The 115,343-nt window shown below is 32.1% G+C and carries 109 protein-coding genes and 2 pseudogenes (2 of these 111 cut by a window edge); 37 read left to right on the forward strand and 74 right to left on the reverse strand.

The features are described 5' to 3' along the window. Positions 1–1,635, reverse strand: the 5' portion of a protein-coding gene (locus tag UMM65_RS02285) for a hypothetical protein (RefSeq protein WP_321974848.1). 66 nt of this gene lie to the left of the window's left edge; only the first 1,635 of its 1,701 coding nucleotides appear in the window; its start codon is at positions 1,633–1,635; its stop codon lies beyond the left edge, outside the window. A gap of 38 nt (positions 1,636–1,673) precedes the next feature. Next, positions 1,674–2,750, reverse strand: coding sequence for a dsDNA nuclease domain-containing protein (locus UMM65_RS02290; RefSeq protein WP_321974849.1), 1,077 nt, complete (start codon positions 2,748–2,750; stop codon positions 1,674–1,676). A gap of 400 nt (positions 2,751–3,150) precedes the next feature. On the opposite strand from UMM65_RS02290, the gene UMM65_RS02295 reads away from it, so the two are divergent. From UMM65_RS02295 to UMM65_RS02305, 3 genes are read left to right on the forward strand one after another with little or no spacing between them, the layout of a single operon-like run. Then, complete coding sequence (locus UMM65_RS02295; protein WP_321974850.1) at positions 3,151–4,509, forward strand: hypothetical protein; 1,359 nt, start codon at positions 3,151–3,153, stop codon at positions 4,507–4,509. Next, positions 4,506–4,784, forward strand: coding sequence for a hypothetical protein (locus tag UMM65_RS02300; RefSeq protein WP_321974851.1), 279 nt, complete (start codon positions 4,506–4,508; stop codon positions 4,782–4,784). The genes UMM65_RS02295 and UMM65_RS02300 overlap by 4 nt, the downstream gene beginning before the upstream one ends. A gap of 6 nt (positions 4,785–4,790) precedes the next feature. Continuing rightward, positions 4,791–5,765 carry a M12 family metallopeptidase gene (locus UMM65_RS02305; protein WP_321974852.1) on the forward strand — a complete coding sequence of 325 codons (975 nt, stop codon included), beginning with the start codon at positions 4,791–4,793 and terminating at the stop codon, positions 5,763–5,765. Between the two features lie 30 nt (positions 5,766–5,795). Here UMM65_RS02305 and UMM65_RS02310 read toward each other — a convergent pair whose 3' ends face one another. From UMM65_RS02310 to UMM65_RS02340, 7 genes are all read right to left on the reverse strand, one after another. Beyond that, positions 5,796–6,488 carry a protein-L-isoaspartate(D-aspartate) O-methyltransferase gene (locus UMM65_RS02310; protein ID WP_321974853.1) on the reverse strand — a complete coding sequence of 231 codons (693 nt, stop codon included), beginning with the start codon at positions 6,486–6,488 and terminating at the stop codon, positions 5,796–5,798. A gap of 184 nt (positions 6,489–6,672) precedes the next feature. After that, positions 6,673–7,245: a DUF2911 domain-containing protein gene (locus UMM65_RS02315; protein ID WP_321974854.1), complete on the reverse strand. Its 573-nt coding sequence runs from the start codon at positions 7,243–7,245 to the stop codon at positions 6,673–6,675. A gap of 175 nt (positions 7,246–7,420) precedes the next feature. Then, complete coding sequence (locus UMM65_RS02320) at positions 7,421–8,476, reverse strand: NAD(P)-dependent alcohol dehydrogenase (RefSeq protein ID WP_321974855.1); 1,056 nt, start codon at positions 8,474–8,476, stop codon at positions 7,421–7,423. Positions 8,477–8,647: 171 nt separating this feature from the next. After that, positions 8,648–8,839, reverse strand: coding sequence for a cold-shock protein (locus UMM65_RS02325; RefSeq protein ID WP_321974856.1), 192 nt, complete (start codon positions 8,837–8,839; stop codon positions 8,648–8,650). A 134-nt stretch (positions 8,840–8,973) separates the two neighbouring features. Continuing rightward, positions 8,974–9,336 (reverse strand): hypothetical protein, encoded by a 363-nt coding sequence (locus UMM65_RS02330; RefSeq protein ID WP_321974857.1) that lies wholly within the window; start codon positions 9,334–9,336, stop codon positions 8,974–8,976. Between the two features lie 94 nt (positions 9,337–9,430). Next, a complete protein-coding gene (locus UMM65_RS02335; protein ID WP_321975133.1) occupies positions 9,431–11,926 on the reverse strand; it encodes an ABC transporter permease in 2,496 nt (831 codons plus the stop codon). Positions 11,927–11,971: 45 nt separating this feature from the next. Next, positions 11,972–12,661, reverse strand: coding sequence for an ABC transporter ATP-binding protein (locus UMM65_RS02340; RefSeq protein ID WP_321974858.1), 690 nt, complete (start codon positions 12,659–12,661; stop codon positions 11,972–11,974). 23 nt (positions 12,662–12,684) lie between these two features. On the opposite strand from UMM65_RS02340, the gene UMM65_RS02345 reads away from it, so the two are divergent. Beyond that, positions 12,685–13,428 (forward strand): arylesterase, encoded by a 744-nt coding sequence (locus tag UMM65_RS02345; protein WP_321974859.1) that lies wholly within the window; start codon positions 12,685–12,687, stop codon positions 13,426–13,428. A 65-nt stretch (positions 13,429–13,493) separates the two neighbouring features. Here the strand turns inward: UMM65_RS02345 and UMM65_RS02350 are convergent, their stop codons facing one another. The 4 genes from UMM65_RS02350 to UMM65_RS02365 are packed head-to-tail and all read right to left on the reverse strand — an operon-like array spanning position 13,494 to position 16,820. Further along, positions 13,494–15,488 carry an alpha/beta hydrolase family protein gene (locus tag UMM65_RS02350; RefSeq protein WP_321974860.1) on the reverse strand — a complete coding sequence of 665 codons (1,995 nt, stop codon included), beginning with the start codon at positions 15,486–15,488 and terminating at the stop codon, positions 13,494–13,496. Between the two features lie 44 nt (positions 15,489–15,532). Beyond that, the gene (locus tag UMM65_RS02355) at positions 15,533–16,222 is read right to left on the reverse strand and encodes a TlpA family protein disulfide reductase (RefSeq protein WP_321974861.1); all 690 of its coding nucleotides are present in this window, start codon (positions 16,220–16,222) and stop codon (positions 15,533–15,535) included. A 40-nt stretch (positions 16,223–16,262) separates the two neighbouring features. Further along, positions 16,263–16,625 (reverse strand): hypothetical protein, encoded by a 363-nt coding sequence (locus tag UMM65_RS02360; RefSeq protein WP_321974862.1) that lies wholly within the window; start codon positions 16,623–16,625, stop codon positions 16,263–16,265. Positions 16,626–16,637: 12 nt separating this feature from the next. Beyond that, positions 16,638–16,820: a hypothetical protein gene (locus UMM65_RS02365; protein ID WP_321974863.1), complete on the reverse strand. Its 183-nt coding sequence runs from the start codon at positions 16,818–16,820 to the stop codon at positions 16,638–16,640. Positions 16,821–17,043: 223 nt separating this feature from the next. Here UMM65_RS02365 and UMM65_RS02370 point away from each other — a divergent pair, with 223 nt between their 5' ends. Both UMM65_RS02370 and UMM65_RS02375 read left to right on the forward strand, forming a co-directional pair. After that, the gene (locus UMM65_RS02370; RefSeq protein WP_321974865.1) at positions 17,044–18,486 is read left to right on the forward strand and encodes a sensor histidine kinase; all 1,443 of its coding nucleotides are present in this window, start codon (positions 17,044–17,046) and stop codon (positions 18,484–18,486) included. 4 nt (positions 18,487–18,490) lie between these two features. Further along, entirely contained in the window at positions 18,491–19,207 is a 717-nt protein-coding gene (locus tag UMM65_RS02375) for a response regulator transcription factor (RefSeq protein WP_321974866.1), read from the forward strand. 14 nt (positions 19,208–19,221) lie between these two features. Here UMM65_RS02375 and UMM65_RS02380 read toward each other — a convergent pair whose 3' ends face one another. From UMM65_RS02380 to UMM65_RS02390, 3 genes are read right to left on the reverse strand one after another with little or no spacing between them, the layout of a single operon-like run. After that, the gene (locus UMM65_RS02380; protein ID WP_321974867.1) at positions 19,222–20,010 is read right to left on the reverse strand and encodes an AAA family ATPase; all 789 of its coding nucleotides are present in this window, start codon (positions 20,008–20,010) and stop codon (positions 19,222–19,224) included. Between the two features lie 9 nt (positions 20,011–20,019). After that, positions 20,020–20,322: a nucleotidyltransferase domain-containing protein gene (locus tag UMM65_RS02385; protein ID WP_321974868.1), complete on the reverse strand. Its 303-nt coding sequence runs from the start codon at positions 20,320–20,322 to the stop codon at positions 20,020–20,022. Positions 20,323–20,338: 16 nt separating this feature from the next. Further along, on the reverse strand, positions 20,339–20,755 hold the full coding sequence (locus tag UMM65_RS02390) for a nucleotidyltransferase substrate binding protein (protein ID WP_321974869.1): 417 nt from the start codon (positions 20,753–20,755) through the stop codon (positions 20,339–20,341). Positions 20,756–20,888: 133 nt separating this feature from the next. Between UMM65_RS02390 and UMM65_RS02395 the strand changes: the two genes are divergently transcribed. The 3 genes from UMM65_RS02395 (at position 20,889) to UMM65_RS02405 (ending at position 24,028) form a co-directional block, all read left to right on the forward strand. After that, complete coding sequence (locus UMM65_RS02395) at positions 20,889–23,186, forward strand: type IA DNA topoisomerase (RefSeq protein WP_321974870.1); 2,298 nt, start codon at positions 20,889–20,891, stop codon at positions 23,184–23,186. A 146-nt stretch (positions 23,187–23,332) separates the two neighbouring features. Then, positions 23,333–23,506, forward strand: coding sequence for a hypothetical protein (locus UMM65_RS02400; RefSeq protein WP_321974871.1), 174 nt, complete (start codon positions 23,333–23,335; stop codon positions 23,504–23,506). 36 nt (positions 23,507–23,542) lie between these two features. Further along, positions 23,543–24,028, forward strand: a complete 486-nt coding sequence (locus UMM65_RS02405; RefSeq protein WP_415859547.1) for a DUF1853 family protein — start codon at positions 23,543–23,545, stop codon at positions 24,026–24,028. Here UMM65_RS02405 and UMM65_RS02410 read toward each other — a convergent pair. The 32 genes and pseudogenes from UMM65_RS02410 to UMM65_RS02560 form a co-directional block, all read right to left on the reverse strand. Next, positions 23,994–24,094: pseudogene (locus tag UMM65_RS02410) on the reverse strand (IS200/IS605 family transposase); the annotation flags it as partial. The gene UMM65_RS02405 and the pseudogene UMM65_RS02410 sit on opposite strands and share 35 nt — an antisense overlap. Positions 24,095–24,203: 109 nt before the next feature. Continuing rightward, positions 24,204–24,418: pseudogene (locus UMM65_RS17710) on the reverse strand (IS982 family transposase); the annotation flags it as partial. Between the two features lie 141 nt (positions 24,419–24,559). Beyond that, a complete protein-coding gene (locus UMM65_RS02415) occupies positions 24,560–25,333 on the reverse strand; it encodes a formyltransferase family protein (protein ID WP_321974872.1) in 774 nt (257 codons plus the stop codon). 17 nt (positions 25,334–25,350) lie between these two features. Further along, positions 25,351–26,277 carry a polysaccharide deacetylase family protein gene (locus tag UMM65_RS02420; protein ID WP_321974873.1) on the reverse strand — a complete coding sequence of 309 codons (927 nt, stop codon included), beginning with the start codon at positions 26,275–26,277 and terminating at the stop codon, positions 25,351–25,353. A 1-nt stretch (position 26,278) separates the two neighbouring features. Next, entirely contained in the window at positions 26,279–27,037 is a 759-nt protein-coding gene (locus UMM65_RS02425; protein WP_321974874.1) for a polysaccharide deacetylase family protein, read from the reverse strand. 19 nt (positions 27,038–27,056) lie between these two features. Further along, complete coding sequence (locus UMM65_RS02430) at positions 27,057–28,154, reverse strand: sugar-transfer associated ATP-grasp domain-containing protein (RefSeq protein WP_321974875.1); 1,098 nt, start codon at positions 28,152–28,154, stop codon at positions 27,057–27,059. An 11-nt stretch (positions 28,155–28,165) separates the two neighbouring features. After that, complete coding sequence (locus UMM65_RS02435) at positions 28,166–29,206, reverse strand: glycosyltransferase family 4 protein (RefSeq protein ID WP_321974876.1); 1,041 nt, start codon at positions 29,204–29,206, stop codon at positions 28,166–28,168. A 14-nt stretch (positions 29,207–29,220) separates the two neighbouring features. Continuing rightward, positions 29,221–29,898, reverse strand: coding sequence for a hypothetical protein (locus UMM65_RS02440; protein ID WP_321974877.1), 678 nt, complete (start codon positions 29,896–29,898; stop codon positions 29,221–29,223). Further along, positions 29,885–30,529 carry a hypothetical protein gene (locus tag UMM65_RS02445; protein WP_321974878.1) on the reverse strand — a complete coding sequence of 215 codons (645 nt, stop codon included), beginning with the start codon at positions 30,527–30,529 and terminating at the stop codon, positions 29,885–29,887. Before UMM65_RS02445 ends, UMM65_RS02440 begins: the two co-directional genes overlap by 14 nt. Then, positions 30,519–31,658 (reverse strand): glycosyltransferase family 4 protein, encoded by a 1,140-nt coding sequence (locus UMM65_RS02450; RefSeq protein ID WP_321974879.1) that lies wholly within the window; start codon positions 31,656–31,658, stop codon positions 30,519–30,521. The genes UMM65_RS02445 and UMM65_RS02450 overlap by 11 nt, the downstream gene beginning before the upstream one ends. A 2-nt stretch (positions 31,659–31,660) precedes the next feature. Then, a complete protein-coding gene (locus UMM65_RS02455; protein WP_321974880.1) occupies positions 31,661–32,758 on the reverse strand; it encodes a DUF354 domain-containing protein in 1,098 nt (365 codons plus the stop codon). A gap of 16 nt (positions 32,759–32,774) precedes the next feature. Beyond that, positions 32,775–33,803, reverse strand: coding sequence for a lipid II:glycine glycyltransferase FemX (locus UMM65_RS02460; RefSeq protein WP_321974881.1), 1,029 nt, complete (start codon positions 33,801–33,803; stop codon positions 32,775–32,777). 28 nt (positions 33,804–33,831) lie between these two features. Continuing rightward, on the reverse strand, positions 33,832–34,944 hold the full coding sequence (locus UMM65_RS02465; RefSeq protein ID WP_321974882.1) for a glycosyltransferase: 1,113 nt from the start codon (positions 34,942–34,944) through the stop codon (positions 33,832–33,834). Between the two features lie 77 nt (positions 34,945–35,021). Beyond that, a complete protein-coding gene (locus tag UMM65_RS02470; protein ID WP_321974883.1) occupies positions 35,022–36,509 on the reverse strand; it encodes an asparagine synthase-related protein in 1,488 nt (495 codons plus the stop codon). 66 nt (positions 36,510–36,575) lie between these two features. Further along, positions 36,576–37,688, reverse strand: a complete 1,113-nt coding sequence (locus UMM65_RS02475; protein WP_321974884.1) for a sugar-transfer associated ATP-grasp domain-containing protein — start codon at positions 37,686–37,688, stop codon at positions 36,576–36,578. 4 nt (positions 37,689–37,692) lie between these two features. Then, on the reverse strand, positions 37,693–38,877 hold the full coding sequence (locus tag UMM65_RS02480) for a glycosyltransferase family 4 protein (RefSeq protein ID WP_321974885.1): 1,185 nt from the start codon (positions 38,875–38,877) through the stop codon (positions 37,693–37,695). Next, positions 38,878–40,020, reverse strand: coding sequence for a non-hydrolyzing UDP-N-acetylglucosamine 2-epimerase (wecB, locus tag UMM65_RS02485; RefSeq protein ID WP_321974886.1), 1,143 nt, complete (start codon positions 40,018–40,020; stop codon positions 38,878–38,880). Further along, on the reverse strand, positions 40,010–40,909 hold the full coding sequence (locus UMM65_RS02490) for an SGNH/GDSL hydrolase family protein (protein WP_321974887.1): 900 nt from the start codon (positions 40,907–40,909) through the stop codon (positions 40,010–40,012). Before UMM65_RS02490 ends, wecB begins: the two co-directional genes overlap by 11 nt. Continuing rightward, on the reverse strand, positions 40,909–41,964 hold the full coding sequence (locus tag UMM65_RS02495) for an MBOAT family O-acyltransferase (protein ID WP_321974888.1): 1,056 nt from the start codon (positions 41,962–41,964) through the stop codon (positions 40,909–40,911). The genes UMM65_RS02490 and UMM65_RS02495 overlap by 1 nt, the downstream gene beginning before the upstream one ends. Positions 41,965–42,323: 359 nt before the next feature. Continuing rightward, positions 42,324–43,439: a polysaccharide biosynthesis C-terminal domain-containing protein gene (locus tag UMM65_RS02500; protein WP_321974889.1), complete on the reverse strand. Its 1,116-nt coding sequence runs from the start codon at positions 43,437–43,439 to the stop codon at positions 42,324–42,326. Between the two features lie 22 nt (positions 43,440–43,461). Next, positions 43,462–43,737: a hypothetical protein gene (locus UMM65_RS02505; protein WP_321974890.1), complete on the reverse strand. Its 276-nt coding sequence runs from the start codon at positions 43,735–43,737 to the stop codon at positions 43,462–43,464. A gap of 163 nt (positions 43,738–43,900) precedes the next feature. Further along, positions 43,901–44,908, reverse strand: coding sequence for a polysaccharide biosynthesis protein (locus UMM65_RS02510; RefSeq protein WP_321974891.1), 1,008 nt, complete (start codon positions 44,906–44,908; stop codon positions 43,901–43,903). A 12-nt stretch (positions 44,909–44,920) separates the two neighbouring features. After that, on the reverse strand, positions 44,921–45,739 hold the full coding sequence (locus UMM65_RS02515; RefSeq protein ID WP_321974892.1) for a sialate O-acetylesterase: 819 nt from the start codon (positions 45,737–45,739) through the stop codon (positions 44,921–44,923). Beyond that, on the reverse strand, positions 45,732–46,424 hold the full coding sequence (locus UMM65_RS02520) for a xenobiotic acyltransferase family protein (RefSeq protein ID WP_321974893.1): 693 nt from the start codon (positions 46,422–46,424) through the stop codon (positions 45,732–45,734). The genes UMM65_RS02515 and UMM65_RS02520 overlap by 8 nt, the downstream gene beginning before the upstream one ends. Beyond that, the gene (locus UMM65_RS02525; RefSeq protein ID WP_415859542.1) at positions 46,405–47,781 is read right to left on the reverse strand and encodes a lipopolysaccharide biosynthesis protein; all 1,377 of its coding nucleotides are present in this window, start codon (positions 47,779–47,781) and stop codon (positions 46,405–46,407) included. The genes UMM65_RS02520 and UMM65_RS02525 overlap by 20 nt, the downstream gene beginning before the upstream one ends. An 8-nt stretch (positions 47,782–47,789) precedes the next feature. After that, on the reverse strand, positions 47,790–48,785 hold the full coding sequence (locus UMM65_RS02530; RefSeq protein WP_321974895.1) for an O-antigen ligase family protein: 996 nt from the start codon (positions 48,783–48,785) through the stop codon (positions 47,790–47,792). Positions 48,786–49,079: 294 nt separating this feature from the next. Further along, positions 49,080–50,372, reverse strand: coding sequence for an NAD(P)H-dependent oxidoreductase (locus UMM65_RS02535; protein WP_321974896.1), 1,293 nt, complete (start codon positions 50,370–50,372; stop codon positions 49,080–49,082). A gap of 12 nt (positions 50,373–50,384) precedes the next feature. Next, positions 50,385–50,921, reverse strand: a complete 537-nt coding sequence (gene rfbC, locus UMM65_RS02540; RefSeq protein ID WP_321974897.1) for a dTDP-4-dehydrorhamnose 3,5-epimerase — start codon at positions 50,919–50,921, stop codon at positions 50,385–50,387. A 1-nt stretch (position 50,922) separates the two neighbouring features. Then, on the reverse strand, positions 50,923–52,059 hold the full coding sequence (rfbG, locus tag UMM65_RS02545) for a CDP-glucose 4,6-dehydratase (RefSeq protein ID WP_321974898.1): 1,137 nt from the start codon (positions 52,057–52,059) through the stop codon (positions 50,923–50,925). Continuing rightward, the gene (gene rfbF / locus UMM65_RS02550) at positions 52,023–52,805 is read right to left on the reverse strand and encodes a glucose-1-phosphate cytidylyltransferase (protein WP_321974899.1); all 783 of its coding nucleotides are present in this window, start codon (positions 52,803–52,805) and stop codon (positions 52,023–52,025) included. Before rfbF ends, rfbG begins: the two co-directional genes overlap by 37 nt. 22 nt (positions 52,806–52,827) lie before the next feature. Continuing rightward, positions 52,828–53,883, reverse strand: a complete 1,056-nt coding sequence (locus UMM65_RS02555) for a glycosyltransferase family 4 protein (RefSeq protein WP_321974901.1) — start codon at positions 53,881–53,883, stop codon at positions 52,828–52,830. A gap of 47 nt (positions 53,884–53,930) precedes the next feature. Further along, positions 53,931–54,761 carry a hypothetical protein gene (locus tag UMM65_RS02560; RefSeq protein WP_321974902.1) on the reverse strand — a complete coding sequence of 277 codons (831 nt, stop codon included), beginning with the start codon at positions 54,759–54,761 and terminating at the stop codon, positions 53,931–53,933. Between the two features lie 260 nt (positions 54,762–55,021). Here UMM65_RS02560 and UMM65_RS02565 point away from each other — a divergent pair, with 260 nt between their 5' ends. After that, complete coding sequence (locus UMM65_RS02565; protein WP_321974903.1) at positions 55,022–56,086, forward strand: glycosyltransferase; 1,065 nt, start codon at positions 55,022–55,024, stop codon at positions 56,084–56,086. 875 nt (positions 56,087–56,961) lie between these two features. On the opposite strand, the gene UMM65_RS02570 is transcribed toward UMM65_RS02565, so the two are convergent. The 4 genes from UMM65_RS02570 to UMM65_RS02585 form a co-directional block, all read right to left on the reverse strand. Beyond that, positions 56,962–59,967: a WD40/YVTN/BNR-like repeat-containing protein gene (locus UMM65_RS02570; protein WP_321974904.1), complete on the reverse strand. Its 3,006-nt coding sequence runs from the start codon at positions 59,965–59,967 to the stop codon at positions 56,962–56,964. Between the two features lie 146 nt (positions 59,968–60,113). Then, positions 60,114–60,722: a hypothetical protein gene (locus tag UMM65_RS02575; protein WP_321974905.1), complete on the reverse strand. Its 609-nt coding sequence runs from the start codon at positions 60,720–60,722 to the stop codon at positions 60,114–60,116. A gap of 251 nt (positions 60,723–60,973) precedes the next feature. Next, positions 60,974–61,522, reverse strand: a complete 549-nt coding sequence (locus UMM65_RS02580; RefSeq protein ID WP_321974906.1) for a DUF4251 domain-containing protein — start codon at positions 61,520–61,522, stop codon at positions 60,974–60,976. Positions 61,523–61,626: 104 nt separating this feature from the next. Next, positions 61,627–61,770 carry a hypothetical protein gene (locus tag UMM65_RS02585; RefSeq protein WP_321974907.1) on the reverse strand — a complete coding sequence of 48 codons (144 nt, stop codon included), beginning with the start codon at positions 61,768–61,770 and terminating at the stop codon, positions 61,627–61,629. 253 nt (positions 61,771–62,023) lie between these two features. On the opposite strand from UMM65_RS02585, the gene UMM65_RS02590 reads away from it, so the two are divergent. Together UMM65_RS02590 and UMM65_RS02595 are read left to right on the forward strand one after the other, a co-directional pair. After that, positions 62,024–62,947 (forward strand): M23 family metallopeptidase, encoded by a 924-nt coding sequence (locus tag UMM65_RS02590; RefSeq protein WP_321974908.1) that lies wholly within the window; start codon positions 62,024–62,026, stop codon positions 62,945–62,947. Between the two features lie 21 nt (positions 62,948–62,968). Beyond that, positions 62,969–63,190, forward strand: a complete 222-nt coding sequence (locus UMM65_RS02595) for an RNA-binding S4 domain-containing protein (RefSeq protein WP_321974909.1) — start codon at positions 62,969–62,971, stop codon at positions 63,188–63,190. Between the two features lie 72 nt (positions 63,191–63,262). On the opposite strand, the gene UMM65_RS02600 is transcribed toward UMM65_RS02595, so the two are convergent. The 4 genes from UMM65_RS02600 to UMM65_RS02615 form a co-directional block, all read right to left on the reverse strand. After that, complete coding sequence (locus tag UMM65_RS02600; protein WP_321974910.1) at positions 63,263–64,351, reverse strand: redoxin domain-containing protein; 1,089 nt, start codon at positions 64,349–64,351, stop codon at positions 63,263–63,265. A gap of 179 nt (positions 64,352–64,530) precedes the next feature. Further along, entirely contained in the window at positions 64,531–66,888 is a 2,358-nt protein-coding gene (gene tamL / locus UMM65_RS02605; RefSeq protein WP_321974911.1) for a translocation and assembly module lipoprotein TamL, read from the reverse strand. Beyond that, complete coding sequence (locus UMM65_RS02610; protein ID WP_321974912.1) at positions 66,888–71,918, reverse strand: translocation/assembly module TamB domain-containing protein; 5,031 nt, start codon at positions 71,916–71,918, stop codon at positions 66,888–66,890. The genes tamL and UMM65_RS02610 overlap by 1 nt, the downstream gene beginning before the upstream one ends. Positions 71,919–72,046: 128 nt before the next feature. Further along, positions 72,047–72,964 (reverse strand): EamA family transporter, encoded by a 918-nt coding sequence (locus UMM65_RS02615; RefSeq protein ID WP_415859548.1) that lies wholly within the window; start codon positions 72,962–72,964, stop codon positions 72,047–72,049. A gap of 269 nt (positions 72,965–73,233) precedes the next feature. Between UMM65_RS02615 and UMM65_RS02620 the strand changes: the two genes are divergently transcribed. Further along, on the forward strand, positions 73,234–74,070 hold the full coding sequence (locus UMM65_RS02620) for an OmpA family protein (RefSeq protein WP_321974914.1): 837 nt from the start codon (positions 73,234–73,236) through the stop codon (positions 74,068–74,070). Between the two features lie 80 nt (positions 74,071–74,150). On the opposite strand, the gene UMM65_RS02625 is transcribed toward UMM65_RS02620, so the two are convergent. The 3 genes from UMM65_RS02625 to UMM65_RS02635 all read right to left on the reverse strand — a co-directional run bounded on the left by UMM65_RS02625 (position 74,151) and on the right by UMM65_RS02635 (position 77,074). Beyond that, the gene (locus tag UMM65_RS02625; RefSeq protein WP_321974915.1) at positions 74,151–74,588 is read right to left on the reverse strand and encodes a cold-shock protein; all 438 of its coding nucleotides are present in this window, start codon (positions 74,586–74,588) and stop codon (positions 74,151–74,153) included. 87 nt (positions 74,589–74,675) lie between these two features. Next, the gene (gene lpxD / locus UMM65_RS02630; RefSeq protein ID WP_321974916.1) at positions 74,676–75,668 is read right to left on the reverse strand and encodes a UDP-3-O-(3-hydroxymyristoyl)glucosamine N-acyltransferase; all 993 of its coding nucleotides are present in this window, start codon (positions 75,666–75,668) and stop codon (positions 74,676–74,678) included. A gap of 137 nt (positions 75,669–75,805) precedes the next feature. Next, entirely contained in the window at positions 75,806–77,074 is a 1,269-nt protein-coding gene (locus UMM65_RS02635; protein ID WP_321974917.1) for an MFS transporter, read from the reverse strand. A gap of 224 nt (positions 77,075–77,298) precedes the next feature. Here UMM65_RS02635 and UMM65_RS02640 point away from each other — a divergent pair, with 224 nt between their 5' ends. From UMM65_RS02640 to UMM65_RS02655, 4 genes are read left to right on the forward strand one after another with little or no spacing between them, the layout of a single operon-like run. Continuing rightward, positions 77,299–77,559: a heavy-metal-associated domain-containing protein gene (locus tag UMM65_RS02640; RefSeq protein WP_321974918.1), complete on the forward strand. Its 261-nt coding sequence runs from the start codon at positions 77,299–77,301 to the stop codon at positions 77,557–77,559. Positions 77,560–77,614: 55 nt separating this feature from the next. Further along, positions 77,615–79,690 carry a S9 family peptidase gene (locus UMM65_RS02645; RefSeq protein ID WP_321974919.1) on the forward strand — a complete coding sequence of 692 codons (2,076 nt, stop codon included), beginning with the start codon at positions 77,615–77,617 and terminating at the stop codon, positions 79,688–79,690. A 1-nt stretch (position 79,691) separates the two neighbouring features. After that, a complete protein-coding gene (locus UMM65_RS02650) occupies positions 79,692–80,171 on the forward strand; it encodes a hypothetical protein (protein ID WP_321974920.1) in 480 nt (159 codons plus the stop codon). Then, positions 80,161–80,490: a hypothetical protein gene (locus UMM65_RS02655; protein ID WP_321974921.1), complete on the forward strand. Its 330-nt coding sequence runs from the start codon at positions 80,161–80,163 to the stop codon at positions 80,488–80,490. Before UMM65_RS02650 ends, UMM65_RS02655 begins: the two co-directional genes overlap by 11 nt. 7 nt (positions 80,491–80,497) lie before the next feature. Here UMM65_RS02655 and UMM65_RS02660 read toward each other — a convergent pair whose 3' ends face one another. After that, positions 80,498–81,097: a non-canonical purine NTP diphosphatase gene (locus tag UMM65_RS02660; RefSeq protein WP_321974922.1), complete on the reverse strand. Its 600-nt coding sequence runs from the start codon at positions 81,095–81,097 to the stop codon at positions 80,498–80,500. 457 nt (positions 81,098–81,554) lie between these two features. Here UMM65_RS02660 and ppgK point away from each other — a divergent pair, with 457 nt between their 5' ends. The 8 genes from ppgK to UMM65_RS02700 all read left to right on the forward strand — a co-directional run bounded on the left by ppgK (position 81,555) and on the right by UMM65_RS02700 (position 88,925). Next, complete coding sequence (ppgK, locus tag UMM65_RS02665) at positions 81,555–82,295, forward strand: polyphosphate--glucose phosphotransferase (protein WP_321974923.1); 741 nt, start codon at positions 81,555–81,557, stop codon at positions 82,293–82,295. A gap of 10 nt (positions 82,296–82,305) precedes the next feature. Then, positions 82,306–83,508, forward strand: a complete 1,203-nt coding sequence (locus UMM65_RS02670) for an SH3 domain-containing C40 family peptidase (protein ID WP_321974924.1) — start codon at positions 82,306–82,308, stop codon at positions 83,506–83,508. Between the two features lie 2 nt (positions 83,509–83,510). Beyond that, positions 83,511–83,843: a hypothetical protein gene (locus UMM65_RS02675; protein WP_321974925.1), complete on the forward strand. Its 333-nt coding sequence runs from the start codon at positions 83,511–83,513 to the stop codon at positions 83,841–83,843. A gap of 98 nt (positions 83,844–83,941) precedes the next feature. Beyond that, positions 83,942–84,133 carry a cold-shock protein gene (locus UMM65_RS02680; protein ID WP_321974926.1) on the forward strand — a complete coding sequence of 64 codons (192 nt, stop codon included), beginning with the start codon at positions 83,942–83,944 and terminating at the stop codon, positions 84,131–84,133. 96 nt (positions 84,134–84,229) lie between these two features. Then, complete coding sequence (locus tag UMM65_RS02685; protein ID WP_321974927.1) at positions 84,230–85,600, forward strand: 3-keto-disaccharide hydrolase; 1,371 nt, start codon at positions 84,230–84,232, stop codon at positions 85,598–85,600. 147 nt (positions 85,601–85,747) lie between these two features. Next, entirely contained in the window at positions 85,748–87,076 is a 1,329-nt protein-coding gene (locus tag UMM65_RS02690) for a Gfo/Idh/MocA family oxidoreductase (RefSeq protein ID WP_321974928.1), read from the forward strand. A 186-nt stretch (positions 87,077–87,262) separates the two neighbouring features. After that, on the forward strand, positions 87,263–88,105 hold the full coding sequence (locus UMM65_RS02695; RefSeq protein WP_321974929.1) for a hypothetical protein: 843 nt from the start codon (positions 87,263–87,265) through the stop codon (positions 88,103–88,105). A 259-nt stretch (positions 88,106–88,364) separates the two neighbouring features. Then, on the forward strand, positions 88,365–88,925 hold the full coding sequence (locus tag UMM65_RS02700; protein ID WP_321974930.1) for a sugar O-acetyltransferase: 561 nt from the start codon (positions 88,365–88,367) through the stop codon (positions 88,923–88,925). A gap of 70 nt (positions 88,926–88,995) precedes the next feature. On the opposite strand, the gene hppD is transcribed toward UMM65_RS02700, so the two are convergent. The 6 genes from hppD to UMM65_RS02730 form a co-directional block, all read right to left on the reverse strand. Next, positions 88,996–90,156, reverse strand: coding sequence for a 4-hydroxyphenylpyruvate dioxygenase (gene hppD, locus UMM65_RS02705; protein WP_321974931.1), 1,161 nt, complete (start codon positions 90,154–90,156; stop codon positions 88,996–88,998). Positions 90,157–90,167: 11 nt separating this feature from the next. Further along, positions 90,168–91,334 carry a homogentisate 1,2-dioxygenase gene (locus tag UMM65_RS02710; protein ID WP_321974932.1) on the reverse strand — a complete coding sequence of 389 codons (1,167 nt, stop codon included), beginning with the start codon at positions 91,332–91,334 and terminating at the stop codon, positions 90,168–90,170. A 179-nt stretch (positions 91,335–91,513) separates the two neighbouring features. Further along, positions 91,514–91,750 carry a NifU family protein gene (locus UMM65_RS02715; protein ID WP_321974933.1) on the reverse strand — a complete coding sequence of 79 codons (237 nt, stop codon included), beginning with the start codon at positions 91,748–91,750 and terminating at the stop codon, positions 91,514–91,516. Positions 91,751–91,754: 4 nt separating this feature from the next. Beyond that, a complete protein-coding gene (locus UMM65_RS02720) occupies positions 91,755–92,897 on the reverse strand; it encodes an Mrp/NBP35 family ATP-binding protein (protein WP_321974934.1) in 1,143 nt (380 codons plus the stop codon). Between the two features lie 119 nt (positions 92,898–93,016). Further along, on the reverse strand, positions 93,017–94,615 hold the full coding sequence (locus UMM65_RS02725) for an Ig-like domain-containing protein (RefSeq protein ID WP_321974935.1): 1,599 nt from the start codon (positions 94,613–94,615) through the stop codon (positions 93,017–93,019). 33 nt (positions 94,616–94,648) lie between these two features. Further along, positions 94,649–95,335 (reverse strand): ComF family protein, encoded by a 687-nt coding sequence (locus UMM65_RS02730; RefSeq protein WP_321974936.1) that lies wholly within the window; start codon positions 95,333–95,335, stop codon positions 94,649–94,651. Positions 95,336–95,386: 51 nt separating this feature from the next. Between UMM65_RS02730 and UMM65_RS02735 the strand changes: the two genes are divergently transcribed. The 8 genes from UMM65_RS02735 (at position 95,387) to UMM65_RS02770 (ending at position 103,616) form a co-directional block, all read left to right on the forward strand. After that, complete coding sequence (locus UMM65_RS02735) at positions 95,387–95,944, forward strand: class I SAM-dependent methyltransferase (RefSeq protein ID WP_321974937.1); 558 nt, start codon at positions 95,387–95,389, stop codon at positions 95,942–95,944. A gap of 83 nt (positions 95,945–96,027) precedes the next feature. Next, positions 96,028–96,933 (forward strand): hypothetical protein, encoded by a 906-nt coding sequence (locus UMM65_RS02740; RefSeq protein WP_321974938.1) that lies wholly within the window; start codon positions 96,028–96,030, stop codon positions 96,931–96,933. 97 nt (positions 96,934–97,030) lie between these two features. Next, positions 97,031–98,572, forward strand: coding sequence for a glycine--tRNA ligase (locus UMM65_RS02745; protein WP_321974939.1), 1,542 nt, complete (start codon positions 97,031–97,033; stop codon positions 98,570–98,572). Positions 98,573–98,757: 185 nt separating this feature from the next. Continuing rightward, positions 98,758–99,219, forward strand: a complete 462-nt coding sequence (locus tag UMM65_RS02750; protein WP_321974940.1) for a (2Fe-2S)-binding protein — start codon at positions 98,758–98,760, stop codon at positions 99,217–99,219. Between the two features lie 11 nt (positions 99,220–99,230). Next, on the forward strand, positions 99,231–101,375 hold the full coding sequence (locus tag UMM65_RS02755) for a xanthine dehydrogenase family protein molybdopterin-binding subunit (protein WP_321974941.1): 2,145 nt from the start codon (positions 99,231–99,233) through the stop codon (positions 101,373–101,375). 86 nt (positions 101,376–101,461) lie between these two features. Next, positions 101,462–102,493, forward strand: coding sequence for an XdhC family protein (locus UMM65_RS02760; RefSeq protein WP_321974942.1), 1,032 nt, complete (start codon positions 101,462–101,464; stop codon positions 102,491–102,493). A 4-nt stretch (positions 102,494–102,497) separates the two neighbouring features. Next, entirely contained in the window at positions 102,498–103,109 is a 612-nt protein-coding gene (locus UMM65_RS02765; RefSeq protein WP_321974943.1) for a nucleotidyltransferase family protein, read from the forward strand. 39 nt (positions 103,110–103,148) lie between these two features. Further along, the gene (locus UMM65_RS02770; protein WP_321974944.1) at positions 103,149–103,616 is read left to right on the forward strand and encodes a very short patch repair endonuclease; all 468 of its coding nucleotides are present in this window, start codon (positions 103,149–103,151) and stop codon (positions 103,614–103,616) included. 33 nt (positions 103,617–103,649) lie between these two features. Here the strand turns inward: UMM65_RS02770 and UMM65_RS02775 are convergent, their stop codons facing one another. From UMM65_RS02775 to UMM65_RS02810, 8 genes are all read right to left on the reverse strand, one after another. Continuing rightward, complete coding sequence (locus tag UMM65_RS02775) at positions 103,650–104,222, reverse strand: DUF3575 domain-containing protein (RefSeq protein WP_321974945.1); 573 nt, start codon at positions 104,220–104,222, stop codon at positions 103,650–103,652. A gap of 66 nt (positions 104,223–104,288) precedes the next feature. Then, on the reverse strand, positions 104,289–104,843 hold the full coding sequence (locus UMM65_RS02780) for a DUF3575 domain-containing protein (RefSeq protein WP_321974946.1): 555 nt from the start codon (positions 104,841–104,843) through the stop codon (positions 104,289–104,291). Positions 104,844–104,986: 143 nt separating this feature from the next. Next, positions 104,987–105,460 (reverse strand): hypothetical protein, encoded by a 474-nt coding sequence (locus UMM65_RS02785; protein ID WP_321974947.1) that lies wholly within the window; start codon positions 105,458–105,460, stop codon positions 104,987–104,989. A 126-nt stretch (positions 105,461–105,586) separates the two neighbouring features. Further along, positions 105,587–109,015, reverse strand: coding sequence for a hypothetical protein (locus UMM65_RS02790; protein ID WP_321974948.1), 3,429 nt, complete (start codon positions 109,013–109,015; stop codon positions 105,587–105,589). 97 nt (positions 109,016–109,112) lie between these two features. After that, a complete protein-coding gene (locus UMM65_RS02795; protein ID WP_321974949.1) occupies positions 109,113–109,532 on the reverse strand; it encodes a 6-pyruvoyl trahydropterin synthase family protein in 420 nt (139 codons plus the stop codon). Continuing rightward, positions 109,529–110,056: an isopentenyl-diphosphate Delta-isomerase gene (gene idi / locus UMM65_RS02800; protein WP_321974950.1), complete on the reverse strand. Its 528-nt coding sequence runs from the start codon at positions 110,054–110,056 to the stop codon at positions 109,529–109,531. The genes UMM65_RS02795 and idi overlap by 4 nt, the downstream gene beginning before the upstream one ends. 18 nt (positions 110,057–110,074) lie before the next feature. Beyond that, positions 110,075–111,295 (reverse strand): hypothetical protein, encoded by a 1,221-nt coding sequence (locus tag UMM65_RS02805; protein ID WP_321974951.1) that lies wholly within the window; start codon positions 111,293–111,295, stop codon positions 110,075–110,077. Continuing rightward, positions 111,292–111,759, reverse strand: a complete 468-nt coding sequence (locus tag UMM65_RS02810) for a TlpA disulfide reductase family protein (protein ID WP_321974952.1) — start codon at positions 111,757–111,759, stop codon at positions 111,292–111,294. Before UMM65_RS02810 ends, UMM65_RS02805 begins: the two co-directional genes overlap by 4 nt. Before the next feature lie 70 nt (positions 111,760–111,829). On the opposite strand from UMM65_RS02810, the gene UMM65_RS02815 reads away from it, so the two are divergent. The 4 genes from UMM65_RS02815 to UMM65_RS02830 all read left to right on the forward strand — a co-directional run. Further along, entirely contained in the window at positions 111,830–112,528 is a 699-nt protein-coding gene (locus UMM65_RS02815) for a peptidylprolyl isomerase (protein ID WP_321974953.1), read from the forward strand. A 364-nt stretch (positions 112,529–112,892) separates the two neighbouring features. Further along, positions 112,893–113,738, forward strand: coding sequence for a hypothetical protein (locus tag UMM65_RS02820; RefSeq protein WP_321974954.1), 846 nt, complete (start codon positions 112,893–112,895; stop codon positions 113,736–113,738). Positions 113,739–113,912: 174 nt separating this feature from the next. Beyond that, positions 113,913–114,470 carry a hypothetical protein gene (locus UMM65_RS02825; protein WP_321974955.1) on the forward strand — a complete coding sequence of 186 codons (558 nt, stop codon included), beginning with the start codon at positions 113,913–113,915 and terminating at the stop codon, positions 114,468–114,470. Between the two features lie 222 nt (positions 114,471–114,692). After that, a protein-coding gene (locus tag UMM65_RS02830; RefSeq protein WP_321974956.1) for a peptide chain release factor 3 crosses the window boundary here: on the forward strand, positions 114,693–115,343 show its start. Its footprint extends 936 nt past the window's final position; the window shows 651 of its 1,587 coding nt (coding positions 1–651); the start codon lies at positions 114,693–114,695; its stop codon lies beyond the right edge, outside the window.

The raw sequence follows: 115,343 nt of genomic DNA on the forward strand, positions 1-115,343 counted from the left end.
TTCAAAGGAATCCCTCTTTAATAATGATTCTTTTTCATCTAAATCAAATGTATTCTCATCATTATCAACAATGCCCAAAATTAACTGAGTGTTTTCTGGTTGATGCTTATTTATAAAGTCCAAGATGGCTTCCAAATTAGTTTTATCCTGTTCTTGTTGATTAGGAGAATCAATTATTATTGGACAAAATGTTGAGGTGGAATATTTACTCATTACCTTTAAAAAGGCAAAATAATAAGCCAATAATGCTCTTGGCAATGCACTTCCAGTCTCATTTATTGGAGAGTCCATTCTTCGAAAAACATTTTCAGAAAAAGTATCTAGGTTTATATTAAGTTCTTTTAAATAGGTTGAAAGGCTTGATCGATAAAGGGTCATAATTTTACCCTTTCTGTCCTCACCTTTTTTATCAATTTCCTTAAGTTTACTTTCAAGAGCTTTCTTCTTTATTTCGGCAGCACCAATTTTTTGATAAATATCCGATTGTTCACTCTGAAATATAGCCTTCACTCTTTTTTTACCTTCACTTTCAATAATATCAATTAGTTTAATTTCAGACTTTTTTTCGTTTAGTACTTCTTGTATTCTTTCGTAGTTGGACTTTGTCTCAATAAATTCAGAATCATACCTTTTAATTTTATCTATTATTTTCAAATGATCTCCTCTCAACTGAACCAACAATTCTTCAAGACGCTCTTCATCTTCAGCAATTGAAAAACGTTCTGCAAAATTATTGTCATAATTTGCACCACAAGTTGGGCAATCTACATCATCTTCTAAATTGGTTAAGGCATAATTATAATCTTTTTCCAATTCCTTAATTGATTTTTCAACTAAATCAATTTCAGCACCAATTTGAATTTTCTTATCATACAATAAACTTAAATCTTGTTTTATTCTATTTTGTTTGACTTTCAATTCCTCACATTCAGCAAGTAGTTCTTTTATTTCCGAATTAAAATCTTCAACAGTAATACTAACAACATCCTCTTTTAATTTTTTATTAATATTCTTTAAGATTTTATTCAGAGCTTCAATTTCTTTTGAAGTTTCTTCTAAACTTTGTCTTGTAAAATCTAATTCTGACTTCGTTTTATAGTAAGCGTTCCCTTTAACTCCTGAATGATAATCTACAGTTGGCTTTTTCCATTTACTATATTGTCCTAGGTTAGCGAAAGATGACCAATTCTTTGACCAGCTGTTATCTTGATCGACGTAAAATGGTAAGAATAAATACGCAGGTGGTGGAACTTCTGGAGCCCCTTGCCTACTATTTATAATCAATTGGAAATCCAGTAGATTCTTCAGATATTCAGAAAACTCTTTGAAATTAAAAGAGTGTAAAATATTATCGTTATCAACAACGATAAAATGTTTTTTATCAAATCTTAAAACTTTAAAAGTCCCCTCATCCAGCCTAAATTGGAGAAGGCTTATTGGTTCAGCTTTTAACCAATTTTTGTGCATGGTTGCTGGGGTTGCACCCAAAGTGTAATAAATACTCTTTATTAAAGAAGATTTACCTACCTGATTTGTACCCTTTACTAATGTTTTTTTAGAATCGAACTTTATTTTTTTCGCCTTTTTCTCCCTTAGAGACATTATCATTAGTTCTTCTAAAACCAGTTTTTTCATATGTTTTCTTCCTTAAACTTCTTACTAATTTTTTAAAATTATTCTCCATCACACAATTCTTTTAGTATCATGATTTTGATAAAATTCTTGTCATATAAACGCTGTCCTTTCACAATTTTATCACTTAAAACATGAGGTAGTATTTTACTCATTGATTCAATTAATTTGGTTCCAAGTAAACCTCCGTTATCATCTATTACATATTCTATTTTATCAGCAATTGATTTGAATAATAAGTTATTAGGCCTTAAATATTCAACTTCTACTTTAGACCAATTTTTCTTAAAAAATCGTCTAAATTGCAGATCACCACCCTCACTATCTAGTTTAGTAATTATTTCATTTTTTAACTTATATATTCTCTTAGGTTCCTTTACAACTACTTTTATAAGGCTTTCAAAATCTGCTTTTGAAATAGATTTATGTTTGACCAACCCTTCAAAAGAATTAAGTTGCTTTTCATAGTTATTTTTCCTCTTTACCTGATCAAAAATTGTTCTATATGCAAGAGATGGTTTAAATTGGGCATCGTTAAAGTTGGATTCTATATAGTTACTTAATTTTATTTGAGTTAAATCAGAGTGATGGTCTAGTGTTAAATCACTTTTATTTAAAAAAAGAATCTTAAAGTATTCCTCAAACCAAGTTATACTTAGTTCGTCAATCAATTTTTCCTTCAATTTTTTCTTTTCAGAATCATCAAGGTCATTGCAACATAAATATGTGCTGAATTCTTTACCGGATTTTAGCTTGACTTTGAAATTGCAATTAGCTATTAAATTGAGTGATTTAGTTTCTGTGTCAAATGAAATTTTATTTTTAAATAATTTTCCTATAATAGAATTTTTTCCTTGGCTTCTTCTTAAAAGCATCGATAATGAGTGGTGCTTATTATTAGTTTTCACTTGATAAAAGTCGATTGAATCAGGATTATCAGAAGAATTAAAAACAATTATATCTTCATAATACTCAAACGCTAATAAAAAATCATTTTCTTTAGATAGATCAATAAGCTTACAAATAGCCCAGTTCTTTTGATAGTCAAATCTATTGGCCGATACCGAACCACTATTTTCTCTTGGTTTTATACTTTTCAGTTTTTCTTTTAGCGACATTTAAGTATTTTAATTATTGTTATACAATTAATTGCATGGATATTTCTTACAACTGTAAATTAATAAAATTGCACTACTATAAATAATTAAAAAGGGAGACTTTAAATATAGTAAATTTTACAAGAATTATTTTGTGCGAAAACCATAAATACAGGAATGATAGACTATTTATAATCATTCTACATACACTCCACTACTCTCCTACTCATGTTTTATAAAAGCATTTCCTTGTTCGGGAAAAACAAACTTTTAAAATTAACCTTTTTATATAAGTTGTAAAAGGGGAAAAACACCCTAAATTTTACAGGAAAAATCCTGTTAAAAAAGGGGAAAAATCCCCTTGACTGATAGCGAAATGTCGTAATAAGTTGTTTGGCAATCAATTAACCCCTACTCCGTTATGAAATCTTATTTGACCCTTCTATTATTATCATTATTTTTACTTTCGAATGCCCAAGACAAATCCGTATTTGATAAGTTACACAGCACTAAAATTGACAAGGCAATTTATCTATCATATGATGGTAAAAATTTCTTTTATTCCAAAAATTCAGCAAAAATTGAACAAGATTTTTATAAAATAGAGAAAGGAGCAACTAAGCAGTTTCAAATAGGAAATGACAACGATAATACTATAAAACTTTTCTTAGAATTTTATAATCCTCTTAAAACTGATATTAGCTTAAAATCAAGTGAGATTGATGATCCCAATTATACAGCAATTGCGGAATTTATGGCTAAGCTTCCCGCAGATATTCCGACATTATCCCCAGTTGGAACCCAAAGTAGTGCGGCAGTTCTTACGGTAAGTTCAGTAAGTAACTATAAAGAATTAACCAAAGTTGAAAAAAATGAAGTTGAAGGAAAAATAAAAGTGATAAATGATAAAATTAAAGAATTTAATTCTGAATCTCCAATTTTATTTGATTGGGTGCAAATGTTTAAATCAAACTTGGATAAAAGTAAACTTTTAGAGAATCTCTATTTAAAAACCTTTGATGAAATAACGACAACAATAAAAGGAATTGGAGATGTTGAAACATATTTATTTTCTGAACTGTTTTTTAGATTAAGTGTAGATAAGAGCAATAAAAAGACAGTTAATAATTGGATAAAATATTGTCATTCAATTTTGTATAAATCAGAAATGAATAATTACGATTCATTTAATAAAAACCTTAAAATTTCTCAAGATATCGAGAAAAAATTACTGGAAGAACGAAAAAAGGCGAATTCTAAACTTAAGAAAATCAAAGAGTTATTAATAGAAGATTATTTAACAATAGAGTCCTTTTTGGATAAAAAAGATTTAGATAAAAATAATATTTTTAAAAACTTAACTAGCAGTAAACAAGTATTAATTGAAGCAATTATTTCTCAAAAAATGGAAAAACATAGTGACGCCATTGATAAGCTCTCTCTATTGAATAAAAAGCTTCAAAAATTTTCAGATGAATTTGATAATAATAAATATCCAAGAGGTTATAACATGATTAAAGAGGATTCCTTTAATTGGGAATTCGAGAAGGTACGGCAATATGAGTTAACTGCAATTTCTAAATCCGAAAATGGGACAACTATTGAAGATTCAAAAAATAATACAAATTTGAAAGTATATAAAAGTCAGGGTAGATTAGGGGTGTTTGTCTCAGCAGGTATATTTTATACTCCCCTTGAATATAAAAATTTTGGAATTTCAGATGGTCTAGTTACAGAAACTCAGGGGGATCCAGTTTATTTTAAACTGCTGCCTATTTGAATTTTATTTATCGACCTAAAAATGGAGATATTTTATATCCTATATTTCAAATTGGTATTACACAAGGAATAAAAACACCATTAATCCCAATTGGGGTTGGTATTTCGATACGAGATAAGTTTTCTATCACAGGAGGACCTTTAATTGCATTTCAAAACCAATTAAATAAACTTTCCATTGGTGAAATGTCAGATGATGCTAAACTTAAGGATGATATTCAGACACATGTAAAGTGGAACTGGTATTTGTCAATAAATTATAAAATCGGTAAATAACTTTATATGAAAAATTTCAAATTACTCTTTATTTTTTCACTTTTAATAATTTATAACTGTAAAAGTGATAAAAAAAACATTAACAATATCACTAACGAAAAAGAAATTGTCAATGAGAATAAGAAAGGGATTGAAGGGCTATGCACACAAATAACCTCGAATAGTCCGAAAGATTATTACTTATTTTCTTCAATAACCAATGAAATTAGAGATACTATGGGTTTAATCTTTAACGAATCATCAGAAGTTGAAAATTTTAAAAATTGGAAAAATGATATTGTTCAATATAAAATAGCTTCACATAAGTTTGATTCGATATCACAATCATTTAGTAAAGAGTTTATTGAACAATTAAATGAAAAATCTTTTGGCATTGAGTCTGCGATTATCTTTGAAGAAATCTGGGACAATAATAATATTACAGTCAGATTTATGGATGGTGATGCCACTAATCAAAATAGAGTTAAGCAGTATGCAAAAGAATGGGAAAAATGGTCTGCTGTAAAATTTAATTTCATAAATAATGGTAAGTCAGATATTACAATCACATTCAATAGCTCAGGGTATTGGTCAGTAATTGGAAAATCTTCAAGAGATACTATACCATCAATGAGTCTTACCTCAATTCAAAAAGAAACTTTTGAAGATTACCGAGGTATAGTATTACATGAATTCGGTCATGCTCTTGGTTTGATTCATGAGCATTCTAGTCCAAATTCACCTCTTGAATGGGATATTCCTTTTGTTGAAAAATATTACTTGGACAATCATGGATGGTCAAAAGAGAAAACATATTGGAACGTTATTCATAGGTATAATTTTGGTCAATATAATCATCTTGACGCAACAAAGTTTGATCCAAAATCAATAATGATTTATGAAATCCCTAGCTCTTTCTTAAAAAACAGTAATCAATCTTTTAATACAAATAATAATTTATCAAATTTAGATAAGGAGTTAATTGGAAAAAAGTATAAATAGTTATTATATAACCACTCCTATTTTATTATTTTAGTTGTCACCACCCTTCTTCTCCCTAGTAAAAGGTACAAATCGTACCGGTAATAATTTTTTCTTGGTAATTTTATTTTTCTTTTTGGTAACCAATACCAAATGGCTCACATCACTTTTGGGCCCTACGGGTATAATCATCTTACCACCCATTTTTAATTGGTCGAGTAAGGGTTGGGGAATGCTCTCGGCACCAGCGGTGACCATAATAGCATCAAAAGGTGCTTTTGTAGGCCAGCCATGATAACCGTCGCCCCATTTTACAGTAATATTGGCGTAACCTAACTCCTTTAATCTGTCTTTAGATTCAGAAGCCAAATTCTTAACAATTTCAATAGTATAAACAGAATCTACAATCGTTGCCAGAATGGCTGCTTGATAGCCAGAACCTGTGCCTATTTCCAATACCCTATCACTTTCTTTTAACTGAAGAGCCTCGGTCATAAAAGCGACAATATAAGGTTGCGAAATGGTTTGCCCCTCACCTATAGGCAATGCACCATCTGTATAGGCATGTACCTTCATGTTGTCAGGAACAAAAAGATGTCGAGCAACGTTTTGCATTGCCGAAAGCGTAGCACTATCTTTTATGCCTCTCGCTTTTAGTTGTGTTTTGACCATTATCTCCCTTTTGGCCGTATAATCCTCCTGGCCAAAACCAATCATCATAAAAATACATGCTATGGCAGTCATCCTATTTTTCACTTCTTAATTCAATATTTTTTTGTACCGGTGAAATTGAATTTTAATTGTTCTAAGTTACATCAAACAAGCGAATTATACAATGACTTGTATCATTTCAGGCTCTCTTAAATAAAAAAAACGCCCTAATACCGAAGTATCAGAACGTTTAATTTGCTATGATTTGTTTGTTATTTTATAATTTGGCCAAGCCTTCTTGACTTTCTATTACCAAAGGAATTTTTATTCTAGTAGTATCCCAACCCAATACCATTTGTGTAAAGTCATTTTTTGTTTTAAACGCTATTGAAAATGATTCCAATTCTTCTGCTTTTGAAACCGGTACAGAAATTCTGGCAACATCAAATGCGGGATTGTATTCAAATGCCCCTAATACATCTACATTAGAACTTAAAATTACTTCCCATTCTTGTTCACCGGGAATGGTATATAACACATAGGTTCCTTCTGGTACAACAACACCTCCAAATACAACATCTTTGTAAAATTTAACTTCTGTAGCTTCGTTTGCACCAGTTCTCCATATTTTGTTAAAGGGAACTTGGTTACCAAAAACCACTGGTTCGGCTTTTTGCGGCCGCCCGTATATAACTTTTACAATAGGCTTTGTGGCCCTATTGGTTCTTAAATAAGAAATATCATGTGGTGCTTTATCAATTGGTTCAAATGATTGACCATTTATGGATACATTGCAAAAAATTACCAAAAGAAATAGTAAGGTAGTTTTTTTAAGAATTTTTGTTTTCATTGTATAAGGCTTAAATAATTATGACGATTTATATTCCGTCATTATTATAACAGCCAAGTAGTAAAAACTCCTACATCCCTCCTATTCTTTTTTACCTAGATTAATTTAGAATGTTTAATTTTTGGTTGCAACACATCTGTATGCCAACAGGTTACAATAAAATATTTATTTATGTTTAACCTTTAAGCGATTTCATATCAATTACAAATCGGTATTTAACGTCACTTTTCAGCATTCGCTCATAAGCGTTATTAATCTCTTGAATATTAATTACCTCAATATCTGAAGTAATATTATGTTTTCCACAGAAATCCAATAATTCTTGTGTTTCGGCAATACCTCCAATTAATGAACCCGCAACCGATTTACGACCCATAATCATGGGTACGGTAACCAACATAGGGTCTAATGGGCCCAAATAACCAACCACTACCAACGTACCATTTGTAGTTAATGTGCCTACATAAGAATTTAAATCATGTGCATACGGAACGGTATCAAGAATAAGATCAAAACGTCCCATGGCTTTTTCCATTTGAGCTTCATCTGTAGAAATAATTACTTCGTCGGCACCTAATGCCTTTGCATCTTCTATTTTATTGGTAGATCTTGAAAACAAGGTAACATGAGCACCCAAAGCATGTGCCAATTTAATCGCCATATGTCCTAATCCGCCTAAACCCACTACCGCTACCCTACTGTTTTTACCCACATTCCAGTGTCTTAAAGGTGACCAAGTTGTAATACCAGCACATAATACAGGGGCAATACCCGCAGGATCTAAATTTTCAGGAACGCTTAATACAAATGCTTCATCTACCACTATGGTTTCTGAATAACCCCCGTGTGTATTGGTATCTAAGTGCTTATCGTAACCACCGTAAGTACCCACCCATTGCGGGCAGTATTGTTCTAAGTCGGCTTTACAGTTATTACAGGTTCTGCAGGAGTCAACTAAACAACCGACCGCAACCAAGTCCCCTTTTTTATATTTTGATACACCGTCCCCAACTTGGGTTACCCTACCCACAATTTCGTGTCCGGGTACTACAGGATATTGTGTCATACCCCAATCGTTACGTGCAAAATGCAAATCGGAATGGCAAACACCACAAAATAGGATGTCAATGGCTACATCTTTTGAGGTGACTTCTCTTCTATTAATGTCAAATTGTTTTAAATTTGCTTCAGGAGCATCTGTTCCGTAGGCTTTAACACTTGTTGTTTTCATGGTTTCTTTATATTTAGGTTAGAATGTTAACTGTATTTTAATCAGGCAGTTAAATTTACGAAAAACTATTTAAAACTCTGAGGAATTAGCTCCTTTTTAATTTTGATAAATGAAAACAAAAAAACCCATCAATATTGATGGGCTTCTTTATAAAATTTGAAGTATATTGTATTAGATAACTTTTACGTTAACCGCATTTAAACCTTTGTTGCCTTCTTGCAATTCAAATTCAACGCTATCGCCTTCACGAACTTCGTCTATTAATCCAGAAATATGGACAAAATGATCTTTTTCTACTCCTTCTTCAGTGATAAATCCAAATCCTTTAGACTCATTGAAAAACTTTACTGTTCCTTTACTCATTGTAATGTAATTAAATTATAATAATATATTGAAATGCAAAGATGGTGCTATATTTTTGACATACAACATATTAATTGACTTAATTTCTCTTATTTGATTTTTAAAGGTGCTTACAGCTTAAAATAAGGATAAATTCATTCAGCTAGTAATTCACCTGAGGATAAAGCATTATTAAAATCAGCTTCTATAACATGGTGGCTGCCAAAAAAACGCCCTCCGTCTTTACGTTTAATTTTTACCTCAATAGTACCGTTATCTTTCTCTTTAACAGAAGTAATTACCACCATACTGCCTTTAACCTTATTGTAATTAACTATCCCGCCCCGTTTTATTATAATGTTTGGTTTAGGAAAGTTAATATGTTTATAAGTATTTGTTTTCGGTTCCCCAATTTCAAAGACGTCTCCAATTTTTACTTCAGTAGTGGTACTAAGAGATTGAGCAAATAAACTTAATGTGCATACGGAAAAGGCAAATAGCAAAATACATTTTTTCATAATTTATATATTTTAAGATTTTCGATTAATAATAAGATTAAATTTTAAAAAATAAATTTAATAAAATTTTTAAATATAATTTAGCACCATAAAATCAACCTTCCTTCCTCAACACCTCCAATGGCGGACTTTTCAATACACTCCGAATATTACTTAACCCAATAAATAATACCAATGCGGTTATGCCAGGTAAAAACACTAAAAATGGAATTAATGAAGGTACAAATGGTTCTTTAAAGAGTACCGTTGCTAGAATTTGACTTCCAATTAATGACAAAAGAATTCCGATAAGGCTACCGAGAATTCCTAAATACAAATATTCGAGTGCGGTAATTTGTAAGATCTGTTTGCTTTTGGCACCCATGGTTCTTAATAAAACACTTTCTTTAATTCGCTGATGCTTACTAGTTCTTACAGAGCCTATTAACACAATAATTCCAGTAAGAATGCTGAAGAAAGCCATAAAGTTAATTACCCAAGAGATTTTATCGAGAATATTCTCAACAACAGAATATAATTGTCTTAAATCTATCACAGAGACATTGGGGAATTTTTTCACCAAATCACGTTGTAACAAAGCCGCACTGGCATCATTAGGAACATGAGTGGTCAATACATGGAATTGCGGTGCATTTTCTAAAACACCTTTTGGAAAAACGACTGTAAAATTCATTTGCATCCGTGCCCAATCTACTTTTCTAAGGCTGCCCACAGTGGTTTCCATCAAAACACCCTGTACGTTAAAAACAATTTTATCACCGATGTCAACTTTTGCTCGTTGGGCAAGATCTTCAGAAAGGGAAATTACAACAGGTTCGCCTTCTTTTAATTCTGGGATCCATTCCCCCGCTATCAACTCTTCCGAGGCGATAAGTGAGTCACGATATGTAGTTCTAAATTCATGGTTCAATACCCAATTGCTTATTTTTGATGTACTGTCTTTCCTTATATCATTAGCTAATTGACCTTTGATGCTGTGTACACGCATGGTAATTAGCGAGATATTGTCCAATACAGACAGTTCTTTTAGTTCTACATTATTGGCAACGGCCTCTCGTTGGTCAGGCTGCACATCCAGCAATATAATATTCGGATTTTCTTCACTTTTTTCCAATGCGGTTTTTGCCAGTAAAATATCTTTGGTAAAATACAAGGTACTTATTAAGAACGTACCTAGACCAATAGCCAATATCAAAACCATGGTTTGATTGTTTGGGCGATATAGATTTAATAAACTCTGACGGGCTGTAAATCCCCAAGTTTTAGGAAAATATTTTTTAATTGCCCTCATAAACAATACCGCTATACCTGCCAAAATTGAAAAAGTTATAGCAACCCCCACCACAAAAGCTAATGCAAAAAGCCAATCCTTTAGCAACCAAAATGAAAACAAGTAAATAAACAGGGTGATGGCAATAAATGTAAATGTCCTCGCCTTTTTTGGTTTACTGTTATTATTTTCCGTAACCCGTAACACTTCCAATGGAGAAACATACCATGTGCCAAGTAATGGCAACAATGCGAATAGAACTGACATGAGTATTCCGAGCAATACTCCCATAATTAAGGGTTGCGGTGTAATTGAAACCTGTACTTCAAAAGGTAAAAACTCTTGTAAAATCAATGGAAAAGTTTGTTGCAATCCAATACCGATGGCTGTTCCAATTAACCCACCAAGCAAGCCAATACCAGCTACTTGTATCAAGAAGATTAAAAACGACTGCTTTCTTGAAGCTCCCAAACACTTCAATACGGCTACTTGGCTTAATTTTTCCTTGATATAAATATGTACTGAACTGGCAATACCAATACATCCCAGTAACAATGCGATAAATGCTGCGAGATTTAAAAATTTACTCACATTTTCAAAACTACGTCCCACACGTCGGCTTGTACTAATATGCGTGTCTAAATCGGCATTTTCGTCATCTAGTATAGGGTCTAATTTTTTATTTAATAAACCTAAATCCATTTTAGGCGGTGCAATAAAGAAATATTGGTATTCCTTGCGACTTCCAAATTGTAATAATTCCGTGGCTTCAATAAAACGATAGGGAATTAATACCGTAGGAGCAACCGAACTGGCAACTGCTGTAGAACCTGGAATAGAATTTAAAGCTCCAACAATTGGCAATATGAGCTTTCCTAGCTTGATGGAATCCCCTTTTTTTAAATTATATTGTAACATCAACGTAGCATCCACCAATGCCCCACCATCTTCTTGATAGGTGTTAGCAATAGTAATGGGTTCGGTCTCTAATTCTCCATAAAATGGAAAAGCACCCTCTATTCCCCTTACCTTAACCAATTTGCTCTCTCCGTTTTTCGGAAACAATGCCATTGAAGAAAAATTAACTTCGGAAGCAGCAGGTTTTAACGAATCGATAATGGATTGTACCTTGGCATTTGGTTTTTGTCGGCTATCAATAATAAAATCAGCACCCATCATTGCCTTAGACTGCAATTGGATATTTTGCTTTAAACTTTCACTAAACAACTGAATGGAAACTACGGCAGCAATCCCCAAAACAATGGATGCCATAAATAAGAACAACCGTGATTTGCTAGCTTTACCGTCTCTCCATGCCATTTTAAACAACCATGGTAGTCGTAATTTTGAATCAGGATTTTTCATTTAAACGGCGAGTGTTCTTTTGTTAGAACTAATTTTACCTCCTTTTAATCTCAATATTTGTTGGGTTCTATTAGCTAGATCTAAATCATGAGAGATAATTACTAAGGTAGTACCCGCTTCCTTATTTAATTCAAAAAGTAGTTGAATTACTTTTTCGCCTGTTTCCTCATCTAGATTACCCGTAGGTTCATCTGCAAATAAAATTGAAGGTCTGTTTGAAAAAGCTCTTGCCAAGGCAACACGCTGTTGCTCTCCACCTGATAATTGTGATGGATAATGATGAAATCGGTCTGATAGCCCCACTTTTTCCAGTAATTCCATTCCAACTTTTACCGCATTTTTTGCACCTTGTAATTCCAACGGTACAATAACATTCTCTAATGCTGTCAAGGTTGGCAATAACTGAAAATTTTGAAATATAAATCCTACTTCTTTATTGCGTAATTGTGCCCGTTCATCTTCATTTAAATCTGTTATATTATGACCACACAATTCAACGGTACCAGCATCTGGTCGGTCTAAACCCGCACACAAACCCAAAAGCGTTGTTTTACCGCTCCCCGAAGGCCCTACAATAGAAAAGGTCTCCCCTTTTTCAATTTCAAAAGAGATATCTTGTAAAACCGTTATTTTTTTTGAGCCACTTGCGTATGTTTTTTCAAGCTCGTTTATCTTTAATATCTTTGGCATACTTAATAATTAAATTCTCTAAAATGCATAAGTCGCAAAATAAGCAAATGCTTTCAAATTTATATGGCAAATTGAGTCCAATTTTCTTAAAATTATGTTATTTTATGATTGTAGTGTTGCTCATATCTTGTCGTGGTGATGTGGCTAAAAAAGAAAATAATGAGCAGCTAGAAACAACGAAAACCGAAAGTACAGAAGACACCGATACAGATTCTAAAACTATACTTTTTTTTGGCGATAGTCTTACAGCAGGTTACGGCCTTGATGATGTTAATGATGCGTTTCCATCCCTAATACAATCTACAATAGATTCTTTAGGTTTGAATTATACCGTAGTAAATTCTGGATTGAGCGGTGAAACCAGTGCAGGCGGAAAAAGTCGTTTAGATTGGGTTCTGAAACAGAAAATTGATGTTTTTGTACTGGAATTGGGTGCTAACGATGGTTTGCGTGGCATTCCATTAACGGAAACCCGTAAAAACCTCCAAGATATTATTGATGCGGTGCAAAAAAAATTGCCAGAAGCTACAATTATTTTAGCAGGAATGGAACTCCCACCTAATATGGGGCCTGAATACACTTCCGAATTCCGAACCATATTTTCTGATTTGGCAGAAAAGAACAATTTACCTTTAATTCCGTTTATTTTAAAAGATGTGGGTGGTGTAAAAGAATTGAATTTAGAGGATGGTATTCATCCTACAGCTGAGGGTCATCAAATTGTGGCAAAAAATGTTTGGGAGGTGTTGGAGAAGGTGATAAAATAAGCATTATCAATATCTAAATAAAGCACCCTTTTCTGGGTGCTTTATAAATTATATTTTATTCTACCTTATTTTAGGTGCTTTGCAAAAAAGCCGAGCATAGTTTTATAGAGTTCAATTCTGTTTTCCTCTCTACCAAACCCATGTCCTTCATTGTATTTTACCATATAGGGCACATCAAAACCTTTTTTTCGTAGGCTAGATACTATTTGGTCACTTTCGTTTATGTTTACCCTGGGGTCGTTTGCACCTTGTATTACAAATACAGGTTTGTTTAATTTATCAATATTTAAAGCGGGTGATACCGCGGTCATAATTTCTTTTTCTTCTGGAATTTCAGGATCATACCACTGCTCATAAAATTGTTTCATTAAAGGTTTCCAATAGGCTGGAAATGACTCAATAAAGGTAAAGAAATTGCTCACACCTACATAATCCACACCACAAACATATAAATCGGGTGTTTTAATCAAGCTCCCCAATGTTGCCAAACCGCCATAGCTACCACCATAAATGGCTATTTTACTTTTATCGACAATACCTTGTTCAATTACATATTTTACCCCATCTTCTAAATCATTTAACATATTACGCCCTATTTGTTTATTGCCCGCTAAATAGAACGCTTTACCATAACCTCCAGAGCCTCTGTAATTGATTTTTAAGGTAGCATACCCCCTACTCGCAAACAATTGAGCTTCAGAATTATACCCCCAAGAATCTCTAATGCCATAGGGGCCACCGTGAGGGTTTACAATGAGAGGGGTTTTACCTGCTTTTGCATTTTTGGGCAAGGTTAAATAGCCATGTACTTTAAAACCATCTCTACTTATAAAAGATATTGGGGTCATTTTTGCCATATCATCAGGATTCAATTGCGGCATTAAATCTTCAAGCATTTTAAATGTATTTGTTTTTACGTTGTACTGGTAGTATTTACCGTATAAAACATCGCTAGTTACATAAATTAAATACTTGTCCTCGTTCTCCGTATTGCTTACAATACTAAAATCGTTCGGGGCAAACTGATCTTTTAATTTTTTATGTAATTTTTTAAAATATTCACTAACAGGTACAATTATTCCTTTTTCACCATTATAAGAGTAAAAATCTAACTCGTAATTTCGTTTTTTTGATAGTGAAATGCCAGAAATGTCATAATCGTCATTGCTGAACAATCGTTTTACGATTTTTTTATTTTTAAGGTCATAGAGTACAACTTCCTCTTTATCGCTTTCTAAATTGGTAAGCACATAGGCCAAGTCGCTATCTTCTGATACAAAGTTTAATATGCTAAAGGTATCTTTCCAATTGGTGTTGCTTATTTCTTTAAAAGTTTCTTCGCCAACAGCTTTATATTCGATGATATCGTCCACTCCATTTTTACGACGTGTTAAGGCACGAAGGTTTCCTTTACTATCGAATTTGTAAGAGTTAATTGGGTTGTTTTCATCTATATTTTCAATAACCAACTCCATATCTCCAGTTTCAACATTGATCTTATAGGGCTCAAAAACTTGCTTATTCCTTTTATTTAAAGGTACAATAACATATCTCGGCAAATCTTTCAAGGCATATACTGTACTTAATTTCACACCTTCAAAAGGAGTTAAATCCATATCTTTTTTTGTGTCGATATTGTACGAATACAAATGGTAGTTTTCATCACCGCCTTTATCCATTACATATAAAATGGTGTTGTTATTGGCCCAAAAAAAAGTGAGTATTAATTGTTCTTTTTCCTCTAATACCATACGAACCTCATCGGTTGTTGTATTTTTTATATACACATGGTTTTTACCTTCTTCATCTTTTTGCTTATATGATAAATACTTACCATTTGGTGATAAGGAAAAACTACTTTTATTTGGCTTTTTAAAATAGTCTTCTACTGAATAAGTATAATTTCCGGAGTCGTAAGATGCTAATTTTTCAAGTTCTTCCGCCGTTGATGGCAGTTCAGGGTTGCCTTTAATGCTATCCTTTTCTTTGGTCTGTGCCATGCCCGAATATCCTAATAAGGCTATAAAGGCATATATTACCGATAATTTTATTTTTTTCATGATTATTAATTTTATTATTATTTTAATTTTATTTTAAGATTTAGCTAGAGTAAGTTTTCCAATAATTCTCTAAATAATTTTCCTCCTTTAGGACTCATCCCTACAACATATCTCACAACTCCTTTTTTATCAATAAATATATTCAAAGGATACATACTATTATTTAGTTTGTCCATTTCTTTTTTTGCATCCACAGTAAGTAGAAAATTAAATGTATTTTTCTCTAAGAACTTAGAAACTTTTGCGTAAGATTCAAATGTTACTGCTATAAAATTGGCCTTATTATTATATTCATCTTTCAAATTATTCAATTCTGGCATTTCTTCAATACATGGTGGACATCTTGTAAACCATAAATTAACTAAAGTAGGACGTCCATTATTACTATTTAAAGAAACTGTTTTCCCGTCTATAGTTTTAAGCGAATCTATAAGAAGTTTTGTTCCTATAAATGCTTTGGCATTAGTAAGTGGATTTTCCATCTCTTTCGGAAATCTTATATTCCAATAGGTGATAATTAAGGAATCATTTTTGCTCTTTTCCGATATAATCATTTCATCCAAGTTAAATTGCATTGAAAGAGAGTCGTTTAATTTCTTATACTGACTTTCTTCAATTATTTTGTTTGTAAAAAAATCTTTATAAAAGATTGAGTTAGTTTTCGATTTTTCTTTATTTATGCAAGCTCCGATAGAAATAATTATTAGAATTAAAAGAATCATTTTTCTTATCATATTTTTACTTTTTATATTAGTAATGATAGTTTTATATTTTTTAATTTAACTTTATTTTAATGTGAATATCATTTTTGCCATCAGCTGATTTAACGGTCATTTCTGAAGTAACCGTTGAAGGGTTTCCTGAACCAACGGTAATCAAAGTAGTTGGTGACTTTGAATTTAAAAACATAATTTGGTTGTCTTCAAATTTTAAAATTTTGTGAACCCCTAACGCTTTCATTTCTTTGTCCGCTACAACTTCTTCAAAACTTGAATAGGTCTTTTGGGTGGTCTTACCATCTTTAACAACGGTTAGTTCTAAAGAGGTCTTTTTTACGCTGCTAGTATCCTGAGCGTTAACAATGCTGGTTATAAATAATAATACTATTATTATAATAGTTTTTATAATTGAGATCATACTTTTTTATTTTTAGTGATTGATTACTTTTGTTGTTAGTGAAAATGATGTTTCATTACTTTTTACCACTACAGTTTTAGAAGATGTATTTACTTGCTCTTCCTTCTTTAATTCGTAGTTATTTTGTAGTACCATAATAGAAACTACTATTAATATAAAAACTACGGGTTTGATAAAATTTACTAGATGTTTCATAATTAATTGTTTTTTATGTTATTTGATGGTACAAATGTAAACCGACATCAACATATATTTAGTCAACAAATAATTAAACAAGCTTAAACAAAACTTAAATTTTCAGTCCTTTTCTGAATTAAATATGGGAAATCTTAAAAATCCTTAAATTCAATTAAATAAGACTAAATGAAGCGTTTATACTTATAATAAATTTTACATTTGTTACTTATATTCTATTATTATGAACAAACGCACATTTAGATTTGTACTCTTATTAATGGCCATTTCTGCTGTTTCAGCTATATTCTTTCAAATAAACTGGCTTAAGGACAGTCAACAACTGACCAATAAAATTTTTGAAGAGAACGCCAGGTTAGCGATAACAACAACTGCCAATATTATTAGTGAAGATCAACAAAATGAAAATATTATGATCGATGGTCACGTAGATGCGGGATGGCATTATAATTCTAAAGATTCTTTATATAGTTTTAATTTTTATTCGGTATCAAAATATAAAGACTCACCTCCTTATACTAAAGATTTTTATAATCAGCTAGAGGCATTAAATCAATCTTTTACGGAGCATATAACTCAAGATACTACTGTGATGAAACGAGTAACCGTAATATACAGTCAGCATAACAATGCCATTTCAAGTGTTTACGAAAGAATAAATATTGATAGTATCCTAAAAAGTAATCTTCAAAAGAATAATATTAATTTAAAATTTAGCTATGGTTTTTATCACACACATGATTCAACATTCTATAATATTGGAGGTGAAAAGGTTAAAGATACCTTGGTTTTAAGAGATGCGAAGTTTAAAGTTAAAGTAGAACAGGTGCCAACGATGCATGTACAATTATATGATAGCAGCTCTTATGTCTATAAAAAATTACTGGCCAACATTATAGGTTCTACCCTACTGGTACTTATCGTAATCTCTAGTTTTGCCTATGCACTTCGAATAATAATGAAACAAAAAAAACTATCACAAATCAAAACCGATTTTATCAATAATATGACTCACGAGCTGAAAACACCTTTAGCCACCATTGGTATGGCAACCGCCACCATTGAAGAACCCGATATTATAAAAAACCCCGAGGTAGTTAAACAGTTTACCAAAGTTATTAAAGAAGAAAACGAACGTATGAACAGGCAAATTGAAATGGTACTTAATGTAGCTAAAGAAGATGAAACCATTGCTAAACTCAACAAGAAAGTTGTAGATATAAACGATATATTAGAACCGATTATAGAACACAATCGCATTAGGGTTAAAAGAAATAAAGGAGGTATTACATACAAGCCCAATGCCGTAAATACGACAATTGAATGTGATGAAATTCATATCTACCAAGCCATTAACAACCTTGTGGATAATGCTATTAAATATTCTAAAGACCCTATAGAAATTACCATAAGCAGCAAAAATAAGGATGGTTTTTTAATTATTAATGTAACGGATAAAGGTATCGGTATTAAAAAACAAGATGAAAGTCTTATTTTTGATAAATTTTATCGTGTACCGACCAAAGATGTGCACAATGTCAAAGGTTTTGGCCTAGGTTTAAATTATGTAAAAAGGATAGCAACGGCACATAATGGAGCTGTTCATTTTAAGCGAAATGCCATTGGAAGTACTTTTTCAATTCAATTGCCTCTAAAAAAAGCATAAATAAATGGGTGAAATTATAGAAAAACATATTTTACTGGTAGAAGATGATCCCAATTTCGGATTGGTACTAAAAAGTTACCTTGAAATAAAAAAATACAACGTCGTACTCTGTGCAGATGGTAATGATGCTATAAAAATGGCGAAGAGTCAACCGTTTGATTTATTTATTCTTGATGTAATGTTACCTAACAAAGATGGATTTACCATCGCCAAAGAATTGAAAGAACAACAAATTATTGCTCCCTTTATTTTCTTGACCGCTCGTGCCATGCGAGAGGATAAAATCAAGGGATTTCAGCTTGGGGCGTTAGACTATTTGGTAAAGCCTTTTGACCCTGAAATATTATTTTTAAAAATACAGGCATTATTAAATAGAGATCAGCCCGTAATAGAAGCCCCACAAACCGAAACCCATTTTGAGATCGGTAATTTTCAACTAGATTCCGTACAACAAATATTAAATTATAAAGGTAAAGAAACAAAACTCACCTACAAGGAAAGTGAACTGTTACGTATGCTTATTGAACATAAAGATAACATTTTAATTCGCTCTCAAGCACTTTCCGAAATATGGGGCGATGACAATTATTTTACCACTAAAAGCATGGATGTTTATGTTACCAAGCTTCGTAAACATCTTAAAAAAGACACAGAGCACACTATTGAAATACAGAACATTCATGGTAAAGGATTTAGGTTGTTGATTTCCGATAGTGAATAAAAATATGAATTACCTCAAAAATGCCTCAAATACCCCTCAGGATTATTTAAAAATGATTTTGTAATGGAATAATGCTCGGTGTTTTCCAACGCTACTTTTTTCATTCCATTTTCCGTTATTTCATAGATTGTAGCTCCGGGTAGTGCCATTAACATTGGCGAATGCGTTGCAATTATAAATTGTGAAACATTGGTTTTTAAATGCTCTAAAATATAATAGATTAAGGAAAGTTGTTTTGCTGGCGATAATGCTGCTTCAGGTTCATCCAATAAAAAAATACCTTTTTGATTTATCTTTTCGTGCATGATTTGCAAATAGGCTTCCCCATGCGAAAATGCTTGCAATTCCTGCCCATAATTCCTACGCATATGGTGAATTTGATAATTGGCACTTTCCCGCATTTCTTTAAGGATTTGCTCAGGTACTTCCCCTTCTAAATCTCGTAGGGAATCATAAACATAAGCATCTGCTCTATCAACACTATTAATAAAGTCCCCAAAATCTTCTGCTCTAAAAAAGAACCCAATACTTCGTTCAATTTTCCATTGTAATTCCAAATAAGGTAATAAAGCTCTTGCGGCTTTAAAACTGTTTTTTTGATAATCGGCACCATCTATATGTGGTAATTGCAATCGGTACGCTAGTGCTTCTAACAAAGTCGATTTTCCAACACCGTTGTCGCCAATGATAAAAGTGATTGGAGTTTCAAATTCAATATTTTTTGCAAATTTTACACCATAAGTATTAAAAGGAAATGGATTTGTCCTTTCTGTGTTGATGCTGAATGATGAGAGGTAGGACATAGCGGGTTTTTACTGTTTTTGGTAAAAAATTTTGCCTACTCGATCAATATGATTTATTAAATCTTGGTTCTTTAATTTTTCAAAAACGGTAACATCGAATTTATAAGGTAGCATCAAATTATCAAGTTGACTTTCTATTCTTAATAAATTGTCAAAACTAATGTCACCTTTTAACGTAATATCTATATCTGAACTCGGTCTGTAGTTTCCTTTTGCACGTGAGCCAAAAAGTATGGCCTGTTCTATTTCTTTATTGTTATAAAAAATGCCTACTATTTTCCCAATAGTTTTATTATTTAATCCGTATTTCATTTTTCTACGAAATTTTTTAGGCGTTATCTTTCAATTTTATCATTTTCTTATTAAAATCATTCAACAAAGTAGCATAATCATTCAATATGTTCTCTACAATTTCTTTTGCGGTTTCTTCATCATATGTATGGCTTGTTTTATTACGGCTAACTATCATATCCATCCAAATTTCCCCATTGGTAATTAGTTCAAATTTAAATGCTTCTCTTGTAGCATCTCTACTTCCCCTTATTTCTGCATTTCCTTGATAAAAAAAATAATCTTTCATTACATTCCAAGCCAATTCATGCGTAAACTCAAAGGATTGGATTAAACCTTGTTGCTCTAAATCGTTCAAAGGTCTTTCATTTGCAAGGTTTACTCCTTTATTTAACTGCCCCAAAGCTTTGTTAAAATTACTTAACCTCTGATGCCAACGTATATCTTTTGTCATAATAACGGTTTTACCTATGAAAAATCAAATATAGGGATATTATAAATAATGTTCAATTGTTGTTTCCCTAAAAATTCCTCTTGCCCTACCCCTTTTTTATTGTTAATTTGCATCTCTTAAATTGAATAAAAAAATGAAGGTGTGTATTGCCGAAAAGCCGAGTGTAGCACGAGAAATTGCTACCGTATTAGGTGCAAAAACCAGACATGATGGTTATTATGAAGGCAACGGTTATGCGGTTACTTACACTTTTGGACATTTATGTACGTTACAAGAACCCAATGATTATAAACCCCATTGGAAAAGTTGGGATCTGAACAACCTCCCTATGCTCCCTGAAAAATTTAAAACCAAAGTGGTTGAAAACACAGGGATTACAAAGCAATTCAGCATTGTAAAAAGCTTATTTGATAAAGCCGAAGTGGTCATTAATTGTGGGGATGCGGGGCAAGAAGGGGAATTGATTCAACGTTGGGTATTAGACCAAGCCAATTATAAAGGTAAAGTACAACGGTTATGGATTTCTTCCTTAACTACAGAAGCCATTAAAGAGGGTTTCGAGAATCTAAAACCGGCTGAAGATTATGATAATCTCTATTACGCGGGATTTTCAAGAGCTATTGGCGATTGGTTATTGGGTATGAATGCTACCAGATTATACACAGTAAAACATGGTGGTTATAAACAAGTATTATCTGTGGGTAGAGTGCAAACCCCAACGTTGGCCATGGTAGTCAATCGTTTTAAGGAAATTGAAAATTTTAAGCCGCAACCCTATTGGGAATTGCAAACAATGTATCGTGATACTTTGTTTAGTTATGAAGAAGGTCGCTTCTTAAAAATGGAAGATGGTCAAGTTTTGGCGGATAAAGTTAAAGAAGATGATTTTGAAATTGTTTCCGTAACCAAAAAGAAAGGCAAAGATTACGCACCAAAACTTTTTGATTTAACAGGATTACAGGTCTATTGCAATAAAAAATTTGGATTTTCAGCGGATGAAACGTTAAAAATAGTCCAAAAACTCTATGAGCAAAAAGTAGTAACCTATCCACGTGTAGATACTACTTTCTTACCGAATGATGTCTATCCAAAAGTTGCCGGTATTCTTAAAAATCTAACCAAATACAGTGGGTTAACACAACCCTTATTAGGTAAAAAGATAAAGAAATCGAGTAAAGTTTTTAATGATAAAAAAGTAACCGATCACCATGCTATAATCCCTACTGGAGTACAAATAAACCTCCAATACAATCAGCAACAGGTCTATGATATAATTACCAAACGTTTTATAGCTGTTTTTTATGAGGATTGTTCGGTTTCCAATACCACCGTCATTGGAAAAGCGGCGGATGTAAATTTTAAAACGACAGGTAAAGAAATTCTTAAAAAGGGATGGCGAGTGGTTTTTGAGGATAAGAACTCAGAACAGAAACCGAATGAAGCCGGTATGTTACCTAATTTTATTAAGGGAGAAAAAGGACCACATGAACCGTCCTTCTTAGAAAAACAAACCAAACCACCCAATCAGTTTACTGAGGCTTCCCTTCTACGTGCCATGGAAACCGCTGGCAAACAAGTAGATGATGAGGAATTGCGTGATTTGATGAAAGATAACGGTATTGGCAGACCTTCTACCCGAGCCAACATAATTGAAACACTTTTTAGACGGCAATATATCAAACGGAATAAAAAGCAATTGTTACCTACGGTTACGGGAATCAAACTGATCGATACCATCCAAAACGATTTGTTGAAATCGGCCGAATTGACCGGAAAATGGGAAAAGCAACTGAAAGACATTGAAAAAGGCGAATTTAGTGCGGGTACTTTTATCAATAATATGAAACGTATGGTAGATCAATTGGTTTATGAAGTACGAAGTGAAACCAAGCGTGCCAATATTTCTCAAACCATTACCTTACAAAATCGTGAAAAAGAAAAAAAGGTCAAAAAAAGAGCTGGTATTGCTGCTGAAACTTGTCCTAAATGTAAAAAAGGCACTTTATTAAAAGGCAAAAGTGCCTACGGCTGTAGTAATTACAAAAATGGTTGCAATTTTATTTTACCCTTTACCTTTATGGAAAAGAAGATTTCCGAAAAGCAATTGATTCGTTTACTTCAGAAAGAATCGACCGTAAACTTAAAGGGATTTAAAACGAGCAATGGTTCAGTAGAAGGTTTAGTCCGTTTTAATGAGCAATTTAATTTAGTGCTTGAAGAAAAGCAATCTGTAAAAAAAGCACCCTCGAATAAACTAATTTGCCCAAAATGTAAAAAAGGTACTATTCTCAAAGGCAAAGAAGCCTATGGTTGCAGTAATTACAAATCGGGCTGTAAATTTATATTTCCTTTTAAGAAAATTAGAGAAAAAGCAGGTAACAAACCACTGACCAAGGAATTGGTATATGCGATATTAAGTGGTGATATTTAACCACAATGAACACTAGGACAGTTCACAAAGGACACAAAGCAATGCTGCTTTAACTTATTCTTAGTGATCTTTGTGCTTTACTTTGTGTGCTTAGTGGTTGTGAGCCTTCCATCGCTCAACATAAAAATCCTTTAACATTGACTATAATGTACTCCAAATCAAAAGATATCCAAAATCAATTTCAAGGTTATATAAACACACCATTGTTATGGAAAGAAAATACCGTATTTGGTTTACAACAGTTAAAACTTCCTAAGTATAACCATACCATTTTTAACGAACAAATTACCAACAACTTAAGGTTAGGTAAACGTGCATAACGTTTTGTAAGTCAAGAACTTAAGTGCTACGAAAATATTAAAATATTAACTGAAAACATACAGGTACAACATGATAAAAGAACTGTTGGTGAATTGGATTGCATTTTAATTAAAGATAATACACCCATCCATTTAGAAATTATTTATAAGTTTTATTTGTATGATAATAGTGTAGGATCAAGTGAAATTGAACATTGGATTGGTCCCAATCGCAATGACACTTTACTTAAGAAACTAACCAAGCTCAAAGAAAAGCAACTGCCACTACTCTATTCTGAGCATACCAAACCAATTCTGGATGATTTTAATCTTAACCCAAAAATCATAAATCAACTGGTATATTTTAAGGCTCAATTATTCACACCGTACAACATCTTATTGCCCGAATTTACCTTAGTAAAAATCACACTTCTAAGAAGGTGGCTTTGGACAGCCCCAATAGGGGGCGACAAAGGTATGGTCAAAAACCAAACCTTTGTTGCTGATCCTCAATACGCTTTTCTTCTTTTTCTTGATATTTGACATATTTTTTATCATTTCCTCATCCAATCCAATAGTACTCACAAAATATCCACGAGCCCAAAAGTGATCTTATATTTGCTCATAGCACAAATATAAGGCATAGCCAACAGAATATTACTACCTGTAAAGCAGGTGGATTTCAAAGTAAATTAAAATGTGAAGTCAACTTTAATCAAATACTATTGAGATTATTAGCAAGTTTCCTTCTTCGTCTATTATAGACACTTCGTTCTATTTTTTGATAATAAGATTTTGGAAAGTTTTCTAAACAGGTCGTTTTCGCTATCTATTCACATAAATTCAGCGATCAGGCTCAAACCGATCATCAGTTCTAGGTCGTTCAGCTTTAGTCGATGCCCCAGTTAGATTAAAAAGTTGTTCTCTTGATATTTTTTTAAATACTTATAAAATTCTTTCGTAATTTGCACTAAAGTGTTCATAATAAATGTTTTATTGCTAAAACAATTTACTGATTATCAGTAATATGGATAACTTTTTCTGTTTAATCATAATGCACAATAGGTTATTATTCTAATAATATACTGATCTAATTCTTTTTTTTCTATAAGCAAAGGCCTCTTTTAAACTGGGGGTTGTATTATAAGTTGCAATGTCATCGTCATTATTAATAAAATTATGTTCTTTACTCTCTAAAATCTCTAAGGCTTCAATCATCGCTTTTGCTGCAATTGTATAATTTTTTTTTACAATTGAATTGAAATTATCCTTTTTTGTAACTTTATATTTCTTTTGGACAATTATATCACCAGAATCAATACCTTCTTCAACAAAGTGTATAGAAACTCCTGTTTCTTCTTCACCATTAAAAGCTACCCAGAAAGGAGTTAACCTTCCTCTATTCTTAGGTAATAAAGCGTTATGCCTATTTAAAACTCCTATTTTAGGAATATCAAGTAACTCTTTTTTGATAATGTTTTGGCTTTGGTTTATAATTACATCAAGATTAAGAGCTACTAAGTAATCCCTAAATTTTTTGCTATTTGGAGTAGTTATAGTTTGAGTAGGGATGCCTTTAGATAATGCATAACCCGCAATAGTCGGATCCTTAGCAACCCCTAACCTATAGAGTTTCTTTCTTACTTTAAAAATAATTGTTTTAAGAGAAGTCTTAATAAAATGCCACGGACCCATAATAAGTAATAATGAAAAGACATAGGTATATTTAGATTTACCTTTCGAAAGTGTCAGCCGATTCCCTTTTGGTATTGCTAAACCGACAATTTCGTCATGTTTTGCATCAATAATTTCTTTAATAAAATCATATGTTTGGATAGGATCATCCATAGTAATTATAAATATTCTCATTTCAACAGACCTTTTTGTTTACAGAACTCTTTTATGGTGCAAAACTCGAATTTATGTTTATGAAAATATTTAATTTCCCTTTCGTATATCTTAACACCTTTAATACCAAGGTTCTTTACCTTTAATTTGGAGCGAACAGTATCTTGTAAAAAAGAAGCCACTATGTTTTTTGACCTTTTATTAATTTGTCTTTTTTCATAGCTTTCATCAATAAATTCGTTTGGATGTGTGTCAAATACAATAGGTTTTCCCGTTTTAGATGCTTCGAATGCCATGATTCTACGTTGAATGGCAGTAAAATATGGAAAAATACGCATGGTTGTACTTAGATATGGTATTAACGAAGCACTTAATGGTACTTCAATAATTTGCCCATCTCCTTTCTTAAATAATGAATCCTTACTTGTTCTATAGGGCAGTCTTGGTGCGGTTAACCAATTTAATTTTTTTAAACTTCCAAAGGACATAAACATATCGAATCTTTGTGATGCTACAGAACTATCAATTTTATAACCCGTTTCGGCCAAAGCAATTGCCGTATCATTATTTACGCGTAATGCTGGAGCCCTGAATGAGATAATCTCCTCTCCTATTATGTTTTCAATTATATCTTTAGAAGTTTTTAAATGCCTAATTTGTTTTTCAAGTGGCATTACATCAAATCCATTTTTTTTTGTATGCGAAAGCCCATGGCTTCCTACTTCATGACCATAAGGCACAACCATTTTTACAATTTCGGGATATAATTTTGCAATGTAACCGGTAAAGTAAAAAGTTGATTTAACATCATATTTTTCGTATAAATCTAATAGCAATGGCATCCCTTCTGTTAATACTTTATACCCAGTTTCATCTCTTAAAGTATTATGCCAAATTGATGTAGTTTCAACATCATTTGATAATAAGCAATATTTCTTTTTCATACTACTTTCTATATTTTATAAGAATAGCTTTAACTACATTTTTAATGTTTTGCATTATAAATTCCTTAAACCATAAACCACCAACATCAAACCACCTATGTGGGTGTGTACTAATTATTAGTTGGTCAGGCATTTTATCTTGTCTAATCAAATCCATCATATGATCAATGCTTTCGATTGGGATATTAAATTTGGTTTTTACCTTATCTCTTACGATAACACTTTTTTTATTCCAGGCTCTGCCAGTGTCTGTTATATAAAAAACTTTATCATAGTCCACATCAAAATAGGGTTCTGCAATAATACCATCTTGCTTATAATTATACTTTTCCCATATTTGACGATTGTCAATTCTGTTTTCAGGGCTGCCGTGCATACAAACCGTTGTTACGGGATAAAAAGCACGAAAATAGGCTAAATTCTTTTTGTAATTTTCATAGGCTTTTTCAAAATTGCCTTTGGTTATGCCCAGATCTTCATAATGATAACCTACCTCATGTCCCATCGATACAATATTTTGAATCACATTTTTATCATTGCTTTCAGGCACAATTCTAAAGTAATAACTGCTTTTAACATTTAAATCTTTTTCTATTTTCCCCAGCCAAGTTGCATTTATAGACCTTCTATCTACATCATGTCTTAGTACAACTACTTTATCTTTTGGGTTATTTATAAATTCTTCAAAAGTTTGAAAAGCATAGTTTTTCTCAATTAAAACCTCAAGTAATTCTTTGTATTTTTTTAGGGTGAAATCCATATAATAATTTTAATTTACATTAGTAGGGCTTGAGTTGACTACAATATTTTAAAACTTCCTCAGTAAACTCACCAAAGAAAGGGCCATTTGTGTATTCATATGCATCTACCCCTTGCCCCATAACATTGTATTCTATTAATACGGTTTCATCTAAGTTATCAATAGCTAAATCCCAAGAAATTAATTTAAAATGTGGGATTTGCATATGAAGTTCCTTTACTTCGTGCTCTACTCTATCATAAAAAGGTATTTTAAAATCTACAAACTTAATTTTTGTATCAGTTTCATGATAAATATTAGAATCACCATCAAAACCTTTATCAAGTAAATTTCCATCAGGTTCAATCTGACAAAAAACACCTCCTTGTCCAGTATTATCAACATAGGAATTTATACGGCCAATACGCACTATACTATGCAATATATTAACTTGATTGTTCCAAAATAAGCTTACTATTCTTAAGGTATTAACAGAAGTTGGATTAAGAGATTTCATCTTCTTATTTTGCTTTAAGAAACTTTGAATAATATAATTTTTTTTATAACTAGCCAAAATTTGTTCTAAAGTTTGATTTTTATAATCTGTAATACCTTCTTTTAAATTAAAAACAATAATATTTTTACCTCCAAAGCTGTCGATTGAGGGTTTGATTATTAAGTTTTTAAATTGGTTACAGCGATCAATAACCTGTTGTTTGTTCAGCACTATATCATCATCATAAAAAACACCATTTATATTTTTTATGACGGTTTCAGGATGCTTAATTCCTTTAAAAAGTCTAGTAAAGTAATTTTTATCTGTCAATCCGACAGCCATACGATAGTCATTCAAACAGGGTTCTATAGTACTGTGAAATAAATCTTCAGGAAGATACTCTTTTCTAAAAATACCACTAAAATGAGTATTTATTTTATGAGATATTATACTGATGTTTTTAAACCCAAAAGAATTATAAAATTTCTTTGCTTCTTTAATTTGACTTTTCTCTAAAGAATTACAATTTAAGATACTAACCCTCTTCTTTAAGTGTTTTCTATTAACAAAAACTACAGATCTGTATGAAAAATATTTGTGAAGCCTTTTAAAAACACCTCTATTTACTGAATAAAAGTTCATATCTAAAATATTTAAAGATTAATCTCATTATGAATTATATTATAAAAGGTGCTATTTAATTCTGAAACCTTAGATACATTATAATTTGGATTCAAATTATTTTTTATTATTCTGACATTCTCTATGAAATCTTCTGGATTTGAATATTTAATTCCATCGTTATCTGTTCCTAAAAATTGACTAAGACTTCCATAATTCGTTGTTAAAACGGGAATTCCACAAGCTCTAGCTTCTAGAACAGATAGTGGCATACCTATTGAACTATTCTTCTTCATCACTGGAAAAATATATAAATCACTCAATTGATAAATTTCTTCGATATTTTCTATGTACCTATCTAAAATAATAATCCCTGATTTTACCAAATAATCCTTAAGAGAATCCTTTCCTAGAGCATCAGTAGGTGTTGAGCTACTGCTTACAATAACTACTTGATTATCTTCATTTTGCAGAGGAATCAATGTCTTTAAATTTCTGCCTTCATTTAGATGCCCCATATGCGAAATGATAAAGGCTTCCAATGGTAAATTATATTTTTTACGTAAAGTCTCTCTATTTTCACTTAGAGGCCTAAAAATTGATAAGTCAGTAAGCAGTGGTATTAATTGATTCTTAACCTTTATACTGCTCCAATAATTTTGTAGTGCAGGAGAAGGTGTAAATGCCATTTTTGGTTTAATAAAATTCACAATAAATTTCTGCCATGATTTGAGAGGTTTGGGTTGCAAAGCTATAAGTATTACTTTCGCTTTTTTAGCTAAATATGAAAACATTTTAAGTCTCAAATAAGTTGCAAAAGTACTAGATTGAAAAGGTATATATATGATTGAATCAGGATTAAAATTTTTAATCGATGATTTCACTTCTTTTGAATAGTAAAGTGCATTGGTCTCCACTATGTGTATATTGTCTTTTTGAAAGCCATGGCGACAAATTACCTTTAAATCGTAATTCTTATCTAAATCTAAAAACAAATTATAAACCGTTTTTTTAATACCCTCGTCATAAGGTGGATTCAGGTACTCAGATATAAATAATACTTTCTTTTTCATAAATAATGCAAGTCTTAAGCTATGGCGTTATTGAGTATTTGAGCCTCACGTATGGTCATTTTTTCTTTATAATAGTTGTCAATGGTATTGTAAGGGTCATATAGTACTACAGGGTTTTCTTGTTTGTTCGATCTTTTTAATGACTCTTCAGGAGTTTCAGAAATGAAAATATCTAAAGGAACTCCATTAAAATCTGCGATTTTCTTTTCTTTTACAAAAAATAGTATTGCAGATAAAATATTTTTTATTCCTGGTTTTATGACTAAAGAAACGTCAATGTCAGAGTTTCCATCCATTGTACCTCTACATATACCACCAGAGGATGTTGAATATAGAATCCAATTTTTATTATCAAGTCTCTCCTGAATAGCGTACAACTGATCGAATAATCTTATAGTAGGAATTTTAAACCATTTTATTCTATGCGTGAATATGACACAAAAATTACAATTAACAAACCAGTTAATTGTATGTGCAATTAAAAACCCAAAAATTAAACTACCTACTGTGGAAATATTAAATATATAATAAAGCATAACAAAAAATATTAACCCAAAAAACACGGTAAATGAGATTTTATACACTTTTTCTATTCTACTTCCAAGTGGTATTCCTTGAAATATCCAATTGGTAAAAATTAGCATCCAACTTAAATATTTATTATTAAGTATAATCTCTTTAATTTTCTTCATTTAAAATAAATTTAAAAGTATCTTTAAGTGTGGTTTTATAATCGTTATTATTATCAATAACTTTAATATTTAAATCTTTACTTAAAAGATTATATACATCGACCTTATATTTTAGCAATTCATCATGTAGTGTATCCTTTTTACGTTCTCTAATAACATTTTCATCCACTTTTAATATTACCATTTTAGTTCTTTCTGGTAGAGCTTTAACAAATTCCTTCCCTATCCATGTTTTATGCAAATTCATTTTTCTAGTATCTACTATTAAATCCGCTAGCGTATCAAGACTAAAACGGTCAAAAAGTATTATTTCATTATCCTTTATTTTTCGCTTTTCAAAGTACCATTTAATTTTAAAATCGATTACTTGCAATATGGGGAAAATCCATGATACAAAAGCAGACCTATAAAATTCATGCTTACTGTATTTTACACCATCAGTGGTATATCTTTTTGTTAAACCAACTAACCTACAATAAGCCATTAGTGGTTTTGAGATTATTTTTGGAGAACGTAGCCAAATATGTCTTGTTTTATGTCCTTGTGCAATAATTCTATCTTCTACTTCTTTTAAAATAGTGGTTTTGCCACTTCCATCCGATCCTGCTATATAAATGATACTATTTTTCATTAAGTATTTTTTTATATATATTAATCACTTTTTGATTTACCTTCTCCGTTGTATAATGCTGAATTGAATCAATGCAATTTTGTTTTAGTTTTGCTGATTTTTTAATTGCCAATTCTAATTTTTTAGCCAACTCGTCAATGCTGTCATTTTCAACTAAATAACCATTGTGCCCGTTTTTTATAACTAATGGTATATCTCCTACACAATTTGCTACCACAGGAATACCACAAGCTAACGATTCTTTTACCGATAAAGGGCTTCCTTCATTTCTAGAGTATAAAACAGAAACATCAGCTAAATTAAAAATTTCAGGCAGTTCATTCCTTTTTCTTATTCCTAAAAAAGTTATATAACTATCTAACTGTAAACGAGTGGTTAATTGTTTTATTTCATTCAACAAGATACCGTCTCCAACAAAAATTAATTTATATTCTAAATTTTCTTTTAATAATATTTCTAATGATTTAACTATTTCTTCAATTTTTTTGGGAGGTTCTAACCTACCAACATATAAAATTATTTTATCCGTTTTTAAAAAACCAAACTTTTCTCGTGCCTTTTGTTTGTCTAAAGGCTTAAATATTTCATTATTAACTCCTGTTGGTATTACATGTAGTTTATTCTTAAATTGAGGATATAACTTTAAATAGTAGGCTTTCGTTATTTCATCTACCGGCAGAATCGCGTTGGCCTTTTTTAATGCAAATCTTTCAAGAAAATTATAAATAATCCGAATTAATTTGCCTTTTCTGTCATTTATAATCCGTGCAGTTTGACCATGTAATGTAACTATGGAAGGTTTGTTTTTAAAAAATGTAAAAGCGGCAAAATGGTCCGGTCTATGTGCATGGATAATACTTTGTTTGGGTAATTTTATAAAAAAAGATTTAAAAAAAAGTATAATTAAAAATTTATTAGTGCTTGTAACGTTTTTTAAAATTTCTAAATATTCAAACCCTTCAGTTTTACTGAAATTATAAACTTTTCCAACAAATCCAATAGAGATTTTTTTTTGCAAGGAGAAATTTATTAATTCAATTATATACCCTTGAATACCTCCAATTGCCTTTAATTCTCTTTTCGTTTCTTTAGTTTCAAAAGAAATAACTCCGATATGATAAATTTTCATAACTATTTGAACTTATTTTGAAAGTCAGGATTCTCCCTCATGATTGAATGACTTTTAGGGTAATTTTTTATAAACCATGTAATAAACGCTGAGACATCTATTTTGTCTTTAAGAAGTCTACCCCTTTTTAAACTCCATTCATATCTTGAATTAGTGTTTTGTAAAATATCTTCGGCTTTATTTAAAGCCAAATCGAGATTCTCAGTCCTAATTCCCAATTCGTATTTTTCTTCTTGATCAATTAAATAGCCCAATGGTTTATCCCTCAAAGCAATCCATGGAACCCCAAGTACGCCAGCTTCTGAAGCGGTGGTTGTTCCTTCACCTATATATAATGAGCAAAAAGACAATAAATGTGCGTATTTTGAAGGATCTATTTTCAATTTATAAGCATCAAATCTATTGTCTAAATCACGTTCTGTAACGGAAATGAATACTTTAGCGTTGTAAACATGTTCGGCTTTTTTTATAAATTTCAAAATTTTCACATCATTATTATCTGCCTCGGATTTCAACCCAATATCATGCATAGCATTCAATGCAGAAAAACGCATTAGAACGATCTTATCTTCAACATTTAAACCTAATTTAGTTAAAATATGCACATCAGGTTTAAAATTATTAGGATGTAAATAAGCCAGTTCTTTATAACCATTAAATTTAATAATATTATCACCTGGAAGTGTTTTATAAAAGGAATCTATTAATAATAAAGAATCAATTCTTTTGTGTGAGTACTTAAAGTTAAAGGTAGCTGTCTCTGTATCTTCCCAACATATTAAAGGTAATTTATTAAATCTGCAGGCTAAACTTGAATATGGAGTTGCAGGAGAAAATATAACATCTGGTTTAAATTTTTTTATTTGCCTTACAATTCGAATAACTAAGGTAAAAATATTTAAAATTTTGCCAATAAACGATTCGCTACTGTTACCTATTACCACGCTGTTAAAACCGTAAGAATCAATTATTCTTTTGATTATTCCCTCCTTTTCAATGATAACAAAAAGGCATTTGCCATCTTCATTTTCAATCTTTTTTGCAGTCTCAAAGACTATATAAGGATCTACTGGATGGTAAACTATAAATAAAACTTTCATCAATTATGTACCTACTTTAATTATTTAATTTTTTTAGAATATTTAAGCCTAATTTCCCTATTTTAAATAAGTGTGAATTAAAAACTTTAGAATATCTACCATCTTCTACTAGCTGTCCACCAAATTGAGACTTAAAATCTCTTACCCCATAATCTTCTCCTCTAATACCAGCTCCCATAAAATCAAATGTTTGCAGATTATTGTCTAATCCGTATTTTATAACTGACCAAGCAGCCAAGGTGCTTGGATATTGATGCTTAAAATCATAATCTAAACCACCTCGATACCAATCATATATACATTTATCGTCCATAAGAAAAAAACCTCCACCTATTATTTTTTTTTGATATTGCAAAGCTACAACACTGGCAAATTTTTGCTTACAAAGGTTTTCGAAAAATGCTAATTTATGGAGGGGCTTCTTTACTTTCTCTTTATAAATTTTATAAATTACATTATAAACACCAATTATATTTTCAGAACTGTTTTCGTAAGAAATTACCACTCCTTCTCTTTGACTCCGTCTGATTTGTCTTCTTTTTTCAGATTTTAATAATTTAAAAACATCATCTTCAGATGTAAGATCTATCTTATAATTCTGATATGGAATATATTCGTATTTATGATTAATGTAAACATCATTAAGATTTGAATAATCACTGAAATTTCTTATTTCACTGTAAATTGCCATAGATGAAATGGTTTTATTTAAGTTTTGTAATAAAAAATTAAACACTTCTGATTGATCAACATTTTTGTCAATTATAGGACCACCATAGAATATGGCTCTTTTAGTGAAAAATTTCATGATTTTATTGCCATTTGTTTGTATAATACCAGTAAATATAGCTATTAATCCATTATTTTTTGATTTTACACCAAAGGCAATAGGACTATAATTGTCTTGTTTTTTCCAAAATGTATACATTTCGGACGTTTGAAAAACATTTCTATTGGACGAATTTGCATATAAGGCAATCCATTCTTTTTTATCAATACTTTCAAAATCCTTACAAAAAATAAAATTGTTATCATTTTCATCCATATATCTGTTTTTTTATTTTTTATAAATTTTATTCTTCTTTGACATTATTTTTATATAGCTCTAAAGTTTTTTCAATCATACCGTCTATCGTAAAATGGTTTTCAATCCTCATACTCCCATTTTCGCCCATTTGTTTTGAAACTTTTGGATTTTTTAACAAATAATTTATTTTATTGACTACTTCAATTTTATTTCGTTGGCTTACTAAAAAACCTGTTTCATTATCTATTACAATTTCATTAGTACCTCCTCCAATAGTGGCAATAACTGGTTTTGACAAAGCCATATATTCCATAATGGAATTTGATATTCCTTCACCATGACTATTAACGTTAGTTAATAGCAATCCTATATCAAAAATATTTACAACTGACTCCACATCTTTTTGCCTACCTACAAATCTAAAATTATCTTTAAATTCATTATTTGTAAGCTTTTTTATATTGTCCAAATCGGGTCCATCACCAATAGCTACAAAAGTTACATCTTTTCTTTTTTTCAGAATTAAATTACCCGCCTCTACAAACGTGATATAATCTTTTCTGTCATGAAAAGCGGCAGTCATACCAACAATGTAGGCAGAAGTAATATTGAATTTTTCACGAACTTCATCTTTGGTTAACTTTATAATTAACCTGTCAAAATTAAATCCGTTGTAAATATATCTTCCCTTTTTTTGAGGAACTCTAAAAGAATCTAGACCTGCCTTAGAATTTGATAATATTATGGTACTGAATGGGTATGAAATTGCCGTTAATAAATATCGCATTGAATATGGCTTTACCAAATTAGCTGGCGGTGCTGTTGATATCATAGAATTTATAAAAGGGATTCTCTTTAATTTACATATTGGTCCAAAATGAAAAGCGGCGATATTATCCCAACAATGAACTACTTCAGGTTTAAAGGTTTTTAAAATATTATTAAACTTATGCAATATTTTAATATCCCTTTTTAAATTTCTTTTTAAAAAATGAATTTTAAGATCCAAATCATAAATTTCTTTATAATGAACATCTTGTGATAAAATGATTAACTCTATTTCAACTTTTTTCTTTTCAAGCAAACCCTTAATCAACGACACTAACCTCCTTTCTTTTCCACCGGAAGCTAAAGATTCAATAATATATAATATTTTCATTTATTTTTTTAATTAAACTTTATTCAGTATTTAATGATTTTTATTGTTATTTAATAAACATTACCTATTTTATCAATTCAAAAGTGAAAAGGACTTCTATACATTTTCTTTGTAATATTTAGCAATTTCAATTTAAAAGGCAATAAAAAATTAATTATATTATTAAAAGGTGAAGTGTTATATTCTGTTTTTTTTATATCAATGGCATACATGTCAATGAATAACGACAATGATGCCAACCAAATTAGTTTTTCTTCTAAGTTAGAATCTCTATAGTACCAGGAAGATTTCATATACTTAAATATATCTTCTAACGCTTTCATATTAAAAATATTTAAATCTTCAATATTTTTTGACAACACTAAAGTTTTGATATATTCATTTAAATCCTCATATAGGTATTTTGAATATGAATGATGAATTTTATCAAAAGAGTCAGGACTTCCTTGAGTTTCATCAAATAACAAACCTGTTCTGGCCCAAGGTATATGAGTTAAATCTGTTTTAAAGAGACTTAATAATTCCATATATATGTTATTATTTCTAAGCTTAGGGTGTAATGACCAAATGTAACCAAATACCTCTGGGTCAGAAAAAACCTGATACAAAGGGATTTTTTCATTTATAACTGATAAACAAGGGTTTAACATCCTACGCATATAATGTATTTGGTTATCCTGTTCTATTTGTTGATACTTAGTATTTTGAGGAAACTTTTCCCAGTATTGAAGAATATCTTGATTAATTTCTTTTTTATGATTTTTTATAATATTATATTTAAAAATTCCATGTCTATTATTGATTCCGTCCCTCAAATCTTTTAAGAAATATAATGTCTTTCCTGAATACTCCCCTCTACCTATACTATCACCAAAACTTCCTGCCAATATACAATCTATTCCCTTCTCTTTTCTGATTTGAAGCATAGCATGAAGATGGGTTGGAGAATACTCACAGCCTCTAACGGCAGTTTCTTTTAAATTATTTAATAAATCTTCTGAGGAAACTGGTATATGTTTCCAACCCCAATTAAATAACTTAGCTATTCTTTCTGCGTATACAACATCCCTACTGTTTAAATTTCCCCATGTATAAGCTATGACTTTTATTCCTACTAATTCTTTATTTTTTATTAAGATATCCAATACTCCTGCAATTATTCTACTATCCATTCCTCCTGTCAATAAAATTCCAATAGATTTCTTATTACCAATATAATTAAGAATTTCAGTTTTTAACAATTCTAAAAATGTAAGAGAAACTTGCTTTATATCAATTAACTTCTCATCATGTTTAGGGGAATCAAAATATTCCCATTCTGTTATGTCTAGATTTGGTTTTGCCATCCAAGGAGATTTGCTTATTCCCTTAATAATAGTTCTATCAGCTAATGCATAACCCTTTGTTAAAATTTCAATTATGGCAACATAATCAATTTCAATTCCATCGTTTTTAGATTTAAGAGTTTCAGAAAAATTATGATTTATTTTAAATCCCTCTTTTGAGTTTATGAAGAAAGGATTGAAAAAGCCTAAGTGATTGTAAAATTTAAATAATTTGGACATTTTATTAATAAATTATTGAAGAAGAATTTTAAAAACTAGCTTATGGTGTATTTTTTAAATTATATTTTAATTGGAAAACATATTTACAGTGCATTGTGCTAAAATTTTATCAGTATATTCACCGAAAAGAGTACCAGTTGCAAATTGATGATGTACCCCCTGAACCGAAACGTTGAACTCAATTAGAACAGGTCTTCCTTTCTCATTAATAGCAATGTCCCATGAAACAATTCTAAAGTAGGGAATTTGTTTGTGCAAATTTTTAACCGCAATTTTAATATTAGAATAGTTTGGTATTTGATAATTTTCTAATTTAATATTTGTATTTGATTCTGTCACAATTTTACCATCTCCTCTATATCCTTTATCTAAAGTACCATCTTCTTTAACATTACAAACTATTACACTTTTACCACTAGTGGGATGTGATGAATTATCAACAACAGCTCCTTCACCTCCAATCCGAACAAAAGATGCAAGTATCATCACTTCACAATCTATCAACAGTGACTGTATTCTTAAAGTATTGACAGAGCTTTTATTTAAATCACTCATTGTTTTATGTTGAATAAAATACTTTTGAATGATAAAATTCTTGTCATATAAACTAATCAACTCTTCAATTGACAGTTTTTCATAATTTGATTGCTTGCCGTTAAGTTCAAATACAATAATATTCTTTCCCCCACCTGAATCTAAAGATGGTTTAATAATTAATTTTTTATATTCCAAACATTTATTTATGACTTGGTCAAAATCAAGAATATTTCTATTTTCATCTAAAAATATGCCATTTATATTTTTTACTATTGTTTCTGGCTGCTCAATTGCGTTAAAGAGTCTATCTAATAAATTTTTATCTGTTAAAATTTCAGGCTCACTGAGCATATTTAATTGAGGCTCAATAACATTTGTGTATAATTCAACAGGAATATATTCTTTATGAAATTCACCCCTTAGATCGGTATAGAATTGATGCCATCTTGTGTTAATGTTTTTAAATCCAAAACGGGCATAATATTCTTTAATTTGTTTTTTTTGAGAACGAGATAATGGTTTACATTTACACTCCTTAACTATTTTTTTAGATCTAGATATAAAATGATGTTTATTTTTTTGATAAACAGAATACTTAAGCAATCGTTTAAAAAGGCTTCCAGTTATTTTATAAAAATTCATTATCTTAATTATTTAAATTATCTTCTAAAATAGCAACTATTTTGGTTGATTGAATTTCAGCATTAAAATGTTCATTCGCGATTTGAAATCCTCTTTCACCAACTATTTTCGCATTCTCTCTATCGGTTAGTATGCTTAAAATTTTTGATGCCACGTCTTCAACACTTCCTGGTTTAGCAATAAAGGCACTAATATTATCTTGAAGATAATCTGGAATCTCTCCAACTGAAGTAACTACGACAGGATTACCAGTGGCCAAATATTCTCCTAATTTAGTTGGAAAACCAAATTGAGCCTGAATAGAATCTGGTCTAGCTAATACCAAACAATCTGAATTTATTAATAGATCAGGAATTTTCTCCCTAGATACTTTTCCTAAATACTCTACTTTGTCATCTAATTTTTCGCTTTTAATAAATTCTACTTGTTTTAAATAATCCTGATCAGGTTTTTTTGGACCAATTAATTTTAATAGAACATTTGGAAATTTATTAATAACAATAGCAAACGCTTTAATTAATATATCTACGCCATCTTTTTTATTTCTCATCAACCCCACATAAGAAATGACAAAATTATCATTATTACTAATTGATTTTGATTTATTAAATCTATCAATATCCACTGTCATAGGAATATGATATAGTTTTGCACTATGATTCAATGGCTCACCATAAAATTTCATTAGGCTTTTAGTCATCAAAAACATAATATCAATTTTAGGTAAAATTAAATCTAGATACTTCTTATATTCTAAATCACTAAGCATGAGGCTTGGAAACTCACTCATATTCTGGATAATTTTTAAACCTTGACTTTTGAATAAAGATATAGACTCTAATTGTGCATCATGATTTAACCCAATTGTTGTCCATCCATAATCAAAATTTGTATTTTTTTGAATTGTCTTTTGTTTATTAATAATCAATCGCTTAAAAATAGTATTGAATTTGAGTTTTTTTAAAATTCTTATTTGATATGGAAAACCAATGTATTGAATAGTAATCCCTTTTGGATATTTTTGTTTTTTATGAAAAACATATTCTTTCCAATCTTTATAGCCATCAGTAACTAAAAAGTAGATCTCTATATTTCTTTTGATCATCCCTTCAAAAAGTCCTCTCATTCTATTTGAATAGGCTCCCTCAAAATAATATAGATTCGAAGAAACTATATAAAGTACTTTCATTTAGTCTTTTTTATTTATACCCCACCACCTATTGCTTAATCCTGCATTACCCATTATTAACTTTAAAACTCTCCAAGAAGTATTCAAAATCTGATATTCTTGAGGTATTTCTTTGTAACTACCTATTTGTTGTTCTTTGATAACTGTTTCAATAGAGTTCAGGATAACGTCAGGATTAAAACCTGTTAAAATAATCGTACCAGTATCTTGAGCTTCAGGTCTTTCCATACTTTGTCTTAAACTAATAGCAGGAAAAGATAACATGGCAGACTCTTCACTAATTGTTCCACTATCAGATATGGCACATAATGATTCTTTTTGTAATTTTATGTAATCATAAAACCCAAAAGGTTTTAAAAATTGTATTTTTTTATCAATTTGAATATTTGTTAATACTTCTAATCTTTTTCTTGTGCGTGGATGGGTCGAAACAATAATAGGAATGTCATAACTTTTTGCCAACGTATTTAAAACAGAAAGAATTTGCTTTAAATGATTTTTGTTATCCACATTTTCTTCTCTATGCGTTGAAACAATAAAATACTGTTTTTCTTTCAATTGAAGTTTATCCAAAATTTCTGAATTATTAATTTTTTCTTCATTTTCTTTCAATACCTCCAACATTGGTGACCCTGTTAGATAAATTCTTCTATGGGGTAAACCCTCACTTAACAAGTGTCTTCTGGCATGTTCTGTATAAACTAAATTAAAGTCAGCAACGTGGTCAATAATTCTTCTATTTATCTCTTCAGGCACATTCATATCAAAACTTCGATTTCCTGCTTCCATGTGAAATATTGGAATACGCATCCGTTTTGCAATAATACCTACTATACTAGCATTAGTATCACCTAAAATTAGCACAGCATCAGGTTTTTCTTTTTTAAATACTTCTTCACTCTTCATTAGGGTTTCACCCAAAACCCTGCCTAGACTAGAAGTATTGACTTCTAAAAAATAATTTGGTTTTCGTAATCCAAGATCCTTAAAAAATATTTCATTCAATTCATAATCATAGTTCTGCCCTGTATGGATAATTATTTGTTCTAAAAAATCATCTATACGTTTTATCGTTGAACTCAAACGGATGATTTCCGGGCGCGTTCCTACCACAGTTGCTATTTTCAATTTTTTATATTCCATGTTTAATTTTTTTTGAAAAATGCCTTGAAAAAATTTCGGCACCAATATTATTCATATGAAGTTGATCTCTAAAATATTCGGGCTTTTGGTATAATTCTAAATAATTTGAATAATCAAAAAATGGTAAATTATTTTTATTAAAAATTTTTTCAACTTCACTAATAATTTTATTTTGTAAATCAAATTTTAAATACGTCGGAGAGATTACTCCAATTAGTTCAATATTATTATGCTTGCAGAGATTAATTATTTTATCTAAAAATTGATTTTTATTTGAATCAATTATTTCATTACCTAAAAAAAACGGAACGAAACTACTTGTTTCAATTTGCCCATCTAATGGTTCAAAACCAAAATTCATATTTTTATTTAAAAAAATATCGCTTCTTATAAAATCATAAATAGTAGAATTATAAATATACAAGTTAGATATAAGTTCTAGCTTAGAGAAATCAGGATTTAAATGAACTATATCTTTAAAAGAATTGTATTTATTATAATAAGGTAATAATAAATTTAATTTTGAATACGATTGTTTATCAACTATTACATTGGGTGATATATCTAAGATAACTATTTTTGGTGGTTTTATTTTAATCCTTTCACTTAACACGGCATAGTTAAGGAAAATACCATAACCTCCAACTCCTCCATTATAGCTTGTCATTTTTAAATTTTCGGAAAATATTTTAGGGTTGTAATGATGCATTGCTCTTGAACTACCTAAAATTAAAAGATCAGATTTAGATTTTAAACTTCTATTAATAACACTATAATCACCAAAATTAATATTATTAAATTTTTTTTTATAAACTTTTCCAACGGCAAGGTCAATAATAATGACCAGCCCAAAAAACAATATTATATATTTTAAATAAGATTTAATCATTAGAATTGAAAATATATGAACTGACCTCCATTAAAAACACCTGTATATAATATTAAACAGACTAAAAAAGCAAAATATATGGCTACTTTATAATTAATTTTTGAATTTTCTATTATAGAATCTGTATTACTTTCAACAATCAGATCGTTAACAAACAATACAACTAGCCCAATAATACCAAAGAAAAAGATTTTATAATCACTAAATAATTCTCCACTAAAACTAAAAATATTTTTTGCTATGTAGAACGCATCAGCTACATTATTTGCTCTAAAAAAAATCCAAGCAAAATCTACCAATAAAAAAACGATTAGGGCTCTTAGTATTCTATTGAAAAGTGATATTTTTTGATATTTTTTAACCTGTAGCTTAAAAATATTTTCTATAACTATATAAATACCATGTAATGCTCCCCATATTACAAAAGTCCAATTGGCTCCATGCCAAAGACCGCTAATTAAAAAAGTCAAAAATAAATTTAAATACCACCTAGAAATACCTACTCTACTGCCACCAATTGGTATATAAAAGTAGTCTCTGAACCAAGTTGATAAAGAAATATGCCATCTATGCCAAAAATCACCAATTGATGTGGCAAAATAAGGGCGTTTAAAATTTGTCATAAGATCATAACCCATAATCCTTGCAGTTCCAATTGCTATACTTGAATAACCTGCAAAGTCACCAAATATTTGAAAAGCAAATAGAATTGTTGCAATTAAAAAGGATAAGCCCGAATGTTGATAAACATTATTATAAACAGAATCTACATACAATGATAATCTGTCAGCTATAACTAACTTCATAAAAAAACCCAAAACAATCCACTTGATGCCCTTTATAAAATTTTGAAATGAAAGTTTATGATTTTCTCTAAATTGTGGCAACAGCCTCGTACTTCTTTCTATTGGCCCAGCAACCAATTGCGGGAAAAAAGAGATATACAACGCATAAATACCAAAGTGCTTTTCGGTATTAATTTCTCCCCTATAGACATCAATAGTGTAACTCAGAGTTTGAAAAGTATAGAATGAAATCCCTACTGGCAATAACAATTTTAAATATGGAATTTGTGAATCTGAACCTAACGTTATTAGAACATCATTTATTGATGTCCCTAAAAAATTAAAATATTTAAAAAAAAACAAGACTCCCAAGCATATAATTAGAGTAACCACTAAATAAAATTTTTTCTCTTTTTTTCTCTTTGACCTTTCAATTTTGATTGCTGTAAAATATGAAATTAAAGTTGTAAATGAAATTAGAAAGACATAGTTTACATTCCAACTCATATAAAAATAATAACTTGAAATTAACAATATAAACCATCTCCATTTATGTGGAGAAAGAAAATATAGTACTAAGACTATAGGAAAAAAATATATAAACTGGATTGAGTTAAATAACATTTTACTTATACTTTTTTAAAATAAGTATCTGGATCACTTTCATCATATGGTTCATTAATCCAAAATAAGGTAATTAATTCTGAATCTCCTATGTTTTTAATATTGTGAGTAAACCAAATTGGCATATCGACATAGGCAGGTTCACTTCCATCTAAATAATAGTTTATAACTTCATCAGAATTTATTTTCCTTAATTGTATCAAGGCTTTGCCACTAATAACGGCAAAGCGTTCGACCTTTCTAGTATGATAATGATTACCCCTAGTTATGCCAGGTTTTGTGGTTGAATAAGATGATTGCCCTGAAGTTTTTGCCCTAATAATTTCTACAAAAGAACCTCTTTCATCAGTATGTCTGGTATATTTTTTTGGAAAATAATCAGTAGGAATGAAACTTCTAAATGTATTAAATAAGTTAATTTCAAAAGGATCTCTTAAATCCGGAACTACTCCATTATCAAAATAATCCGATTTAAAGGCATTTATCAATGCTAATATTTCAGTTACTTTTTTTGATGATGTATGTTTTACTCTATATGAAATAACTTGTTTTTCCGTCTTAATGATATCTTTATAAAATATCTCTGATAATTCGTTGATGTAAATTAGACTTAGCTGCCCGTCTATAACAATTTTTGGTATTTCATTATGAACTACTTGATAGCAAAAAGTTGAAACCACAGAATTATAGTAAGGTTTACCGAACGGACCAAAAACATTAGGTATTATTAAGGTTGTAATTGAGGTATTATGTTTTTTTGCCCATTGTTCTAGAAATATCTTACTATCTTTTTTCGATTTACCATAAAGATTATCACGATCTTCCTGAATAGATGAAGAAAAAACAATTTTCGGAGCTACCCCTTCTCTATCACAAGCTATGGTTAATTTTTTTACTAAATTGATATTAGTATTATATATTACCTGAGGGTCATCATGCCGGTTCATGGCCGCAATATGTACTATAACATCACATTGTTTCACAAATTCTTGCAATAAAGATGCGTCCTTAAAAAATATTTTTTTAAACATGATAAGTTCAATTTCATCTTTAAGACTTAAATAATTGTACAAATGTGACCCCATAAAGCCAGACTGACCTGTAATACCTACTTTAATCATTTATGCTCTATTTTTTAATTTCCTATTCCAATCTTGTCCATAAGTTTTTATCAAATCTAAATCGGTCATTAGGTATTTCATTTAATAAAAAATCAGAAAAAAACATTAACCTTGAATTTGGTTCTATACTTTTAAAGACATTTGCATATCTCTTTAGTACAAAAAGTACTTGTGGTAAATCTGAGTTTAGAATAAATTCATGCACGGTTAATTTTTCTGATGGATTTTCTAAATTATCGATTTCCACAACTCTAATATCAACTGCACCTTCTAAACAATAAAACCATCTAAATTCCACTTTGTGGGCTTGTCAAGATCTAATAATTTTCAGTATTAGTATTTGCTGAAAAATACATTATTATACTAGATAAATAAAAATCGCTCACAAATTCTATTGAACTTCTATCATCTTTAAAATACTTCCTTGTAATTATTAGTAATGGTTTTAAAGATTGACCCATTTAATTATCTATATCGTCTCTTATCTGATCTAATTTCAGTAATAATTTCTCTGTGCCTTTAACATCAAGTCTATGCGTGTTATGTGAATGGTATTCTTCAACAATGCTAATATCAATGTGACCTTCAGAGAAAAACTGGTTATAATTTAAGTCTCTATTATCTGCCGGAATTCTAAAATAATCTTTCATATCTTCAGCTTTGACCATTTCTTCCCTGTTAACTAAAGATTCATATAATTTTTCACCATGTCTTGTACCAATAACAGTAACATCACTATTCACATTATATAGATTAATCAAAGCTCTCGCTAAATCTCCAATAGTTGATGCTGGAGATTTTTGCACAAAAATATCTCCCTGATTTCCATTCTTAAATGCAAATAGCACAAGATCAACTGCATCTTCTAAAGTCATCATAAACCGTGTCATGTTTGGATCCGTGATAGTCAAGTTTTTACCTTCTTTTATCTGATTAATAAATAATGGAATTACAGAACCTCTACTGGCCATCACATTACCATAACGTGTCCCACATAAAACCGTATTCATGGCATCTCTGGATTTTGCAACCATAACTTTTTCCATAAGTGCTTTGGTAATACCCATGGCATTGATTGGATAAACAGCCTTATCAGTACTTAAAACCACTACCCTTTCAACACCATGCCTAATTGCAGAATCTAAAACATTTTCTGTTCCTAAAACATTTGTTTTAACAGCTTCAATTGGAAAAAACTCACAAGATGGTACCTGTTTTAAAGCCGCTGCATGGAAAATATAATCAACACCATTAACCACATTGTCAACAGACTTTTGATCTCTTACATCTCCAATATAAAATTTTGCAGATTTATTATTTAATAACTTTCTTAAATCATCTTGCTTTTTTTCATCTCTGCTAAAAATTCTAATTTCTTTAAAAACTTTGTCTTTGAGGAATCTATTGAGTACTGCTTTACCGAACGATCCAGTTCCTCCTGTTATTAAAAGTATTTTCTCTTTGAACATTAATATCTAATTTTAATTTGTCTTATTTAATTCCATTATTATATTGCTCCAATCCTGAGCTAAACTTATCATTGCTTTCTCTGATAAATGAATCCCGTCATATCGATGCCCCTCATTTATATACCTGTCGGTATCAGGACCAAGAAAGACGTTAGAATTTTCAGTTACAACCGACATTTGAGCATTTCTTATTTCAACACTAATTGGTGTTTTGGCAGTGGGACTATATGAAGTCAAAGACAATACAACGGGTACGTCACTTAAAAAGTTGTTTAACATATCTATTAGCTCATTTAATCTCAATTTAAAATCTATCAAAGATGTTTCCATTAAATTATCTTCTTCACCTTGTTGCCATAAAATATAATTAGGTGGAATATTATTAACTTTAAGTTGATTTAACGTATTTATTAGTTTTTTATGATATTTTCCATCGTGATTCCAATCAAAAACCGTTGAACCTCCCTCGGAAATATTAACCAATAAAATTAAGTCATATTCTTTACTTTTTATTAAATTTTCGGAAAAAGGAATCCAAATACTACCTTTATTACCAGAAGCTCCCTCCATGGGATCCTTTGCTAAAGAAACTCTATTATTATAAAAAGAATAAATATTTTTATGTGATGAAAAAACCTTAGCTCCGTAATTAGCGGCATTTGATTGCCCTAAAATTAAAACGACTAAGCCCCTCTTATTGTTTTTAAATTTATTGACTATTTCCTCTGTGTGTTTATCAATTTCTTTTTTTGACTGATTTTCAACTAAATACAATGCGAAAAAGAAAAGAATTATCACTACAACAATCACAATAATCAATATGTTATTCATTTTTCTCAATACACTTTAAGAATTCTTCAATATTTAAAAAACTTTTATAATTTCGTTCTAACCATTCTTCTTCTTTATCCCACCATTCTGTTTTTTGAATTTGTTCAATGTAACGTTCTTCAATTCTAAATTTAATATGTTTTGCAGGGACCCCTCCAACAATTTCATATGGTTTAACATCTTTTGTCACAATAGATCCAGCGGCTACAATAGCTCCATTACCAATAGTAACACCACTCATAATAATGGAATCATTTCCTATCCACACATCGTTTTTCAAAATAATTTTATCATGTTCTTCAAAAAAATCTTTATCAGAAAATGTTTTGAATCCTTTATTATTAGCGTAAAAAGCGGGGTGTGTAGAGACAAAGTGAGTCGGATGCTTTCCTAATCCGAATTGAATATTAGATGCAATTGAACAAAATTTGCCGATAATTGTAAAACCAACATGGGTATTTGAATTGATATAACTATGGTCACCAATTTTTGAATTACTCAGTGTTACATCATTACTAAGAAATACATGATTACCGATTTCAGAATTATTAATTGCTACATACAGCCCCAATCGAAGGTTTCTATTTTTATATTTTTTTAATTGCTTATACCTTTTATAATAGGCATAAACTAATTTAGGTTGAAACAATAACAAAATATTTTTTTTATTTATTCCAAATGCCATATGCCGTATTATTAATTAATTTTTTATACTGTATGGGTGCAATAAACGGTGAGTAAAAATTAGCAATAATAGAAGCTAAAACAACGCTTTCAATACCCCAATGTAAATACTTTATAAAAAAAATGGCTACTGGTATAAAGATAAGTGAACCAATTAGCAGCGAATACATTTGTATTAACAATTTTCCAACTCCATTAATAAACATATTAAAAATACCTCCGAAAGTGAATAGTAAAAAATATATCAGAAGAGCAACTTTTAATCTTGTAGTAATAATAATGTTTTCCATTTCTTTTTTACTCAACCAAAATTCAAAAAATGTATCAGATATAAAGAATAAAAAAATGCCCATTACTAACAAGCCTAACCAGACATATAGTAATTTTTTTGTAGATCTTTTAATCCAACCAATATCTTTTGTCACCCACGCATCTGTATATGCTACCCAAAAGGGTGCAACAATAATAGTAAAAATCATCGTAATAACAGAGAATAATTTATAAGCTATTTGAAAGGGAGTAACTTCTGCGGGTCCATAAAACTGGGTAATAATAAAATTTGAAGACTGAAACATTACTAACGCAGAAATTTGAATTAGAAAAAATTTAAATCCAAGATTTAAAAGATCTCTGGCATATTTAAACTTAACGAATTTTATGGATGGTGCAATTTTTTTATAATCTTTGTTATAAAAATAAATTGTTGCAATAATAATTACCATAACAGGTACAGCACTTAAAACCCAACCTAAATAAATCAGTGATCCTTCAGTTGTCTTAGTTAAAACATAAATAATAATTAGCATAATAAGATTCCCAATAGGACCTAGAGCATAAGCAATTGCCGGTCTTTGGTCAGCAGCTAACACGGTTTTAATAAGGCTTAAGACAAATGAAAGAAAGAAAAAGCTAAATATTATAAACGTTAAGGAGGTCAATTCAGAAGCTAATACCTCATCAGTGTTTAAAATAAAGTTCCAATCAATAAAAAAATTTCCTATCAAAAAGAGTATACCAAATGTTCCAATAACAAGACTCAGAATTGCGTATGTGGTACTTATATATATTTTTGCCAATACATAATCTTTATTAGCAAGAGCTCCTGCCAACTTATTCTTTAGTCCACTACCCAATCCGATTTCGAAAAAAGCAAACCAACCCAAAAATGAGGTTAATGTAAGCCATATTCCATAAGTTGTTTTATTTAAGTATTGCAACGTAATTCTAATCATTAAAAAACCTACAATTATACTTAGTCCCTTAATGGCGAATGAGGCAATGATGTTTTTTTTAGCTTTTACTGATCTTTCATGACCTTTAAAAAAAGAACTTACGTAACCCAAATATTTATCAAACATATATATATTTACTTTTTTAAGATCAAATTAGATTTTTTTTGTTCAATAAAATATTTATCAGCTAATACTGCAAAAATTAAACCCATTTCAAAAACTGAAAATGTAACTAAAGTAAGATTAGCTACAGCAAATCCCATTATTCCGAAAAAAGGTGCCCAACTGGAGGTTCTTTTTGCATTTAAGTATAGTTTTTTTAAAAATAAAAATAAAAATATTAAAAATAATGAACCTCCAACAAAACCATACATATAAAGTAAAGATAAATATCCAACATGTAATTGAGAGGATTTCCTTGCCAAAGCTTTTTGTAATTCATAGTCCTGTTTACCAGTACCCCCCATACCATATTTTATACTACCTTTACCAAAAACAGCATTTTTCCAGTATAATTTATTAAATACCTGAATGGCCAACAATCTAGTTCCTGCAGATTTCTGACTAACTTTCTTTTTGTCATTTTCTAAAATTCTTTCCTTGACAATACCCTCTGCATTAACACCAATAGTATTGAGTGTAAAATAAGAAATTAATAGTATCAAAGGAATAACTATTAAATATTTTAAAAATTGTCTAAACTTATAACGTTGGGTAATTAAAACGACGATAAACACCATCAAAGTATTTACCATAATCCATCTAGATTTAGTAAGTAATGAATAAATAATACCCATTAAGATCCAAAACAAAACTTTTTTACTTTGTCTTCTCTTGTTTAAATCTTCAACCACTAATAAGAAAACAGGAACAAACCCTAAACCATTGGTAATATATCCAACCCAGGAATAAATTGAATGCAGACGTTCTACGTTACTAGTTTCTGAAGCGTTTTCATTAACCATGTCCTCCCTTATAAAAAAATTAGCACTGTAGACTTGTTGAATTATTATAACAAGTACTGCAATAATTAGGATTTTTTTACTCCATTTGAAAAGAAATTTATAATATTTTTTATTTATTGAAAGGTTTTCAACAATGAATAAAAGGTTAAAAGATCCAATCAACATATTCTTATATAGGTATGCAATTTTAAACTCCCTATCTAATTGATAAAATGCCGAGTGATATACATATACAATGAACAACAAATAGAATAACAAATAACTCGGAAATTTTATTGGGTTAGATTTATTTGCATAGAGCAAAATTAAAAAAACACCAAAATAGGTAAGTATTGTGAAAGTAGAATTGAAGTCCATTTTTGCAACTCCCAGTGTTATATAAGCGACAAAGGGCGATAACATAAGAATTAATATGATGAACCTATTAAATTTATTTGGTATGGAATAATATCGACTCAATTAAATCCTGTTAAATGTTTGTTCTTGTTCGTTCCATAACTCGTCACACAACCTATTTAAAGGTAATTCTATATCATCAAAAGTCAAAGCTTGGTCTTTAGGGATATTATTTAGAACCTTGCAACCTTCGGCCAATCCCATAGGTAATAAATTTTCTTTTCTGGCAGTGTCGGAATTTTCACAAATACCGTAAGTCATATAGCCTCCAATTTCATCAATACTATCACCTTCTTTTAAATCTGTTTTGGCTATGGTTATAACATCTACAACAGGTCCTGCCTTAGCCGCAACTATGGTATCGTTAAAGTCTACCATCCTAGCTATAGAAATTGGAATTTCAAAAAATAGTAAATGATAAGGGATATAAAAACTGTATAACGGCCCTTTGCCCAACTTTCCATAGTCTAAATATTTAATAGATAATGGATCATCAGAGGTAGCATACACAAAAACTCCAGGACCTGGTTTTGAACCAATTATAAAATCTACTACTCCACCCAGTTCTTCAAGTTGCTTAACATCATATATATCTGTTAGATTATCAATATGATCTTTAGATTCATAACCTAGCATACCACGTTTGGCAACCTTCATACCAGTGGCATTTGCAATACAAGCCTGCTCACAAGAAACTTTAGTACCATCGGCAAAATTAGTTGCCATTACTGGAGACATCCCCCAACTTTCCGCGAATGCCTTTTGAGTAGTAGGTGTTCTATATTCATCCAACATCCCTTTTATATTACCACAAACCAAAGGTTTAAAGCCCATTTGTTTTACAAAACGATATAGGTTTAAGGTAACACCTGGTTGATCGCCCTCTGCAACACTATATTTAACCTCGGCTTTATCTGCTTTATATTTTAGAATAGGACCTAAAGTAGCATCCAATTCCGCATTAAAGGATAAAATATCTTTACCGTTTTCAATACAATCTAAAGTTAACTTTGCCGAAAACTCTATAGACCCCGTCATGTCAACAATAATATCAATGTCTTTTGATTTTATTAATAAATCAAGATTTTGGGTAATAATAGCCGTACCGGAATCAATTGCTTTTTGAAAATCTTTAGCATTTTCAACAAGCACATAAGTGTCAATTCCAGATATTTTATAGGCGTTAATGGGTCGTTCAACACTTCTGTTGTAGGTAGCGACCACTTTCATGCCCGGTGTATGTTTGGTTATCTGATTGATTAATCCTTTAGCCATTTCACCAGCACCTACAACACCTACTTTTATTGGGTTGTTGGCTAATTCTCTTTCTTTTAATTTATTATCTACAATTATCATATATAAATTGTTTTAAAAAGGGCTTTTATAATTATCCAAGGTTATTAATTGCCTATCTTTATTGGACACAATTGGGTTTTTGGTGGGCCATTCAATACCACAGCTATCCCATTTAATACCCCCTTCACTATCTCCGTTGTATATTGTAGTTGTTCTGTTTAAAAATAATGCTCCTTCACCTAAAACGTAAAAACCGTGTGCCATACCTCTGGGTACATAGAGCATATTTCCAATATCGGAATCTAAAATAATACTGAATTTTTTTTTATAAGTAGGTGAATCTTTCCTTAAATCAACTACTACATCGAAAATTTTTCCAGATAAACAGGTAACGAGCTTTACATGATCGTAAGGTGGTTCTTGAAAGTGAAGGCCCCTTAACACATTTTTGCCAGAAGTAGAATAGTATTCTTCGGCAAAATCGGTTTCTAATTCAAGGCTTTTAAAAGTATCTTCATGAAATGTTTTAATCAATCTACCTCTGGTGTCTTCAAAAACCTTGGGTACTAATTCAAAACATCCTGGTATGGGGGTCAATATTTTTTCCACTTTAAAATTTCAAAGAATTAGAATACTCCTTAATTTGTTTTTCGGTAATATTTATGATTTCACTTGAATTCTCGAATGTTGTTTTATACCAGTCAACCGTGTTTTTTACGGTTTCATTAAAATTCCATACAGGTTGCCAATTTAGCAAATGGTAGGCTTTATCAATACTTAAATTTAGTAAAAATGCTTCATGTTTGGCATCTTCTTTCTTGTAAGTCCAAGATCCACTGCCCCAATTTTCTAAAATTTCTTTTACCAGCACTTCAACAGACTTATTAGATGAGGATAATGGCCCAAAATTGAAACCAGAGCAATAGGTTTCTAAATTTCCAGTATGAAGATTTAGCAATTTACGGCCTAAAACTAAATAACCTCCCAAAGATTCTAATACATGCTGCCATGGTCTTGTTGCCAGTGGGTTTCTAACAATTATTTCTTCTTTTTTTTGTAAAGCACGAATACAGTCTGGTGCAATTCTGTCATCAGCCCAATCTCCACCACCAATAACATTCCCCGCTCTTGCAGAAGCAACTTTTACACCATGATAGTTATAATTATTTACATTAAAAAAAGATCTTCTCCAAGAGGAAACGACGAGTTCAGCAGCTCCTTTGCTCATGGAATAGGGGTCATACCCGCCCATAGGATCATTTTCTCTGTAGCCATGAATCCATTCTTTATTTTCATAGCATTTATCAGAAGTAATAATTATAATATTTGTCGATATTCCTAATTGCCTAACGGCTTCCAATACATTGGCAGTACCATTAATATTGGTCTCTAGGGTTTCAATAGGGTTTTTATATGATTCTCGGACTAACGATTGGGCTGCCAAATGAAAAATAATATCAGGTTTAATTTCCTTAATATATTTCTTCAAAGACTCTAAGTCTCTAACATCATTACCATTGTGATTAGTATGCTTTTTTAATTCTAATTGGTAAAAAAGCGATGGTGTTGTGGGAGGATTTAACGCATATCCAAAAACTTCGGCATTAAGCAATAATAACCATTGGGACAACCAACTTCCTTTAAAGCCTGTATTACCGGTAACTAATACTTTTTTGCCTTTGTAAGTATTTTCAAGATTCATGTTCATCATTACCAATTTTTCCAAGCTGGTGTACCATCTTGCCAAATATTTTCTAAAACCGTTTTATCTCTTAGTGAATCCATACTTTGCCAATAGCCCTCGTGTTTAAAAGCCGTTAATTGACCTTCTTTTGCCAAATTTTCCATTGGTTCTCTTTCCCATACAGTCGAATCTTCTTCAATATAATCAAAAATCTGAGGTTCCAATACAAAAAAACCACCATTAATCCATGCCGTTTCACGAGTACCACCTTTTGGTTTTTCCCTGAAATTTTCAATTTTGTTATTGTTTTGTTCTAGGTTAAATGCCCCATATCTACCAGGTTGTTGTACGGCTGTTAATGTTGCAAAACTATTTTGGGATTTATGGAAGTTCAACAAATCATTAAAATTTACATCACTTACGCCATCACCATAAGTTAGAAAAAAAGGCTCGTTACCAATATAATCCTTAACCCTTTTAATTCGGCCGCCAGTCATTGTATTTTCACCTGTATCTATTAAGGTGACTTTCCATGGTTCAATGCTATTATTGATTATTTGAGTTTCATTGTTTTTCAAATCAAAAACAACATCAGAAGAATGCAAATAATAATCAGAAAAAAATTCTTTTATCATGTGTCCTTTATACCCACAACAAATAATAAAATCGTTATGTCCGTAAGAAGAGTACATCTTCATGATGTGCCATAAGATAGGTTTTCCTCCTATTTCTACTAAAGGTTTCGGTCTTACTCCTGTTTCCTCACTTAAGCGTGTGCCAAAACCACCTGCCAAAATTACTGTTTTCATATTTCTATTTATTTACAATTTATTAACTACAAAAATCGATAATTTTCTTTGATAGTTTTTCTATGTTAAATTGTTTCATTTTTAATATAGCCTTTGTTCCTATTTCATTTCTTAGTTTTTCATCATCCATTAAAATTCTAATCTTATTAGAAAGTTCGTCAACATTTCCAACAGGTACTAAATATCCGTTTATATTATGATCTATTATCTCTCTTGGACCTACATCTGCGTCAAAACTAATTACTGGTAGTCCCACAACCATAGCTTCACAAATAGCATTACCCCAGGCTTCAGAAATTGAAGTAGAAGCAAAAATCATCGATTTACTTAGCCATTCAAATACATTTTTAACTGCTCCTGGCATAATAACTTTATCCTGAATACCAAGTTCTTCTATTTTTTTTTCCAATCCATTCTTTAACTCTCCATCTCCAAGAATCATAAATTTCCAATCGCCCCTATTCAATTTGGCACAGGCTTCTAAAAAATACGTTTGCCCTTTAACACCTGTAAGCCTACCAACATTAATCACAATTTTTTCTTTATCAATCCTTTTATTTATTGGGTAACTCTCTACAGGGTTAGGAATTACAACAACATTATTAGAACCAGTTTCTGAGGCTACATAATCTTTAGCAGCTTTAGTCATTACGATTATACCTTCTGCTCTTTTGTATAACAATTTTCTCGAAAATTGTTCAATTTTATTCCTTTTTCTATATGGGCTCATGGCATCCCTTACAAAAATACGAGCCTTTAAAAAAATAGTTGATACTAATGTAAAAATATTGGTTGAACTCAAGGTGCTCAAAACGAAATTCGGTTTTTCCTTAAATATAATCCACCTTAACCTTACCATAGCTCTTAAACCAGTTAAAATCTTATATACTATATTTTTGTTAGAATAATTTAATTCAACTAATTTTATATTCTCTGAAATTTTAAAAAAAGAATCACCAGATCTTAATAGTATTATTATTACATTATAATTTTTACTTATCCAATAATTTGCTAAACTTGTCATAAATCTTTGCCCACCTCCATGGTCTAGTAGGGGTGTTACTAATATAATTTTCATGGTTGATAGTTCAAATTAATTTAATATCGTAGAAATTTCATATTGACTTATTTTATTTTTATAAATAATGATTTTAGTAATAATAAGAAGACACTTGAGAATGACCTAAATGAAGATACGGGATTTTTAAAAATGGCTAATTTTGAAGCCATTCTTGTTTTTTCCATTTCTTCACTTACTAATATCCCTCTTTTAGCATAGTCAATATTCAAATTTTCCTTATTTAAAAATTCAATCCCCCAAGGTACCCATTTGCCTTTAAAAACATAACCACTATTCCATGTGTTATAAACATGCCCCTCCTTCTCTACATACTCTTCGGTTATACTGTAGAACCCATCTTTTCGTATCCAAGACCTGTATCCACTAATTTTTTCGGACATAAAAACATTCTCGTAATCTTTTAAATATTCATTTAACACTTTTTTTTTCCAGATACCTGGAATCAACAAAAATCGATGTTTACATATTGGGTCAATTTTTGAAAGATATTTAAATTCTGATGGTTTCTCTTTCCAATAAACTCTATAACGCAACAATCTTATGTAATCAATTTCTTGATTCGTATAGATTAAGTTTACAAAATATCTAAATTTTTCAAAATTAACTCTGCTTCGTAAAAAATAATCTTCAGAAATAGGTAAAACAATTTCATGTTTAGCCTTCTTTAAACTATTTTTCAACCTTTGTCCCCAAGCTGCATCATTACCATGTTTTATAACTTTAATATTTAAATCTTCGAAACTATAATCTTTAGTTGTAGTACTCAATATTATATCAAAATTAACGGCTTCGGGAAAATATTTCTTTAATAAAGTAAAAAATGGGTCCCAACAATCTGAATAACCATCATAAGAGCAAATAACTAATGAAATCATATTCTATTCTAATTATTTTAAAGATAAAAAATTATCGTGATTTTTCTTTCTACGGCTTCGCCACTATAAGCCACATTATTTTAACAAAAATAAAGTAATTATATAATATTATAGCAAAGTAATCCATGTTTATTGATTATGGATTGTAAATCAATTGGTCTACCTTAGAGTTAACGTATAAAGTGTCTATTAATTATGTTTATAAAAACTTTGTTGATTATAGAATAAATATTAAATTTACTTTCCGGTTTTTTGTTAAAATGAAATTAAGTTATATAATACCACTATATAATGCTGAAAAATATCTAAAGCAATGTCTTGATAGTATTTATGGTCAGCAAATTAATAAAAGGGATTTTGAAGTTATTGTTATAGACGATGGCTCTACAGATAAGAGCCTATTAAAAGCAAATAAAATTGCTGAGCAATATGACAATATTAAAGTTTATCACCAAGATAATAAAGGTGTTAGTGCAACCAGAAATAAAGGTATAGAACTAGCTAAAGGCAAATATATATGGTTTATTGATTCTGATGATTACATTATTTCTGATACGGCAAATTTACTAATCGAGTGTTTAGAAAAAAACAATTTAGATATCCTAGAATTTCAGCTTATTAGAACTGAGTCAAGGGCTTTGAACATATCTATTCACAATAATCCTTCTCTTTCTGATATAAAAGTTTTAAACGGAAAAATTTATGCCTCAACACGAGGCTATAATGAAAGTTGTTGTACATCAATATATAAAAGAGAATTTTTATTATCAACATCTTTGCGTTTTATTGAAGGTAGAATTATGGAGGACATGGCTTTTAATGCTGAAATAGTCCCTTTGTCTAATAGAATTGCTTATTTTCCATTAGATGTTTACCGATATGTTATAAATCCAAAATCAATATGGACAAATAGAGAACCTATTGCTTTTAGAAAATCTATTGATGACTTTATTTTTATGGCAAAAAAATTTACAAAAATCATAGCTGATTATCAAATCAACGATGTTGATACTAAAATTATTAAACTGCGACAACAAGAAATGCTTTTTAATATTTCTAAACGTCTATTAATGTCAAATTATACGATTAATGAATTAAATTGTATTTTTAAAGATTTATCTGCACATAACCTTTATCCTATAATGCCTTATAAAGGAAAAGGACTCTATCGAAAACTAGAAACCTCAATTTTTAATAAAAGATATTTGTTCTTATTAGCTGTACTTAATTACAGGATTTTCAAAAAGCAAATCAATTATTTTATAATCAGAAAATATCAACGAAAAAAAGAAAAGCAAATTAGGTCGATTAATGTAGAATTATGATTATCGGTGAATAAATTTATTAAAGATGTATTCAACAATGACAAAGTAATCAGATAGTATTCAGAACCTTTTAAACTGAAATTTTAGACGAACTTTCCACAGGTAAACTAAACAAAAACCAATTAGGCAAACTCTACGGAATAAATACCAATACCATAAATGAATGGATTAGGTAAAGACCTAATGAACAACAGAATAAATGTGGAAACTAAAGACGAAATAACACATACTGAATAGCTTCAAAAGGAAATCAAACAACTAAAACAACTCTTACTTAAAAAAGATTTAGATGCTTTGGTGTTGGACTCTTATTTGGAAGTTGCAGCAGAACAGTTAGGTTATAAATCCGTAACGGAATAAAAAAAAGTTAAATCTCTAGCTCTTATTAAAGTTAAAGAAAAGTCAAAGGGATTTACTTCTTTAAATACTATAACTCATTATTTTGGTTTAAAACGTGATACCCATTACAAGTATATAAATAGAGCTAATGAGCGTTTAAAATTAGAACAACAGATTATTCAAATAGTACAGAAAAGACGCAGGTCCCTTGCCAAAGAAGGTGTGCGTAAACTTATAAAACATTAGATGATGAGTTTATTAAAGCCAACCTTTAAGTTGGTAGAGATACTTTATTTAATGTCCTTAGAAAAAACAATATGCTTACACTTAGAAAAAATATAGCCCGTAAATAACCAATTCCTTGCACAGGTTCTACAAGTACAAAAACATCAGTATCAATATCGATCTACACTTTTTTTGAATATCTATTTCCAAAACCGAATAAAGATATAAATTTTTAGAAGCTAAAGTGAGATGCACTAAAGTGCATAGTTTTAACTAAATTTGAGACCAATAAATGCCAAAACCAACGATTATTAATCTTTTGCTTGCGTTTTTAGGTTGTTCAGTTCCAAAACCAATTCAGCATATCTATCCGCCGCTTCTTGCCCGGGCAATTGATCTGCACTACTTATCATATATAGCAAATAAGAAATTTGTGAAATCAACATTTGTTGTGGGTACGCACCTTCGTCATTTTTAAGTTGTTTTAAAACGGCGTTAATTTTTTCTAAGTGATCCCCTTTCACTTTTTTTGCCTCTTTTTCTATCTCCGATTGCAGTTTTTTAGCTTCCGACAATAAGTCAATGACCTTATTTGACATGGCAATTTGTGTTTCAATATCAGCTTTAGAAAAACCTGTTGCCTCGACTCTTGGATCCATTACAATCTCAAAATCCTGCTCAGACGTATTTCCAGCCACAGTTAACTTTGCGGTATAGGTTCCTGGGGCTACCATAGGACCATTCTTGTAACTTCTGTTTTCATTAGCTGACCATGCTCCTTTTTGACGTAAATCCCAATGAAAACGGTTTAATCCGTCTTTTTCTTCCAATTTAGTGTCCACATAACGAAAGGTTTGGCTTAAATTCATGTCTTCAACTTCAGTTACGGTTGATTTTAATTGTGTTTTATCACTTACTATCGTAACAACAGATTCTTTTTTATCATTTAAAATCTCTAGTTGAACACCTCCTTTTGTTCCTTTGGGGATATAATAATCAATAATCACACTAGTTCGCGGATAATTTGGAAATGCCCTACTACTGACATTTGGATAACGATAGCGAATAGTCTTATCAGGCTTGAACAAAACAGGTGCATCTTTTAAATTATTGACTGCCTCTTGCCTTAAAGAAGTTATATTATCTAAAATCCAAAAACCTCGACCCATGGTACTTAGCACCAAATCACCTCTAAAAATTTTCAAGTCGGTAATAGGGGTTACGGGCAGGTTTTGTTGGAATTTCTCCCAAGATTTACCATCGTCGAACGAAACAAACATACCAAACTCCGTTCCTACATACAGCAGTCCTTCACGTACTGGGTCTTCTCGTAAAACACGTGTGGTAAAATCGGAGGGGATTCCGTTAGCCTCTGTTGAAATTAACTCCCAGCTTGCTCCATAGTTATTGGTTTTATAAAGATAAGGTTTGTCATCACCTAACAAATGCCTATCTACAGCAATATAAGCTTTTGCTGGATTAAAATGAGAAGGTTCTACCGACTCTACTCGTCCGCCTTTTGGCATTTTTTTCGGGGTTACATTTTTCCATGTTTTACCTCCATCCTGCGTAATAGAAATAACACCATCATTTGAACCTGTCCAAATCAAGCCTTCTTTTAACTTTGATTCTCGTATGGAATATAATGTGCTATAATATTCTTCACCAGTAATATCGCGTGTAATCGGACTCCCCGAAATAACTTGTTTATCGGCTTCAAAAGCTGTTAAGTCTGGTGAAATGGTTTCCCAGTTCATTCCGTCATTGATGGTTTTATGTACATATTGTGAGCCATGATATACCACATCAGGATTATGCCGCGATACATGAATGGGTGCCACACGCTGAAATCTGTATTTCAAATCTTTAGGGTTATGACCATAAATATTGGATGCTCCCACATAATAACTTTTTTCAGTACCTGTACGTTTGTCAAAAACGCTAAATCGTCCTTTACAATTGGCATACACAATATTATGATTTCCGGGTTTCTGTACGCCAGGTCCTGTTTCACAGCCCCCGGAATTAATAATCCAACCTGTACCAGGATTTTGAATAGCACTTGGTGGAAAACTAGGAACACCTATCGTAGAAGAGTTATCTTGCATACCAGCATACAACCAATACGGATATTGATCATCAACTTCTACCTGATATAGTTCAGCTGTAGGTTGATTGAACTGTGTTGACCAAGTTTTTCCTCCATTATGACTAACGTTGGCACCTCCATCGTTACATTGTATTAATAAATCGGGATTGTTTGGATTGATCCAAATATCATGATTATCGCCATGGGGAACGCTCATTCGTTTCCAAGATTTACCGCCGTCAGTAGATTTTAGCAACGGATTGGCGTTGGAATACACAATGTCCGGATTTGTAGGGTCTAATTCAACGTTAGTGTAATAAAACGGTCTGTTTACCAATCTGATATCATCAGAAATTTGTTCAAAAGATTTTCCTTGATCGGTAGATTTGTACAAACCTCCCTCCTTTCCTGGTGCTTCGATAATGGCGTAAAGTATTTTGGAATCTACTGGCGAAACCGCCAAATCTATCTTACCAATTAAGCCTTTGGGCAATCCGTTTTCCAATTTTACCCAATCCTTACCTCCGTTGATGGACTTATAAATGCCACCTTCATCCTTATTGCCCCCAGATATAATAGTCCACGGTTTACGTTCCGCTTTCCAAGCTGCGGCATACACTATATTCGGGTTTCCGGGTAAAAGTTCTAAGTCAGCAAATCCTACTTTATCGGAAATAAACAATACTTTTTCCCAATCTTTGCCCCCATTAACGGTTTTATATATTCCCCTTTCGGAATTTGGCCCAAAAGCATTGCCAATAGCCGCTACCCAAACAATTTGATTGTTAGTGGGGTCAATTTCAACTGCTCCTATTTGACCTGTTTCTCGGAGACCGATATGCTCCCAAGTTTTTCCTGCATCAATGGATTTATAAACTCCTTTACCAGAAATAACATTGCTTCGTAATCCATCAGAACCCGTGCCAACATAGACTATATTAGAGTCGTTAATGGCTACTTCTATAGCACCGATTGAAGGTGTGTCAAAAAATCCGTCTGAAACATTGTTCCATGTAGTTCCATAATCGTCTGTTTTCCAAACGCCACCACCAGAGGCTCCCAAATAGAAAGTTCCGGGCAACATGGGTGTTCCAGTTACCGTAGTAACACGTCCGCCCCTTTCTGGACCTACCGTTCGGTATTCAAAGGCTTTAAAATCTTGTGCAATTAAGGCAGTAGAGAGAAGTAGTAAAAAAATAATTGCAAAGGAAAGAAATCTAGTTTGCATTGTATTACTAATGTTGATTAGATTTCAAAGTTAGTAAAATTTAAATAGTATTTAAATGTGTTTGATTAATTCAACTTTTAAGTTCTAAATGCAAAAACCCCTCAATTAGCAAGGGGTTTTTCATTTTCATAGCAATTTCAGTTGTATTAATCTGTCATGACAACATTGCCTTCAGCGTCAGCTTCAAAATTGGCTTCGTAAAAATTAGTTACAATATTTCTACCTTCTATTGAAGTGCCTTCTCCTTTTTGTGTTACGTGCAGCTCAAAATTAGCGGTGATGGCATTTGTCTTAGGGTCAACATTGATAATGTAACTTTTTAAATGATGTTCTTTTACATCTTCGCCCATTATTGCCAATGCTTTATCTATATTCGCAATGATTTTGTTCGTATCTAAATCGCTGATTTTCATCTTGCCTTGATATCTATCTTTATTTCCTGATTTTGCCTCTTCATCATTTAGCTTAGCATCCGTATGTTCGGTTTTTTCTACATACATTCTAGAATGGGGCTTATCGTCTTTTAAATAGTTGACAATTATAAAGCCGAGGTCTGAATTTAAATCCTGTTGCGAACTTAAATTTAATGAATTTACTTCCAGATCGCCTCCGAATTTTTCAACGGCAATACTTTTTATTTTCTCCAATCCTTCTTTGGTATTCATCTGTGGAGCATCCGAGCCACTACAAGAAAACAGTGTAAATACTAGACAAATAGCCGTAATTTTTAATAGGTTTTTCTTTAAAAAGTTCATAATTTTTGGTTTTTAAAATTTTAATTGTTTTTTATTTAACGTTACAAATGTATTTTGTGTTGTATCGGATTCAATATCACAAAACATATTCGGTATGTTTAAAACCATATCTGTATAAGGTGAAACTATTTTCGTTAATCCGTTAAAGTGAAGCTAAAGAAAGTTGAAAAGCAGATTTTAGGAATAAAAAAACAGGTTGATTACTCTAATTCGTCAACCTGTAATTAATAATATTTTAAAAAGAAGATAAGTTATTTATGGGCAATTTTATCTTTAATTTTATCAACCTTGCCCACATAAGTAATGTTGGTTCTAGAAGGACTGCTCAATGTAACATAGCTTTTCAGATTAGGGTATAGCACGATTCTTACATCGAAAAGTTCGTTATTGCCCCTTGCTTTAAATGTAATATGATAATTTTGTTTTTTGTCATCCCAAACTACATTATAATCTTTGACTTTACCTTTAAATTCAATACCGCCATCGTCGTTGCCATAACCAACATTTGAATGTCGCTCACCATAATAAGGTAAGTAAGAGGAAATGGAATCGCCCATAATTTTCAAAAAATTACTGTTGCCAATGAGGTTGATGTTACTTGCAGAGTTGCCAACACCTAAAAGTCCCGAGTTTTGTAGTTGTGACATACCTATTGTGGCTGAAGGCTGAGCTATATCGGATTCAATGTTGTAATCCTGGTTTTCTACAATTTCTTTTATATGGGTTGTATCAACCACTTTGGTAGTTGCACAACTGCTTACTAAAACTGCAATAAATAGATAAATATAAATTGATTTCATCTTAAACATTTTTATTAGTTTGTATCAAAAAATATGCCTAAATACAATAAACAAACAGGAAACCAGTGGACCGGTTTCCTGATTATTCACTAAAAGTCAAATTTTTATGATTTGCTTTTTTGTTCTTTAATAGTCTTACTATCAATGTCAAATTTTTTATTATCAACATCTCTGTGACTATTTAAATTGGTTGGATCTGTTTGTTTCTTTTTTCTTTTAAATTTTTTATTGTCTTTTATAGTACTCATAATTTTCGTTTTTTTAGATTCATTTAAATATACATAAAAGTAGCTCAAATTTCGTTAAACATACGTTAAAATATTTATGTAAAATGTTAATATAGTGCAACTTAACACAATATTTCAATAAGAATGTTTTGGTAAACGATACAAGTTTAATTAAAAAGTTTATTTTTGTTCAACTATTTTTTTAATAATCTTAAAATAAGATTCATTGTAATAAACCTATAAACAAATAGAAAATCAAACGTTTTATCGTTTTATGAAAAAATCTCTCTCCTTGTTTCTTTTTCTTTCATTTTTATCAAATGTTTATAGTCAAAATAAAGCGATAGATCCTTTATATATTAAAAGTTTAGAGCAAAAAATAAATACACATCTTGAGTTTTTAAGCGATGCAGAGTTAAACTTAATTGTAAACTATTCTGACACTAATCCTTTTATCTCTGAGTATTGGGACACTGAACGTTATAATCCTTATCCAACACCCATTAAAAATATACCTTTTCAATTACTTTTTAAAGATAGTACTTATGCCTCTCCTATCTTAATCGATAAGGTAATAACCTCTCGTTACGGTTGGCGAAATAGGCGTCCCCATAAAGGTATTGACATAGATTTGGTCACCGGCGACACTGTTAGGGCTATTTTAGACGGCAAGGTGCGTTATGTAAACTATCATAGTGGGCATGGTAAAACCGTTATTGTTAGACATTCCAATGGTTTAGAATTGGTTTACGCACATTTATCTAAACAATTGGTTAAAGAAAATGATTTAGTGTTCAAAGGACAAGTTATAGGTCATGGCGGCGTTACCGGAAATGCAAGGGGAAGTCATTTGCACTTAGAAGTTATCTATAAAGGGAACTACATTAACCCAGAGTACTTATTTGATTTTAGTAAGGATAACAAGATAAGGAGCAATGAGTTTTGGGTTACCAACAAATGGACCAGCCCACATCTGCACAGTTCTAAAAGAAAAAGTAACATTAAAGTGGCTACAACTTTTAAGGAGGCAACATTGCAAAAAGTGGCTAAAGTCAGAACACATAAAATTAGAAGAGGTGATTCGTTATCTAGAATTGCCAAAAAATATGGCGTATCCGTATCTGCACTTTGCAAAGCCAATGGCATTAGTAGAAAAACCATCTTACGACCTGGGAAAAGATTAATTATTGGGTTGTAAACCTTGTTTTGGTATAGTATTATGAAAGATCAAATTTTTAAATTAAGAGCTGGCCAGCCGTATATTACCTTAAATAAGTTATTGCAAGTACTTGGAATTGCCCAAACTGGTGGGCATGCTAAAATTATGATTCTAAATGACGAGGTTATGGTAAATGGACTCGTAGAAAGAAGGGTTAGAAATAAATTGGTTGTAGGTGATGTTGTAAATGTTTCAGGCACTCAAATTGTGATTGAGCAATAAAAAGGCAATGGACTTTTTATATGCAGACATGCTTTAGCAATTAATTTTATACACTGTTTACCGGTAACTTTTTTAATTAAAGTACTTTTTTAGTTTTTCCTCAAAGATTCCATCTTCGTAGCCATACCAATTTTCAAGTATTATTTTATCAGGAGATATTAAAAAGTAAATCGGTGTTCCTAGTGCCCAATATTTTACAACTGCATCACCAAATTCCCCCTTACCATCCCATAAATAAGTCCAAGGAATTGAATCTTTCTTTACCGTGTTTTGCCATTGTTTTCTGCTGATATCTTCTGAAATTGATACAATTTCTAAATCATTGTCATAATGTTTATATATTTCTTTTAATTCATGTAATGACATTTGACTACCAAAACAAGCTGAAGATGAAAAATGTAAAAGAATATATTTGTCTTTAATGTGTGATAATGCCAAGGTGTCTCCATTCTGATTTATAGCTCGATAATCGTAATATTTATCGCCAACTTTTGGCTTAGTATATTCACTTTGTAATTTTATCGCTTTCCCAAATATTGTTTTCTTTAATTCTAAATCTAATTTATCATAAAGGCTACTTAATTCTTCATTAGTAAATTTAGTCTTATGATATTTGAACGCATTTAAAGCAGCATAATTATTGAAATCTTCCTTGATTAATTTTACTTTAACATTGTCTAAAGAATCTGACACCTGATTAATTTTCTTAGACAACATGTCTTTATCTGAACTGTAATTAAGTTTTAACTCGTTGATGGTTTCTTGTCTTTGATACTCTATTTGATTTAACCTCTCTGCCTTATCTTGATGAACAGAACCTGATACATCTATATTCCAAGGAAAGTCCTTTTTGTCTGCTTCAAATTTTACATTTTCATTACCAATAAGTAAATTAGTGTAGATAAATTCTTTGCTAAGGGAGTCCGTTGCATAAAGAAGCAAATTCTCGGGGTCATTTAATTCGCCTTCTAAAGATAAGTTTCCATTATAAATATATGTGCTATCAATTATTCTTCCCGTGTTCCAGCTCTTAAGGTAGAACAAAGTACCGTTAGATATGTTTTTCAGATCCGCCTGTATTGTGAAGTTGCTTTTTTCTTCTAAACATGAAAATAAAAGTAATGCTATAAAATACAAAAAGTAAAGCCAGCTATTTTTCATTGATGTTTGTTTTTTAATTAAAGGACGACAATTTCAAATGTTTGTTGCACAATTTAATGATGGGATCAAATTACAACCATTAATTGAATAGGCCCAATCTACACTCCTGTCTGCTATATAGCTATAAAAAACGTAAAGATAATTATTTTTTAAATTCTAATAGCTAATTTAAAAAACCTTTAAAACGGATACCCGATAGCAAAATTAAGAATGGGTTCATCTATTTTAAAATCATATTGTCCGCTATTAGCTGGGTCGTGAAAAGGTGCAGCCAAATCAAATCTGATTACAAAACCTTGAACGTCAACGCGAAGCCCAAACCCTGCTCCCATGCCTAATTCATTTATAAAATTATCGGTAAATTTTCCATTGGGGTAAGATTCGTTTTCTTTGGAGGTCCAAATATTACCAGCATCGGCAAAAACGGCTCCTTTTACAAATGAATAGATAGGAAATCTGTATTCTATATTGGCTTCCAACCTAATATTTCCTGTATTGTCAAAAATCAGATTAGAACTATTGGCGTCGGTCTCCTCATTGTAAGTTCCCGGTCCCAATGACCTGATTCTAAAAGCCCTTACACTATATGGGCCTCCGGAATAATATTGTTTTGTAAACGGTATAACTTCTGAATTGCCATAAGCATAACCGTACCCAGCAAACAACCGTGCAGCTATTTTCTGTTCTTTTCCAAAATTAAAATGGTATCTTAAATCAATATCGGCTTTGGCATATTGGGCATACTCAAAATTGAAAATCGTTTTAGGTTCTTCGCCATTGGCTTTGGCAAATAAACTTAACGAATTGCCCGCCAAATCTAATGTTGAATTGACATAAAATTGATGGGTTTTTTTACTGTCAACTATTCCATTGTATGTAAACGAATAATTAAGTCCCGAAATAAATTGTTGTTCAAAACTTTGCTTTAAAAAAGGATTTTCCTCTAAAATTTCATCAAATGCCTCAGTAGTATTATAAAGTTGGCTGTAATTTGTTGAAATAGGAATAATTTCATGCGTTATGTACCTATTAGCGTCCCAGATATATCCAAATTGAGCCGTTCCAGATAATAAGGTGTATAGCTGTTTTCTTTTTAAATAATCAAACCCAATGCTCATTTTTGTTTTTGGAATGGCATATCTAAAAAAATTACTATTGATTTTTACTGGAAAAATAATTCTAGGGTAAATTAACTCTGTTTTTAAGCCTAGCTCAAGATTGCTCAAACCCTTGTTATCTCCTCCACTTGCAATTTGCCATTCATAACCCACATTTGCACTAATATTCAATAATTCTCCACCTTTAAATAAATTTCTGTTGGTGTAGGTCAATGCAAAAGTAGGGCCGGCAAAATTATTAGATTTGGTTACTGCTTTTAATGAAGCCTGTAATGCTCTTTTATTCAATGGAGAAAGAAAAATATTGGTTTCCAGATATGCCACACTATCATTTTTAGCAATGGTGCCTACTTCGTTGTATTGAATATTCACAAATTTATAGGCTCCTATAGTGGATAATCGTCTTGCGGTATTTTTTGATGTTTCGGGATTGTAGAACGCACCTTCGCTTAGCGTGATAAAAGGATCGAGATATTTGGGCTTGAAAAACAGTTCTTGACTTATAAAGTTTTTATTGTTAAATCTTACGGTATCTAAATCTAATGAATCTTTTTTGATATCGTAATTTGTATAAACATTGATTTTGGAGATTTTATAAGGCAACATAGATTTTTTGGGAACATCCTTTTTTAACTTTAAAAACAAGTCAAATCGCTTGTTTTTATATTGGTTGGTATCGGCTTCAAAGATTAAAAAATTAGGATTAAAATTGTAATATCCTTTCATTTTTAAACCGTTGTCTATCCGTTCTCTTTCCAATTTTAATTTGGACAAATCAAAACGCATATCTTTTTCAAAAGGAGAATCAACCAAATAGCCTTGCATTTCTTTGTAAATAGGCGGCTGAAGCGTATCTAATTGATAGCTCGCCATTTTATAGGGTAATGGTACTTTAACACTATAGTTAATATTGGCGGTTTTTTTCTTGTTGTTTTCTGACCAGTCAGAAGTTACGGTACTATAAAAATATCCACTATTTTCAAGTCGGTTGGTCATTAATTTTTCAATTTCAATATTTTCTATATCAGATTGATAGACAGGCTCTTCCCCAATTTTTTTGTTTAACCATCTATTGACAAAACCTGGGTTATCTTTTTGTGCTTTATAATAAAAATACAGGCCATAGTACCAACCTAGAAATTTTTTATTGGTTTCCCGTTGAAAAGCTACTCCTAGTTCTGTTTTTAAATCGTTTTTATGTTTAATGAGCGTGTCCGACTTTATATCTATTGTGGCTCCTCTGTATAGGAGTTCATCATCTGGAATATATTTTTTAATACTACAAGATTGAAGTATAAAAAGACTGGTAAAAAAAAATATAATAACCCCAATTAAACGACAACTTGAAAGTATACTTGCCTGACGGGTAGAGAAAAGGTTCTTATTACTCAATATGCTATGACGCTGTAACAACTTCATTATTCTTTTTTATCGTTTTGTTCTTTGCTTTTTGATTCTTTTTCGTCCTTGTTCTTTTTTTCTCCTCCACCTAAAATAGCTTTCCAAAGCTCATCAAACTTATTGAATTCTTGAGTAAATATAAGGGCTATACCACTAACTATGGTCTGACCATCAATTACATTTTCAAACTCGTTTCTTCTAAAGCCTTTAAGTCTATACCTACCGTTTTCGGTTAAAAGGTATTCTAAACTAACATTACCTATAATTGGTGTTGGTTCATTGGTACTACTACTGCCTTCAATATCTACCTCACTGCCCACACTTACAATTAAGCGGTCATTAAATAATTTTTTCTTTGCGGCAATATCCAATTGTGTTCTTTGTTGTGGAGAATTTCCTTGATAATCGGTATAACTGTCCAGACCGAAATCAAGTTCAATACCTGTATCTCCCAATAATTTATCTGAAAACACATTTAATTGATCTGATAAAGCGTCGTTCAAATTGTCTCTTGCAATAGAGGCAAAACCACCGTTACTACCGTCGCTTCCGGGCTGAGGGTAGAACCTATTTAATACTAATAATGAAAAAACTTGCTGATTCAATTCATTCTCTTGTTGATTTATTTGCTGTACACGCCCATAGACCTGTCCGCCAACGGCCCCTTGTTCGTCCTCGGGCATATCCAATTGAAAAGAAATTTTCGGTTGCATTAATTCGCCATCAATGTTCAAATACACCAAAAAAGGTAATATTTGTCGGAATTTATTTTTTACCGATGGATCAGAACCCGATACTTGCGATGCCATCAATGGTGAAGCCGAAGCATCTAACTTATAAGTGGCAGTTACATCTAATTTTGCATCAAAAGGGTCGCCAAACCAACTGATCTTACTTTGTGGAGTTAATTCAAATTTTCTATTTACCAGATTGTACAAATTCATTTCATAATGTCCACTTGAAATGTCGTAAACGCCAGTTAAATTTAACAATCCGTTGGGACTCATTTTAAAATTAAAATCGCCATTTCCCGAGACCTGGAAGTTATCGTTGGTTTCTTCATCAATAATAACGGTAACTTTTGCTCCTTCGCTTATTTTTAATTTACTATTGATATCAAAACCTGTAATTATAGCTGTTTTTTCTTCGGTACGTGTTAAAATAGCATCGGGATTTTCCCTGTTCACAAAAACTACAACACCGTCACGTTGTTCCATACTAACAGCAGCGGTTGGCATTACGTAAAAAATATCTGTATTAGAATTCACCGTAAGCGTTGCATTTAGCTTTGGGATTTGTAAATCGCCAGTTAATTTACCCTCAACGTCAAAACTTGCCTTGCCATAGACTAAGTTGTTATCTTCTTTAGTTGCGTTAATGACTTGAAAATTATCCGCCTTAATGTCTAGGTTAAACGTTGGGTTGATAAAACTTTCTGTGCCAATACTACCCATTAATGCGAACGTATTATTATTTTCATCCTTTATGGTAAAATTGTTCATTGAAAATCCTTGATTGTCAATATTTAATATCTCATTAGTTAAAGTAAATTGTTGGTTTAATGTGGTAATTTCAAAATCTGCATTTTTAAAATTAAGTTGACCTGAATAGGTTGGATCGTTAAAGTTCCCGACCATATTAAAATTTCCTGAAAAACTACCTGTGCCATTGCTTACCTCACCGCTTGTAAAACCTTCTAAAGCTTTCATATTGAAATTATTAATCAATAAATCAAGGTTTATTTGCGGATTATCCACAGATGCTTTGTAGTTCCCATCTAAATTCAGATCAACTTCGCCCTCTTTTAAAGTACTGTTGAAGCTGTAGTTATTATTAGCATCTGACTTGGTATCTAAAGTCAGTACGCCTAAATCAACATCTAAAACCTTTAACTTATTAATAGCCAAATCTGCAACAACACCTACGTCCTCAAAAGGATTTTCTATGCTAAATTCACCATTTAGCACACCTGAAGCAAGTTGACTTTCGGGATTCAAATAATTCAAAATTTTATTCAGCTTAAAATCGTTGAAATTTATATCAATTCTGTCTTTCCCGCTATCGGAAACTGCATCTGTAACCGCAACCGATTCGCCGTTTCTGCTAAAATTAAAATCATTGAATTGTAGTTTACCCTTGGTTATAAATATAGCATTGGTTGTAGGTGTTTCCCATTTATTTTTATTTAAGATTAGATTGTCATTAAAAATGTGAAATTTAAGGCTATCTCGATTGCCGGTAATGTTGGATTCTATATTTATTAATTTTTCTTCATTAAAAAACGATACAAAATCCAGTTTAAGTTCATTATTGAGCTGATTTCCTTTAATGCTGGTTTTCTTTATGGATAAGGGGCCGCTGTTAATTTCTTTAAAACCAAAGTCAAATTCAAATTTATCAATATCAGTATCCATTGAAAAAACCAAACTGTCTAGTTCACTACCCGCATAATTAATGTGTGGAGCGGTAATGTTTGCCTTTAATTTTCTCGATTTTTCTTTAAAATCAATGGAAACATCAACAGTATCTAAATCTTTCAAATTGACTAAAAACACTTCATTTAGTATTGATGATTGGCTTATTTTACCTTTTAATTCTAAATTTACGGGATTTTTAATGCTGTCCGGCACCTCGATATCCCTATAAAAATAACTCGAAACATGACGTTGTAAAGATTTCGTAAATTTTTCAGGACTCGCATTGGAGTGTAGTTCAAAATCTAAAAGTTTGTTTTTTAATGTAGCCGACGTAGTATCTTTGTCAACAAATGCCCTTAGAGATAAACCACCCAACAAATACGTATTGCTATTGTAAACCACCACGCCATCTTCAACTTTTGCATCCATATTGAACTTTTCTGAATTTCCTTTAAAATCGGCATTGAGTTTAAAGCCTGTTTTAATGTTGCGTTGCACAATGCCCAGTGCTTGTAAATCTGCACCGATTATATTCAAATTCACAGATGCTTGGGTTGCAGCGGAATCCAAGATTATATCAGCCAACAAATTGAGATTAAGGTTTTCATCTTTATAGTCAGATTCAACATTTCCTTTGCCATTTATAAAATTACCCTGTATTTTTAGGTCTTTAATTTCATAATCATTGAGACCGAATTTCTCAATAGTTGCTAATACTTCAGCATCTAAATTATTTATATTTTTCCCTTTGCCTTCAGTATTAATGCTTAAAGTTAGCTCCCTTAGAGTATTGTTTTTTAACAATTTACCAATTTTATAATTATCAATTTTTAACATGGCGTCAAATGCCAACAGGTTATTGTTATTAAAATGGCCATCGAGATTGATATTACCTTGAGATGTGTTTAATTGTGCTTTGGCAACTACATCTTTTAAACTTCCTTTTGCATTCCCTTTTAAAGAAATTAGAGACGGTAAAGAGATTCCCAGCGAATCTTCATTAACAAATTGCAAAAGACTTTGCTCATTGGTCTGGGCAGTAAACTGTGGAATATTAAATTGCAATTTATCAATATTTGTAACATTTTCTATCTTACCATTTAAGTGTAATTTGGTCTTACTACCCCATTGAACCCTAGCATCCGGTATTTTTATAGATGATAAAATTCCAGAGGCTTCTACATTCCCTTTTAGGTAATTCTTAGAAAGAGAAGTTAAAATTTTATTCTGTTTTAATTTCGGTTGAAATCTATAAACATCATTTACATCAATTTGGAAATTCGGAATGTTTATTGATATTGCTGCTTTATCGGGCTCTTTTATAAATGAAGCCAAATTTTCATAGTTTAATTTGGCGTTTCCATTTAGTTTGTTATTATTTAGAAGCATGTTTATTTTGCTAATATTCAACAAATTATCTGAAATATCAGCATCCAAGGCAAATTGTTTTAAATGAATTCCAGAGGCTTCTTTAAAACTAAAATTATCAATTCTTAATCTAGCATTTTTGTCTCGTAAAAAGATATTTTCCCCTTTTAGGGATAAGTTGCTTAAAATAATGGCATTATTGTTAAAAATAGCGTTTTGGGCAATTGCATTATTCTTTTGATAGCTAAAATTATTGTTATTTAAATTGATGTCATCAATGTTTATTTTAAAATTAGGCCATTCAAATTTTTGAGTTATTTGCAAAGTGTCCTTATCAGATTCATTTTCTGTTTTATCAATCGTCTTTGTTTTTAAAACTATTTTAGAATCCTTTAAATCGAATCGGACAACATCTATAATGTTTTGTTGCAAGTCTATTTTTGGAATTTCAGTTTCTAATTGAGCGATACTTAAATGATAATTACTATTATCAGCTAATGACCGGTAATCGGCAATCACGTCATCTATTATTAGCTTATCGACAGATAAAAATGGTAAAACCGTAGATTCTTCATTTGATATTTGTAATACTGGACTTTGAATATATTTAATTTTTGATTTTGAAAGATTTATTTCAGAAGCCTTAAAGTCCATATTTTCTATGTCTGTCTTATCCATAGCCAAGGATAAGTTGCCAATTAAAAAACGACTATCAATACCTAAAACTGCATCATTAAAAGTAATATCAAAATCATTTAGATCAACGCTGCCTATTATGATATTTAGAGAAGCATTAGTAGTGTCTTGAGTAACAGTAGGAGGATTTTCACTAGCAAAAGCATCAATTAAAAATTGAAAATTATATCCTTTAATAGTATCCTTTCTTACTATATTTAAAGTAAGCCCATCCCATTCAACATCATCAACATCAACACCAATACCGTTTCCATTAATAATCGACCAGAGCGGCATATTTGCTTCAATGGATTTAGAATAAACCAAAGTATCACCCTTCATATCTTCTAGGTAAAGACCATCAAGCATTACATTACCTCCAAAAGTTATGTATAATTTGTCTATTTCAACCTTAGTATTTGTCTTTTCAGCAATATAACTAACTACCTTATTTACAATAATATCTTGCCCCCATTTGCTTCTGATAAAAAGGATAAGTAGCAAAAAAGTAACGACAAGGGTCAGGAGTACTTTACCAATAATCCTTAAAATTCTATTTTTACGATTCTTTCTTTCCTTGTTTTTCAATAGAAAAATTTTTAATCTAATTAATTTTACTCCGTAAAATTAATACAATAGTGAAGTTTGAATTACCCTTAAAACTTAAAATTTTAGCTTAAAAAATAAAGTAAAATTACACTAATTTTAATAGCGTTCTACTTTTTAAACCTAGAATAAACGGTCAGTTTTTTTGTAGTATTGATAAAATACACACCCGTTAAAAGGACTATGGCAGCAACAATGGACTGTGTAGTGATTTGCTCATCCAAAAAATACCAGCCCAATGCTAAAGCAATTATAGGATTAACGTAAGTAGAAGTTGCCACTTTTTCTGGAGATACCGATTTTAATAGATAATTAAAAGAGGTAAAAGCTACAATACTGCCAAGAGTAATCAAAATTATCATTGAGAATTGGACTTTACCGCTCCATTCCAATGGATTTGACCATTGTTCACCAAACAAAAAACTAGCAATAAGCAACATAACTCCACCGGTAAACATCTGATAACCCGTATTCACAAAAAAGTTTGTTGGTAAATCGGCCTTACCCACAAATATACTTCCATATCCCCAACTTACCATACAAGCAAAAATCATTATTAGGCCTATAATAGAGTTTTCGTTATTAATAATCTCTTTTTGGCTTACCAATAGATACATGCCGACCATACCCAAGATGATTCCAACAATAGACATCGGCTGGATTTTCTTTTTTTGTATTATCAACATTAGCAAAAGGACTACTAAAGGCTGTGCCGAAATTTCCAAAGCTGCAAAACCGCTATCAACATATTTTAGTGCCCAAACCACTACTCCATTGCCAAAGGTTAAAAATAGAAAACCGGCAATAACCGTATTCTTAAATTGCTTTCGGGTTATTTTAATTGAGATACCCATGATTTTGGCTATTAAAAAGATAAGTAAACTAGCAATGATAAATCGTATAGCCGCCAACTTAAAAGGAGGTAGTTCGGTTACTGCAATTTTATTCAATAAATACGTGGAACCCCATATAACATAAATAGAAAAAAAAGCTAATACTATAAGGGTTGATTTACGTGATATAGGCATTGGTCTAATTAATTCGGCAATAAAATTATACATTAATTTTATAATGAATCCATTTTCTTAAGCAATTAATTGAGAATGAGAAAAAAATACACACAAAAATTAGTGTTATCAACTTAAATAAAGAAAAAGCACTGTATATTAACAAGTTGACTTTTGATATGTTTTTGATAAATCTTTATGATTATAATTGTTTAATTCATAGTTTATTATAAATTTGCACCTACAAAAAACACGAGTTAAACTCTAAATTAAATTAAAAACATTAAATTATGAGAAAAGTATCAGTATTAGTATTGACAATGGTTCTGTTGTCTGCATGTGTATCAAAAAAGAAATATGTTGCACTTGAACAAGACAGGGATCAAATTAAAGGCGAATTGCATAAAACCGCAGTTGCCAAAGAAGAATTAGAAGCAAAATTCGCTGCTATTGAAGCAAAAGTTGACGCTTACAATGCGAAAATCAACGCTCTTAAAGCGGACAATGACGCAAAATTAACTACTTCTGATGGAAGTGTTATTTCTAATGACGCTAAAAAATCAATGAGAGCTACTATCGCTAAAATGGATGCGGCAGCAGTAGAAGGAGCCAAAACATTAAAAGATTCTATGAACCTAGCTGTTGCTTATAATTTAAAGCAAACTATGGCAGGTAGTGAATTGAGCGAAGATTCTAACGGTGAGGTTGATATTAACATTAACGAAACTGTGGTAATGATTACTATCGCTGACAATTTATTATTCAGAACTGCTAGTTATAGAATGAGCAACAAAGCTGATGGCGTTTTGCAAAAAATCGCAGATCTTTTAAAATCTGAGCCTAGTTTAGATTTAATGGTTGAAGGTCATACAGATTCTAGAACAATCAATACAGGGGCTATTAAAGATAACTGGGATTTAAGTGTATTGCGTGCTACTTCAATTGTGAGAAGAATGCAAGATAAATTTGACATTGATCCTGCTAGATTAATCGCTTCTGGTAGAAGTAGTTTTCAACCTGTAGCTGAGAACGATTCAAAAGAAAATAGAGCAAAAAACAGAAGAACTCGTATCGTTATTATGCCAAATATCCATAAATTCTTTGCTTTGATGGCTGATAAAAGTTAATCCTTTATTAAAATATAATTGCATAAAAAATGCCCGATGAAAATTCATCAGGCATTTTTTTATACTGTAAACTAAAAGGATTACTGCTTTTTAACTCTAACCGCGTTTAACCCTTTTTGTCCTTTTTCAAGTTCAAAAATTACTTTATCGTTTTCTTGAATATCATCAAGTAAGCCACTTACGTGTACAAAGTACTTTTCATTGTTTTCCATATCGATAATAAATCCGAAACCTTTTTTGTCATCGTAGAAATTTACTTTACCATTTCTAATAGGATCTTCCTCTTCATAATCTTCTTTTTTAGGTACACCAACGACTATATCCTCGGCATCTACCTTAATCTTTTTTGATGGATCTGGAGGTGTATCGGTCAATTGTCCAAATTGATCAACATATACAAAAGTATCGTCTTTTTCACCTGCTTTACGGGCTTCTTTACGTTTTCTTTTTTCTTCGCGTTTTTTTAATCTCTTTTTTTCTCGTTCTTTTTTACCAAATGTTTCTTGTGCTCTTGCCATTCTTTATCTTAAAACTGTTTTAATGCTTTTATAAGCTGTTATCCCACAAAGGTAGTGATTTTATGGGACATTAATTTTATTTTCTAATTATTGCTTTGCCAACTTACGCAATGCAACCCATTGCTTTAGCATTTCTCTAGAATCGGTTGCTGGATAACCGAGCATTGTTTTACCAGCTTCCACATCACCCATTACGCCTGATCCGGCACCAATAGTAGCTCCGGAGTGTATGGTTGTATGGTCTTTAATGGAAGCACTTCCGCCAATTACAACACCATCGCCCAAAGTGACCGAACCTGCCAAACCGCTATGACCAGCCATTATGCAAGACCTACCCATTACACAATTATGGGCGATTTGCACTAAATTATCAATTTTACATCCATCGCCAATAATGGTAGAGCTAAATTTACCACGATCAACACAGCTATTTGCACCAATTTCTACTCCATTGCCGATTATAACATTACCGATTTGGGGAATTTTAACCAATCCTCTGCCGTCATCACTAGGTCTGTACCCAAACCCATCGGCACCAATACTCACATTAGTATGAAAAATACAATAACTACCAATTTCGGTACGCTCTCTTATTACGGTACCCGACCAAACAACGGTATGTTGTCCGATACTTGTTTCATCCATTACAGTAACATTTGGATACAAAATTACACCATCTGCCAGTACAACATCTTTACCTACATAACATCCTGCTCCTATTTTACATCCCTTTCCCAATTTTGCTGTTTTATGAATAACCGCCGTTGGATGGATTTCTTGCTCAAATTCTGGTGGTGGCGGATTAAAAACTTCCAATAATTTAGCCATTGCCAAATCGGCATTTTTCACTTTTATCAATGCACGATTTTCGCTAGGTTCAACGGAGAATTTCTCATTAACTATAGCCGCAGATGCCTTGGAATCGCTCCAAAACTTAATATATTTTGTACTGCCTATAAAAGTTATGTGATGCGGTTCTGCTTTATTCAGTTGTTCAGGGCCTGAAATTTTTGAAGTTGTATTTCCTACAAGTTCTCCGTCGAGAATATTGTTTATTTCTTGAATAGTGTATGATTTCATAGACAATTTTAGTTTTTTTTTGATTTGGTTGATAAATATAGAATTAAATTTTGGATATATTTTTGGTGCTGTTATGGGGTCTTAGCTATTTAAAAAACCCTACAAGGTTTTTGAAACCTTGCGGGATGATACTATTTTCAATCCTCCTTTTCATGTGCTTCAATATCTTTTCGCAAATCGAGTCTTCTCAATTTAGGGAAAAATGCCCCAGTCATAATAACTGTGAGTAAGGTCATTCCCCCTCCAAAAACTACTGCCGTAACTGTACCCATTAATTTTGCTGTCAGTCCACTTTCAAATGCTCCCAATTCGTTGCTAGACCCTACAAACATAGAATTTACAGAAGCAACTCTTCCTCTCATATGGTCTGGAGTTTTTAATTGTAAAATGGTTTGTCTAATAATCATTGAAATACCATCGGTTACACCACTTAAAAATAGTGCAAATACCGAAATCCAAAACCAAGAGGATAAACCGAAAACGATTATACAGATTCCAAAACCGAAAATTGCAGCCAGTAATTTCATTCCTGCATTTTTATTTAATGGAAAATAAGCCGAGGTAAACATAATTAGTAATGCCCCTACTGCTGGGGAAGCTCTTAAAATTCCGAAGCCTTCCGAGCCTACTTTTAAAATATCTTGGGCATAAATAGGCAACAACGCTACCGCTCCACCAAATAAAACCGCAATCATATCCAAGGTTATGGCACCTAAAATCACTTTGGTTTTATATACAAATTTCACCCCTTCTTTTAAGCTTTTAAATACGTTTTCGCCTATTTTGGGATTTAATATTGGTTTTTTGGAAATAAATGAAAGGCTAATTAGAGCCATTAGTGAAAATGCAAAAACCAAGCATAACGACCAGTGTACACCAATCCAATTAATTGAAAATCCTGCCAAAGCAGGACCTAAAACCACACCCATTTGCCAGACAGAACTGCTCCATGTAGCAGCGTTAGGGTATATTTTTTTGGGAACGATCAAAGCGAATAATGAAAAAACGGTCGGCCCTAAAAATGCACGGATAATTCCACCTAAAAAAACCAAAAAGTAAATAGAGTATAAAATTTTATTGGATGACCAACCCACTACAACTTCTGGCCATGTTAACAGAAATAAGCCAAAACTAATAACCGAAAACGCCAATAAGCACTTTATTAATAATCCTTTTTTCTCTTTTTGATCGACAATATGCCCTGCAAAAAGAGCTAAAGAAACTGCTGGAATTACCTCCATTAATCCAATAATTCCCAACGAGAGTGGATCTTTGGTTAAACTATATACCTGCCATTCAATTACTACAAATTGCATAGACCAGGCAAAAACCATTGCAAACCGCATTACCAAAAATATATTAAACTCTTTAAATCGTAATGCCGCGTAAGGATCGTTTTTTTGCATAGATGTGTACTAGTCCTCTTTATCTTGGGCTTGCGGCAAAATACTTCCAGTCAAAGAGTAAAAAATTAGAAAAAGTAGCCAAAGAGATTGTTTTTTCATGATTTTGTTGGTTTTGTAGCCGTTGATTGGTAAAAGTAATAAAAATATATTGAAGGTATTTTACCATATTTTTGAAAAATCGTTATAATTTTTTACCTTTATTATGAAAAATTAAAATCAAAATTATGAGCTTTTTATCTGAAAATATAATACCGGGAAACCACGGAAAAGTATTTGGTACAGATGCCAAAAGAAGTGTCGATCTGAATAAAATGAGATTGGCTGTTCTTGAAATTGATGGTATCAAGGATTTTCTGTTCGATCTGGAAAAATTCCCCTCGGAATTTACAGTGCACACTTCAAAAGTTGTGAAAATAGAAACCATTCAAAATGTAGTGAAAAAATTGGGTTTTCATGCCATTCCTAAAGTTTTGTTTGAACTTTAAAGATTTGATTACCTTTATGGCCATTATTAAAATCAATAAAAAATCTTATCCCTTTATGAAATATTTACATCTTTTTAAAAAGCTAATACTTATTTTATTGACTTTTAACGTCAGTTTTTCCTATGCCCAAGACAAACTCAAAAACATGCCTGGTTATGAGCGATATTCAGAAATTGCCCCACAAATTAGAAGTTCTGTTAAAAGTGGTGCTATAAATGCAGAATGGCATCCTAATGGAAATAATTTTGAATATAACAAAGACGGGAAACGATTTTTATACGATATAACAATACATGAAAAAAATGAAATTGGAAATGCCGTAATTCCCGACTGGAGAGCCAGATGGGCAAACCGACCACAACGCGGCAGGCAATATGCTTCTGAGGATTCTCCTGACGGAAAATTAAAAGCATTTACCAAAGACAGGAATATGTATTTGAGCGATGCTGATGGAAATAATGTAGTTGCGATTACTACTGAAGGCAATGACGAAAATCAAATAAAATACGGAATTGCTACTTGGGTTTATGGCGAGGAATTGGATCAAAATACTGCCATGTGGTGGTCACCTGATAGTAAAAAAATAGCTTTTTACCGCTTTGATGAAAAAGAAGCGAAAAAATACTACGTGCTATACAACCAAACAAAAATTCAAGATTCTGTTGAGATTGAAGCTTATCCAAAAGTAGGTGCTAAAAACTTACCTGTTGACTTGATCTTGTATGACTTAGATTCCAAAAAAATGATTACGCTAGATACCCGGGATGGAAAACCCTACAATGATGGTGATTTAGGCACGTATTTATATGATATTTCTTGGACTCCTGACGGAAAAGAACTCATGTACCATAGTACCAATAGAAAGCAAAATATTATGGAATTAAGAGCGGCAGACCCCGTTACTGGTAAAAGTCGCACCATTGTTCGTGAAGAGTGGTTGCCGAGCTTTACTGTAAATTCCCCCGAAATGTACATTTTAAAAGACGGAAAGCGTTTTATTTGGGCATCTGAACGTAGCGGATTCAATAACTATTATCTATATGATTTTAACGGAAAACTACTCAAAACCTTGACCAATCATAATTTTGAAGTTTCCAGCATAGTTGATGTTGACGAAAAAAAAGGCATTTTATTTTATATGGCACGGAGCGGTGATAACCACATGAAAATGCAGTTGCACAAAGTAAAATTAAACGGAAAAGGAGATGTTCGATTGACCGATCCTGCCTTTAATCACGATGTTAGTATTTCACCTAATTTCAAATATATTATTGATGTTTCTCAAACGCATAATATTCCGCCTTTTACTAATTTATTAAACTCAAGAGGTAAAATTATCAAAGAGTTATATAAAAGCGACTTGGGTAAATTTGAGGAGCTGGGACTTAAAAAAGTAGAAGTATTTACCTTTACTTCTGCTGACGGTGAAACCCAATTGCACGGTATGTTGCATTTTCCGTCAAATTTTGATCCCAATAAAAAATACCCGTTGTTATTGAGCAATTATGGTGGTCCAGCAACCAATGCGTTTCGGGAAAACTTTAGAACGCCCGATCCGTTAACAGAATATGGGTTTTTAGTCGCCAATATAGATGGGAGAAATGTCCGCGGTCGTGGTAAAAAATTATTAGATCAGTTGTATGGTAATTTAACAATTGTAGAGCAAGATGATTTTGCCGAAGGTATAAAATCTTTATATGACAGACCTTATTTTGATAAAAACCGCGTTGGTGCTTTTGGAACTTCTTATGGTGGTACAACGGCTGCGGCTAGTTTGTTGCGTTTTCCAGAAGTGTATCACGCGGCTGTGGCAAATTCCGCGGTAACCGACTGGAGAAATTATGACAATATTTACACCGAGCGTTTTATGAATACCTTAGAGGATAATAAGGCTGGATATGATGCTGCAAGTTTAATGACCTATGCCCCTAACCTTAAAGGTGAATTGATGATATTTTTTGGCACCAGCGACAACAATGTGCATCCTGCAAATTCCTTGCAATTGATACAAGCTTTACAAAAAGCTGGTAAAAGCCATGAAGTGCAAATAGGTCCCGACCAAGGCCACACCCGTGTTAATGTGGATAGAATGATGGAGTTTTTTATTGAGCATTTGGTGATGGGGAAATAAAATGTCGAACAAAAATTTTGAAATAAAGCAAGGTGTCCTTTGGATAAATATCAGTCGAGCCATATTTTTAGGATGGATAATTTTTGCGGCGATACAATATGAGCGTAATCCATTTTTTTTCGGGTTAACTATTGCCGTTGCTTTTTTATTAATTCTCCAGATGCCAAGGAAAAGTTTAGAGTTATCGAACAAAAGTATTCTATTAAAAGAGAATAGAATTTTACCACTACTAAACTCAGAAACTGAAATACCAATTAATCAGCTAGAAGGAATCAAATTCGAAAAAGGAGAATGGAGTTTATCAAGGTTTATTTTAGATTTTATAGGTCCAGGAAATATTGGTTTTTTTGGTAAAAAGCCCAGTTATCTATCATACAAACTGAAAAATGAGGATTGGATTCAAAAGGAAGCGATTGGTTCTCCTGAAGAAAATGAAAAGTTGATAATTCTAGTAGAGAAATTAAAGACAAATGAGAACTGAAGATTATAAAAGAATTATTCAAAATAAAAGCGTATTAGGTTTTTCAATCTTAAGTGAAACTAAAAAGCAACTTAAAAAAATTGGATTAGCTGAAATTGAAAGAATTCTTATAGAAAATAAAATAGCAAAACCAAAATTACATAATATACCTGATGATATATACACAGATTTTTACTTTGTTGATTCAGAAGAACAACATATTGATTTAATTATTTCCATATTTGGAGATTTAGAGGCTACTAATCTTGGAGAAAATTATGTAACAACACCCCAATCCAGTTTTTATGGGAATATTCTTGATAAATGGAATGGATTGTAAAATATGATTAACACAATTTCGATAAAATAAAACTATTTTTCAAAAACCGCATCAGCTTCTTAACAGCCTTCCCCCGATGACTAATAACCCCTTTTTCTTCTAAAGACATTTCAGCAAAAGACTTGTCATAACCTTCAGGTTTAAAGATGGGGTCATAGCCAAAACCATCGTTTCCTTGTTGGTTTTTTAGAATTTCACCTTTACAAATTCCCTCAAAAATATGCTGCTCTCCTTTTAAATTCAATACGATAACAGTTTTAAATTGAGCCGTTCTATCTTTCTTGCTTTTTAAATTAGTTAATAATTTAGCCATATTTGCCACGGCATTATTTGCGGGCCCTGCATATCTGGCAGAATATACTCCAGGCTCACCATTTAAAGCATTTACTTCCAATCCCGTGTCATCCGCAAAGCAATCGTAGCCATAAGTTTGGGTGATATAATCTGCTTTGAGTTGTGCATTTCCAAGCAGTGTGTCGGCGGTTTCTAAAATTTCTTCGTTACAATTAATATCCGAAAGACTTAACAATTTAATGCTTTTAGGCATTAACTGCTGTACTTCTTTTAGTTTATTTAAATTATGGGTTGCAAAAACAATTTTTGTCATAACTACAAAGTTAACAAGGTCAAAATCAAAATGTAGTAGAAATGCCACAAATTCACTAATTTATGCTTCAATGTATTCACCAAAATAGATTAAACACTAATTTTTAAAAAAAATCTAAAGATTTTTTATTCGTGATAATTGTGCTATTACCTAGTTTTTAGCTTTATTCGTGCATTAGTGGCAGAGCTAATTTCAATTTCATTTTTTTAATCGTCACAAAATTAAGAAAAGCAATTGAGCCGAGTGTGATAATTGCTAAATTCACTCACTATTTTCACTCTTCTTTTTCCTTTCTGTATCGTTAAACTTCTTAATCATAGCATTGCTATGCTTGTAAATTTTGCCTAACATAAAGGAAAGATAGAAGCAAAAATTTAGCAACCTAATTTATCAATAATCACACGAGGTTTGTGTAATCCAACAATTATTAGCAATTTTATATCCTCAAACAAATTTTATGGAAATACTAGGTATAGATGTTGGCGGTACAGGAATTAAAGGAGCAATCGTAAACATAAAAACAGGAGAGTTGGTGTCCGAAAAACATCGAATTCCCACACCAAAAGGTGCAAAACCAGATGATGTAGCCGATGAAATTGCTGCCATGGTCAAACATTTTGATTGGAAAGGTGAGGTTGGTTGCGGATTTCCATCGATTATTACCCATGGTAAAGTATTATCTGCCAGTAACATCCATAAAAGTTGGAAAGGTTTACAAGCAGATGATCTATTTTCGAAACGGACAGGGTTGGAATTTCATATTGTTAATGATGCCGATGCCGCCGGTTTAGCGGCCATGACTTTTGGAGCAGGGAAAGACAAAGATGGATTGGTAATAATGATTACTATTGGCACCGGTTTGGGTTCGGGTATGTTTTATAATGGGGTACTGGTCCCAAATATTGAATTGGGTACCGTTCCGTATAAAAAATATAAGTATTTTGAGCATTATGCTTCTAATTCCGCTCGTAAACGTGATGATTTATCATATAAAAAATGGGGAAAACGCTTTAATGAATTTCTTAAGTTTGTAGAATTCCTTGCTTCTCCTGATTTAATTATTTTAGGTGGTGGTGCCAGTAAAAAAATTGATAAGTTTAAAGCACAATTTACTGTCAACGTACCAGTGGTAGCCTCGGAGTTTGAAAATGAGGCGGGAATTGTTGGTGCAGCAATAGCAGCTTCAAGAAAATTGTAAAACTTAGAATATGAAACTTCACAATTATATTTACTTAGTTTTAATCTGCAGTTTAATCATCTTTGCTTCGTGCAAAAATGAAACCGAAAAAATTGAAGAGAATCCTTTAAAAAAGCAAATTGCTTTAGTTAAAGATGAATTTGCCCCCGATAAACGTGTGGCTTTATTCGATATTAATTCGGTAAAAAATAATAATCAGATTATCCTCAAAGGTACTTCCAACTTACCCGAGGCCGTTAACACCTTAAAAGAGAATCTGAAAAACGAAAAAATTGCTTTTGTAGATAGCGTTCAACTTTACCCAGATGCAACTTTAGGGGGAAAAACAAAAGCCGTAGTAAAAATATCTGTTGCCAATTTAAGAAGTAATCCAAAACATTCTGCCGAATTATCCACACAGGCCACATTGGGTACACCGTTAAATGTATTTACAAAAGAAGACAATTGGTATTTAGTTCAAACACCCGATAAATATTTGGCTTGGGTAGATAGTGGCGGTATTGAATTGATGAACGATGAAGAATTTGCAACTTGGAAATTGGCAGATAAAATTATATTTTTGAACACTTACGGGCAGTCTTTTAAAAACGTTAGTAAGTTTACTGAAGTTGTTTCTGATTTAGTGGCAGGAAATATTTTAGAGGTTATTGAAAAAGTTGGACTATTTTACAAAGTTAAATATCCAGATGGTAGAATTGCATTTGTTGAACAAAGTAAAACAATGAAATATAATGATTGGTTGGAGAGTCTAAAACCCACGCAGGAATCGTTGGTAGTCACTTCTAAATCATTAATGGGACTCCCTTATCTATGGGGCGGTACTTCTTCAAAAGGTGTGGACTGTAGTGGCTTCACCAAAACCATTTTCTTTTTAAACGGATTGGTATTGCCAAGAGATGCTTCGCAACAAATTCATACAGGCAAGCTGATTGATGATGATAAAAGTTTTGACAATATGCAACCTGGCGATTTGTTGTTCTTTGGCAAGCCTGCGACTGAAACGACAAAAGAAAGGGTAATACATGTTGGTATGTGGATTGGAAATAATCAATTTATACATTCCGCCGGTCGTGTACATATCAGTACTTTCGACAAAAAATCTCCAGATTTTGATGAATACAACTACAATAGGTATTTACGTACAAAACGAATACTTAACGAGAATGACCCAGCTATTATTGACTTGACAAAAGCCCGAATTTTTAAAGACTAATAATGAAACAAGTCATACCATTCCTGTTCATATTCTTATTTATTGGTTGCAAAACAATCACCAAAGAAGAATACTTAACTAGATCGTGTCAATGTATCGATAACATTGAAACTACTGATAAAACAGAATTAAAGACTGAAATTGCCGATTGCCTTAGCGATCACTTTGTAACTTACATCAAAACAGCCTCAACGGAAATTGAAGCCTATTTAAAGGAACACCCAGACGCTTCTAGACAAGAAGCACAAGATTATCTAGTTAATAAGTTACATATTGAACTTATAGATAATTGTCCTTCTTATAAAAAATCACATCAAAAATTGGATAGTTTGTAAATTAATATTTTGCCCGTAAGTAAAATTAAAAGTTAAAATCCTATTTTTCAATAAAAAACACTATCTTTGCGGCTAATATTAATTTATAATTTTTAAACATGAGTAAAGGAACAGTAAAATTCTTCAATGAATCAAAAGGATTCGGTTTTATAACAGAAGAAGGCTCTAACAAAGAACATTTTGTACACATTTCTGGATTAATCGACGAAGTACGTGAAGGTGATGAGGTTGAATTCGATTTACAGGAAGGTAGAAAAGGACTGAACGCAGTAAATGTAAAAGTGATTTAATATATACCTTTTAATTTTTTTACTTACAAAAGCCTATCAAAATTTGATAGGCTTTTTTTTATTTCCTAACTTTAAGGTTTTAAAATCAACTTCTAAATGAAATACAAATTCAATTCTCTGGTTATTTTTATCTTAAGTATTACTTTTTTAACCAACTGTTCTCAAACTACCAAAGACGACACCCCCTGGATTCAGTTGTTTGACGGTGAAACCTTTCAGGGTTGGACCCAAAAAGGCGGTGAAGCCAATTACACCATAAGAGATGGAATTATTGTTGGAACCACAGTCCACAACACACCAAATTCTTTTATGACAACCGACAAAATGTATGGTGATTTTATACTGGAACTGGATTATAAGGTTGATTCTACCATGAATTCAGGTATCCAAATACGAAGCAACAGTTTTCCGCATTATAGAAATGGGCAAGTTCACGGTTATCAAATAGAAATAGACCCTTCCAAAAGAGCCTGGAGCGGTGGTATTTATGATGAAGGTCGTAGAGGATGGTTAAATCCGTTGACCGATAATCCCAAAGCCCAACAGGCGTTCAAGCAAAACGATTGGAACCATTATCGTATCGAAGCCATTGGAGATACTATAAAAACTTGGATAAACGATGTGCCCGCTGCTTATTTAATTGATGATGTAACAGATAGTGGATTTATAGGATTACAGGTTCATAACATTCCAAAAGAAAATAAAGAAGGTACTGAAATACAATGGAAAAATATTAAAATATTAACGGATAGCCTATCAAAATATAGTAAAGACAGCCCGTTAACACCTATAGTTACAAAAAACAACTTGATTGGAAACCAAGCAAAAGAAGGGTGGCAGTTACTTTGGGATGGTAAAACAACCGATGGGTGGCGTGGAGCCAAACTTAAAACTTTTCCTGAAAAAGGTTGGGTTATTGAAGATGGCGAACTTACCGTTTTAGCCTCTGGAGGTGGTGAGTCAGAAGCCGGTGGAGATATTGTTACCGTAGATAAATATGGTGATTTTGAATTGCAACTTGATTTTAAACTTACTAAGGGTGCAAATAGTGGTATTAAATATTATGTAGATACCGAGCTGAACAAGGGTGCAGGATCTTCTATAGGATTAGAATATCAAATTTTAGATGATGCCAATCATCCTGATGCTAAATTAGGAAACCATGAAGGTAGCCGTACTTTGGCCTCCTTATATGATTTGATTCAAGCCGATCCAAATAAGCCCGTTAACCCAATTGGTGAATGGAATAGTGCAAGAATTATTTCTAAGGACAACCATGTTGAGCATTGGTTAAATGGCATGAAAGTGTTGGAATACGAACGTAAAAGTGGTGATTATCGTAAACTGGTCTCCGAGAGTAAATATGTAGATTGGAAAAACTTTGGAGAAGCCGAAAAAGGACACATTCTATTGCAAGACCATGGTGACCGTGTCTCTTTCAAAAATATTAAAATTAAACCTTTATAAAAACAGTAAGTAGTATTCAGTTGGTTATGTTAAGGGAACAAGGAAAATAGAGAAAAGATAATAGATATTGTTTTCTATGTTCTATTTTCCAATCAAGACGTTACATCTAACAATAAATAATATCAATCATTAATAAATAATACATCAATGACATCAAGAAGAAATTTTATTAAAAAAACAGCTACAGGTGGTGCTGCAATTGCCGTTGGTGGAATGTTACTCCCGAAAATGGGCTACGCGAACATCCTTGGAGCAAATGAACAAATAAACGTTGCCGTTATTGGTGTAAGAAGTAGAGCAAAAGCCCACTGTAAAGCTATCCACGAATATAAAAATGCAAAAATTTTATACAATTGTGATGTCGATGATATTATTATTGAAGAACATAACAAATGGTGTCAAGAAAATATAGGTTATATTCCTAAAGTTGAGAAAGATTTTAGAAAAATATTGGAAGATAAAGATGTAGATGCCGTTTTTATTGCTACGCCCGAGCATTGGCATGCCCCTATGTCCATTATGGCTATGCAAGCGGGTAAACACGTTTATGTTGAAAAGCCTTGTAGTCATAATCCGCATGAAAATGATTTGTTGGTTGCCGCCCAAAAAAAATACAATAAGGTGGTGCAAATGGGTAACCAACAACGGTCGGCAAAAACTTCAATGTTAGCTGTAAAAGAAATCAATGAAGGTATTATTGGTGATGTTTTTAAAGGAGAGGCCTATTATTCAAATAATAGAGGCTCAATTGGTATAGGTAAAGAAATTCCTGTACCCAAAACATTAGATTGGGAGTTGTGGCAAGGTCCAGCACCAAGGGAAAATTATAGGGATAATGTACACCCATATAACTGGCATTGGTTTAAAAATTGGGGAACTGGGGAATTGCATAATAACGGTACACATGAAATTGATATTTGCCGTTGGGCATTGGGTGTAGATTTACCAGAAAGTGTAACTTCTTTCGGTGGAAAATTTACTTTCGATGATGATTTTGAATTTCCTGACAATCAACAAGTTACTTATCAATTTAAAAACGATAAAACAATCACTTGGACTGGACACAGTAGAGGGTTAATTCAACCTCAACAACCTGGCAGAGGAGCTACAATATACGGTAGTAAAGGTGTAATTACCTTAAGCAGAAATTCTTATGAACTATACGGGTTAGATGGTAAATTAATAACACAGCACAAAGAGGAAAATACTAGTGCAACAACCAATACCATGGGTGAAGGCGATTTGGACAAATCGCATATTGCAAACTTTTTTGATGCCATACGTAAAAACGAAAAACAGAACGCCCCTATTTCAGATGCTGCTATTACCACCATGTTATGCCATTTAGGCAATATAGCCCAAGATGTAAAACGTACTATTCATATTGACACTAAAACAGGAAAAGTTAAAGATGATGCAGAAGCTATGAAACATTGGAAACGTGAATATGAAAAAGGCTGGGAACCTGTTTTGTAATAAGGTGTGTTCAAAGTAATAGCCGCTATTTGTGTACAAATGGGTTAGATTACTATGGATATGAGAGTAGTGTTGATTGTTACTTTAATTAACTTATAAATAACAACTCTAGATCACATTCATTTCAAATATATTTATACTTCATTCGTTATTAAGTTATAATATGTATAACTAAATTATAATGTAATGAAAGTGAAAATTTCTATCTTAATTTTTTCAGTTGCACTACTACTTTTCACCTCTTGCGATAGCACAAGTGAAAATACAGATGCACCAAATTTGCCCCCTGAAGGTTCAATGGTAATGGACTTTGAAGATTTTAATAATACTAAAACAAAATCTATTGCAGATTTTAATACCAAACAAGCCGATATCGGAAATTGGTTTTATTCCGCCGCTGTTGTAGGAGTCTGGAATACCGCACTATTTACAACATTAGCTGTCCCTGTAGCTTCGTTTAGAAGTGCCTTTGCTCATCAGGCTGTTTACTTAGGAAATGCCAAATGGCAATGGTCATATACTGTTGATGGATTTGCAAGTCAATACTCAGCTCGTTTAACAGGAGAATTAACTGGTAACGAAGTGCATTGGGAAATGTACGTTGCCAAAAGTGGTATAGGTGCTTTTGATGAATTTATGTGGTTTTCTGGTATTTCTAATACAGATGGTAAAAGTGGCTACTGGTTGTTAAATCATAGTGCAGCTTTTCCAGAAAATATGCTACGTATCGATTGGAAGGTAGAAAATGATGAAATCGGAAATATCAAATATACCTACGTTAGAGACTTAAATGACCAGCGTAATGATGACAAATTTAAGGGTAGTTATATAGTCTATGGCTTACAAACCGGGGATTATGATGCTTTTTATGATGTACACGCCTATGATAATGACAAAAGCACTTTTGTGGATGTGGATATTGAATGGAACAGAACTAATAATAATGGTCGTGTAATGGCATCGTATTATTTTGGCGATGATGATTGGCATTGCTGGAACAGTAAAGGAGAAGATGAAGATTGTAACTGATAAAGTACAATATCTAAATAAAAATAGCCATATTGTTCAAACAATATGGCTATTTTTATGAACTCATCTTGACTTTTCGCATTTAACCGAAAATTAGATAAAATTTGTTCAGATGAGGCACTTTTCGAAAGTCATAGCCCCGAAGCGTCGGGGCTACGGATAAAAAAAGTAACAAAATATGAACAAATTTGAGCCATTTTTTAGGAATTGAAAAAAGTCAAGACGAGTTCTATATCAAACATTTAATAATTATATAGCAATGAAAAGTGAAAAGGAAAAAATGTTAGCTGGTGAACTTTATAATCCCAATGATAAAGAGTTAATAGCAGAGAGGCATAAAGCACGTTTGTTGTTCAGAAAAATCAATCAAATCGCAAATAACGATACAAAGCTTACCAATAATTTGTTTCGAGAACTTTTTGGGAAAGCCGGAAAAGGATTGTTTATTGAACCACCTTTTTACTGTGATTACGGTTATAATATCAAAGTTGGGAATCAGGTTTTTATGAATTATAACTGTTGTATTTTAGATGTAGCTGAAGTCAATATTGGCGATCGGGTCATGTTTGGTCCAAACGTGCAGCTTTATACGGCCACTCACCCACTCGATGCCAAAACCCGTGCTTCTTGGCTAGAATTTGCCAAACCAATAAGCATTGGTAATGATGTTTGGATAGGCGGTGGTGCTATTGTTTGCCCGGGCGTAACCATTGGGAATGGTGCAGTAATTGGTGCTGGTGCAGTTGTTACCAAAGATGTTCCTGATAATGTTTTGGTAGGTGGTAATCCTGCTAAAATCATCAAGGAAATTGAGAATTAAATATTATTTGCCCATTTGGGTATCAATTTCAAAATTAATTGGTATTTGAATAGTTTACATAATAAAAATTCTAAAGCGTTCCTCTATTTGCCTGCTCTCTTTCAATTGCTTCGAATAAGGCCTTAAAATTGCCTACTCCAAAAGATTGTGCTCCTTTACGTTGAATTACTTCGAAAAACATAGTGGGCCTGTCCACAACGGGTTTGGTAAAGAGTTGCAGCAAATACCCTTCTTCGTCCCTATCAATTAATATTCCGTGCTTTTTTAGTACTTCAACATCCTCGTCAATTTTACCAACGCGTTCCAATAAATCGTCATAATAAGTTTCGGGTACGTAAAGAAATTCTACGCCTCTATCACGCATAGCCCCAACGGTTTTTACAATGTCATTGGTTGCCACCGCGATATGTTGTACACCAGGACCATTATAAAAATCTAAATATTCTTCAATTTGTGATTTCTTTTTCCCTTCTGCCGGCTCGTTAATGGGGAATTTTATCCTGCCATTTCCATTGGACATCACTTTACTCATTAATGCCGTATATTCAGTTGAAATATCATCATCAGTAAAAGAAATAATTTGTGCAAATCCCATTACTTTCGCATAAAAATCGCACCATTGCTTCATTTCACCCCAACCCACATTGCCTACCATATGGTCAATAAATTTTAAACCAACCGGTTCAGGGTTATAGTGAGATTCCCATTTTTTATAACCTGGCAAAAAGATGCCTTTATAATTTTTACGTTCAACAAAAATATGAACGGTTTCTCCATAAGTGTAAATCCCTGAGCGGATTACAAATCCGTCTTTGTCTTCTTCTTTGATAGGTTTTAGAAAAGGCTTTGCCCCTCTTTTCGTAGTTTCTTCAAAGGCTTTTGTAGCATCATCTACCCACAAGGCAACTACTTTTACACCATCACCGTGTTTATTGATATGCTCATTGATCACTCCATTTTCTATCAACGAAGTAGTTAATACCAATCTGATTTTATCTTGTTTTAACACATAGGAAACACGATCTTTTATTCCCGTTTCTAATCCAGCAAAAGCTTCTGATTGAAACCCGAACGCAGTTTTATAGAAATGTGCCGATTGCTTTGCATTTCCCACATATAGTTCCACATAATCTGTACCCAATAAGGGCAAAAAGTCTTCGGCATCATTAAAAATTTTTTTAATGCCGTATTCTGTATTTTGTAAATCTGTTAAATTCTTTATATCTGCCATATTATTTTCCTTTAATGATTTTCGTCTAACCACGAAGTGTGATAATCTCCAGTATCAATTTTTAATGCTTCTTCCGTAACCATCAATGGTTTAAAAGTATCAACCATAACGGCCAATTCATCGGTTTTCGTTTGACCAATACTTCGTTCCATTGCACCGGGATGTGGTCCGTGTGGAATACCTGCTGGATGTAATGTGATTTGTCCTATACCAATATTATTTCTACTCATAAAATCGCCATCTACATAATACAACACCTCATCCGAATCAATATTACTATGGTTATATGGTGCGGGTATAGACTGGGGATGATAATCGTACAGCCTAGGTACAAACGAGCAAATTACAAAAGCACTGGTTTCAAAAGTTTGATGTACTGGTGGTGGTTGATGGATACGACCCGTAATGGGTTCAAAATCATGAATTGAAAACTTATACGGATAATTATAACCATCCCAACCTACAACACTAAATGGGTGATAAGCATATACATATTCATGAATCATATCTTGCTTTTTTACTTTTAGGATAAAGTCTCCTTTGTCCGTAAAAGTTTCCAGTTCACTAGGCGGGTGCATATCACGTTCACAATATGGTGCATGCTCTAAATGCTGACCAAACCAGTTTCGATAGCGTTTGGGCGTATAAATTGGTTGTTTAGATTCAACAATAAATAGTCTATTGTCCTCAGTATCAAAATCAATTTGATAGATCATCCCTCTTGGAATTACTATATAATCACCATATTTAAAATCAATATTACCAAGAAAAGTTCGCAGTTTGCCCGTTCCTTTATGAATAAATAATACCTCGTCAGAATCTGTATTTTTATAAAAGTAATCTCTTAAGGATTTTTGTGGTGCAGCCAATCCAATATAGCAATCGTTATTTGCCAGAATTATTTTTCTGCTTTCCAAATAATCAGAAGTAGGCTTAACTTCAAAGCCTTTTAGGCTCAAGGCTTTCATATTCTTTTCTACCGCTATTTTTGGTGAAACATCATACGATTTCAGTACTTCTTTAACCTGAGTTGGTCTATGAGTATGATATAATAAAGATGACATTCCATCAAAACCTATGGTTCCAAAAAGCTCTTCATAATAGAACTTTCCCGAGTCACTCTTAAAAATGGTATGTCTCTTAGGAGGTATTTTACCTAATTTATGATATCTAGGCATATTGGTTATGTTTTTGAATTGTGAATAAATAGTTTACTATCGGACAAGTAAACCTCATTCAGGATTTCTTTTAATCAAGAATTTAAGAAGTAACAATAATTCTGTAAAAGAAGTATTCATTGTTTAAACAATAGTTCAAACCCAAAGATAAGGAATATTTTTTAAAAATTAGAGGTGATTTATTTAATACTTACAACCTCTTTAATCTGTGGTGCATAACGCTTAATGGTAGCCTCCACCCCATTTTTAAGTGTCATTTGATTTACTGAACAGCCCGTACAAGCACCTAATAATTGTACTTTAACAATATCCTTATCAATAGAAACCAATGAAATATCGCCCCCATCAGATTCCAAAAAAGGTCTAATCTCAGCTAACGCCTTTTCTACTTCGTTTTTTAACTTTTCTGCTGTCATCGGCTTAATTTTTAATTGCACTACAACCTGCCATGGTCGTTATTTTAACCACTTCTGTTGGTGGTAAATCGTCATTACGCTTCACCAACTGCGTAACCATATTCTTCGTCAGATTTATAAATGCATCTTCCAACGGTGTGTCATTTTGCAAGGCTACCGGATGGCCAGCATCGCCAGCTTCCCTAATACTTTGCACAAGAGGCACTTCTCCTAAAAAGGTAGTATTCAAATCCTCAGCTAAATTTCTTGCACCGTCCTTACCAAAGATATAGTACTTATTCTCAGGTAATTCTGCTGGTGTAAAGTAACTCATATTTTCAACAATTCCTAACACTGGTACGCTGATATTTTTTTGCTCAAACATGGCTACGCCCTTTTTAGCATCGGCCAAAGCAATATTTTGCGGTGTGCTAACTATTACTGCACCCGTAATTGGAACCGCTTGTACTATTGACAAATGAATATCACCAGTACCTGGTGGCAAATCGATCAACATAAAGTCTAATTCTCCCCAATCTGCATCAAAAATTAATTGATTTAAAGCTTTTGAAGCCATGGGACCACGCCAAATAACCGCTTGGTTAGGTTGGGTGAAAAACCCTAAGGATAACAATTTCACTCCATAACTTTCAATAGGTTTCATTTTAGAACGACCATTTACATTTACTGCAATTGGCTTTTCATCGGCAACGTCAAACATTATAGGCATAGATGGCCCATAAACATCAGCATCTAAAACACCTACTTTAAAACCCATTTTTGACAAGGTAATTGCCAAGTTAGCCGTAATAGTAGATTTACCTACACCACCTTTACCTGAAGCTACTGCAATTATATTCTGAATGCCTTCTATTTTTTTTCCCTTGATTAAGTTGGTTGGTTTCTTTTCAGGAGAAGGTGCATTAACTTTCACATTGACCTTAACATCAATTTTTTGGTGTACACGGTCGTGTATGGCTTTGATTATCTCCACCTCCACTTTTTTCTTGGCCTGTAACGTGGGGTTGCTAATAACAACATCTACAACAACTTCATTACCAAAAATTACAATATTCCCAATAGATTTGCTCTCTACTAAACTTTTACCTTCACCAGGTGCGGTAATGGTTTCTAGAGCATTGTATATATCTTCTTTACTAAACTTCATTTCTCACTTCTTTATATTCATTCTAAATTACAAAGATAGGGTTTAGACTTTAATAAATAAAGGATTTTAGAAAAGAAACAAAACAAAAGGTTAATGGATTTTTAGATAGAAAACTGTACTTATTCCAAAATAAAAGTTTTATCTATGTCCCAATTGGCCCTGACATCGTTATCAAATTCGAAATAAAGAACTTTTTCAGGTTGTTTTTTGAGCAAAAAATTACCCGTATCCCATTTTTTATTTTGGTTTTCGTCATAAATAATCCTCAATAAATACTTACCAGGCAATAAGTTTATAAAATCAAATTTTTGAGGTTCTGTGGCATAAATTTCTTCCACTATTTTTTCTTTATCCGTAAGTAATTGCACTATAATGGGGTAATTTTTAACACCTTGCAGAGTTACGAATAATTTACCGTAGTCAATTTCTTTTTTAGTGGTTATACTGTATTTAAGACTATCATTAGTGTGTCCAAAAAAATTAGTAATGGCATTTGGTAATATTTGGACGGCATATTTTTTATCATATTCCTTTGTAAAGTCTAAAATTAACTCTGACCTATCTTCTGAAATTGCAACCGTATGTTTTACAGGTATTGTATCGTTATTTATTATGTTAATCAATGTGGTATCAATTGAAACCAATGGTGTATTGCTAACAATTTTATATGGTTTTTTAAAATGAACGTCATTTGAAGGTGAACTTTTTAAATTTAAAGAGTCAATCTTTTTTGTTCGTAACTTAACTGTTACCGTATCTATATAATTTATGTTTGAAACATTAAATTGAATAGAATCAGTACTATTTCCTTTATAAAAGTAGTTCAGTGTATCTTTTTCTTTTTCAAAATTAGTTACACTTTTAAAATCAGGACCAAAATTTAACGCTTCAATCTTTAAACTATCTGCAACACCTTCATAACCAAATTGTATATGACCTTTACCGATTTCAGAAGGTCTGGTTAACCTAAATGGTAGAATTTCTTTAAACAATTTAATGTTATAAGCTGTATCCGAGGGAACTGTGATGTGCTTTTTGACAAATCCGATTTTATCTTCTTTCGGATTAAAAGTATAATTTCTAGATTTATCGCTCAATGCCATTAATAAATATTCCCCTGCTTTTATATTGGTAATTTCCCAAATTGTAGAATCTAATGTGTTACCAACATAGTATGGTTTTTCTTTATAGATTACCGAATCGTTAAAGGCATCATTAATTTCATATAACATTACAGTAACATTTTCATCTGCTTCTTTTTTAAAAGAATCGGAAATGGTTCCTGACACTTTAAGAGAATCTATAATCGGTCCAGTTGAAAAAACGAATTTAAAATTATTGAAAATATTACCTTCGTTATTATCGGTCACACTCTGCCCAAAATTGAACGAATACGTGGTGTTTTCTTTTAATGTATCCAATAGTTTAATGGTGATCGTTTTACTGGCAGTACCTATTGGAGTTATTAAAGGATTGTTTTTTAAAGGAGGTGAAACAATCAATTGAGAGTTTAAATCTTTTAGCTTAACATATTCATCAAAAATCAATTTTATTTCTTTTCCTTTAAAATTTGTTGAATAGTTAGCAGGAATCGATTTCTCCAACAACGGGGCATCTTCATCTTTTTCTCCACCTGTGGGTCTCCCTCTTTTTGCACAATCGGTTAAAAACAGTACTAAAAACAAAAAACCGAAAAGTACAGAAAATTGTTTCCTCATAGTTATAATTTGTTGCAAAAGTAAAGAAATATTCTATTCTGTATAGGCCATAGTTGCAATACTTATTTTTGCATTGTCCGATTTTAATATTTGCTTGGCACAGGCTTCTAAAGTTGCCCCGGTTGTGATAACATCATCAATTAATAGCACATGTTTGTTATTAAAGAAGTTGGGATTGTCAACATGAAATATTTCTTGAACATTTTTCCAACGATCAAACCGTTGCTTTAAAGTTTGTGTTTCCGTAACCGATTTACGTATTAAAACATCATCAACATAAGGTACTTTAATAATTTTAGAAATACTTAATCCAAATGTTGTCAGTTGGTTATATCCTCTTATTTTAAGTTTTTTATCATGTAACGGAACAGGAACTACATAATCAATCTTCGGAAACCTTTTACTGTTTTTTAATACTTCGCCCATCCAATTCCCCAAGAAAGTGCCAATATCTTGCTGACCGTTATATTTTAACTGATATATAAGTTGTTGTGATTTGCCTTTGGTTTTATAGTAAAATAATGATGTCCCAAAAATAATTGGTAAACGTCCAAAAAAGGTTTTTTCTACTTTGTTGTTAGTTTCGTCTGTAAAATCCGTTATTGGAAGCTCGAATCTACATTTTAGGCAGACCGTTACTTCATTTTGCAACAATTGTTCTTTACAGCTAGCACAAATTTTAGGAAAAAATAAATGATAAATATCTCTAAAAAATTGCATCTTTGACAAATATTTTGTGAATTTAACTGTTATTTTATTAAAGATACAACTTTGCGTACAAAAAAAGCATTTATAAAAGAAGCTATTAAAAACATCAAAACTTCGGGCACTGTTGCACCAAGCTCCAAATATTTAATACAAAAAATTTTAAAAGAGGTTGATTTCACTAAAGCCAACATAATTGTTGAATATGGTTCGGGCAATGGTAACTTTACCAGAGAAATTCTGAAAAAATTAAATAAAGACAGCCAATTGATCTGTTTTGAGATCAATGAAAAGTTCTATGAACATTTGCAAACATTTAAAGACTCAAGGTTAACCGTATTAAACGAATCGTGCGAAAATATAAAAGCCGTTTGCACAAGTTTGAACATTTCAAACATAGATTATTTTATATCCAGCTTACCGCTAACCAATATACCCGATAACGTCACAAATAAAATCCTCTGTGAAAGCCATGCCCAACTCAATAAAACAGGCTGTTTTTTACAATATCAATACAGTTTGACATATTATAAGAAGTTAAAAAAGATATATCATAATGTTGATTTGGAATTTGAAATAAGAAATATACCTCCCGCCTTTATTTACAAATGCAAAAAAATGTAACGCTATATGCAATATTTTTCTAATTTTGCGTTTTTAAATAAGTATTTAACAAACTCTGAATTAAAACTTTAATTATTTTCATTATGGAAGAACAAAAATCATCTTCAAACAAAAAAATCATAATAGGCATACTATTGGCATTGCTCGTTGGGTTAGGTGTTTATACTATGCGTACCAATTCTAAGTTTAAAGCCTCCGAAGAATTCTTAAAACAAGAGAAAGAACAAATCTTAGGTAATTTAACCACAATGGAAGAAAAATATGACGCTGCAATTGCTCAAAACAATTCAATGTCAGAAGAACTAACCATTGAAAGAGATAGAATTATTGCTTTTAAAGATTCTGTACAAAATTTAAAAAACACCAACTGGTCATTAATTAGACGTTACCGAGGTAAAATTGCAGAATTGGAAAAAACCAATGAAAGATTAATGAGCGTGGCCGATTCGTTATTTTTAGTGAATAATGATTTGACCATACAAAGAGATAGTATTACCGGTAAGTTAATAGAACAAACCAATGCTAATGATACTTTAATGGCCCAAAACATGGATTTGTCCGAAAAAGTTAAGATTGGTGGTGCGTTAAGAGTTAATTCTGTTGCTGCAACTGCAATGAGATTGAGAGGTAACGGCAAATATGCCGAAACAACTAAAGCTCAAAAAGCAGAAGCTATTAGAGTAACTTTTAGAATTGAAGGTAACGAAATTGCCACACCTGGAGATAAAACAGCATATATTGTAATTCAAAACCCAAGTGGTAAAGTATTAAGCGAAAAAGGTACTTTTACGACAAACGATGGTAAAGAGTTACCTTATACCGATACTGATGTTGTTGATTATAAAAATGTAGATAGAGACGTGGTAATGTTTGTTGAAAAAATACCTCAAAAATTTGTAAAAGGTGATTATACGGTAAAAGTATATGTAGAAGGTAATATAGTAGGAGCTACAAAATTAGAATTAAAAGATGCGTTTTTAGGTTTGTAAAAATTTAAATTCCAACACCATAAATTAAAGTGCAATTAGGTAAAACTATTTGCACTTTTTTGTTTTTGTAGAATATATATTTATCTATTTTTGCAACATGGCAAAACAAGAAGATCAATTTAAAAAAGTTATATCTCACGCTAAAGAATACGGTTATGTATTTCAAAGCAGTGAGATTTATGATGGCTTAAGTGCTGTTTACGACTATGCCCAAAATGGTGTAGAACTGAAAAAAAATATACGTGACTATTGGTGGAAAGCCATGGTACAATTGAATGATAATATTGTAGGTCTGGATGCCGCTATTTTTATGCACCCAACTACTTGGAAAGCATCGGGGCATGTAGATGCTTTTAACGACCCGTTAATTGACAATAAAGATTCTAAAAAACGCTATAGAGCAGATGTCTTAATTGAAGACTACTGTGCTAAAATTGAAGCTAAGATAGACAAAGAAGTTGCTAAAGCAGAAAAACGTTTTGGAGATGCTTTCAATAAAGAGGAGTTTATTACTACAAACCCGCGTGTAGTTGGATATCAAGAAAAAATTACCACTACCCTTTCTCGAATGGCAAAATCTTTAGAAAAAGAAGATTTAGCCGATGTTAAAGCATTAATTGAAGAATTGGAAATTGCCGATCCGTTAACAGGTTCTAGAAATTGGACGGATGTTAAGCAATTTAACTTAATGTTCGGTACAAAATTAGGTGCTTCTGCTGATTCAGCAATGGATTTATATCTACGTCCTGAAACGGCTCAAGGTATTTTTGTCAATTTTTTAAATGTTCAAAAAACGGGACGTATGAAAATTCCTTTTGGCATTGCCCAAACAGGTAAAGCCTTTAGAAATGAGATTGTAGCACGCCAATTTATTTTCAGAATGCGTGAGTTTGAACAAATGGAGATGCAATTTTTCATTAAACCTGGAACGCAACAGGAGTGGTATGAAAAATGGAAAGAAACTAGATTAAAATGGCATTTATCATTGGGTATGGGCAAAGAAAACTATCGTTTTCACGATCATGAAAAATTGGCTCATTATGCAGATGCTGCTGCGGATATTGAATTTAAATTCCCTTTCGGATTTAAAGAATTAGAAGGAATACATTCACGTACCGACTTCGATTTAAGTCAACACGAAAAGTTTTCAGGGAAAAAATTGCAGTACTTCGACCATGAGGATAATGAAAGTTATGTTCCCTATGTAGTAGAAACTTCAATTGGTTTGGACAGAATGTTCTTGGCCGTTTTTTCAAATTCGTTAGTTGAAGAAGAATTGGAGAACAACACTACCAGAACGGTTTTAAAATTACCGGCTGTATTGGCTCCAAACAAGGCAGCAGTTCTACCTTTAATTAAAAGAGATGGTTTACCAGATGTCGCTCAAAAAATTGTTGACGATCTAAAATGGGATTTTAACGTTGTTTATGACGAAAAAGATGCTGTGGGAAGACGCTACAGAAGACAAGATGCCAACGGAACGCCTTTTTGCATTACCGTTGACCATGATACTTTAGAAAATAATACAGTTACTATCCGTCATAGAGATACTATGGAACAAAGCCGTGTAAAGATTGAAGACTTAAGAGATATTATAAAAAAAGAAGTGGACGTAAAACATTGGTTAATGAGAATGTAATCCTAATCTTTAATTAATAGGCAACAGTAAGAAACGCAATAGGTAAAACTTATTGCGTTTTTTGTTGATATCTATTTGTTATAGACTGTTAAATTTAGTAATCCGTATTTATTTTTTTCTTAACTTGCTAGAGTTCTATTAGTTACTGCAACTAGTAGCATTGACTCTAACTAAAATCACTTCACATGGCAACATACAAACTAAAGGTAAATAACAAGTCCTACGAAATAGATGTAAGCGATGATACTCCTATTTTATGGGTACTACGAGACCATCTTAACCTATTGGGCACAAAATACGGATGTGGAATTGGACAGTGCGGTGCGTGTACTATCCACCTAAACGGTGAACCCGCTAGAAGTTGCTCAATGCCTATTTCTTCTGTGGCCGATAAATCAATAACCACTATTGAAGGCATTTCTGAAAACGGAGATCATCCTGTGCAATTGGCATGGAAAGAAATTGATGTACCGCAATGTGGTTACTGCCAAGCGGGTCAAATTATGACGGCTACTGCCTTTTTGGAAAAAAATCCATCTCCTAATGCTGAAGAAATTAGAGAAGCCATGCACGGTAATATCTGTAGGTGTGCATCTTATAATCGTATTGAAAAAGCTGTGGCTAAAGCAGCAACTGCTAACAGTTAAATCCATAACAAATGAATTCATCAAAAAATAATATAGACAGAAGATCTTTTTTAAGAACATCGGCTCTCGCCGGAGGTGGAATGATTATTGGGTTTAACCTATTTAACGCTTGTAAGCCAAAAGCTAAACCCGCCATTGATATTTCCAAACTCAACTTTAACGACTTTAACGGGTTTATTAAAATAGCCGATAACGGTATGGTAACTATTTTTTCCCCAAATCCAGAAATTGGGCAAGGTGTAAAAACTTCAATGCCAATGCTTATAGCTGAAGAACTGGATGTTGCTTGGGAAAATGTACATGTAGCCCAAGGTGGTTTGGATATGGACGTATTTGAAAGGCAGGTAGCAGGTGGAAGTCAATCCATTAGGCATGGTTGGGAGCCTTTACGCCAAACCGGGGCAACTGCCAAACAGATGTTGGTTAATGCCGCAGCGGCAAAATGGGGCGTTGATGCTTCAGAGTGTTCAGTTGAAAATGGTATAATTTCTAATAAAAAAGGTGAAAAATTAGGATATGGAGAGGTTGTTCTTGAGGCCGCTAAATTAGAAATACCAAAAGATGTAAAATTAAAAGAACCGAAAGATTTTAAAATCATTGGTCAAGATGTTAAGAATGTTGATGTTGATAAAATAATAACAGGAAAGCCATTATTTGGTATAGATTTTAAACGTGAAGGTATGCTGTATGCCTCTGTGATGAGGCCACCAGCGTTTGGACAAAAATTGTCTTCGTTTGATGATTCTGACGCTAAAACTAAAGATGGAGTTGTGGATGTGTTTCAGTTTGGTGATAAAATTGCCGTCTTGGCCACAAGTACCTGGCAGGCAATGCAGGCCAAAAAAAGCTTAAAAGCAAATTGGGAAGTAGATACAACTTTAGAAAGTACCGAAGACCATGATAAAATTTTAATGGGTCTTTTGGATGGTAGCAAATTTGAAACGTTGAGAACGGATGGCAATGTTAAAAAAGCATTTAAGGAAGCTGATAAAGTATTAGAGCGTACTTATGAATCGCCATTTTTACCGCATAACTGCCTAGAACCCATGAATTTTTTCGCTAATGTTACTGACGAAAAAGTGGAATTGGTAGGCCCTATTCAAACTCCCGCAGGTACAGCTAACAGAATTGCTAAAGAATTAGAACGAGATATAAAAGATGTTACGTTAGAAATGACCCGTATGGGTGGCGGCTTTGGAAGAAGGCTTTATGGCGATTTTGCCATAGAAGCAGCAACCATTTCAAACATAGCCAAAAAACCCGTTCAAGTCATTTTCTCAAGAGAAGATGATATGGCTGATGGTATTTATAGGCCTGCCATTAAATATAGAATTAAAGCAGCCATAAAGGATGCTAAAGTTACTGGATACCACTTAAAAGAAGCCGCTATCAACAATAATATGTACGGATTGATCCCTAATTTTTTCCCAGCCGGTGCTATAGAAAACTATCAAGTTGATGTGGCAAATTATAAAAGTAACATCACTACTGGAGCATGGCGGGCTCCCTACACAAATTTTTTGGCTTTTGCAGAACAAAGTTTTTTTGATGAACTGGCAGAAACTATGGGCGTAGATAATATACAGTTGCGACTGGATTTATTGCAAAATGTTAAAGGTACTACAGATGAACGTATACAATATTCACCTGAACGTTTGGAAGGCGTTATAAAGTTGGCCGTAGAAAAATCAGATTGGGGCAAAAAGGATAAAAACACTTACCAGGGCTTTTCTTCATATTACTGCCACAATTCGCATGTAGCGGAAGTAGCCGATGTGGTCATGGAATCAGGAGTACCAATCGTTAAAAAAGTTACTTGTGCCATAGATTGCGGTATAGTGGTAAATCCTTTGGGAGCTAAAAATCAGGTTGAAGGTGGGGTAATTGACGGAATCGGTCATGCCATGTACGGTAATTTAGAATTTAAAAATGGAGTTCCTCAATCTGCCAATTTTAATAATTATCGTTTGATAAGGATGCAAGAAACTCCACAAGTTGAAGTTCATTTTGTTGAAAACGATATTGCCCCTACTGGTTTGGGAGAGCCTTCTTTGCCTCCCGCAGGTGCTGCAATAGCCAATGCCATAAAAGCTGCAACTGGAATACGATTGACCAAGCAACCATTTATTAACAGTAGTGAAAAGATTTTTGGGTAGTTTAAAAAGCACTAAAAATGTCAGTTCGAGTGCCACGCTTTTTAGCGTGGTGTATCGAGAACATTTCTATCTTCAATTGTTTATCAATGACGCACGAATTTAAAAGAATAGTATCAGCCTATCTAAATGCCAAAGAAAAAGGCTTGAAATCAATTGTAGCAACTGTTGTGGCATTAGAGGGTTCATCTTACAGAAAACCTGGAGTTAGAATGCTGATTTTAGAAAATGGACAAATGGTCGGTGCCGTTAGCGGTGGTTGTGTAGAAAAAGAAATCTTAAAGCAATCGGCTTCCGTTTTTAAAAATGGTATGTCAAAAGTAATGACTTATAATGGTCGTTATCGTCTGGGCTGTGAAGGGGTTTTATATATTTTATTAGAACTATTTAATCCCGATACTGCTTTTTTCGACGCGTTTAGTATGTGTTTAAAACAACATAAAACATTTAACATTGATAGCTCTTATTCTGAAGATACAAACTCAAATAAAGTTTTTGGATCCTTATTATCTATTGATAATTTTGACTTCCCATTTAATAAAACTGTTAATGTTAGGGAAAATTCAACAGATAAAGTTTTTAGTCAAACTTTAAAACCTTGTTTTAGATTGGTCATTGTTGGAGCAGAACACGATGCCGTGCAACTATCTTCTTTTGCAACTGATTTAGGTTGGGATGTTTACAGTGTTGCATCGCCGTCAGATCCTAAAACCCTGAATGATTTCCCTAAAGCACATCAGTTATTGCACCAAACACCTGAAACTTTTGATACCGAAATAATTAAAGAAGAAACCGCCGTAGTTTTAATGACCCATAATTATGCAAAAGATTTGCAATTTTTAATTGCCTTAAAAAAAGTAAATCCGGTATATATTGGTATTCTAGGACCTGTAAAGCGACGCGAGAAACTATTAAATGAATTTATAGAACGATTCCCTTTGACCGACGATGCTTTTTTTGAAAAAATCCATAGCCCAGCGGGTTTAAATATCGGAGCTATAACACCTCAAGAAATCGCTTTATCCATTTGTGCTGAAATTTTGTCCATAACCCGTCAAAAAGACCCAGGATCGTTACGGAATATTGTGGGTAAAATTCATTCTGAAAATTATTTACCATAGATTGATGCAACAATCCTCAAAAGGAAAAAAAATAGCCATGGTTATTTTGGCTGCCGGTGCTTCCACTCGGATGAAAACCGTAAAACAATTGTTGCCTTGGAAAAATACAACACTACTAGGGCATACCATTGAACAAGGTTTAGCCACTAAAGTTGATACCGTTTTTGTGGTTTTAGGTGCTAATAAAGAAAAAATCATCCCCAAAATAAAAGATTATAATATTAGTATTATTGAAAATGATGATTGGGAATTGGGAATTGGCAAATCAATTGCCTTTGCAGTTCAGTTCTTAAGCAAGTATTCAAACAAATTTGACAGTATTCTTATTGCTTTGGCAGATCAACCTTTATTAACTGCTTCCCATTATAATAAACTGATTGCAAAATTTTCAGAAAGCAATTGCGGAATTGTAGCAACTAAGCAAGATAAGACAGTTGGTGTCCCTGCCGTTTTTAGTCAAAATTATTTTGAAAAATTATCCTTATTAAATCAAGATAAAGGAGCCAAACAAATCATTAAAAACAATTTAGAAGATGTTTGGGCAATTGATGCAGGCAATACCACCATGGATATGGATACTTTAGAAGATTACAAACAAATTTCTAGCACAAATTAGAAATTTTTGAAAAAAATAAATTATTAGGTATATTGGGTTATGGTAAAAAAATATTCTGAAGAACCGATAAAAGTTCCGCGTTTTAATGAAGAATCGGGATTTTACACCACACCCAAGCGTTCAAAAATAATGAGCAAAATTCGTGGAAAGAATACAAAATCAGAAGTTGCTTTCAGAAAAATGTTATGGAATGCCGGATACCGTTACCGAATCAACTATAAAAAACTGATCGGTAAACCAGACATAGTACTCAATAAATACAAGACCATTATTTTTATAGACGGTGAATACTGGCACGGTTACAATTGGGAGGAACGCAAAAAGAAAGTAAAAACCAACAGAGATTTTTGGATTCCCAAAATAGAACGCAATATGCAACGCGACCGTGAGGTAAACGAAACATTAAAACAATTGGGCTATAAAGTTTTTAGATTTTGGGAAAAAGAAATTAAAAAAGAACCCGAACGGTGTTTCAATGAGGTAGTTGCCTATTTGGAATCCGTGTAAGCTTATTAAAACCAAGGTTCTATATTAGTCATTTTAAAACCTATACCCAATAGAAGCACCTAACCGAGGTACAATCTCAGTGGAAAAATCACTATTGGATGTATAAATATTTCTGCCTACACCTCCATAAAATTCAAAAGCTAAACCATTATTAACAACAATTTTACCTCCTGCAGTAATACCTAACGCAAAATTATTTGAAGTTCCCATAACCTTAATGTTCATTGGTTCCATTTCAGTACGTTCCTCAATACTATTTCTCTGTTTATTATACATTCCAAACGCTTCTAAAAAGAAGCCCCAAGCATGTTTACTAGAGATGTATCTTCTATAAAAAGGTGTAAAAGCTTGTTTTTCATGATAATACAGATCAAAAGTCTCTTCAAAATCAGATATTTTATCGTCTTTTAAATTAAAGAAAAAAGAAATTCCGACAGATGATTTAGCATCGATAAGATATTCATAAGAAAAATCGACAGCTTTTAGCACAATTAAATTAAAGGCATTGGCTTTTAACTCATTTCGCCTTGTATAATCATGATCATCACTTTGGGCAAAAGAAATAAACGGCAATAAAAAAAGTGATATTATAAATATTTTTTTCATAAGATGTGTTTACCAAAAGGTATATTGAATTAATTTATTAACATGATTATCAACCACTAGACTACACTACCAACGATACCCTAAAGAAGCCCCTAATCTGGGTACTATTTCTGTTGCATATCTTTCATTAGACTGATATACGTTTCTACCAGCACCACCAAAAAATTCAAAAACAAAACCTTTGCTGCTTACGAACTTTCCGCCTAAGGAAATGCCCAAGGCAACATTGTTAGAAGTCCCTTCTAAATTGGAATTGTTACTGTCATAATAATCCTCATAATCTTCTTGCCTGTTAAACATACCAAAAGCCTCCAAAAAGAAACCCCAAGCATATTTACTGGAAAAATACCTTCTGTAATAAGGCGTAAATGCAAACTTTTCAAAATAGTAGGGCCCATCATCTTCATAATAATTATCGGTATCTAGTAAATTAAAAAGTAATGAGGCTCCAATAGAAGATTCTTCATTTATTAAATATTCATAAGAAAAATCTACCGATTTAAAAAGAATAATATTAAAAGCATTGGCTTTTAGTTCGTGCTTTTTTACTGGAATATCATCTTGTTGAGCAAAAGCAATTGTTGAAAACAGTACAAAAACAATGGGAAAAAAATTTTTCATGGAATGATTTTTTGTTAAGTATTATAAGCATCAAAAGTTATACCAATTGAAGATGCAAGATTAAAAAATTGGTTGCTTTAAATTATGGGGAAAATTAAAAGTCTACATAAAAATAATTAGAAATTAGATATTTTGAAAGCAGATTAATTCTTCAAAATCTTTACAAGTTCTTCTAGTTGAAGAATCGGGATTTTTACAACAGATTCAATCACAGAATCGTCATTATTAATAATTAAGACACCTTTTTTATCCTCTTCATAACCAATAGGCCTAATAGTGTAGTTCAAGTTATCAGAATTTATTGTTTTTTTACCGTCTTTGAACCAACCATAATTGGCTTCATAATTTACTGTCTTTTCATTTAATTCAATGACTTCTTTACCATAAGTATTCCACAAAGAAATGCGAAGTAAATAAAAACCTATTAAACCAAACAGGAATAATACAATAATAAATCCAATATGGAATTTAGAACCAATTGATATTGCCATTACAATACCCATAATCGGTAGCAAAAAACATAAAAATGAAAAAACGAACATTATACTTCTGACAACAAGTGGCGATTTTTTTACTTTTAATGTTAATGTACCGTTGTTTAAATTGAATTGTTTCATGATTAGATAAAAACGCAAGATAAAAATAAATCTAAACAAAAATAATATAAAAAATTCCTTGTCAGTATATGTTATACCTACTAAAAACATCTAATTATCTCAAGTCTAAAATCTAACGTCTTCCTCTCAAAAACTCGCTCTTAACTGAACCGTACCTGTATGAATGGCATTTGCTGTCTCCGATTTTCTCCCTAAATAGTTGATGTTCAAATCTAAATAAGATGTAATTCTTTTTTGTAAACTTAGATTCCATGTGTAATTAGTGCCCGGTTGTAAACCTTCTAACATTTGATAAGCCACAGGAGAATTCAAATTACCATCAAATGTATTCAGCACTAAATTTACTGCTGAGTTTATAGAATATTTCTGGTTTTTAGCAAAAATAAAATTTGCTCCAAAGTTGTGTGAAGTTAAGGTTTCTAAATTCCCTAATTGATTGTCTTTATTCTTATAATGATACAGTACTTCTAATCGTGAATTTTTGCTGTACAGATAAGATATTTTCGGATTAACTTCAGTATTTTCCAATGTATAATTTCGGCTAGAAAAACGTTCTGATGCACTTTTATTTTCAGTAAGTGCTGTTTTAAAATCGAACAGCCAAAATTTGCCTATTCTGTGATTAAATAGTAATTGATGCGATTTTAATGCTTGCTCTTGATCACCAATGGAAAAAGAGTTTTTATTTTTTGTAGAAATGTAGGTGTATGTTGTGGAGTATCTCTGTTTCCCTCTATTATAAAACAAACTGTTTTTTAAGTTCAAGGTTAAGGATAAAACATCATTATTAATGCTAAATGGATTGAGTTCAAAATTGGCTCCTTCCCTCCTCTTTTTACTATCTATCAATATAAAAGACTGATTGGTAAAATATGACAACACTTTTTTAACTCCTTTTTGGTTGCTCCAATTGGCAGGATAAATGGTCAAACTTTGACTGAACTTATTCCGATGTGTTTTTACAAAATTGATGGTAGGCAATAATACGCGTACATAGTTAGCCTCATCTTGAAATTGAGCAACTTCAAACTCATCCAGCTCTTGAATGCCGTTATTGTTGTAATCGTTCCAGGTATAAAAACCTAAACCCGTATCAACTTCAATATAGCTATATTCTTGTTGTGGTAAATTTCCTGAATTGGTTTCATAACCCGTCTGCAATGTAACCGCATTTTTAAACAATTGCTGTCGGTATGATAATCTGGAATTTAATGACTCTTCTTTTGTTGCATTAGCTCCAGAAACTTGGGGAGAGTTTTCGTGATTTACGGTTCTATAATTTACAAAAAGTGATAAATTGGCGTTCTCACTTTGTATTAATTGAGATCTTAAAAAATACGTATTGGCATTATTAATTCGAGTTAACCTGTTATTTTGAACACTGTCCGTGAGCCTATAATTATACCCAAATTCAGCATAGACTTTGGCTGTATCACCAACTCCGACATAGGCTTCTGATTCTATAAACTTATGGCTTAAGCTAGAAAGTGTATTCGTCTGCTTATCTTTGCGTTCATTGCTTTCACCATTTAATTTTATACCTACCCAACTTTTTTTAAAATGCTGTTTAGCATTAGCATACCCTCTTAAAAATTGTGTTTTGGTCAAATCGGAATCATTATTCAAGTAACTACCGCTTATATCAATTTTTGTTTTATTGAATTTTAAATCGCTTAAAAAATTATGTTTTACTCCGTTATAATTTTTGCTAAAATTAAGCCAATCGAATCCATAAATTATTTTCCCATTTTCAGGATTCGCATAACTTAAACCCGCCGATAAAAACTGTTGATTACCGAGTGGGTTTATTAAATCCCAGTCCCTGGCAAATTCTATATTTCTAAATCGCTCTATGGTTTTAAAATCTTGTTGAATAAATTCATAATTGACAGTACTTTTTAATTGCCATTTTTTATCGGACAACAATTGCTGCCAATTCAATTTTGTTGCAACTCCTTTGTTGTCATTATCATCAACAGAAGAAAAAAGGTTTTTATCATTTACGCTATACGCCAATTCAGAATTTAAGCTAGTTTTTTTATTCGGATTGTAACTCATGTTCAACACAGCAATCTGTAATTTTTCAGGTGCTATCAATTGTATAACAGGTTCATAATCACCCTGAAAGACACCGTTAATTGGAGCAACATATTCATAAATTCTACCCGAAGCAATAGTCGTCTGGATTCGATAATTACCATTATTTGACCCAACAGACGTAAATCTTACATTGAACAAATTGTCATTTTCATCATTTGAAAAAACAAAAACTTCCTCACCATTTTGGATTTCTTTTCGATATAGAATTTTATGTTCCTCAAAAGCATCTGCGTACGCTGAGGAAACATTCATTTGCGAAATATCGTCTCCTGCTAGGGATAAAATTTCTTTTTGGCTATTGCTTAAATCCTGCTGAAGTGATTGGTTTTTAGCATCATTTTCATTATAAAAATTAAAACCTATGTTAAATTTATCTGTTTTATATTCCGCTCCATTGTAAGTTACAAATCGTGTATAATTTCGGTCTGCTTGTTGATATTCAACGGTTATTCTCATATTTGCTGTAATCGGATACGTTGGCATAAAAGTAATTTCGGCAGTATTGTAATCAATGATATAATCATTATTCTCCCCACGTTTTAATAATATGCCATTTACAAAAACCCGTTCCGACCCAGAAATTAGCAAAACATATTGTTCTGCCAATGTATTAGGATTTGTACCCGTAATCTTATACGGTCCTTGATTGCCTTCTTGTCCAATAAATTGATTTTGACTAAATTGACCTCTAACCAAGGCTCCCGATGCAAAAATGTTTATATCGTTTTCTTCATTTTCTAAGTTAACATCCAGTTGAAGTCCTGCCACTTTTTTGTTGAAACGTAAAAATTGACTTTCTGTATTTTGCAGATTGATATCGCCAGCCGTAACACTCCAATTATCACTGAACATTTCTATAAAAACACGGTCAAATTCGTCTAACCTCTGGGTATATCCATTTTCTTGAAGCGGAATATTACTATCTGTAATTGAAGCTCTTAACTGAACTTTATCAGATAAACGTCCTGAAATTTGTAAATCTAAATTGGAATTAACCGTTGCGTCTTGGTTATTACCAACGGTTACCCCTCTTGAGATACTTCCACTTGTATTTAAACCGTCAAAAGGTGCAAAAGCCTTATTGTTTGTCCTGCTCCTTACACTGTACAGTCTAGATAAATCAGTAGATCTGGGTACGATTAAACTTTTATCAAAAACAGAATACGTTTTGGTTAAGAATGTAGGTAACGATTGGTACTCTACAGTGATTATGGGATATTTTTTTGCATCTAAGACTAAAATTGATTTTGCAAAATCTACGGTGTAATTTGTACTATCTATTTGTTGATTTAGTTCATCAAATACCTTGAAATTATAGGGACTAATACTAATAGAATCAATTTGGATAGTGTCAGAAGTAATGTGAAAATCTTTCGATTTTAAACGCGAATTAGTTTCTTGAGCAAAAGCAAAAGTTCCTATCAAAAAAATAATTATGCAAATGGATTTATTCACTTAATCAAGGCGTTTTGAGGGTAAAAATAGGGAATTTGATTAACGAATGTTGTTTTTTATCTTGCCCTTTTTCACTTCTGCCTTTGGCATTCAAGCTTCACTCACCACTATAATTCACAAAATTCCTAGGTGTTTCATATAAAGTAACAGATAGCTTGTGCTTTGACTTGATATGTGGACGCAATTTGTTCCAAATAACAACAACTATATTTTCTGCGGTGGGGTTTAATCCATCAACATCATTAAATTCGGTAACTTCTTCATTGAGATTCTTATGGTCAAAAGCTTCTTCAATTTCTGTTCTAATTAAATCTTTTAACACTTTCATATCCATTACAAATCCCGTTTCAGTGTCAACTTCTCCTGTTACGGAAACGGTCAAATCATAATTGTGTCCGTGATAATTGGGATTACTACATTTACCAAAAACTAAAAGATTCTTCTCATCAGACCAATCGGGTTTAAATAAACGATGGGCCGCATTAAAATGAGCTTTTCTATTTACCGTTACCTTCATGTTTTTGACTCGCTTAAATGTGAATAGAATTTATCGAAAATAATTTTAAACCACTCTGTGTAAAGTTCAGGTTGTACTTCCATATCAGATTTTACATCCTCTAAGGTCATCCATTTAAATGCCTGAACTTCTTCTGTATTTATATTAGGATTGTCATTATAACTGCCTACCAATATATGATCTAATTCATGTTCGGTCAATCCGTTATCAAATGGTGCTTTATAAATAAAAGACAAGACATCTTTTAACTCGGTTTTAAAACCCATTTCTTCAAATAAACGTCTCCTACCCGCTTCAATATTGGTTTCTCCTACACGTTGATGACTACAGCATGTGTTCGTCCACAACAAAGGTGAATGGTATTTACTTTCGGCACGTTGTTGCAGCATCAATTCATCCTTATCATTAAACACAAATACAGAAAATGCCCTGTGCAACAGAGCTTTTTCGTGAGCTTCCATCTTGGCCATAATACCAATTTGCTCATCTTTTTCGTTCACTAAAATTACTTGTTCTTCTGCCATAATATTGGTTGCAATTTACTAATTAAAAATTGTTGCATCAACACTTTTCATTTTTATAGAAGTATTATCACCTACTACACTATTCCAAGCCACATAAACCGTACCGTTTACCAATTCTATTTGAGGAAAACCACTAGCTCTTGATGCCGAAAGTTCAGCTATTGTGATTGACTTAGATTTTGTTCCGTCCTTATTTACTTTTATGATTTTAAGTTCAGCTTCCTTACGCGTTGATTCCATCCAACTGAGTAGAGCGTTATTTTCATCTAATAAAGCCACATCTACCCTACCAATGGGTTTACCATTATCAATTTGTATAGGTGTATTAAAACTACTACCACCATCATCAGAAAAAATGAGATTTACTTTTGGATTATTATCAGCAGCGGTAAACCAAGCCACAGCTAATGTAGAATCAACTGCAGCGGCTTTTGGCCCATTGACGGGACAGCCCTTTATAACCCAATTATCCTTATGTATGGATTTTGGAATCGTCCAACTACCATCAATAAATCGTGAAATGGAAATATCTCTTACTTCATCATCGGTTCTATCTCGATACACAACAATTGGACCTTTAGAGGTAATGGCAGCACTGGTTTGACAGCACTCACAGGTTTTTGCATCGAGCAATACATCATCAATTACGTTACCTGTGGACAAAACGGTTGCCGCTCTTATGTTCATAGCCCCATTACTCTTATGCCCTTCGTCGTGTCCGCCTCCTCCAGTATTTCTACCATCTAACCAAGTGACAAAAAAATTATCTTTATAAGGTAACATCGTCACAAAACCATGCTCTGTTTTAGTATTATCATCATGCAATAAAAAATTGGTGTTAAAGGTATTGCCATTAGTGCTGGACACCAATAAACGAACATCATAAGCATAGGTAGAAGGTGCAGATTTTTGCAAATAATGAAGCAAAATATTCTCATTATTCTTTGCTATTGCGGGAAAATCGGCCCAATTGACAAACAAATTATATTCTTCGGCAACTTTTATGGGTACTGACCACTTTTTATCAGAAAATTCAGCATAATGTATTGAAGCCAAAGAATCATCTATTTTTTCTGTCCATGACAGTAATAGTTCATCACCATTGGCAAATAAAAACGGTTGCATACTGTTTTGTGGCATAGGTAATTGCACATCTTTAATGGCAATATCAGTTTTATCCTTTCTACAAGAAAGTAATGTACCAATTGCAATTATAAATATTATAACAAACCTTTTCATTGTACCGCTTTTAATTGATTCAACATTTCCTTAGCACCCCATTCTTTAACACCGTCTATTCGCCTTACTAACTCACCCTCAGTATTATAAATAAAGGTAACTGGTAGGGCATGAATATTTAATTTATCTAATGACCCTTGATATTGCAAATACTGAAAGGGATAAGGATGTTTTTCTTTAAACTTGTTAATTTTATCAATCTTATCAGTTGTTGCGAATAAAAAAACGTAGTTCTCTGATGCTAATAGTTGTTGGGCTTTTGCCATGGAAGGCATTTCTTCCAAACAAGGTAGGCACCACGTTGCCCAAAAATTTAACAGTACTTTTTTACCTTTAAAATTAGAAAGGGCTACAGCATTTCCTTCTAAATCTTTATAAATTGCAATAGTTTCTGATTTGGAGGTTTTGGCACAACCAATCATCATAAAAAGAAGAATAAGAGAAATGGTATGTTTTAACGACATCTAAAACTTTATAAGTTTCAAATTTACAAAGTTTTGTTTTAATACTTTTATATTTGTAGTATCAATGACAATGAAAAGAACACTTTTTAATCTATTTTTTATATTCAGTTTAACTATTAGTTGTAAAAAAGAAATACAACAAGAAGCAGTTAAACCAAAACCTGTTGAAAAAATAGAAAACACTGCACCGAAAAAAGTTGAAATAGTTGAACCTAAAGCATGGGATTCCATTAACCATAACAATGCGATTGATTTTTTAATTGCTTATGGCAAACTACATAAAGAAAACAAAGTACGTATTAAAACCCGTTTGGGGGACATGGTGGTAAAATTGTACGATGACACTCCTTTGCACAGGGCAAGTTTTCTTTTTTTGGCAAATGCAGGTTATTTCGATACTACTTGTTTTCATAGGGTTGTACCTGATTTTATAGTTCAAGGTGGGAATTCAGAGAGCTATAAAACCATGGAGCAAAAAAATAAATACGAAAATTATACCATTCCCCCAGAATTTAGAAAACATCGCAAACATAAATATGGAGCTTTGGCAGCAGCAAGGGAATGGGAAAACAACATCAGTAAAAAATCCAATCCTTTTGAGTTTTATTTTATCCAATCTAAAAAAGGTGCACACCATATTGATGGCGAACATACCGTTTTTGGTGAAGTTATTGAAGGTTTTAACGTGCTTGACAAAATAGCAAAGGTAAAAACCGGACGTGACGAATGGCCTTTAGAAGATGTATATATGGAGATTGAGGTCCTATAATAGACAATTTCAATATTATTATTTGACCAATAAATTATATATTGCATACTTAATAGATATAACTACAATAGGGTTATACTAATATTGGCAGTAATATCCACTCATATCTCTTAACAAACTAAATCATCTGAAAAACTACAAAAACCATATAAACGAATCTATTCCTTTTGAACAGAACCCAAAATTTGACATAGTCATAAAAGATTGGTCTCATCAAAAAGAAAAACTTTCCGTAATCGCAAGAATAAAAAAATGGTTTGAGTCAAAAAAAGAAAAGGACAGCAATATAAAATATCAGAATACCGTAGAATTGATTAGCATTGACTTTGAAAAATGGGAGAAATTATGTGAGTATAATCAAGCAATGAAATTATACAATGAATTTGACATAAGTTGGTGTTTAATAATTGACAACCTTAACGAACTTCAATTATTCATAAACAAATATATATCAAGAAAAAAGATTTCAACTGATTTTAAAAAAGAAGGCTACTTAAGACATCTGAACTACAAACTGATAAATGCCATTTCTTCTGTTTATATATTTTACAACAATGTCATTGGACTTGTTGAAAGGAATTTTGACAAAGAAACTCGTGATGAGATTGATTCAGTTTTTAGGAAAATGTACGATGAATCACAAGCCTATCGCTTCAGTTATCAACTAAGAGGATACGTAAACCATAAAAATTTACCATTAAATGTGTTAGATTCTGACCTTTCAACCGATGAGTTAATTCTAACGTTAAGTGTATACAAACTTTTTAATTCAAGTTATAGTTGGAATGCCAAGGTTAAAAAAGAATTTATTGACGTTCAAGAAATTTCAATAAAGACAATGATCATTAATCTATTCGCTGTCTATTTTGAGCACTATCCAATGGTATTAAAGGTCATAAAAGATAAATTACAACCTTACAACGAAATAATTGACGAACTCGAATTAAAGTTTAATCCTAACCAAACACATACCTTACGAGTAATTTGGGATTTAGATAAAAGAGTTGAAGACATTAGAGAAAAAATGAATCCGTTTAATGAACAGGAATTTATAAGAATAATTCAAAAGGAAGATTTAAATAATCTTTTAGAAGTCAACCTCAATTTAACTGCCAATGAGGTTTTCGAACAGCGATTAGGATATTCATTATCACCAAACCATTTTCATATGTTTCATTCTGGATTAAGAAATAAGTTCAATGAAAAATAAAATACTACTGCCAACAAGCCGTGTATAATTAATGGCTGGCTATCGCCTACTTACGAAAATCCTCGCGGATTTTCTACCTGCCTGTCGGCAGGCAGGTTCAGTTTTTATTTGCTAAATTAGGTGCTTAAACCACGCAACTTTTCTTATACAAACACGTTAGGCACAAGCTAAAAAATGACGACCGAGAAACAAATAGCATTAGGAAAAAGGACAGCTCTGTTTTCATTCATTATCGGAACTACAATTTTTGGAATATATTTTCTAACGTCTAATTGGCAATTACTCTTTGTAGGTTATGGATTTATAATTATTGCAGGATTTTTCAATATCATAATTCTGATTTTAATGCTGGCTAAAGCAAATATTGACCCAGAAAATCGGAACAAATTGCTAAAGACGAGCGGATTGATGCTTTTAAATATTCCCGTACTATTTATTTATGTGTGGTTCGCAATAATACTGACTGGAAATATGCGAATTAAGTTTACGAATACAACCGAAAATAAATTAACGGAAATAAATATAATTGGATGCGAAACTGAACATATTGCGGAACTTGAACCGAACGAAAGTAAAACTGTTTGGGTTGGAATTACCGGCGATTGTACAATTAATCTTGATTATAAAGAAAATGGAGTAAAAAAGAACGAAACTGTAGCTGGATATGTAACTCGTGGAATGGGACAAAAAATGAACCACAAAATTGGCGGAGAAAACCATTTGGAATTTTAGAACGGAATAAAGCCAGTGAAAAATTTATGGAGTACTGTGGTAAAAAAAGTAACCTCCCCCGCTCCCGCCATCCCGATAGTTATCGGCAGGCAACTGGTGGCCAAAAAATATTACAATTCTACTCTACTAATTTTCCAGACTTCGGATGCTATTAATTTTTAATCCTTCTATTTTAAATCTTCTATTCCGAAACACTATCTTTGCATTCGCAAAAAACAAAACATGTCCTTTTTAAAAGAAATACAACGCCGCAGAACGTTCGGAATTATATCGCACCCAGATGCGGGTAAAACTACATTGACCGAAAAATTATTATTATTCGGTGGTGCTATTCAAGAAGCAGGTGCAGTAAAAAACAATAAAATAAAGAAAGGGGCTACGTCCGATTTTATGGAGATTGAGCGTCAACGTGGAATTTCCGTGGCGACATCGGTGTTGGCCTTTATATACAAGGACAAAAAAGTCAATATTTTAGATACACCTGGGCATAAAGATTTTGCTGAAGATACTTTTAGAACCCTAACTGCTGTTGATAGCGTTATCGTTGTAATAGACGTAGCTAAAGGTGTTGAGGAACAGACTGAAAAACTAGTTGAGGTTTGCCGCATGCGTAATATTCCCATTATCGTTTTTATAAATAAATTAGACCGTGAGGGTAAAGATGCTTTTGATCTTTTGGATGAAGTAGAACAAAAGTTGGGTTTAACAGTTACACCATTAAGTTTCCCTATTGGTATGGGCTATGATTTTAAAGGAATCTATAATATTTGGGAGAAAAAGTTAAACCTATTTTCTGGAGATAAAAAACAAGTAGTTTCTGAAGGTGTGGAATTTGATGACATCAACAATCCCGAATTGGACAAAATGATTGGG

It is taken from the genome of Aureibaculum koreense (genome assembly GCF_034296135.1).
Lineage (GTDB): Bacteria > Bacteroidota > Bacteroidia > Flavobacteriales > Flavobacteriaceae > Aureibaculum.

Bases quoted from the DNA above. Each gene is read 5' to 3' on its own strand.
- UMM65_RS02290 (WP_321974849.1), bottom strand. From the start codon at position 2,750: ATGTCGCTAAAAGAAAAACTGAAAAGTATAAAACCAAGAGAAAATAGT.
- UMM65_RS02295 (WP_321974850.1), top strand. From the start codon at position 3,151: ATGAAATCTTATTTGACCCTTCTATTATTATCATTATTTTTACTTTCG.
- UMM65_RS02305 (WP_321974852.1), top strand. From the start codon at position 4,791: ATGAAAAATTTCAAATTACTCTTTATTTTTTCACTTTTAATAATTTAT.
- UMM65_RS02310 (WP_321974853.1), bottom strand. From the start codon at position 6,488: ATGACTGCCATAGCATGTATTTTTATGATGATTGGTTTTGGCCAGGAG.
- UMM65_RS02315 (WP_321974854.1), bottom strand. From the start codon at position 7,245: ATGAAAACAAAAATTCTTAAAAAAACTACCTTACTATTTCTTTTGGTA.
- UMM65_RS02320 (WP_321974855.1), bottom strand. From the start codon at position 8,476: ATGAAAACAACAAGTGTTAAAGCCTACGGAACAGATGCTCCTGAAGCA.
- UMM65_RS02325 (WP_321974856.1), bottom strand. From the start codon at position 8,839: ATGAGTAAAGGAACAGTAAAGTTTTTCAATGAGTCTAAAGGATTTGGA.
- UMM65_RS02330 (WP_321974857.1), bottom strand. From the start codon at position 9,336: ATGAAAAAATGTATTTTGCTATTTGCCTTTTCCGTATGCACATTAAGT.
- UMM65_RS02335 (WP_321975133.1), bottom strand. From the start codon at position 11,926: ATGGCATGGAGAGACGGTAAAGCTAGCAAATCACGGTTGTTCTTATTT.
- UMM65_RS02340 (WP_321974858.1), bottom strand. From the start codon at position 12,661: ATGCCAAAGATATTAAAGATAAACGAGCTTGAAAAAACATACGCAAGT.
- UMM65_RS02345 (WP_321974859.1), top strand. From the start codon at position 12,685: ATGCATAAGTCGCAAAATAAGCAAATGCTTTCAAATTTATATGGCAAA.
- UMM65_RS02350 (WP_321974860.1), bottom strand. From the start codon at position 15,488: ATGAAAAAAATAAAATTATCGGTAATATATGCCTTTATAGCCTTATTA.
- UMM65_RS02355 (WP_321974861.1), bottom strand. From the start codon at position 16,222: ATGATAAGAAAAATGATTCTTTTAATTCTAATAATTATTTCTATCGGA.
- UMM65_RS02360 (WP_321974862.1), bottom strand. From the start codon at position 16,625: ATGATCTCAATTATAAAAACTATTATAATAATAGTATTATTATTTATA.
- UMM65_RS02365 (WP_321974863.1), bottom strand. From the start codon at position 16,820: ATGAAACATCTAGTAAATTTTATCAAACCCGTAGTTTTTATATTAATA.
- UMM65_RS02370 (WP_321974865.1), top strand. From the start codon at position 17,044: ATGAACAAACGCACATTTAGATTTGTACTCTTATTAATGGCCATTTCT.
- UMM65_RS02375 (WP_321974866.1), top strand. From the start codon at position 18,491: ATGGGTGAAATTATAGAAAAACATATTTTACTGGTAGAAGATGATCCC.
- UMM65_RS02380 (WP_321974867.1), bottom strand. From the start codon at position 20,010: ATGTCCTACCTCTCATCATTCAGCATCAACACAGAAAGGACAAATCCA.
- UMM65_RS02385 (WP_321974868.1), bottom strand. From the start codon at position 20,322: ATGAAATACGGATTAAATAATAAAACTATTGGGAAAATAGTAGGCATT.
- UMM65_RS02390 (WP_321974869.1), bottom strand. From the start codon at position 20,755: ATGACAAAAGATATACGTTGGCATCAGAGGTTAAGTAATTTTAACAAA.
- UMM65_RS02395 (WP_321974870.1), top strand. From the start codon at position 20,889: ATGAAGGTGTGTATTGCCGAAAAGCCGAGTGTAGCACGAGAAATTGCT.
- UMM65_RS02400 (WP_321974871.1), top strand. From the start codon at position 23,333: ATGTACTCCAAATCAAAAGATATCCAAAATCAATTTCAAGGTTATATA.
- UMM65_RS02415 (WP_321974872.1), bottom strand. From the start codon at position 25,333: ATGGATGATCCTATCCAAACATATGATTTTATTAAAGAAATTATTGAT.
- UMM65_RS02420 (WP_321974873.1), bottom strand. From the start codon at position 26,277: ATGAAAAAGAAATATTGCTTATTATCAAATGATGTTGAAACTACATCA.
- UMM65_RS02425 (WP_321974874.1), bottom strand. From the start codon at position 27,037: ATGGATTTCACCCTAAAAAAATACAAAGAATTACTTGAGGTTTTAATT.
- UMM65_RS02430 (WP_321974875.1), bottom strand. From the start codon at position 28,154: ATGAACTTTTATTCAGTAAATAGAGGTGTTTTTAAAAGGCTTCACAAA.
- UMM65_RS02435 (WP_321974876.1), bottom strand. From the start codon at position 29,206: ATGAAAAAGAAAGTATTATTTATATCTGAGTACCTGAATCCACCTTAT.
- UMM65_RS02440 (WP_321974877.1), bottom strand. From the start codon at position 29,898: ATGAAGAAAATTAAAGAGATTATACTTAATAATAAATATTTAAGTTGG.
- UMM65_RS02445 (WP_321974878.1), bottom strand. From the start codon at position 30,529: ATGAAAAATAGTATCATTTATATAGCAGGATCGGATGGAAGTGGCAAA.
- UMM65_RS02450 (WP_321974879.1), bottom strand. From the start codon at position 31,658: ATGAAAATTTATCATATCGGAGTTATTTCTTTTGAAACTAAAGAAACG.
- UMM65_RS02455 (WP_321974880.1), bottom strand. From the start codon at position 32,758: ATGAAAGTTTTATTTATAGTTTACCATCCAGTAGATCCTTATATAGTC.
- UMM65_RS02460 (WP_321974881.1), bottom strand. From the start codon at position 33,803: ATGGATGAAAATGATAACAATTTTATTTTTTGTAAGGATTTTGAAAGT.
- UMM65_RS02465 (WP_321974882.1), bottom strand. From the start codon at position 34,944: ATGAAAATATTATATATTATTGAATCTTTAGCTTCCGGTGGAAAAGAA.
- UMM65_RS02470 (WP_321974883.1), bottom strand. From the start codon at position 36,509: ATGTCCAAATTATTTAAATTTTACAATCACTTAGGCTTTTTCAATCCT.
- UMM65_RS02475 (WP_321974884.1), bottom strand. From the start codon at position 37,688: ATGAATTTTTATAAAATAACTGGAAGCCTTTTTAAACGATTGCTTAAG.
- UMM65_RS02480 (WP_321974885.1), bottom strand. From the start codon at position 38,877: ATGAAAGTACTTTATATAGTTTCTTCGAATCTATATTATTTTGAGGGA.
- wecB (WP_321974886.1), bottom strand. From the start codon at position 40,020: ATGGAATATAAAAAATTGAAAATAGCAACTGTGGTAGGAACGCGCCCG.
- UMM65_RS02490 (WP_321974887.1), bottom strand. From the start codon at position 40,909: ATGATTAAATCTTATTTAAAATATATAATATTGTTTTTTGGGCTGGTC.
- UMM65_RS02500 (WP_321974889.1), bottom strand. From the start codon at position 43,439: ATGATTAAAGTAGGTATTACAGGTCAGTCTGGCTTTATGGGGTCACAT.
- UMM65_RS02510 (WP_321974891.1), bottom strand. From the start codon at position 44,908: ATGTTCAAAGAGAAAATACTTTTAATAACAGGAGGAACTGGATCGTTC.
- UMM65_RS02515 (WP_321974892.1), bottom strand. From the start codon at position 45,739: ATGAATAACATATTGATTATTGTGATTGTTGTAGTGATAATTCTTTTC.
- UMM65_RS02520 (WP_321974893.1), bottom strand. From the start codon at position 46,424: ATGGCATTTGGAATAAATAAAAAAAATATTTTGTTATTGTTTCAACCT.
- UMM65_RS02525 (WP_415859542.1), bottom strand. From the start codon at position 47,781: ATGTTTGATAAATATTTGGGTTACGTAAGTTCTTTTTTTAAAGGTCAT.
- UMM65_RS02530 (WP_321974895.1), bottom strand. From the start codon at position 48,785: ATGTTGATTGGATCTTTTAACCTTTTATTCATTGTTGAAAACCTTTCA.
- UMM65_RS02535 (WP_321974896.1), bottom strand. From the start codon at position 50,372: ATGATAATTGTAGATAATAAATTAAAAGAAAGAGAATTAGCCAACAAC.
- rfbF (WP_321974899.1), bottom strand. From the start codon at position 52,805: ATGAAAACAGTAATTTTGGCAGGTGGTTTTGGCACACGCTTAAGTGAG.
- UMM65_RS02555 (WP_321974901.1), bottom strand. From the start codon at position 53,883: ATGAAAATTATATTAGTAACACCCCTACTAGACCATGGAGGTGGGCAA.
- UMM65_RS02560 (WP_321974902.1), bottom strand. From the start codon at position 54,761: ATGATTTCATTAGTTATTTGCTCTTATGATGGTTATTCAGATTGTTGG.
- UMM65_RS02565 (WP_321974903.1), top strand. From the start codon at position 55,022: ATGAAATTAAGTTATATAATACCACTATATAATGCTGAAAAATATCTA.
- UMM65_RS02570 (WP_321974904.1), bottom strand. From the start codon at position 59,967: ATGCAAACTAGATTTCTTTCCTTTGCAATTATTTTTTTACTACTTCTC.
- UMM65_RS02575 (WP_321974905.1), bottom strand. From the start codon at position 60,722: ATGAACTTTTTAAAGAAAAACCTATTAAAAATTACGGCTATTTGTCTA.
- UMM65_RS02580 (WP_321974906.1), bottom strand. From the start codon at position 61,522: ATGAAATCAATTTATATTTATCTATTTATTGCAGTTTTAGTAAGCAGT.
- UMM65_RS02585 (WP_321974907.1), bottom strand. From the start codon at position 61,770: ATGAGTACTATAAAAGACAATAAAAAATTTAAAAGAAAAAAGAAACAA.
- UMM65_RS02590 (WP_321974908.1), top strand. From the start codon at position 62,024: ATGAAAAAATCTCTCTCCTTGTTTCTTTTTCTTTCATTTTTATCAAAT.
- UMM65_RS02595 (WP_321974909.1), top strand. From the start codon at position 62,969: ATGAAAGATCAAATTTTTAAATTAAGAGCTGGCCAGCCGTATATTACC.
- UMM65_RS02600 (WP_321974910.1), bottom strand. From the start codon at position 64,351: ATGAAAAATAGCTGGCTTTACTTTTTGTATTTTATAGCATTACTTTTA.
- tamL (WP_321974911.1), bottom strand. From the start codon at position 66,888: ATGAAGTTGTTACAGCGTCATAGCATATTGAGTAATAAGAACCTTTTC.
- UMM65_RS02615 (WP_415859548.1), bottom strand. From the start codon at position 72,964: ATGCCTATATCACGTAAATCAACCCTTATAGTATTAGCTTTTTTTTCT.
- UMM65_RS02620 (WP_321974914.1), top strand. From the start codon at position 73,234: ATGAGAAAAGTATCAGTATTAGTATTGACAATGGTTCTGTTGTCTGCA.
- UMM65_RS02625 (WP_321974915.1), bottom strand. From the start codon at position 74,588: ATGGCAAGAGCACAAGAAACATTTGGTAAAAAAGAACGAGAAAAAAAG.
- lpxD (WP_321974916.1), bottom strand. From the start codon at position 75,668: ATGAAATCATACACTATTCAAGAAATAAACAATATTCTCGACGGAGAA.
- UMM65_RS02635 (WP_321974917.1), bottom strand. From the start codon at position 77,074: ATGCAAAAAAACGATCCTTACGCGGCATTACGATTTAAAGAGTTTAAT.
- UMM65_RS02640 (WP_321974918.1), top strand. From the start codon at position 77,299: ATGAGCTTTTTATCTGAAAATATAATACCGGGAAACCACGGAAAAGTA.
- UMM65_RS02645 (WP_321974919.1), top strand. From the start codon at position 77,615: ATGAAATATTTACATCTTTTTAAAAAGCTAATACTTATTTTATTGACT.
- UMM65_RS02650 (WP_321974920.1), top strand. From the start codon at position 79,692: ATGTCGAACAAAAATTTTGAAATAAAGCAAGGTGTCCTTTGGATAAAT.
- UMM65_RS02655 (WP_321974921.1), top strand. From the start codon at position 80,161: ATGAGAACTGAAGATTATAAAAGAATTATTCAAAATAAAAGCGTATTA.
- UMM65_RS02660 (WP_321974922.1), bottom strand. From the start codon at position 81,097: ATGACAAAAATTGTTTTTGCAACCCATAATTTAAATAAACTAAAAGAA.
- ppgK (WP_321974923.1), top strand. From the start codon at position 81,555: ATGGAAATACTAGGTATAGATGTTGGCGGTACAGGAATTAAAGGAGCA.
- UMM65_RS02670 (WP_321974924.1), top strand. From the start codon at position 82,306: ATGAAACTTCACAATTATATTTACTTAGTTTTAATCTGCAGTTTAATC.
- UMM65_RS02675 (WP_321974925.1), top strand. From the start codon at position 83,511: ATGAAACAAGTCATACCATTCCTGTTCATATTCTTATTTATTGGTTGC.
- UMM65_RS02680 (WP_321974926.1), top strand. From the start codon at position 83,942: ATGAGTAAAGGAACAGTAAAATTCTTCAATGAATCAAAAGGATTCGGT.
- UMM65_RS02685 (WP_321974927.1), top strand. From the start codon at position 84,230: ATGAAATACAAATTCAATTCTCTGGTTATTTTTATCTTAAGTATTACT.
- UMM65_RS02690 (WP_321974928.1), top strand. From the start codon at position 85,748: ATGACATCAAGAAGAAATTTTATTAAAAAAACAGCTACAGGTGGTGCT.
- UMM65_RS02695 (WP_321974929.1), top strand. From the start codon at position 87,263: ATGAAAGTGAAAATTTCTATCTTAATTTTTTCAGTTGCACTACTACTT.
- UMM65_RS02700 (WP_321974930.1), top strand. From the start codon at position 88,365: ATGAAAAGTGAAAAGGAAAAAATGTTAGCTGGTGAACTTTATAATCCC.
- hppD (WP_321974931.1), bottom strand. From the start codon at position 90,156: ATGGCAGATATAAAGAATTTAACAGATTTACAAAATACAGAATACGGC.
- UMM65_RS02710 (WP_321974932.1), bottom strand. From the start codon at position 91,334: ATGCCTAGATATCATAAATTAGGTAAAATACCTCCTAAGAGACATACC.
- UMM65_RS02715 (WP_321974933.1), bottom strand. From the start codon at position 91,750: ATGACAGCAGAAAAGTTAAAAAACGAAGTAGAAAAGGCGTTAGCTGAG.
- UMM65_RS02720 (WP_321974934.1), bottom strand. From the start codon at position 92,897: ATGAAGTTTAGTAAAGAAGATATATACAATGCTCTAGAAACCATTACC.
- UMM65_RS02725 (WP_321974935.1), bottom strand. From the start codon at position 94,615: ATGAGGAAACAATTTTCTGTACTTTTCGGTTTTTTGTTTTTAGTACTG.
- UMM65_RS02730 (WP_321974936.1), bottom strand. From the start codon at position 95,335: ATGCAATTTTTTAGAGATATTTATCATTTATTTTTTCCTAAAATTTGT.
- UMM65_RS02740 (WP_321974938.1), top strand. From the start codon at position 96,028: ATGGAAGAACAAAAATCATCTTCAAACAAAAAAATCATAATAGGCATA.
- UMM65_RS02745 (WP_321974939.1), top strand. From the start codon at position 97,031: ATGGCAAAACAAGAAGATCAATTTAAAAAAGTTATATCTCACGCTAAA.
- UMM65_RS02750 (WP_321974940.1), top strand. From the start codon at position 98,758: ATGGCAACATACAAACTAAAGGTAAATAACAAGTCCTACGAAATAGAT.
- UMM65_RS02755 (WP_321974941.1), top strand. From the start codon at position 99,231: ATGAATTCATCAAAAAATAATATAGACAGAAGATCTTTTTTAAGAACA.
- UMM65_RS02760 (WP_321974942.1), top strand. From the start codon at position 101,462: ATGACGCACGAATTTAAAAGAATAGTATCAGCCTATCTAAATGCCAAA.
- UMM65_RS02765 (WP_321974943.1), top strand. From the start codon at position 102,498: ATGCAACAATCCTCAAAAGGAAAAAAAATAGCCATGGTTATTTTGGCT.
- UMM65_RS02770 (WP_321974944.1), top strand. From the start codon at position 103,149: ATGGTAAAAAAATATTCTGAAGAACCGATAAAAGTTCCGCGTTTTAAT.
- UMM65_RS02775 (WP_321974945.1), bottom strand. From the start codon at position 104,222: ATGAAAAAAATATTTATAATATCACTTTTTTTATTGCCGTTTATTTCT.
- UMM65_RS02780 (WP_321974946.1), bottom strand. From the start codon at position 104,843: ATGAAAAATTTTTTTCCCATTGTTTTTGTACTGTTTTCAACAATTGCT.
- UMM65_RS02785 (WP_321974947.1), bottom strand. From the start codon at position 105,460: ATGAAACAATTCAATTTAAACAACGGTACATTAACATTAAAAGTAAAA.
- UMM65_RS02795 (WP_321974949.1), bottom strand. From the start codon at position 109,532: ATGAAGGTAACGGTAAATAGAAAAGCTCATTTTAATGCGGCCCATCGT.
- idi (WP_321974950.1), bottom strand. From the start codon at position 110,056: ATGGCAGAAGAACAAGTAATTTTAGTGAACGAAAAAGATGAGCAAATT.
- UMM65_RS02805 (WP_321974951.1), bottom strand. From the start codon at position 111,295: ATGAAAAGGTTTGTTATAATATTTATAATTGCAATTGGTACATTACTT.
- UMM65_RS02810 (WP_321974952.1), bottom strand. From the start codon at position 111,759: ATGTCGTTAAAACATACCATTTCTCTTATTCTTCTTTTTATGATGATT.
- UMM65_RS02815 (WP_321974953.1), top strand. From the start codon at position 111,830: ATGAAAAGAACACTTTTTAATCTATTTTTTATATTCAGTTTAACTATT.
- UMM65_RS02820 (WP_321974954.1), top strand. From the start codon at position 112,893: ATGAAATTATACAATGAATTTGACATAAGTTGGTGTTTAATAATTGAC.
- UMM65_RS02825 (WP_321974955.1), top strand. From the start codon at position 113,913: ATGACGACCGAGAAACAAATAGCATTAGGAAAAAGGACAGCTCTGTTT.